Origin of the sequence: Azospirillum brasilense (genome assembly GCF_005222205.1) — a bacterium.
In the GTDB taxonomy this organism is placed as follows: domain Bacteria; phylum Pseudomonadota; class Alphaproteobacteria; order Azospirillales; family Azospirillaceae; genus Azospirillum; species Azospirillum brasilense_G.
Genome location: NZ_CP032345.1, coordinates 232,091 through 340,405 on the forward strand (window position 1 = coordinate 232,091; position 108,315 = coordinate 340,405).

Genomic DNA, 108,315 nt, shown 5'->3' on the forward strand with positions numbered 1-108,315 from the left:
CAGACGGGCGTCCTGGAAGACGAGGCTGACCGGGCGGTGACCCGGCTTCTTGGTCTCGTGGATGGTGACGGCACCGGCGCGCGCCGCGTGCAGCCCGGCGACGACGCGCAGCAGCGTGGACTTTCCGACGCCGGACGGCCCGACGATGGCGACGAAGCTGCCGCGCTCGATGGACAGATCGACGTCGACGAGGACCGGCGGGGCCTCGGCACCGTAGCCGATGGCGACGCCCTTGAGGTCGATCACAGCGGAGCCGTTCACGTTGGCGCCGTTCACTTTTGCGCCGCTCACTTTTGCGCCACTCACTTTTGCCATGCCAGCACCCGCTGCTGAACCTGCATGAACAGGAAGTCGCACACGCCGTAGAGCGCCGCGATGGTGACCATGTAGAGCACGACGATGTGCGTGGCGAGCAGGCCGGAAGCGTCGGACATGCGCGCGCCCAGGCCGGAGATGCCGAACAGCTCCGCCGCCACCACCGTCATCCACCCCTGCCCCAGCCCGGCGCGCACGCCGGCCAGGATGCCCGGCAGCGCACCGGGCAGGACGATCTTGAACAGGCGCGGAATCAGCCCGCCCTGCCCGAAGGCGTGGCCGAGTTCGATCAGGTCCTTGTCCACCCCGCGCACCGCGCTGTAGGTGGCGTAGTAGTTGATCCAGAAGACGGTCAGGGCGATCAGGAAGGTCGCCGCCGACTTGCTGACGCCGAACCAGATGATGGCGAAGGGAATCCAGGCGATGGACGGGATGGGGCGCAGCATGCGCACCACCCAGGCCTGGAAGGCGTCCCAGACGCCCCAGGTCGCCGCCGCCGTGCCGAAGGTGATGCCCAGGACGGTGCCGAGCGCCAGCCCCGACAGGTAGTGCGACAGGCTGGCGAAGACCATCGCCTGCCAGGTTCCGGCCCGGAATTCCGCCAGGAAGGCGCCGGGCACGGCGCTGGGCGACGGCAACAGCCCGGCGGGCACGATGCCGCTGCGCGCCAGCGCTTCCCAGGCGAGCAGGAAAGCGCCGACGCCGAGCGCCGACAGGGCGATGGAACTGTGAAGCTTCAGCGGCTGACGCATCACGCTTACTTCGCGGCGGCCGCGTCGTAGAAGCGGAAGTCGAACGCCTCCGCCACCGGGATGGTGCCCTCGGCGGAGCCGATCTCCTTGGCGTAGGCCATCATCTGCTCGACCGCCGGGACCACGCCGTGCGGGTCGGCAACGAACTTGGAGCCCGGCGAGCGGAAGGCGGCCTCCAGCGTGGCCGGCTCCATCAGGCCCTTGCCGAGATACTCGTTGGCGACCTTGGCGGAACGGGCCGGGTCCTTGGCGATCAGATCGACGGCGCGGATGTGCGCCTTGAGCAGGCGGGTCAGCGCCTCGCCATGCTCCTTGGCGACCGCGCCGCGGACCGCGATGACGGTGCCGGGCTGGTTCGGGAACATCTCCGCGCCGGTGGCGAGCAGACCGACGTTCGGGTCGACCTTCTGGGTCACGGTCACCGTCGGCTCACGGATCGTCGCGGCGTCGAGGGCGCCGGCCAGCAGGGCCTGCTGGGTCTTCTCGATGCCCATGGAGATGATCTCCAGGTTGGCCGGGTCGGCCTTCAGGACCTTGAACAGCCAGTGCCGCAGCACCGTGTCCGGGACCGAGCCCGGCGGCTGCGTGCCGATCTTCACCTTGCGGCCGCTGTCGGCAACGAACTTCGCGATGGACTCCGCGGTGGCCTTGCCGCCCAGCGCCTTGGCGAACTCGCCACGGCTGGCGACGACCATCTCCTCGACCGCCGAGTTGGCGATCACCGACACGTCGGCGCCCTTCGAGCGGGCGACCAGAACCGGGGCGACGCCGGCGTAGAGCAGGTCGATCTTGCCGGCGGCCATCGCCTGGATGGCGTGCGGGCCGGATTCGAACTTGGTCAGCTTCAGGTCGATGCCCGCCTCGCGCGCCCAGCCTTCCCCTTCCAGGATGAACAGCGGAGCCGCGGCGAGGATGGGGATGTAGCCGACCTCCAGCTTCACCGGATCGGCGGCGCGGGCCGCGCCGGGCGTCAGGGCGGTGAAGGACGCGGCGGTCAGGGACGCGACGGCGGCCACAGCCAGCATCGCGGAGCGTCGGGTCAGGGCGGTCATGGAATCCATCCTCGCAGGAAATTGCCCGCCTATTTAGCACATCTCCTATCGGAAGGAAGAGCGAATTGAACATTCGCGAATGATGAAATGCTGGATTTCACATAATACGCTTTGAAATGTGAAATCCGAACCACCATAGGAAAAAGCCCCTTCGCGGTGGCGCGAAGGGGCTTTTTTTCCGGAACGGACGGGCGAAGCCGTTACACCCGGTCGCGCTTCAGGGCGTTCCGACCGAAAGCGCCGTCCACATAGTCGAGCAGTTCGCCGAGCGCCTCCACCGGGGTGACCGTGCCGGTGTCGATGGTCAGCTCCGCCGCCTCCGGGGCCTCATAGGGGGCGGAGACGCCGGTGAATTCCGGGATCTCCCCGGCGCGCGCCCGGCGGTAGAGGCCCTTGGGGTCGCGCGATTCGCAGGTGGCGAGATCGGCGGCCACATAGACCTCGTGGAAGCGTTCGCCGCCGATGGCCCGCGCCCGCGCCCGGTCGGCCTGAAGCGGCGAGATCAGCGAGGCGATGACCAGCACGCCCGCGTCGGCGAACAGCTTGGCCGTCTCGGCGACGCGGCGGATGTTCTCCGCCCGGTCCTCCGCCGAGAAGCCCAGCCCGGCGTTCAGCCCGTTGCGGACATTGTCGCCGTCCAGCACGAAGACCTGCCAGCCGCGGTCGAACAAGGCCCGCTCCAGCGCCATGGCCAGCGTGGACTTGCCGGCCCCGGACAGGCCGGTCAGCCAGAGGATGCCGCCCTTGTGGCCGTTGGCGGCGTTGCGCTCGTCCGCGGTGACGGCGTGCGACACCTCGGTGGTGTTGGTCGAAGCGGCGGGCCCCTCGTCCACCTCGACGACGATGCAGCCGCCGACCACGTCGTGGCCGTCGATCAGCACGCCGCGCCCGGTGCGCGACAGCGCCGAGGCGAGGTCGACGGCGATCGGGGAACGGGAGCGCAGGACGACCTCGGCCACCTCGTTGCGGTGGACGGCCTTGGCCGGGGTGCTCGACAGATCCTCGATGTCGATGACGGCGGTGATGCTCTCCACCGTCACGCGGTGCTCGCCCGTCGTGATCTTCAGCGTGTAGGTCTTGCCGACCGCCAGCGGCTCCGAGGTCAGCCAGAAGGCGCGGACGCCCAGCCGGTGGGTGACGTGCGGCGCCCCCTCCTCGTGATGGGCGATGTGGCCGCGCTCGGCGAAGATGCGCTTGTCGAGCGTGATGCCGATGCTCTGCCCGGCCTGGGCGGCGACGATGGGCTGGCTGTGGTTCCACCCTTCGATGCTGACCACCGTGGCGGTGGCGCCGGTCGGCGAGAAGCGCAGCGTGTCGCCGACGCGCAGGCGCCCGCTCTCGATGCGGCCCGCCAGGATGCGGCGGTCGTCGGGCTTGTAGACGTCCTGCAGCGGGAAGCGCAGCGGCAGTTCGGTCGGCGCCTGCTGCGGGCGGAAGGCGTCGAGCGCCTCGACCACGGTCGGTCCCTCGTACCAGGGCGCCTTGTCGGAGCGGGTGACGATGTTGTCGCCGTGGCGCGCCGCGATCGGGATCACCGTGGAGGTGTGCAGGCCGAGTTCCGCCAGATAGGCGCGGATCTCCTGAGACACCGCCTCGAACCGGTACTGGTCGAAGTCGACGCGATCCATCTTGTTGACGGCGACAGCCACCTGGCGCACGCCCAGCAGATGCAGCAGGAAGGCGTGGCGCCGCGACTGCTCCAAGGCACCCTCGGCGGCGTCGATCACCAGCAGGGCGGCGTCGGCCTGCGAGGCGCCGGTCACCATGTTCTTCAGGAACTCGGTGTGGCCCGGCGCGTCGATGATGACGTAGGGGCGCTGCTCCGTCTTGAAGTGGATCTGCGTGGTGTCGATGGTGATGCCCTGGTCGCGCTCGGCCTGGAGCGCGTCCATCACGAAGGCCCATTCGAAGGGCATGCCGCGCTTGCGGCTCATCTCGTGGACCTGCTCCACCTTGCCGTCGGGCAGGCTGCCGGTGTCGTTCAGTAGGCGCCCGATCAGCGTCGACTTGCCGTGGTCGACATGGCCGACGATGACGATGCGGAGCTGGCCGTTCAGTTCGTTCCGGATGTCCATGGTCCCAATCCCCGCTTCTTACATGTAGCCCGAGCTGCGCAGGCGCTCGAAGCTGTCCTCGGCCTCGTTGTCCATGGCGCGGCCGGCGCGCTCCGGAATGCGGGTCACGACTAGTTCGGCGATGATCTCGTCGATGGTGCCGGCGGTGCTGTCCACCGGGAAGGTGATGTTCTTCTCACCCAGCGAGCGGTAGCGCTTGCCGTCCTTGGCGAAGTACAGCGGGACGATGGGAATCCCCTCGCGCTTGGAATAGCGCCAGATGTCCAGCTCGGTCCAATGCAGCAGCGGGTGGATGCGGACGTGGGTGCCTTCGTCGAAGCGGGTCTTGTAATGGTCCCAGAACTCCGCCGGCTGGTCCTTCACGTCCCAGTCGCCTTCCAGCGAACGGGGAGAGAAGACGCGCTCCTTGGCGCGGGTCGCCTGCTCGTCGCGGCGGATGCCGACCATGATTCCCTGGTACTTGCCGTTGCGGAGCAGGTTCTTCAGCCCCTCCGTCTTGCGGGCGGCGGCGCGGGTCAGCGGCGGCAGGGTCTGGTCCATGTCCGCTTCCGGCGGGCACTGCTCCACCCGCAGGTCGAGGTCCCACTCGCCGGCGATGCGGTCGCGGAAGTCGTAGACCTCCTGCAGCTCCATCGCGGTGTCGAGCTGGACGACCGGGAACGGCACGCGCCCGAAGAACGCCTTGCGGCAGAGCCAGAGCAGGACGTTGCTGTCCTTTCCGATCGACCACAGCAGAGCCAGCTTGTCGATGCGGTTGTAGGCCTCGCGGAGGATGTAGATGCTCTGGCTCTCAAGGTAATCGAGATCGGCGGTCATTGTGCGGTTCCGGTCTTCTTGAAGGTGTGAATGCCGCATTCGGTCTTGGCGGTTCCGGCCCAGCGGCCCGACCGCGGGTCAGCACCGGGAGCGACGCGCTCGGTGCAGGTGAAACAGCCGATGGACAGGAAGCCGTCGGCCTCAAGCGGGTGGCGCGGCAGGTTGCGCCGCGCGAATTCCTGCTCGATCCGCTCGCGGTCCCAGTGGGCGAGCGGGTTGATCTTGATGCGGCCCGTGCCCTCCTCCGCCTCGAACAGGGGAAGGGCGGCGCGTGTGGAGGCCTGGAAGCGCTTGCGCCCGGTCACCCAGGCGTCGAAACCCTCCAGGGCACGGTCCAGCGGCACCGTCTTGCGCAGATGGCAACAGGCGTCATGCGAGCGGGTGAACAGAAGGCCGTCGGGGTCCCCCGCCGCCAGATCCGCGTCGGTCGGGCCGATCGTGCGCACACCGGTCAGGCCGAGCGCGGACACCAGCTTGTCGCGGTAGCGCAGCGTTTCCCCGAACAACTTCCCCGTGTCGACGAAGAGAACCGGAAAGGACGGATCGGCCTCCGCCGCCAAGGCGAGCAGCACCGCCGATTCCGTTCCGAAGGACGAAACCACGGCGACGCGGCCATCGAATTCATCACGCAGAAGGGCGTTCAGAAGAACCGCCCCGTCCAGCCGTCCGTAACGTTCGGTCAGATCGGCCACGCGGTCGATTTTCACAGCCTGAGCATGTCCATCAAGCATGGCCTATTTGCCTACTCACGAAGTGGAGTATTTGTTCTGAATTGCACATTAACACCAGTTTCACGGCGTTGCAATGCATATACATTGTCTACTTGTATTATAGGTTTAAGCGAGTTTGTGAAATCTGTTGATTGCACCCCGTCATCGCGCTTAAATGCCCCCATGATGTCTTTTCACGATAGCTTTGCTGTGCATTTCGGGTGGCGGCGGTGATCCCGGTCGCGCTCGATCCGGCGCATGTGCGGATCGCGCTGGTCGGCCAGGGGCCGCTGGCGAAGCGCCGTCTCGCGCAGTTGCTGGACGGCGGCGCGGCACCGGCGGTCTATTCACCGGAACCGGATGCGGAATTGATCGCCCTCGCGGGAGCGGCCCTGCGCCGCGCCCTGCCCTCGCCCGCCGACCTGGAGGGCGTGCAGGTGCTGTTCGTCGTCGGCATCGACGAACCCACCGCGGAGTCGCTGGCCCGTCAGGCACGCGACCGCAGCATCCTGGTCAATGTCGAGGATGTGATTCCGCTCTGTGATTTCCACGCGCCGTCTGTGATACGTCGCGGCGACCTTCTCATGACCGTCTCCACCGGGGGCAAAAGCCCGGCGCTGGCCCAGGTGCTCCGCGAACGGCTGGAAACGCTGTTCCCCGCCGTCTGGGCGGACCGGCTGGCGGAACTCGCCGCGCTCCGCGACCGCCTGCGCGCCATGGGCGCCAAGGGACCCGAGGTGCTGCGCGCCTGCCGGGATCTGATCGCCGCCAAAGGATGGCTGCCATGATCGCATCGTCTCTTCTGTCGCGCCTGCCCACCTTCGAACCGGGCAGCGTCTGGCTGGCCGGAGCCGGCCCCGGCGATCCGGGCCTGCTGACCCTGCTGGCCGCCAAGGCGCTGGGCGAGGCCGACGCCATCGTCCACGACGCGCTGGTCGGCGGCGGCATCCTGGAGGCCGCCAACCCCGACGCCCTTCTGGTGGACATGGGCAAGCGGGCCGGCCATCCCTCCCCCAAGCAGGAGGCGATCAACGCCCGGCTGGTGGAGCTGGCGCGCGAAGGCCGGCGGGTGCTGCGGCTGAAGGGCGGCGATCCCTTCGTCTTCGGGCGTGGCGGCGAGGAGTGCCTGGCGCTGGCCGAGGCCGAGATCCCCTTCCGCGTGGTGCCCGGCGTCACCGCCGGGATCGGCGGGCTGGCCTACGCCGGCATCCCGGTGACCCATCGCGGCTTCGGCACCACCGCGACCTTCGTCACCGGCCACGACAAGGCCGGCGGTCTGCCCGCCGACCTGGACTGGGACGTCCTGGCGCGGATGCCCGGCGCGTTGGTGTTCTATATGGCGCTGGGCACCATTGGGACCATCGCCGAGCGGCTCGAAGCCGCCGGCAAGCCGCCGATGACCCCGGTCGCCATCGTGTCGAGCGCCAGCACCGAGGCGCAGAGCGTCATCGAGACCAATCTTGCCCATTGCGCGCGGGACGTCGTGCGGCTACAGGCCAAGCGCCCCGCGATCGTCGTGGTCGGCGAGGTCGTGCGGCTGCGTGCCCTGATCGGCGCGTGGCAGCAGACCACCGGCCAGAACCCGTTTCCCACCGCCGTGTCGGCGTGAGCGTTCGTGTTAGGAGTTGAAGGCATGGCGTTGAGTGATAAGTCCAGGAACGAGGCGGTGCTGAAGGCCATCACCGCGAACCGCCTGCGCGACGGCGAGGTGATCTTCCTCGCCCCCGGCCCCGACCTTGGCTGGGTGGAGCGTCTCGACGCCGCCGCCCTGTTCGAGGACGCGGCCGCCGCTGACACCGCCCTGGCCGCCGCCAAGGCGCAGGCGGAGGGCGAGCAGTTCGCCGTGGACGTCTACGCCTTCGACCTGCGAGTCACCGATGGGCAGCGGGTGCCGGTCAAGACGCGGGAGCGCATCCGGGCGCTCGGCCCCACCGTCCGCATCGATCTCGGCAAGCAGGCTGCGGCCTGAACCGGGCGGCCAACATTCTGAATAGGGCGAGTTCCATGAACCACATCGCGCCCGGCCGCAACGCCGGGGTCTACAGCTACGACGACATCGACCGCCGCTTCGTCGCGGAGCGCGTGGAGCAGTTCCGCGCCCAGGTCGAGCGCCGCCTGTCCGGCGAGCTGACGGAGGACGAGTTCAAGCCCCTGCGGCTGATGAACGGCCTGTACCTCCAGCTCCACGCCTACATGCTGCGCATCGCCGTTCCCTATGGCGTCCTGACCGCGCGGCAGCTCCGCAAGCTGGCCGAGATCGGGCGGAAGTACGACAAGGGCTACGGCCACTTCACCACCCGCCAGAATCTGCAGTTCAACTGGATCAAGCTGGAAGACACCCCGGCGATCCTGCACGAGCTGGCCGAGGTGGACATGCACGCGCTGCAGACCAGCGGCAACTGCGTGCGCAACGTCACCACCGACCAGTTCGTGGGCGCCGCGCGTGACGAGGTGGTGGACGGGCGCGTCTACGCCGAGATCCTGCGGCAGTGGACGACCCTGCACCCCGAATTCACCTTCCTGCCGCGCAAGTTCAAGATCGCCATCATGGGGTCGGACGCCGACCGCGCGGCCATCCGCGTCCATGACGTCGGCGTCTTCGCCAAGCGCAACGAGCGGGGCGAGGTCGGCTTCACCTTCTACGTCGGCGGCGGCCTCGGCCGCTCGCCCTTCATCGGCAAGCTGATCCGCGACTGGGTGCCGGAGGAGGACTTCGTCGCCTATCTCGAAGCCATCCTGCGCGTCTACAACCAGTATGGCAGGCGCGACAACATCTACAAGGCGCGCATCAAGATCCTCGTCCACGAGCTGGGCCAGGAAAAGTTCACCCAGGAGGTGGAGGAGGAGTTCGCCCGCCTGCGCGGCCCGAAATACCGCCTCGCCCCGGAGGTCGTCGACGAGATCCGCCGCCGCTTCGGCGGCCCGGCCTTCGAGACGCTGACCGACGAGCCGGAGTCCTTCCAGGCCGCCAAGGCCGCGAACCCGGACTTCGCGCGCTGGGTGGCGGTCAACGTGCTGGCCCACAAGGTCCCCGGCTACGCCGCCGCCACCATCTCCCTGAAGCCCGCCGGGGGCATCCCCGGCGACGCCACGTCGGAGCAGATGGAGCTGATCGCCGATCTGGCCGACGCGCACAGCTTCGGCGAACTCCGCGTCAGCCACGCCCAGAACCTCGTCCTAGCCCATGTCCGGCAGGACGAACTGTTCACCCTGTGGACGGCGCTGGAGGCCAACGGGCTGGGCACGCCGAACGCCGGGCTGATCGGCGACATCATCGCCTGCCCCGGCCTCGACTACTGCGCGCTGGCCAACGCCCGCTCGATCCCGCTGGCCCAGGCCATCTCGGCCCGCTTCGCCGATCCGGCGCGGCAGCAGACCATCGGCGAGCTGGGCATCAAGATCAGCGGCTGCATCAACGCCTGCGGCCACCACCATGTCGGCGCCATCGGCATCCTGGGCGTGGATAAGAAGGGCGAGGAGTTCTATCAGATCACCGTCGGCGGCGACCCGACCCTGACCACGGCGATCGGCGACATCCTCGGCCCGGCGGTGACCGCCGACGAGACGGTGGACGCCATCGAGGCCATCGTCGAGGTCTATCTGTCCAACCGGCACGACGGGGAACGCTTCATCGACACGCTGAAGCGCGTCGGCCACGGCCCGTTCAAGGAGAGAGTCTATGCCGCTCATTAAGGACGGCCGCATCGTCGAGGACGAGTGGGTCGCGGTCGCCGACGGCGAGCCGGTTCCCGCCGATCGCCCCGCCATCGTCACCTTCGAGCGCTGGCAGGCGGAGCGGGCGAGCTTCGACGGCCGCAACGCGGCACTGGGCGTCCGGGTCAAGAGCGGCACCCTGGCCCCGGCCATCGCGCCGGATCTGGACCGCTTCGCTCTGGTGGCGATCGAGTTCCCCAAGTTCCGCGACGGCCGCGGCTTCTCCACCGCGCGCGAGCTGCGGGAGCGCTATGGGTATGTGGGTGAGATCCGCGCGGTCGGGCACGTCATCCCCGACCAGTACCGCTTCCTCCTGCGCACCGGCTTCACCTCCGCCGAGGCGCCGGAGAACACCAACCCGGAGAGCTGGGCCCACGCCCTGACGGAGATCACCGTCGCCTTCCAGCCGTCGCTGGACGACCCGCAGCCGCTGTCCCTGCTGCGCCGCCGCCTGGAGTCCTGACCCCTCGCCGCACCGCGCCCGCTTCCACATGCTGGGGAGCGGGCGCCGTCCGGCTCACACCCCGCCGAACATCCAGAACAGGCTTGCCGCCGCCGCTGCGGCGACCGCCGCCAGCACACCGCCCGCGGTGCGCCGCAACCGGGCCTCGCGCCGCTCGACCTCCTGGCGCTTTTTCAGCAGATACTGCTGTTCGGGTCCGAGGAAGGCACCCGAATCACCGTCCAGGGAGAGGGCGCGCTTCGCCACGCCCCGGCCGCGCGTCACGGGAGCCGTCCGGACCGGCGGCCGCGCCGCCCGCCCCTCCAGGACTGTCGATTCGCCCGCCAGCGGGCGCCCCGACCCCGGACGACCCCGGCCCGCTTTCCTGGATGCCTTGCGTCTTTTGCTCGCCATGCTTCTCACCTCACCGTCGGCCGGCGAAGCATAGCGGCCCCGCCTGGCTTATCCACCCCTTGATGACGGCGGGCCAGCAAGGTCACACCGCGTTTCCCCACCTTCGTCGAATCATTTGGCAATTGAGGGGAATTCGCGCAAATCGCGTTTCAGTTCCCGAAAAAGCGGGTGGGAGACTGGAAAAAATCCCCACAACACCGCCCACACAGGCCGACGGAATCCGTACTATGCGGCATCGCGCCGATGCAGCCAGGATTTCCGCATGCCCCATGACGTTCCGCTAATTTCCATGATCGCCATCGCATTTGGGTTGGCCTTCATCTTCGGATACCTCGCAGACCGCATTCGCTTGCCTCCCCTCGTCGGTTATCTGGTCGCCGGCATCATCATCGGCCCCTTCACGCCGGGCTTCGTCGCCGACGGTGCCTTGGCCGCCCAGTTGGCCGAGATCGGCGTCATCCTTCTGATGTTCGGCGTCGGTCTTCATTTCTCGCCCTCGGACTTGCTGGCGGTGCGAAAAATCGCCATTCCCGGCGCGGTCGGCCAGATCGGCCTCGCCACCGCGCTGGGAGTCGGGCTGGCTTGGCTGTGGGGCTGGAGCCTCGGCGCCGGCCTCGTGCTGGGCCTCAGCCTGTCGGTGGCGAGCACGGTCGTGCTGCTGAAGGCTCTGGAAGAGCGCGACATGCTGAACACCGCCGAGGGACGCGTGGCGGTCGGCTGGCTGATCGTCGAGGACCTCGCGATGGTCCTGGCGCTCGTGCTGCTGCCAGCCCTGGCGGAGGTTCTGGGCGGCCACCCGCCCGGCGCCGCCGGGGGCCATGGCGCCAGCTCGGACGGTCCGATCTGGCTCACCCTGGCCCTGACGCTGGGCAAGGTCGCGGCCTTCTCCGTTCTGGCGATCGTGCTCGGCCCGCGCGTCGTTCCGGTGATCCTGACCAACGTGGCGCGGACCGGCTCGCGCGAGCTGTTCACCCTGTCGGTTCTCGCCATCGCGCTCGGCGTCGCGTACGGCTCGGCGGTGCTGTTCGGCGTGTCCTTCGCGCTGGGCGCCTTCTTCGCCGGCGTGGTGCTGAACGAGTCGCGCTTCAGCCACAAGGCGGCCACCGATTCGATGCCGTTGCAGGACGCTTTCGCCGTTCTGTTCTTCGTGTCGGTCGGCATGCTGTTCGACCCGTCGATCCTGCTGCGCGACCCGCTGGCGGTCATCGCCGTGGTGGCCCTGATCGTGGTCGGCAAGTCGCTGATCGCCTTCGGCATCGTGATCCTGCTGCGCTTCCCGGTGGGCATGGGACTGGCGGTGTCGGCCAGCCTCGCCCAGATCGGCGAGTTCTCCTTCATCCTCGTCGGGCTGGGCATGTCGCTCGGCCTGTTGCCGGAGGAGGGGCGCGACCTCGTGCTGGCCGGCGCGCTGCTGTCGATCACACTGAATCCGGCGGTCTTCGCGGGCGTCACGATGCTGCGCAAGCATCTCCAGGCCAAGCGGGCCGCCGGTGTGCCGCCCTATGGCTGGGAGCAGTTCGAACAGCTCCAGAGCAGCCTCGCCGACGCCCGCCACCAAGCGGAGGAGCGCGAGAAGGAGCACGACCTGCAAATCCAGGCGCTGGCCAAGACCTTCCCGGTGCTGTCGCTGCTGGACGCCCACGAGCAGGAGCGGCTGATGATGCTGTTCCGGCCCAAGTCGGCGGTGCCCGGCGAGCGGATCATCCGCAAGGGCGACCGCGCCAACGCCATGTACTTCATCTCCTCCGGCGCCGTGGAGGTGCTGATGGAGGGCCAGACCATCCGCCTGGGCGCCGGCACGATGTTCGGCGAGATGGCGCTGCTGAGCGGCCAGCGGCGCAACGCCGACGTCGCCGCGGTCGACTACTGCCAGCTTCAGGTGCTGGAGCGGCGCGACTTCAACCAGTTCACCGCCCGCCATCCGGCGCTGCGCACCGCCCTGATCGACATGGCCGCGCAACGGCGCAAGATGAACCAGCAGGACGCCGCCACCGACGAGGCCGTGGCCGCGTCGGAAAGCGCCGCCTAAAGCGAACTTCCGTTCGCTTTAGGCTCAAATCGCCTCATTCGCCGGCGGGCTCCGGTCGCATGTGCGACCGGGACCGCCGTCGCGGTCCAAAGCGGATTGCAATCCGCTTTAAGCGGACGCGCTTTGGCAACGGAACGCCGCCGGCCTCTCCAGCAGAGCCCCGGCGGCTTCCGCAAACAGGCCGCTGGAGAAAAGCAAAAGAAAAGGCCTTGGAGCCGATCAGCTCCAAGGCCTTTTCATCTTCCAGAACATTGGTCGGAGCGACAGGATTTGAACCTGCGACCCCCAGACCCCCAGGATGGGGATGGAGGCGTAAGGGCATTGAAATCATTGGATTTTCAAAACCCGAATCAGGCCATTTTTCCACACAATTTGACCCCGAGTTCCACACGGATTTCCACACAGGATGGCCGTGTGGAAGAGTATGTGGAGGCGACGGCACCAACCATCTCCAACCCCATCCAGGTGCTGAGCATCCTGCTGGCCGACCCGCTGGAACGGTTGGCCCGGACGCAGTGCGACGGGTCCGCCTCCTGGCGTTTGCTTCGTGATGGCCGATTCGTTTCTCCCGATTCGGCGGATAAGCTGCGCGGACCGTCGGCCGTGGAGTTCTACGTAAGCATCCGGTGAGCGCCGCGGTCAGGCTGGCTTCCAGTTCCAGGGCAGCAGTTCGGGCAGGCGGTTTTGCGGGAGGTCTGCGATGCGGGCCAGCACATTGGCCAGCCACGCCTGCGGGTCAACGTCGTTCAGCTTGGCTGTGGTGATCAGGCCGTACATGATGGCGGCCCGGTGGCCGCCGCGATCGGAGCCGCAGAACAGCCACGCCTTTCTGCCCAAGGCAATCCCGCGCAGGCCGCGTTCGGCGGCGTTGTTCGTCAGGCACAGCCGGCCATCGCCGAGGAAGCGGGTGAAGCCGTCCCAACGGGTCAGCATGTAGTCCATCGCCTTGGCCACGGGGGCATGGCGGGAGAGCCGGGCACGCTCCATCCGCATCCAGCCCTCCAGCGCGGCTACCAGGGCGATGCCGTGCTCCTGGCGGGCCGCCCGCCGCTCGGCCGCCGGCTTGCCGTTCAAGGCGCGCTCGAGATCGAAGAGGGCGTCGATGCGCCTCACGGCCTCCAGCGCCAGCGGTGAGATCGGCGGGGCGTCCTTGCCGCGTCTGGTGTTCGCGGCGATGTCGGCCAACTTGAAGAAGCCGCGCCGGGCATGCGCCCAGCACAGCGCGGCATGGATCGGCCCCGGCCGACGGTCGGGCTCGTACAGCCGGTTGTAGCCGGCGAACGCATCGGCCTGCAGCCAGCCGGTGAAGCCGGCCAAGTGCTGTTCGGGATGCTCGCCCTTACGGTCGCGCGAATAGTGAAACAGCGCCGCCGGTGGGGCTTGGCCGGCGAACGGCCGGTCATCGCGCACATACACCCACAGCCGCCCGGTGTCGGTCTTGCCCTTGGCCAGCACGGGCACCGGCGTGTCGTCTCCATGCAGCCGCCCGGCCGCCATCACATGCGCCGCGATCAGGTCGTGCAGCGGCTTCAGCACCGCGGCGGCGGTGCCCACCTGGTCGGCCAGGGTGGACAGGCTGAGCGGCACGCCCTCGCGCGCGAAGCGTTCGGCTTGCCGGTTCAGCGGCTGATGCTGGCCGAACTTCTCGAACAGAACGGTGGCCAGCAGGTTGGGGCCGGCCCAGCCCCGCGGGGTGGCGTGGAACGGCGCCGGCGGCTGGCTGATCGTCTCGCAGGCCCGGCAGGAGAACCGCTCCCGCACTGTCTGGATCACCTTCCACTGGCGCGGGATCACCTCCAGCGTCTCGGTGATCGTCTCGCCCAGCTTGCACAGCTTGTCCGAGCCGCAGCACGGGCAACTCGCCGGGGCCGGCACAACGACGCGCTCACGCGGCAGGTGGTCGGGAAAGGGCTGGCGCGATGGCCGTTTGCGGGTGAAGGCCGTCACCGCGGTGGTTTTGGCGGCGGCCTGCTCGGCCGCCAGTTCGTCCTCGCTGGCCGTTGCTTCCAGCTCTTCGAGCTGGAACTCCAACTGGTCCAGCAGGCGCGCCTTGCGCTCGGAGCGCGTGCCGTAGAGTTCGCGCCGGAGCTTCTCGATTTCCAGCTTCAGGCTGGCGATCAGCGCCTCGGTGTTCGACGCCATCGCCCTGGCCCGGGCCGCTTCGGCTTCCGCCGCGTCCGCCCGTGCCTCGGCCTGCGCCAAGGCGGCGCGCAAGCGGGCGATGTCGTCGGGCAGGGTGGCGGTCATGGAGCCAGTTTACCTGGGATCGCGCCGTCGAACCGCCGCAATCCCCCCTGAACCGGTCCGTCGATTCACCGTGTCGCAGTCACCCCGCGGTCTCGGGGCGCCAAGTCTTCTGCGGATTGCGCCAGTCGATGCCTTCGAGCAGATAGCCCATCTGCCCGACCGAGATCGATACCGCGCCGTCCGCCGGCGTGGGCCAGATGAAACGGCCCCGCTCCAGCCTCTTCATGAACAGGCAACTGCCCTGGCCGTCATGCCAGATGATCTTCACCAGATCGCCGCGGCGTCCGCGGAAGATGAAGAGATGGCCGCTGTGCGGGTCTTGGGCGAAGCGTTCCTGCACCAGCAACGCCAAGCTCGCCCAGCCCTTGCGCATGTCGGTGTGCCCGGTGGCCAGCCAGACCCGCACCCCGCTCGGCACCGGGATCATGCCAGGGCACCGATGACAGCCGCCGCCAAAGCCGGGTCGACCGGCCCTTCCAGACGCAGGCGTGCCCCGCTGGGCAAGATGACCTCGAGGACCGCCGGGCGCGTGGCCGGCGCGGCCGGAAGCGGCAATGGCCCAGGGGGCTCCACGACCGGCGGTTCGGTTAGGGTCGGCTCCGGCGTGATGGTCACCGCGACGAAGCTGGACGGTTCGGCCACGGCGCTCCCTGTGGCCTTCATCAGCCCCCGCCAGCGGTACAGCAGGCTTTCGTGCACGCCCAGCCGGCGGGCCGCCTCCGTCACCACCACGCCGGGGCGGAACGCCTCCTCGACCATCCGCACCTTCTCCGCCGGCGTGTAATTCCGCCGCCGCTCCGTTCCCGTCAGAACCTCGACCCGCTGATAAGCCATGACGTTTGCAACTCGTTTGCGTCCGCGCGATGACGCGCCACACAAACCTCAGACGCCACCCCCTACTTTGCCAAGGCGGCGCTCACCGGAGGCGTACAGTTCTACAGCGGGCGCCTGTTCGCGATCGAGGGGGAGGATGGGGCCGCCGATCTCCCGGTGGTGTATGCATGGTTCACGAAACCGTGAGCCAAACCACTTCGGCTGATTGGGTGGACTGCGAACACATGCAGCGTGACGGCGTCATGCCTTCTCTGCTTGAAGGCTCTCCCGCTCGAACTCGCCCAGGAAAAACAGCGCGCTGCTGGCGAGTGCCCGGACCTCGCTGGCCAGCTCGCCAAATTCTGCCAGTCGTCACGGCGTCGGGGGGTTCCGAGCAGGTCAGCGCCAGCACCTTGGCCACGATGGCGGTCGGCAGCGGTGCCCGGCCGGTCTTGCGCGTCTTGTCGCGCAACAGCGCATCCACGCCTTGTTCGGCGTAGCGCACCTGCCAGCGCCAGACCGCCGGGCGGCTGACACCGGCGCGGCGCGCCACATCCTGCACCGGTAGCCGCTCGGCCGAGAGCACGATGATGTTCGCCCGCTGCGTGTGCTTGAGCGGGCGGTTCCGGTCGCCGAGGATCGCGGCCAAGCGCGCGCGGTCCTCCGGTCCAACGATGACGCTGACGGTCTGGGCCATGCCGACAGAATCGCACGACCGCCGCCCAATGTGAATCCTGCGTCTGCGTCAGTGCACTAGATCAGTCGCAATATCTCCTGCTCTATTGCATTATGGAACAGTTCTGCTGGCCCTCCTCGTTCAAGGCTATAATGAAGCTCAACCACCTTTTCAGCGCGTGAAATTGCAAGATAAGCAAGCGAGGCGAATCGGCGACGAGCATCAGGGTGCGTTCCAACCGCAGCAGCGTCCTGCCTATTGCAGCCAATAACAAATACAGTTTTGAACTGTAGGCCAGCAACATACTCTGGCATGCTGAAGACAAAGCGCTTCCCTGCATGTTGTATAGAGACAATCTCATCACGTGATGTAATTGGAAGATACGAGTCCTTTTTTGCTCCAGCACGCAAATAGGAATGGAATAGGTCATGTGACAGAGACAGGATCGCAACATCAGATCCTCTTCTCTGTTGGTGCGCAAGACGTTCGGCTTTATTGAAGATTTGGTTGTACAAAGACAGATCGTCTGCGTGCTCACTAATTGTAGGGAGTGGACCCGGTTCAAGCCGGGAAAAGCTAGCGTGGGGTGCCCAGTCGCTCCCCAAAAGGGAAGCCGGATAGAGTGCATCGATGTATGAAACGAGCCTAAGGATCTCCGGCGTGTATCTAAACACATCGGTCAAATCCATTCGCTCAATTCTCCCAAGCTTTGTTTCTCGCCATAGCGCAGAGTTCCCTTCCTCTCCATCAAGGCTTGGCAAGAATAGATCGCGAGTTGACTGTTTAGGATCATAGGCCATTATTACGACAGGAGGCTCCTCTTGTTTCCTTGTCAAAAGATGAAAGGCTGACCTGTCTTGTTTATTGAAGAAATGCAGTTCATCTACGAATATAACGTCATAACCGTCCCGCTTGCGGAGATTTGACCACCTAAACTGATCCAAGTGACCGAGGAAATCGGCAACAAGCTGATCGTTGCTGATTGTTCCCATATCAGAAAGCTCTTTCTTGTAAATGCGGTAGAGGTCAATTACGACCTGCCTGTCACCATCCTTGTTAAGCTGCATTGACCAAGACGGACGTTTTTCCTTCAAATACTTCGAAGCCTTTTCATCGAATGAGCCAGCGCCGTAAGCATCAAGAATGGCGCCGAACTCATTCATTATCTCGTAGACAAAAGCCCTTCTTTCAATGCTGGACAAATTATATCCCATCTGCTTCTGGAAGAGCTCAGAGCAGCGCATCCTCTTAGCGAGCCATCCAGATTTCTGATATGAGTTAAGGACACTATCGACCAGCTCGAACTGCAGACGCATCCCCTCGTCAGCATCCAACGACAAAGGAGTGATTCCATCAAGGTCAAGCCTTAAATGTCTTGCGGCTAGAGCATGAAGAGTTGTCACATCGATAGTGACGTCTTCGCACAGCCCGTCAAGAATGCCCTGCTCGTCTAATGATCTAATGATGTTTTCAGCCTGCTCCGCAACAGCCTTATTCGGTGTTATGTAGGCCAAGCGCACAGGCCTCTTATTCTTTATAGAAATGTATGCCGTCTGAAGAAGCTTCAAGATAAGCGCGATGGTCTTACCTGTACCTGGCGCGCCTCGGAGGCGGATTGATTGAGATGCCGGGGTTTCAATGACGAATCGGCGTTGATGCTGCGTAAGCCGGTCAAGCCAGCTATCGTAACTCCATCCGCCGGCAATGCTGTTTGGCATATTGTCGCCTAAATCGAATACGTTTCTTAATCCGCCATTCTCTCTCCGCCTGCGGCGATGGAAAAGCAGAGCTTTCGGGTAGGAGGCGATTGCCCTTCTGAACAAGTCAAAGTCCGGAATAAGCTCCGACCAATCTTTATTTTCGGTATCAACTCCAAATATATATGAGTGATTACTCCCGTCTGGCCTTCGGTCCAACAAAAGGCGCACGTTTTCGCCAACGTTTTTGGCGTCTGATTGAAAAGTTACAATGCTACCGTGATTAAATTTGTGCCACCCCTCAGGAATTTTCACGGATGCTTCAAATACACTTAAGGAGGCTGTGAGTGCACGCGATAATGCCTCACTGTGTCGTTCCTCGGGTAAGCTGTCAACAATGCCACCACCCGTCATCCTGATTACCGCTAACTGAGACTGCTCAGTCGCATCAGGGCCTAGCGCGTAGAGCATTTGTCCAACTCGGAACAACGTGAGGCCATCCTCCGGCAGGGCTCCACTACGGAGTAGATCGAGCAGTCTTGTATAAGTGGTAAACATCTTTAGTGCGGATAACTCAACATTCCAAGTAATCATTTGGATTCTCCTGAAGTAAGCGGCCGCTCTGAAAAACGAGATATGATAGCTTCGCACTGACGATCATATGCGATATCGAAACCTATTCGGCTGAATAAATGTCCGAAACGTTGCGCAACTCCATATTTGTAGTCTTTTTCGAGTCTAGAAAAGCGGAGAGCATGATCATCTGACACAATCTCGGATAAAAGAAAGTATATATTCTCCCGTTTTGTTTGCCTGAGGTGGCTGAGCATTGCTATCAACCCGCTATCCTCAGACCCCTGAACAGATGTAATCAAGAATGTACTCTCGGGAAGATTATCAAATGAGCTTTTTATTTTATCTTGAACAATTTTTAACGCGGCATCCTGCTTTCCTTTTTCTTTAACTGCGTAGGCAATTTTTAAAGAGTTTATGGCTTCAGTGTAATCCTGCGCCGCATTAGGTAGAGTCGCAAAGGCGCGGAAAATTTCTATCTTTCTCGAAAGCTTAGTTATTTCATTACGATTTTTACATCCAATAGCTTCAGCTATCAATGCTCCATCCTCGCTCATAACCCAGTCGATTATATCTGATTTCGTGAGAAGCGGGGCATCACTGTGATTTTCACGATTTAGTTTATTAATTTGCTTCCAAATCGACTCAATTTGCTCGCCAGACTCCTGCTTCTTTATTGAATTGAAAATAACTTCTTGTACATATCCTGAAAATGTGAGGAGTGGAACATAGCTGATCAATCCATGGCTTTTATCGTTTTCAATGTCACAGTCTGCTGTTAGGACAACTCCATAGCGATCCCAAACGCCATAGCGGTTAGGCCAAACCAATATGTCCCCCTGCAGTAAGGGCGAGCTGTCTTCAACGGGAATGGTGTCGACCATAGGGTTCACATACGGTTGAATAGGTTGAGGGATCACACCCTCTCATACTGGTTTTGGTATGGCAATGTTCGATTTTATCGACTTGAGGTGATAGGCTTCCAATTTTAAGTGTGTTCGGTTCTAAGGAACGCGCCTCTATGAGATTATGATCGGTACTCATAGTGAGCTTTCGATGCGCAGCTGACTGAAAAGTCTTCCAGATGCGCGACCACCACAGGCTGGCGCGTGCCGGCGCCTCTGCCTGCCAGACTGCAGTTCCTCGGCCAAATGTGTTGAACCGACCTCGATAGCAGGCGGGGCCTGTTAGGCAATCAGGCACCTCTCCTCGCTGGCCAGCTGCCCAGAGTGTTCCGGCAGTTCCACAACTTCCATCTTCGGGGCCGCATCCTGCGCCATCACCTCAACAGGATCTCCGCACCCATGCCCGGCCAGCCGGTGCCGCTCTTCGGTGGCCGCCGCCCGGAAGTAATCGGCGATGAAGGCCCTGACGGATGACGCCAAATTAGGACAAGCGCGATAAAGGGAAATAACCTTCGTTTCCACGAAGCTCACCACTTCGTTTACGCTTGTCCCTTCACGGTTGCAGATATCGTCAAGGGATTCCCACATTAACGGCTCCAGCCGCATCGACGTGCGGCGCCCGTTCACAGTCACGTTCTTTTGCACGAGCATGGCCCGCCCTTTCGCGAGTGTGCACCAGTGTATGTTTTGCAATCGAATAAAATCAATCGCCACACCACGGGCACAATGACGCGCGATTTTCATGCGAATCGGGGCCTCTAAACGCGATCCATGGTCGCTTACAAGCCAGGAAAGGGGCGATCCAAACGGGCATGATGGTGGTTCATCCAACCCAACAGCAGGCTCGAATAGGTTGTGCAACATCTCGCATCAACTCGCGCCATCCTATATGCTTAGCGGAAAGCATGGCCGACAACATGGGAGACGACCATTGAGCGCGATCATCTGGAAAGACGATGTCTTCGGGGTATCCGTCACGGAAGACAGCCAGGGCAGGTTTTGGATAGCAACGTCGGACAGGACCCCGCCGGCTTTTCGGGAAAAGCCTTACATCTGCGATGGGCACTTTCTGAGCCGTGAAGATGCCATTTCCAACGCCCAGATACTCGTAGAGCACTGCCAGCTCGGTAGCTTTGGCGAACTGAGAAACCGCAATGCCTAAGGGACTACAAGGCCAGAAGCGCCCCGGGGACATGATGAGAGCGGCTATCATGGCATCCACGATCACCGCTCACGCCCGCACCACCGGCACATCTGCCAACGCAGTCGTATAGCTGGGCGAACGGCTATCCTGGCGCATCCGCCAAGCTCGGCCGATTGTGGCCGCCGGCACCAGCGTGTCGCGGCCCATCCGGCTGTTGATCGCGTCCATCGCCGCCATGAGCCGTGCGCCGCGCGCCCGATCGGCAGCGGCCAGCAGGTCAGGCTGCACCTTGGTAACCGGCACCAGCCCGGTCAGGATCACACCGGCCTTGCTGAACTGGAAGCCTTCGCGCCAGATCCTGCGGGCGCCGGCCGTCGCCGCAGCGATCAGCGCGAAGGTGTCGTCGGTCGCCGGCCGCAGTTCGACCGTGGCGGCGTTGCTGTAGGCCGGACCGGGCCGGAAGGGCGACGTGTGCATGAAGACCTGGAGGGCTTCGGCGGCCAGCCCCTCGGCGCGCAACTTCTCCCCGGCCCGAGTCGCATAGGCCGCCACCGCCTCCCTCATCGGCTCCCACTCCGTCACCGGCTGGCCGAAGCTGCGGGTAACGGCCGTCGTCTTGCGCGGCGCCGGCGCCTGATCGAGCGGCAGGCAGGACAGCCCGCGCAGCTCGTAGACAATCCGCTCGCCCACCACGGTCAGCACCTGCCGGGCGCGCCGGGGCTCCATGTCGCGCAGATCCGCCGCGGTCTTCACCCCCAGCATGCCCAGCTTCTCGGCGCTGCGCCGGCCGATGCCCCAGACGTCCTCAACTGGCACGACGCGCAGCACATGCTCACGCTCCGATTCGCCGCCCAGGGCGCAGACGCCGCTGTCGTCCAACAGCGTCTTCTTGGCAGCGTGGTTCGCCAGCTTGGCCAGCGTCTTCGTCACGGCGATCCCGACGCAGGTCGGAATGCCGGTCCACCGCCGGACCGTCGCCCGGATCTCTGCGGCGTAGGCCCGAAGGTCGCGGCCCTCGAAGCCGGAGAGATCCAGGAAGGACTCGTCGATGCTATAGACCTCCAGCCGTGGCGTGAAGCCGCGCAGGCAGTCGGTCACCCGGGCCGATAGGTCGCCATACAGCGAGTAGTTGGAGGACAGCACCCGTACTCGATGCTGGCGGACCAGATCGCGCACCTCGAACAGCGGCTGGCCCATCTTCACGCCCAACGCTTTCAGCTCGGCGGAGCGGGCGACGAAGCACCCGTCGTTGTTCGAAAGCACGCCGACCGGGACGCCTTCGAGCCGGGGGTCGAAGACCCGTTCGCAGCTCACATAGAAATTGTTGCAGTCCACCAGCCCGTAGACCCGCGGCGGCGCCATGGCCATCAGCGCCGATGCAGGCGCACGGTGCTGGTGACCACACCCCACACCTCGAAGCCGGGTCGGTCGGTGACCTCGGTGGGCCGGTAGCTCGGATCGTCGGTCTCCGGGATCAGGTAGACCCGCCGCCCCCGGATCAGCAGCCGCTTGCAGACCAGTTCGCCGTCCAGCACCGCCACCACAACATCGTCATGCCGGGCGGTCAGGCTGCGATCCACGATGGCCAAGTCACCGTCATGGATGCCCGCCCGCGTCATGCTGTGGCCGGCAACGCGCAGGGTAAAGGTGGCGGAGGGGTGCGGGACCAGAACTTCGGCGAGATCGATTCGGCCCTCGACATAGTCCGCCGCCGGGCTGGGAAAGCCCGCCGACACCACCGCCTCGACCGCCACCACCGGACACGACGTCATCAACACCGGAACCGGCGTCTTCATGCCCACCTCCCCCATCTGAACCCTCAGGCGAGGATGGCGCGGAACGAGAACTTTTCAAGAACTAAAAGCGGTTGACACCAACGTTGGGGAGTGCGGAGCAGCGGTCAAAATGGGAATATCGTCCCGGTTTATCACCCGCAGGATGGTGGCGGTTTCACCCTACCCGGCCTACACATCCCCGCCCCGGGCCGGCTCTCGGCGGTAGGCAACACCAGAGGCATCGCATGAACTATCAGGACCTGATCAAGGCGATCAACACCGCCCCCCGCGATCCAGGCGGCTGCACACCGCCGGTGGTTGACGTGGTTCGCGCCGGCGGGGAAAAGGTCCGGTTACTGGTCAACGCCGCCTTGGGGTGGGAGATCAGGCGTCAGCGCAAGGCCGGTCTCGGCGATGAGGGCGAGGTGCTGGCCTTGCGCGATCAGCTCGTTGCCAACATAGAGGCGGCGAGGGCGAATCCATGACCATCCTCGCCGCATGACCTATCACAACTTACTTCAGAATGAAGGCAAGGTAAGAGTCAGATCCCACGGTCCCAATGGTTTGCGTGATGGCACCAATGGCCTTGCCGGAGAACGTCACGCTCATGTCGATCGAGCCGTTGTTGTCAAGGTCGATATGCGCCGTGGCGCCCTTGTAATTGTCGGCACCAGACATCTCGGCCCACGTAATTTTTGATGTCCCTTCGTTCCAGCCCCAGGCAGTGGTCCACTCCCCAGCCTCCAAATCTGTCACAGTGGACCACGTGACCCCGCCACCGCGACCATCCAAGAAGAACGTGTCCGAACCAGCGCCACCGGTCAGGAAGTTTGAGCCGGTTCCGCCATCGATCACATCATTCCCGTCACCTGCGTTAACGGCATCGTTGCCGGCGGTCATGTTGAAGAAATCTCCGTCGGTCGATCCATTCACGGCTTCGTCCGCCGAAGACCCGATGAGCTGCCACTTGAGCCCGGCAACCGGGCCGGAATAGGCTGTGGCTGCAACGCTGTCGCCGACCCCACCGACTGATCGAGAAAAGACCGCGGCCGGCTCGCTGCCCTTGGCCTCTGTACCCGTCACCGCTGTCGGCGGCGCCGGAATATCCTCGCTACGTGATCCGGTGCCGGTCGGCTGCGACGTTTGCGAGGAGGTGTTCTTGCCGTCTCCCCCCACATCCTCAGCAACCGCAAGCCCCCAAGAACCCGATCCACGAATGTAAGAATTCGATACACTCAAATAATAAGTACCGGTCGCATCCGGCTTGAATCCTACGATACTATCGTAGCTGTATTGGTCATACGCCCCAATATCATCACCATCGACGTAGCGAAGAAGATATCCGCTCGAATCGAAGATGCTGAGATCAACCTGATAGGTTCCTTTAGCGATGAAGTTATAGGTTGCGTTACTTGAGAGATTGACTGTCACAAAGTCGATAACTTCGTAGGTTGTAAACACGCCCGATGCGGTACCTAAATTCTCGTATAAACTTGATCCACTTGCCACAAAGGAGACCTTGGCGTCAGGATTTTTCCATGACTCCAGACTCATTTCGCTCGCTGCGTGGGTTTCAGTCCAAAACGGATTGCGCGCCATCGGTATCTCCATTCATATGCGTACAATTTACAACCAAGCCAAACAAGGCTATGCCAACCTTTAATGGATAATCACCAAGAAACCCGGACCTGTCTAGGTTCTTAATCTACAATTGTACGCTCCCCTTAGCATCTGCTAGCCCTTCCACACCCCCAACGGTGGAAGCCTTCCGACATGCCCCGCCCCACGATCACCGGCGCCCTATGGATCATCGCGTCCGCGCTCGCCTTCATGGCCGCCAACATCGCGATCCGGCACCTGGGCGCTAAGCTGCCGCCGCTGGAGATGGCCATGTTCCGGTCAGCCGGCGGCTTGATCATGGTGCTGGTCGCGTGGCGGGCCTTCTTGCACCTGCGCCAACTCCGGGACCCACACATCCACCTCGTGCGGGCGGTTGTGGGCGCGGTGTCGCTGATCGCGCTGGTCCACTCTTACGCCACCCTGCCCGTCGCCCTGGTCACCGCCTTTATGTACGTCCGAGCTGCGTTGGTGGTGCCCATGGCTTGGCTGTTCCTGAAGGAGCGGGTTGGCCCCGACGTGTGGGCCGCGGTCGGCCTCGGCATCGCAGGGGGCGTCGTAGCGCTCTGGCCTCGCCTCTCCGCCATTGGGACGCCGGCGGCTGTGTGGCACGGTTGGGAGGCGCTGATCCTGCCGCTTGCCGCCCTCGCCGGAGCCGGGAGCCACATCTGCATGCGCCGGCTGGCCCTGACCAACCCGCCGAGCGTCGTGGTGGCCGTCTCCGCGATCCTGGTGACCGCCGTGGTGGCGGTGCCAGCGTCCAGCGTGGCGATCGAGCCGCCGGCCGCCGATATCCCGCTGTTGGTCGGCATGGCCCTGCTGAGCGGGCTGGCGCAATGGTTCACGGTCCGCGGCTACCGCTACGCCTCCCCTGCCCGGCTGGCACCGTTGTCGCTGATCGACGTGCCGATTGCCTTGGTGGCCGGCTACGCGCTGTTCGGCGAGGTGCCGGGCAGCATGCAGGCGGTCGGGTCGGGAATGATCATCGGGGCGGCGCTTTACGTGTTTCGGGCGGAGCGGTCCGATTCGCGCTAAAATTCGTCCGAGTCGGTCCCATAATTCGAGAAAATTGCGCAACATTATTATCGTATCGCGCAACCTCACCCATCACCTACACATGCTGGTATGCAGCAATCTTACTGCAACTAAAAAAGTTCGCTACCCACTTGGCCACACCGGTTGCGCAACGAAATTCCCAGCAAGGCTTACGAATCAAGCACCTGACGCTCAAATTGGTTCACCCAACTCCACAGAATCGCTCATAGGTCTGGATCGCCCCAGCATCACACCCCCCACGTGGGTGGTAGTGGCGCACAAGATCGCTTTGTTACGTTCAGACGAAAGGAAAGCCACAACTTTTGAATAGCCCAAACGATGACGATGCTGCCGCTCCCGTGGGACATCCCAGGTCCATTCGCCGACATGGCCGTGATGGCGTCACGGCTCAATGCATTGCTCGTCATCATCGATCCAAACGATAACATCGTTTACGCCAGCCAAGATAAAAAGCGCCTATATCCGTTCATCGACTTTTCTGCGCCACAAACCTTCGAATCAATGCTGCGCTCGTCATGGAAACATGGAGCGGATAACGGAATCATCAGCCCACCAGACTTCGAGGCGCAGCTTGCTGATGCACAAATTGCCCGTCGAAGCCCTCGCCTTGAATTCACCCGCCGATTTCCAACCGAATTGATCTGCGCGCACATCCGTCTCGACAACGGGTGGAACGCCCAGTTGCGTGTCGAGCCGGATCGGGCTGGCCTTCGCCAATACTTCTCACGCGACCTTCCGACCTTCGGACTGCTCGAAGCGATCCGGCAAAAGGAATCTGCCGAGCAATGCGCCGCGGCCCTCGACTGCTTGGCATTCGGCATCGCAGTCCTGGGACCTGATAGACGGATCAAGCACAAGAATACCGCCATGACCGATCTCATCAGCCGGTCCGACGGCTTACTGGTGGACGAGTACGGGCGCCTATCAGCGCTTCACGGCGATGACACTGCGGAACTATCGCGTCTCGTGGCGCTTGCCAGCTTGGGCCGCCTCTTAGCGCCGACCGCGGCAACCAGCATTCGAGCTGCAGCAGGAAGGTCGCACATCGTGTCGGTATCGCGAGGCGGTGATTCCGTTGGATCAGCGGTCGTGATGGTCGCGCCGGCCAGTCTTGATGTCGCGGCCGTTTCCGACGTGCTGCACCGAGACTTCAAGCTAACCCCCGCGGAGGCTGAACTGGCCGCCATGATCGGCAACGGCTTCACGAACGACGACGCTGCCAAAGAACTCGGAAAAGCGCCTGGCACCGGGCGCGAGCAAGTCAAAAACATCCTGAAGAAACTGGATGTTGGGGCACTCGCCAACCGCGGTCAGACGGGCCTTGCCCGCTGGGTAGCCGTATTGGGGGCGATCACCGGAGCCGCCCGGTTTCGCGGCAAATCATGAAAAGAGGAAAGAACTGATGGATATCTTGAGCAAGGTCCAGGCGATCAACGCCATGAACCTGGACATTCTGGTCGATGACCTCGTGCGCGGGGGCATACCAAAGGAAGAGGCTGCGGTGGCAGTTGAGCGCTATCGGTCCTTCCTAACTGCTGTGGCCGCCTACCCGACGGAAACCCTCGTCCCGTCGAAACTGGTGGACAAGGTGTGGCACGCCCACATGCTGCGCCCGCGGGTGTATTTCGAGGATTGCATGGTCGCGCTGGGCCAGATCGTGGACCACACTCCAGGAGTCTACGGCACGCCTGCCTATGAGGCCGCCTACGCCATGACGCGCAAGCTCGTCAGCTACGGCCACACGATGCCGGTAGATCCCTACGCGGATCACCCAATGGCCGGCGCCGAGTGCTTCCGCGAGCCGGGCGAAGGCGATGAATGGCCGCTGGTGCGGAGCCGTGCCAGTGCAGCCTGAATGTCGAGGTAGCCCAGGTCGCGGCCAGGCGACCTGGGCGCCTTACCACAGATCATAATGATGAGTTCGGTGATCGGGGTGTGGTTGGCGCCGCTCCCGTTCACCGGCTCAGTCACTCACTTATGGAGCGAGTGATGCGAAAGAATGTGCCCCCGAAATCGAGGGAGCGCAAGGATATGCGCGCGGCAACAGTGTGGCACAAACTAATCGGAAGTGCCGCCCACGCTTAATCGAACTCCAAGTCCACCGCCAAGTGACTGCTCGCCATCACCGATAAATGCGACACCAGCACTCTCCAGCGCGGTCTGCATCCGCTTGATCGAGAGGTCTTCCGTGTTCTTCCCGTTCTCAAAACGGGAGACGGTGTTGACGCCAACCATAGCGGCGGCTGCGAGGTCGCGGACGCTCAAGCGTAGCGCCGCTCGAGCCATCGCGCATTGGCGAGGAGTCATCATGTGGTGAAAATATCACCACAAAGGGGTAGACACAAGCCGAAGGTGGTGGTTACATAATCACCATGTGGGTTTCATAACACCACAACGACAGTGCCGCCACAAATGAAAAGCGCCCAGCTGCGCGAACAGCTGGGCGCCCTATCAGCAGAGCCGCGCGAACGGCTCAACGGTCCCCACCAACCTTGGAAAGCCCATGAAGACCGACCCTCAAAATACCATGATACTCAGCGAGGTGCGCGGTGAAAGTGCACCAGGAGAGCCCCCCCAGGACACCCATGTGCTGATGGTGTCGCGCTCCCCTGCCGATGTTCTTGATCTGCAAGGGCGCTGCGCCGTGCTAGCGGAAACGGGCGGTGACGGAGCCGTCGAGGCCGGTGTAATCGGCGATACGTTCGACTGGCTGTTCGGCATCAGCGATGTAGACCCGCTGGCCGCCTACGGCGAATCGGGCGAGGAAGGTGACAGCGAACAGGCCATCGCATCGGGTGCGAACCCGCCGACTAATGGAAATGTCGCCAGCCGTCTGAAGCTGCTGGAAGACGCCTTTGCCACCACCATCATGACCGGCAACGGGATGATCGCACTGGCGAAGTCACTGGGCACCAGCCTGAAGCAGGCCGAGGCTGATCGGGACGCAATGCGCAATGAAACGATGACTCTATGCGAGGTTGTCAATCGGCTCGTCGGCCAAGCCTGTGCGGCTCATGCGCGAGAAGACGCGCTGCGCGGTGTCCTGCGCTTCGACCCCACGACTTATCCCACGATGGAAGCCGCTGCGGTCGAATGGGCAGGAAAGCTGTCCGTTGATCCGGTTTCGCTGCTGGAAGCGTGCGAGGCCATTGCCGCTGCGGCGCTCAATGGCGAACAGCCGGCACCGGCCCTTCTCCAGCAACGCATCCACGATTGGATGCTCGCCTGCTTCGGCGCCGAGGTCGCCGCCGACAAGCTGGAGCGCAACCACCGCTTCCTGGAGGAGGCGCTGGAGTTGGTACAGGCGTGCGGCTGCAGCCAGGGCGAGGCGCACCAGCTCGTGGACTACGTGTTCGGTCGCCCGGTCGGCGAACTGGCGCAGGAAGTCGGCGGCGTGATGGTGACCCTGGCCGCGCTGTGCCAAGCGCAGGGAATCGACATGGCCGAGGCCGGTGAGACCGAACTGGCCCGCGTGTGGACGAAGGTGGAGGCAATCCGCGCCAAGCAGGCTTCCAAGCCGAAGGGCTCGCCGCTGCCCACCACCAGTGCTGGGGAGGATCGCTGATGCGCTCCACCATGATCGCGTCACTGAACTTGACCTTCCGTGATGCCGTTGATCGGTGCCTGGATCTGATCGCCCAGCAGAACAGCACACCGACCGACACCGAGGAGGGCGAGGCCCGCGCCGATGCCATCGCCGTGCAGTGGCTTCGGTTGGCCGACAAGCTTCTGTCCGCCGTCCCGGTCACCATGGCGGACGGCGCGGCAATCGCCGACCTGCTGTTGGACGACTGCGCCGGCCTGCCGAACGCCGGAGTGCACGGCCCCAAGCTGGCCGCCCTCGTCCACCTCCGGAACTTGCTGGCGCGGCAGGTCGAGCAGCTGGATGACGGCGCTGACTGCGGCCCGTTCCTCGCCGACGTCCGCCGCTGGCTGGAACTTGAAGCGACCATTGGCGCCGAAGGACAAGACGACGCCGACCTGATCGATTCGAGCGAGGAGGCTTACCGTCTAGCCCTGAAGATCGCGGCGTACGATGGGAACCCGACGCTGGCCATGGCTGCCAAGGCGCTGCTGCTCTGGGCCGAACACCCGGTGGCCTGCCACCCAGACAGCAGGCCCGGTGCCCTGCCGTTCCCGCCCCCGGTGTCGGCTGCCCAGAAGGAGGAGGACGCGCTGATCTTCGGGTTGGTCACCGATGCGCTACGGGCGGTGCCGGAGTTGAAGGCGCTGCTGACCGGCGAAGCGGCCGTTGCGAACGAGGCGGACGACTTCGGCGCAGCCATTGCCAGCCTCGCCGACCGGGCCATCCCTCACACCGCGCCTACGGTCCCCACCGCCATCACCGATGCTATGGTGGAGGCGGGTGCCAACGCCGCCGGCTGCTCCCCCGACGCCTTCCGGGCCGGGTTCACGGCGGCGCTCAAGATGATGGAGGCTGCGTGATGTCCATCCTGCTGCAGTTTCACACGGATCGGGGCGCGCCGCGCCCCGTCCACACCGAGATCCACGTCGAGCGCTTAACCCTGCGCGCCGCCGCGGATTGGCAACAGGACATCGCCGCAGAGTGCCGGCGCCGCCGGACGCTCAGCGCCGACCTGTTCGACTGGCTGGAGCGCCGCGGCCTGTTCGACCGCTGCACAGTGCTGGCCGCCATGGAGGCGGAGACGCCGCTGGTGTTCCGCCGGATCGGCGTGCCGACGGTGAAGGTTCTCGGCATGGGCTGGAGCCGGTCCATGATCGGCCAGCCCGAGGCCGCCGACCCGCACGCCGACTACGCCCACCGGATCGGGCTGGAATACGCCGAGGCCATCGGCGCGGGCGAGGCCCTGTTCAACCGGATCGCTGTGACCGGCGTGGGGCGACCCTTCGTCTACACCCAGGCGCTGTTCGGGTGGGAGGACCGCGGGCGGCGGGCCGTGCTGTCGGCCATCGACGTTCATACCATCCACTGAAGTCGAGCCGGGCCGTTCGTCATTGAGCGCCCGGCAGTTGGGCGCCGCCACGGGCATAGATCTGCTGTGGTGTGCAAACCGCATCGAGTTGTACGACGACAGCCCCCGGCTGGCTGTTCAGCCCCATCCAGGCATCGTAGCCCACGATTTCACCCCTCCTGATGTCGCGATAAAGACCGTAGGAGAGATAGCGGACGTCGGACACCGGTATTCGCGCCCCGGCGAGGGATGACGCGACGACCTCGTTGCAAGGGTTTGAACTAAAGCGATCCAGAGCACTCACCGCGCCGGGTTCTGGAGCGGCTTGAGGTGGTGGGCTCAGGTTGGCGCAGGCCGCCATGAGCAATGCCGACGCGACGCTCCCACACCGAACCGCCGCCTTGAAGGATATAGACTTTCCAATCCCTTGTTTCCTCACCGCTCTGCCCTCCACCCACCTAACCTCACTCCTCAGGGGTAACAGGAATGATGCTTCCATGTCCCAGGCGCGTCAGGTCGTGGCCATGTGCTGGATGATCTCCAGGTCCAGCGCGACAGCCGCTCGACTCCACCGCATGAAGTGCAGCGGGAGCCGCCCGACGCCGTTCTGGTGATAGAGGATGCCGGGCCGCTCCTCCAGCCGGCGCCGGCCACCGCCCCGCCCGCTCCACACCGGCACCGTCTCCGGATCGACCAGCCCAACCACCCACTTCGGGTTCCAGCGGGCCAGGGCGACCAGCCGCACCAACTCGCCGAGCCGATGGAACAGGCCGGCACCGCGCCAGTCCGGACGGGTCCAGCCGGCGACGATCCAGGCCACCGCCCCGCTGGTGTCGTGGGCGGCCTCACTGGCGACGAAGGCCCATTCATCCGCCGGCGCCGAGCCGGGATCGTGCAGCGCCGACAGGTCCGCCAGCCGGGCGCCGAAGCTGGAGGCGGAGCAGTCGAGCAGCACCACGGCGTGCGTGGCAACCACCTCCCCTTCGCCGTCGACCAGCCCGAGCCAGAAGGCCGACGCGCTGGAAGGCTTGGGCAGTAGCGGGAACCAGCTGTCGCGGTGCCGGGCGTTCAGCGCCTGCAGGTCCGGCCAGGACTCGCACAGGGTCGGCGTCACGCCGCGAGCGACCAGCTCACGGGACAAGCGGTCACGCGCGGCGCCCAGCGCTGGGGCGAGCGGGCCGGTGCCCAACGACATGGTTTCGACAAGGCGGAAGTCGGGCGCGACGGTGCGCGCCGGGAACATGGCGTTCATGGTGGATTCCTTGGTGACGCGCGGCGCCGCGGTATCGGTGCGAACGCCTTGCTACGGTTGCGTAATTATGAGAGGGATGCCCAAGGCCAGCTCCAGCGCCCGTTCCGTCCGTCCGGACCAGACCGGATCGGCTCCAACCCCAACGGGGGCGCCGGCTGTGGGACAATGGGACCCGTTGAGGGCGGCTGAATGTATGAATCAGCCTGGGGTTCCCGCGGGATCATGGGGCTGGCCGACCGGCTCGCGTTGGTCAGGATCAGGCCACGACAGGGGCCCGGCGGTCGCGCAACGCGCCATAGACCAGCCCAGCCATGCAGAGCAGGTCGGCCGCCAGCCCGAAGGTCGAGCCAGTCAGCAGGTCGTGCGCGACCCAGCAGGCGCCGGCCAGAAGGAACAGGGCGCGCAGCAGGAGGGCCGACCGGCACCAACGCGCCGCGGTGGCGAGAACCATCCCGGTCGCCGCACAGGCCGATGGCCAGCCCGCCCAGGTCGAGGCGGCCAGCACCGCCAGCAGGGGCGCCGTGGCGACGTAGAGAGCCCGGCACCAGCGCGGCCGGTCATCAGGCCAAGCGGTGGCGACCTGCAGGACGGACAGCCCGGAGAGTGCCGCACCGGTCGTGGCACCGATCAGCAGGTAATGCAGCGCGAAGGCCGCGGCGGAGGCGCCCTGCCCGGCCAGCAGAGAGCGGCGACCCGACAGCCAGGGCCAGAGGGCCACCAGGGCGAACCCGGCGGCCCCGGCAAGGTCGGAGAGGTGTGGAACGGTCACGGCGAGTCCCTCACTTCCGCAGCAGCTTGTCCTTCGCCGCGCTGCCGGCGCTGGAGCCGACCCAGTAGGACACCACCGCCGACGCCATGGTGGTCAGGGCGCCGAGCATCAGCGTGGCGTTCTGGTCGATTGCGCCGGCCGGCTGGCTCAGCACTCGGTACAGCACGATGCCGAACGTCACCAGGACGATGGTCGAGACGACCGGCGCTCCCCAGGAGATGCGGCTTCCGGCCTTCGCCAGCTCGACCGTCTGGGCGCGGGCGTCGGCCCGGTCCTCGTTGTCCAGCCGCAGCAGCGCCACGACCTGATCGCCCTGCTGGCGGTACAGCTCGGCCAGCTTCGCCGGATCGGTCTGCGCCGCGGCGACGGCGCGCTCGGCGTCCGCCGGGGTGCTGATCGGGACCCCGGTCACAGCGGAAACGACGGACACCGCGGCCTCGCCGACCTTCTGGGCGGTCTCGCCGGTGCCGAGGGCGGCCTTGGCGACCTCCGGCAGCAGCACCGGGGCCAGGGCGGAGATGATAGGGATGAGCAGTGGCAGCATGGGGATGCCCCTCCTTCGGGCATGAAAAATGCCGCCTCGGCGAGGGCCGGGCGGCTGGGTGAATTTGGGTTGGCGAAGGCTGGAACGGCTGTGTGCCGACCGGGCTGAAACGGTATGCCCGCATACGCGTCCGCAGCCCGGTTTCAGCGGCTCCTCCGTTTTCGGGAGGGAGCTTTCAAGCGGGCACGGTCGTTACAGGAGCAGAGCCGAAAATTGGTCGCACGCGCTGTGCAGGCACGGCTCGAAGCGCAGGATGTCTGTGCCCGAGCAGTGGCCCGGCGACAGGGGAAGGGTTGAAACGCGCATCATCCGAACACGTCAGGCGGGATCAGACAAGCTCCACTTTCACTATAATGTTTCAAAATTTGCATTTCGCACATCACGCTCTCAAGATGCGACGCACGCTGACTTTCCCAGTTCGTTTCGGCGCACATAAACGTTTATGCCTGCCATTTTCCCAGGGCTCCGCCGATTCCATCGGTGGCATCGAACTTGCTCCAGCACGCCAAGCGCCGGACTACGGGTCATCCCTATAGTCCGGCGGCTTGGATACTCTGGGGGAATCAATGCGCGATAACGATGTCGATATGCAGAGGCGTTTCAAGACTTTCGGAATCACCGATGCAGACATTCAGACTCTCCGTTCCAATGCGGCTTTCGCTGACCAGGAGTTACCCCGCCTCTTGGAGGCTTGGCATTCACGTTTCGCCGAGTGGCCGGAGATCCACGCCACCTTGATGAAGCCCGAGGTCCACGCGCTGCGGGTTGCGCACTGGGTTCGCGTGGCGGCCGGGCGGTTCGATGCGGGCTTTGCGGAGTCCGCTAATCGGCTGGCTGAGGCGTTCTATAAAAACGATGTCCCGAGCTACGCGGTCGCCATTTGTCACCATACCGTCACTAAGGGCATTATCGAGAGCCTGAACTTGGAGGTTGTTTCGCCACGGCTGTTTGGGCGCGCCGAAGCCGATCGCAAAGCGGCGGTCCGCAACACCTTGAGCAAGATTGCCTGGATGGACCTCGAACTGTTGCTTGAGACCTATGCGGAAGCAGAACGGCGTTCCCGCTCGGACGTGCTGAACCGGCTGGCGGCGAACTTCGAGCACGAGGTAAAAGGCATCGTTCAGGATTCAGGCGCAAAGTCTCTGGAGATGCAGTCGGCGGCCGAGCGCATGGCGGAGCTGGCCACCCGGACCAGCCAGCAGTCCCTGGACGTGGCGAGCGCAGCCGAACAGGCATCGATCAACGTCCAGACGGTGGCGAGCGCATCGGAGCAACTCAGCGCGTCCGTCGCCGATATCAGCCGGCAGGTCGCTATTTCCTCCCAAATTTCCCAAGAGGCCGTGGCCCAAGCCGATGCCACGACCAGCACGGTCAACGGCTTGGTCGAAGCCGCTCAACGCATTGGCGATGTCGTCAACCTGATCAACCATATCGCCTCGCAGACCAACCTCCTGGCGCTCAACGCGACCATCGAGGCGGCAAGGGCTGGAGAGGCCGGCAAGGGCTTCGCCGTCGTCGCCGGCGAGGTGAAGCATCTGGCCTCCCAAACAGCCAAGGCCACGGACGAGATCGCTGCGCAGATCGCCGCCATGCAGAATGCAGCACGCGGCTCCGCGGTGGCCATCAACGAAGTCGGAGTCACAATCAACCGGATCAACGGGATCACGACCGCGGTCGCCGCCGCTGTCGAGGAGCAGTCGGCTGCAACCCTGGAAATCACCCGCAATATTCAGGAGGCGTCGAAGGGCACTCAGAGCGTCAGCCTGATCATCAGCGAGGTGACACAGGCATCGGTGGACACGGGGCACCTGTCAGCGAGTGTGCTCAGCGTCTCCGGCATCTTGCATGAACGAGCCGGCACGATGTCCAAGCGGGTCGATACGTTCCTGGAGCGTATCCGCGCTGCGTGATCTCGGCGAACCGACAAAGACCAGCACCGCACATGATCGATAGGAACGGTGAGCTGGATCGGCGCTGAAGCAGCCAGTCCAACTCATCCGCCGATATGTCCGTCAGGTCCACCGTCTGGCCGGCGAGTGCGTGCGAGTTGCCGTTTCCTCATCAGTTCGGCAACCGAAAGCCAATGCAGGCCTGAACCTGTTCCGCCGCGCCCTCCGCCTAAATTCCCTGAACAGCATCGAAAGGCACCAATCGACACATTTGGGGAGTGAGCGATTAATTTCGCGCCTGCGGTGTTCAATAGCGAAATAACTGATGCGGGAGACGCGAGTGACGACAAGTGCCCTGAAGCCGATCCTGGTGGTCGAGGACAACCTGCGGGACCTGGAACTGACGCTGGCGGCGCTGAAGAAATGCAAACTCTCCAACGGTATTATTGTCGCCCGCGATGGTGAAGAAGCGCTGCGGTTGCTGTCTCTTCGCGATCCGGAAACCGGATGGCCAACCCAGCTTCCCGCAGTCGTCCTGCTCGAACTCGATCTTCCGAAGATCGATGGGCTGGAAGTGCTGGAACGGGTGAAGAGCAACCCGGCCATCCGGCACGTCCCTATCGTCATGTTCACGGCGTCATGCGAGGACAACGACATCATACTCAGCTATGAGCTGGGCGCGAACGCGTTCGTTGTTAAGCCCATGGATTCCGAAGCTTTATCTGAGGCGATCCGTAGTTTGAGCGCGTTCTGGGCCAGCCTGAACCAATCGCCAGCCAGTTGCTTCCAGGGGTTGGCTGCTCCTTTCCGATGAGTGCTTGCCGCCGGTCGCAGCGGCATTGCCCCATCGCCCGAGCCGGTGGGCGGGCCGGCGGCGATCCGGTTGTGACCTTGCCGGCCGCGGACCGAGAGTCCCGTTTTATGTGAGATCCATCACATGTTTTCCTGCCCCAACTCCGCGATTGTGCATACGGAAGAATGCAACGTATTGCGTGGTGGGTTGCCATGTCATCGAAGAAGCTCAGGAACGTTTGCGTCGCCGGGAAGCGCACCAGCATGCGGCTGGAGCCGGCCTTCTGGGACGCTCTGGCGGAGATCGCGCAGAGGGAGGGCCTGACGGTCGGCGCGCTGTGCACCCGCCTCGCCGAGCGGATGGATGCCCAGGACGCAGACAGCCTGTCCAGCACCGTGCGGGTCTACGTGATGGAGTATTTCAGGGCGGCCACGCCAGGGCGGGAAGAGGTTCGTTGCGAGATGGCTATTGCGGCGGAGTGATGGTGCCGACGCGGGAGCGCGCCGTGGGAACGAGAAGGGCGCCCGAAGGCGCCCTGGTGAGGTAGTGTCGCAAAAGGTTTAGGCCGCGATTGCCTTGATGCGCAGTTCGCTTCTAGAGAACGGAACGGGGTTGCTCACGTGCTTGAGCAGGATCAGGCTATGGTTCTCCCATTCGACGCGGTCGTCATATACAGACTCCCGCGCAATCTCCGGATACTCCTCCTTGAGGTCCAAGAACTCAGAAACTCTACGCTCAACCGCTTGTTGGTTTGGGACGGCCTCAACAAAGGCAATTGGCGCTTTTTCTGCGCGATCTAGAATAATGTTGCCTACCCGGTATTCGCGACCACTGCTTCCAACGATCGCCTCGCGTTCCCTGAGCCGCGTCCCGACAAGCTCTCGAAGCCTGGAAGACACGGCCTCTCTGAAGATTTCAGCGTGCTCGGCGGCGGCGCGCAACGCTTGGTCGCCCACTACCCGAGATGCGTTCGCCACGAGAACGATTGCGACGGCGAGTTGGTCAGCCATGCACCGCATACTCATGCGCCCATCTATGAACTCGCAGCCGTACTGATGAGCAAGTTGTGCCAATCGACTACGGAGCCGCTTCGTCAACTCGACACCAGATAGGGTTAGGAACATTGCTCCTGCGCCAGCATCATGGACGACGTGTTGTCCGGCCTCGACCGTCACCAGCACATTGACCGCTTGTCCGTTCGGATAGATCACGGGCATGGTCACCTCCACGCCAGCCGGCGTATGCCTTGCCTTGATAAGGGAACGGCAAGCCGCCTCTAGGTCCGTGTCTGATATGCGCGTATTCATAGCGGCAGTTCCAGTTGCCTGTCTCGGCCATGCGGGGGCTTGTACCGCACGGCGTCCTCGATTTTAGCAGCTTCCAAAAACTCGGATAGCCACTCTTTGTGAGTGAGCCTTCGCCTGTCTGGACGCGCCTCCATCCCCGGCCACCACTGCCAATGCGTCTCAGAGACGACAGATTTAGTGCTGATATTAAAGTGCGTCCGCGCTGGATCGACGTCCAGTGCGAGTATCCGGATTTTCCTGAAGATCAGAGCAAAGCCGTACTTGGGCGGAAAGAATGTCCTATTGGCGGTCAGGATCAACTCAGCGCCTTCTGTCCCGCCTCCGGTGACGGCAATGAACAGCTTCGCCTCCACGTAATCAGGATGCGTCTTGTTGCGCCAACGAACGTTTCCCATGGCGAATTTTTCGGCTGCAAAGAACCGATCAACCGCCGCCGCCATAGCTTCGCGCTCTGACCCCATCCCCTTATCTCACCACTTCCTCACCTCAACCACGCGGGCTTAACTACTTCGCCTTGATGCAGACAGGCTGAGCGGGGACCCCCAACTGCACTGGAGGGGCTGCGCCCTTTTCGGCAGCCACGAAGTAATCCGTGCTGCAAAGAACTACGGTCCTCGACGCGTGATCGTAGAGCCACAAGCCGTTGTTGCCGGCGGATATTGAAACCGCGCCACCCCCCTGAGCCTGGGCGTCCATTGAACCGCTGAATGCAACGACGCCTGCGGCGCCCACAACGGCGCCGACCATCAGCGCTCCGCCTGCGATGAGCGTTTCTCGCACGATCACTTACTCCCGCATGAGCGCTAGCCGCCGAGCGCCACCGGTGCGAGTGTGAAGGGAAATTCTAAACAGTTTGTGACTAGCAACGCTCAACGATCATCCCGCCTCGAACAGCTTCGCCTCCGCAACCCGGCGCTTCTTCAGCCCCTCCAGCTCGACCTTCTTCCCGTTGACCGTAGCGAACACCCACCGCCCGAACTGGGCGACGGCGCCCTTGTGGTCGCCCTGGTTCAGTAGGCGTAGCAACGTCGAGGACTGCAAGGCGCCGGCCCCCAGGTTGAACACGAAGGAGGCGAGTGCGCCGCGCTGCCGATCGGTCAGCGGCACCTTCACGAGCCGGTCGACGTCACGGGCGGCCTCGGCCATGTCGGCGCGCAGGTAGACCTCAGCCTGGAGGGAGGTGATGGTCTGGCCCATCCGGACCCCGGCGGTGTGGCCGTAGCCGATGGTCGGCACGCCAGCAGGACACAGGTAGGCCTTCAGGTACAGGCCCTCGAAGTGGCGGACGAGGGCCAGGACGTCGGGGTGGATCTCGCGCGGGATCGCCGCGCCGGAGGGCACGTTGGTCATTGGGTTACTTCCTCATTGGAATTGTTTTAAAGAGCCGCCCCGTTTAGCGTTGCTCCATCTGCCTTCCAGGGCAGGGGATTAGCTGAACCTCGGCGGCTCTCTGGGGCCGCCATTCTTTTTGCCAGCGCGCCGAGCCCCGACAGACTGGAGGTTCAGCGGGTCGCGGCGTTCGCACCCAGCCGCAGGTGGCCTGTACTCATCCCCTGGCGCGCGACGATGAGCAGGTGTGCCAGCAGCAGGCGGGCGGCGGCCTCGTCCCCGCCGCAATCGGCCAGGGCCTTGTCGGCGACCTGCTGGGCGTCGGGTTGGGTGGGCGGCTCCGGCATCACGCCACCCGGCGGTCGTGCTGGTCGATGTGGGTGTCCATGCGCTGCTGCAGCCCGTCCAGCCGCTCCGACAGGCTGTTCAGCAGCGCGAACACCTCGTCAATCGAATGGCTGGCCGGCTGCGGACGGTTCAGCCACATCCGCCAGCCCAGCAGGCCGGCGGCGGACAGGATCGCGGCGGCCTGCACGGAGGGGTGCGCGCCGGTCAGGGCCTGGATGGTGGAGCCGATCAGGCCGTTGACTGTGGGGTCGTCGGCCAGGGCGACCGCGGCGGGAAGGCCCGTGCCGATGACGGCCAGGGCGGCGACATGGGGCAGCTTCATAGTGGTCTCCTGCAGCCCGGCGCCATGGCACGGGCATGAAAAAGGCGCCTCGCGGGCGCCGGTCGGTGGACAGGGTTGGGAGTCTTGTCGCGGACGCGTCAGGGCTCGGTCGGCCAAAGCACCGCATGCGGGAATCCGGCCTGGGCCGGGAGGTCGGCGAGAGCCTGCATGTAGCCGTCCAGCGCGGCCAGATCGTCGGTCGGCACTTGGCCGAGGCGCGCCTCCCGGGCGTGCCGGCTGATCCGCCACGCCACCGCGTCCAGCCGACGGTCGCGCTCCGCCCGCACGATGGCGGCCATCTCCTCATCGGTCGGCGCCGGCGGGTCGGCGAGCATCGGTCGGCCATCCGGCCCGGGGACGATCTGCTTGCCGGCACACTGCCCGGCCATCACAGCGGCGAAGTCCGCCTCGCTGATCGCCACCGCGTCCGCGGGGATCGCCCGGCCGTGCCGGTCCGCGTCGTAGAAGCCGCCGGTGCTGGGTGCGTAGTACCTTGCCATGGAAAAGCTCCTTCAGGTGCCAAGGACAAAAACTTGCACGTTGGCCAGGGCCAGAACGCCGTTCACGCGCGAGGAGACCCGGGTGCTGACCAGCGGGTTGAGGTCGGACACGTCGTCCCAGGACGCGGTGAAACTGGACGATGGGTTGGTCGCCGTCCCGGCGACGCTGACGATCGGCAGGAGTTTCGCGACCCGGAAGGCCTCCGGATGAACGAAGGTCCCCACCCCGCCCGCCGACGTCGTCAGATACCTGCACCATTGCAGCAGCAGGCCACCGGGCAACATCTGGCAGCCGACGGGGCCGTAGGACCGGGTGAAGGCGCCCAGCATGGTGGCCAACTGGTCGTATTTGGTGGGGTCCAGCGTCCCGCCGAACGCCTCGACCGCTCTGGCGATCTCCTCCTGCAAATGATTGAACATCGCGGCGTTGAGCGTGGTCGCCGGGTCCCCGAGCAGCGGGTTGCCGTCTTTGAAGCCGTTTTTTCCAGGTCCGTGTAGGTCCACAGCTTTTGTGGCGGAGTCGATGCGCATCATGAGAGGGATTCCTTACGCGAAGACGCGCTGTTCAAGCGCAGTGATCCGGGAGTCCGAGAGGTCGGCGCGGCGGCGCTGATAGGCGGCCTCGACCACCAGGCATTGGTCGTAGCGCAGCCCCCAGCGCTCGCCCGTGACGCGCACGGAGCCGTCCGGGTCGCCGGTCGGTTCGGTCAGGTCGTCGCGGCACAGCAGGCCGTAGCGCCACGGGTTGAGGCCCTGTGCGGCCAGGACGTCGTGAACGTCCTGCGCAATGGCGCCGGCATGGATGCGGGCGCCATCGCCTTTCGCCTCGACCGCGTCCCGGAACCGGTACAGGCGCCACGACACGCCGCCCCAAGCGTCGAGAAGGGCATCGTCAATCGGGGCAAAGTCTTGCTTGGCCGCGCGGTCCGACGTGTTGACCACGCCCGACGCGCCGTAGATGTTGCGGGCACGAAGCGACGCGCCGCCGATGTCCAACGCGTTGTCGACCATGGGCTGCAGGTGGCCGTCGTGGTGGATTTGCCAGCGGTCCACCAGGACGCCCATCCGCCGGCTTTGCAGCACCAGCGCGCCCGCGGCGTTGGCCAGGGTCCCGTCCACCAGGTGCCCACGGATTCCCGCGACGTCCCCGTAGACGCCACCGCTGAAGACCGATCGGAGCGCCACCTGTCCGCCGCGGCCGACGGCGAGGCCTCGACGATCGGCCACGGCCACCATGTTGCCCAGCTCGTCGGCGCAACGAATGAAGACGTTGCCCCAGATTTCCACGGTGCCAAGCACCGACGCGGCGATGTCCAGCGGGTCGGTGATGTCCTCAAAGACGTTGCCCTCGATCAGCGTGCCCCCACCGCCGGCCTCCACGATCACACCCTTGGTGTTCGTGAAAATCTCGTTGCCGACGATCAGACCGCGGCCGTTCTTGACGCGGATGCCGCCGCCGAAGCGCCCCCCGGTCACCGACACCGTGGCATGCCCGTGGCTGTTGCCCACCGTGTCGATGGTGATCGTGTCGACGCCCTGGCCGATCCCGGTGCAGTTGAGCAGCGACACGTAAGCCGACGTTCCGGTGATGAAGAAGCCGCCCAAGATGCCGGTGTCGGGTGACGTGTAATCGGCCTGGCAGCGGATCAGCGTCACGTTGCTGACGTTGTGCAGGACGTAGCCCTGGACGTGGCCATAGCTGAAGCAGTCCACGAGCGAGAACCAGTCGGCCGGCCCCGACACGTCGTTGGACACCCGGAACCCATAGCCCGTGCGCCGCAGCGGCGCCGCCGCGGCCTCCGACCCGGCCCCCACGCCCGGCGTGTAGGCGGTCAGGTATGGCCAGGCATGGACGGAGGCGATGCGTCCGATGTCGAAGCCACCGGGAACGTGAAGCCCGCTGTGCGCGTCGATGCCGACATGCCGGATGCCCGGCCGCGCACGGCCCCGGGTGTCGATCCCCAGGCCAAAGCCCAGGATCATGCAGTCCAGCACCGTTGCGTCGTCGCCACCGAACTCGACGGCGGTGCCGTTCATCTGGCCGGGGATCGTCGCGGCGACGGCAGCGGACGGGACCGGCTGGGTCAGCCCGGCCCGGATGATCAGCAACCCGCGCAGCCCGGCACGCTCGCCCAGCGTGATCGTGGCGGCCCCGAGCCGCAGTTGCCCGCCCAGGTCGTAATACGACTTGGTCGCGGCGTCCTGCAGCCCGCCGTGGCCACCCGGTCCGACAACGGTCCAGCCCTGCGGGATGGTGAGCGACGAGCCCAGCAGGACCTTCGCGGATTCCGGCACATAGATCGGGCCGGGCCGGCGTGTCGTCGTGGCGAAGAACAGGGCGAGCGCTGTCCTATCGTCGGCGACACCATCGGCCACAACCCCGGTGATGTCGAAGACGGACAGCCGCTCGCCCAGCTTCTGCGCGACCGGCCGCACCTGCGACCCCCCGTCTGCGACGACGGCCGCGTTGGCGAGATCCGCGCGTGCGGTTTCGACGCCGCCCGGCGTCTCGCCATCATGGACGCGCAGGGTCCGCCTGGTGGTGTCCACCATGACTTCGCGTGGCAGGCCGGTCACCCCGGCCATCTGCCCGGTCGGGTAGCCGATCAATGCAAGTCGGTCGAGCTTGTTCATTCCGTCCATCCATGCAGGTCGCCGGTCATGAGGTCCACGGACGCCCCAGAGCCGGCCATCAGGTCGCGGGTGACGCCGGTGGCGTCCGTCAGGTCGAGGTCCGGGCGGTAGCCGAACAGCACCGCGCTGTGCGCCGGCGCCGCCCGGCGGATCACGCATTCCAGAAGCGCCGACCCCCAAGCCGCGAGCGCCTCGTCGCAGCCGGAATTCGCCGTGAACGGGTAGCTGCCGGCGGAAATCGGCGCGTTCAGCCGCCACGCGTGCGGCCAGCCCGCTTCGGCCGTGTTCAGCGCCGCGCTGCAAGGTGAGCCGACGCTGAAGGGCGCGAATTCGGTGATCGTGCAGCCGGGATACCCCATGCTGTCGGCGAGCCCGATGAAGTAGCTCCGAGACTGACCACCTGTGTCGATCAGCTTCGAAACCACGCGCCGACGCCGCTCGGCCAAGCCAACGGCCGGACCGGTGCATGCATCGGGAAGCCCAAGCGACGCCTCCCACTCCGGCAGAAGCAGCGTCGCTGTCGCCGGGAAGGCGTCGACCAGCAGTGCCGCCGCATCAGCGGTTTGCCGCTCGTACACGGCCGCCAGCCCGTCCAGCACCTGCCACTGCACGGTGCCAGCATCGCGCGGCCACGCCCGGCCACGGGGCAGCAGCGCTTGCAACGCCGACCGGAAATCGGCGCGCGTGAATGTCCAGCCCATGGGTCACGTCCAGGTGATAGCGCCGAGCGTCGGCAGGTGGCCGGCGGTCGCCGTGACATCGTCGGCCGGCACATTGATGTCGAAGGCCGTCAGGCCAAGCGCCCGGACCGCCGCCCACAGCGCGGCGACCCGCACCGTCCCACCCGGACTGCCATCGTCGCGCAGTTGCGCCGCCAAGGCTTCCGCCACCGCCGACCGGTAGGAAACCGGCACACCCGCGATGGTGAAGGCGATGGGTTGGGCCGCTGGGGCAACGACGGTCACCAGCGACGTGACCGGGGCGAGTGGCCAGAGGTGGTTGGCGACAGCCAGCTGGTCACCAGTTGCTTCGGGGCCTCGGCGTTCGTCCGTCGCCACGCCATCGGTACCCACCGGGAAGCCATCGGGGTGGCTGTCGTCGAACATGACGTAGATGATGACCGACCCGACCCCAGCCCCGTGGGGGCACACCAAGCCCGCGTGACGCCCGGGACTTCCAGCGCCCAGGCCACGTAGTCGGCGGCGGCACCGCCCATGGGCGTCGTGGCGTAGGCTGCCAGCATTCGAGTGCGCAGCCCATCATCATCCTCGGCATCGGCACCGCCGGTGAGGACACCGGCCGTCCCGGACGACTGCACGCCGACAATCGCAGCGGTCAGCGCCATGGCGGCGCCAGCCGAGGCGTTGCCTACGGCGCCCGCCTCCACCGCCGTGACGGTGACCGCCACCGTGCCGCCGCCGCCCACAGCCACGGCGTCGTCCGTGGTGTAGGTGGCGCCGTCGTAGCGGGAGACCGAGGTCCCGGCAGGGAGAATTGCACCGGGTGCGCCGGTGAAGGTCACGGTTCCGGTCGCGGCAGCGGCCGGTTTGCGCGTCACGCCCTTCAGCGCGGCCCAGCCCTCCAGAGCCTCGTCCACCGCGGTGAAAGGAACGGCTTGCCGGGCGATCCAGTCCAGGTAGCCGTAATGCAGGTGAGCCATCGCAGCCTGGACGTCACCCAGCACGCGCAGCACGGCGCGGCGGAGGAGGTCCGCCCCAGCGCCGACGGCGGACGTGACGTCCTGCGCGACCTGCGCCCGGAGATCTGAGAGGGTTGGGCGTGAAAACGGCATTTAGGCGACTCCCTGCCAAGCCCAGGAGGCGTTGAGCGCGACGGTGCGGCCGTCGCTGCGGTAAGCGGTGATGCGTAATCCGAGGAAGGACCGACGCTCCCAGGTTGCGACGATCTCGAAGCGGGCCACGACCCCATCGTCGATCAGCCATTCCAGCGCCTCGACGGCGTAGTCCTCGGCCCGCCGCCGGGTCTCTTCCGTCTGCTTGGCCCGGTCGAGCAGCCACAGACGGGAGCCAAGCTCCGGGGCGCCCCACCAGCCGCGACGGTCGGCCGTGCCGTCCGGGATCGCGTCATCGGGTTGGGCTTGGCGGTCGGTGAATATGGACAGCAAAATGGCGGTGGCCAGGTCGTCGCCTGTCTCCAGGTCCCCTCCGGGCGCAAGGGTCCAGTCGCCGCGGCTGTCCGCCGCGGACCATCTGATGGTGATGTCGGCCATGGAAGCCTCAAAAGAAAACCCCGCCACAACGGGCGGGGCTGGTCGATGTTTCTGGCCTTTGCCAGCTAATCCAACTCTTCGAGAGACACACTCACTGGCGGCGATTCGTCTTCCTGAAAACGGGGAACTCGGCCGACTGCCACTATTTTCCCATAAGCCCAACCGCTATCGGGATGGGCGATATAAACCGTTTCGTCTTGCGGGTATTGCTGAAGAGCCCTGATCAGCTCTGCAATAGTCATCGGTGAAGGATTCATAACGACAGTCCTTCTAAAAACCGCCAAGTCACGTAGATGATAAACCTATTCCTGCGGCAACGGCGTATCGGTGCGAGCCGGGCCGGACTGCACGCCGCCGTGGGTGTGCTCGTTGTAGATCGCCCGCATGTCGGCCATCGTCCGACCGCCAGGATCGTCGCAGCGGTCGTGAATGTCGCCGGTGACCTCCAGCCGGTCGGTTTCGAGCCGGACCTTCGGCGTGCCCTGGATCGTGATCGGCTTGCCGGCGCCCTTGATGACGATGCCGGCCCGGGTGATGCGGATCTCTTGGCCCTGATCGTCATAGACGCAGACCTCGCCGACCTTGAGGCCCTTGGGCCTGGACGCCTGGTGACCGGTGGCGACCACGACGCCGTTTGAGCGGTCCCCGCCCAGAAAGACCGCCAGGACATCGGTTCCCGCCGGCGGGACGGAGGTCAGGCCGTATTCCACAAGCCGTGGTGTGGCGTCCCGCACTTCGTCCGCGCCGAGCTGGACCTGGAGCTTCTGGACATTGCCACCGTCGTTCACGGAGGTGATTCGGCCGCGGCCGATGGCCATCATCAGGCGCCCGTACAGGCGCTCCATCGTTGCCATCACGGCATCGGTCATGGTTGCACCTGCCCAGGGATCACATCGGCCAGAGTGGGGTTCAGCACGATCGGCATCGGCTCGAAGGCGTCGGGAGGCATGAGGACGAGATCCGCGTGGGTGCCCTGCGCGTCGCGTCGATAGGTCACCTCGGAAATGACCCAGTCGACGGAATCGATTTTCAGCGCTGGAGCTTTGAGCGATACCCGCCGGTTCGGCGTCCAGAGCATGCCGTCACCGTCGCGCCAGGAGGTGGTGGTGAGCGTCACGTAGTAGCTTCGCCCTGCCCTCCGCGCCGCCTCCCACAACCCCCGGCGCTGCGACAGCCCAGCGGCCTCGATTCCGGTCTCGGCGATGATGTAGCGCTTCCGGCGGCGGGGCACGGCCTTGTCGGTGACGGTCACCAGGATATCGCCGTCCGACCCCGCCTCGCTGACCGATGACATGGACAGGCGGCGCACGACGTATTCCGAAAACCGCAGGTCCATGCCGAACATCGCCTGCGCGGCTTCGATGTTGACGCCCTGCTCGAACCCGGTGCGGTGCCGCTCCGACCCGACGCGGGCCAGGATCAGGTTCCCGTCCGGTCCGTCGTAGGCCAGCAGCGCCCGGGCGCGGACGATCCTCTCGATGACTTGATAGGGGGTCTCGCCCCACAGGAGGTTGATCTGCGGGATCGGCTCGCCGACGTCGGACAGCGCCTTGACCTTGATTTTGTACGGGTCCGCCAACTTCTCGGCGATGGCCAGCACCGTTGCGCTGCTGATCTGGTTGGACGGCCACTCGGCGGAGCAATCCACCAGATCCTGGCACTTCCCGCGGCCGATCACCCGCAGGGTGTGCGTGGCCGGGCTGATCGAGGGGATGAAGCGGTCGACATAGCCGGTGATCACCAGATCGTCGCCGATCTTCACCTCGCAGGCGTCGCCCGGCTTCACGACAACGGCATCGGCCTCGCCGGGGAAGCGCTCGGTGTAGACGATGTCGAAGTCGGACGGCATCCGCTCGATGCCGCGGGTGACGCGGACGCCCTGCCAGCCGGAGAGCTTGCGACCGCCGGTCACGAGTGAGAGATCGCCATCAAGGGGGGGCATGATCACTCCGCAATGGCCTGGAAGCTGGTCGGCATGAACGCCGGATGGATCGGCTGGGCGCGGTCCACCAGCTCGTCGGCGCGGGCGGCGTCCTGATAAAGCCGCTGCGCCAGCACCAGGGATGGCATCGGCGCTGCGGAGGTCACCGGCACCAGCCGGGACAGGCTGGCACCGCGCTCGGTCAGGTCCGTGACCACGGCCGTCCGGAGGAGGCGCAGCGCCGTATAGGTCGCGTCGTCGCCTTCGTCGCCGGCGCGGAGGATCTCCGCGTCGATCACGCTCACCAGCCGGTCGCGCGTCGCCACCGCGTCGTCGTGCGAGGTCGGCGTGTAGTGGGCGACGGCCCGTGCCAGCTCGGCAATCGCCGCACGGCGGTACAGGCCAGCCACGGCGGCCGAGGCCGGGGATGACCGGTCTTCGGCGGTCGCCACCGCCTGGAGCAGCCGTACACGGTCCGCCGGCGCGGCGATCGCTGCGGCGGCTGCCGCGACATGCGCCTGGATCGCGGAGGCGGTGCCCGCGACGCTGCTGGCGGTGGTTGCTGCGGCGGCGGTTGTGGCAGCCACTCCGGCCTTGGCGACTGCCGCGCGGTTGGCCGCGGTGGACGCCTTCAGGGCGGTAAGCGTCGATCCCGACCGGCCGCCCCCGAAGGCCTTCAGGAACCGGCCGAACGAACCCGGAAGGTCCCGGACGGCGTTGTAGAGGTTCGTGGCATCGTCAACGAACCGCAGCACCATCCGGACGTAGAAGCTCACCGTGCCGACAACCTGCCGGATGATCGCGGCGCCGCGCTGGATCAGGGCTCCAACCTTCTTGATGAAGTCGGCCGCGGCGGCGAGACCCAGCTTGTCCGCCGCGTCCTGGATGGCCTTCATCGTATCGGTCGCGCTGCCTGGGTAAAGCAGGCGTCCGGCTTCGATGAACTGGAAGGCGATCTCAATCACCCGCCCGCCCTCATGGCGCTGCACCTCACGGAAGCGGAGCAGCGCCACGCTTTTGCGGCCAAGCGACGGGTGGACCAATTCCCCTTCACCGGCCGCCTCTACGGCCCTCTGCAGGCGATCGCGCTGCGTCAGCACCGGCCCGCCGCCATAGACCTGGCTGTCTTCCACCAGGAAGCCGGTCAGGCTGTAGCGGCGAGGCCCGCGCCCCAGGTCCTCCACCCAAACGGAATCCCGGTACGGGTATTCGTGCACCGCCACGCGTCGGCCGAACTGGGCATCGGAGGCGATCACGCCGAAGGGAACGCCGCGGAACGATGCCGGACGGAGCCGGGAATGCCACGGGGCGCCCGTCCCGCCGGCGCCGGCGAGGTCCATACCGAGGCGCGCGGCGGCGCTGGTCGCCCGGTCGATGTTGTTGGTCAGGGCGCTGTAGGCGGTGCGGATCGTCATGGCGTTGCCCAGCTCTGCATGGAGTATTCGACCCGCGGCGCCGGGCCGCTGGAGCCGGGCGCATTCTCCGCCGTGACCTTCATGCCCGGCGGCGGGTCCCCGGCCATCTCGATGGTGACCTTGACGGCCTGCTCGACCTGCTGCGGCGTGTAGGGCTGGACGCCGTTCTCCTGACGGATGATGGCGCTCAGCAGCGGAGCCAGCGTGTCCTTGTCGCGCAGATCGAGCGGCTGGTTCGGCAGCTTCCCGGTCTGCTCGGACAGGCTCCGGGCGTACGCCGCGGGGTCGTTGCCGTCCCCGGCCGGCGCCCAACGGTTGGCGATCCCGGTCAGGGTGTTGATACCGTGCTTGTCCTGGTAGGCGAGCAGGTTCTGCGCCGCCGCGGCCAGCCCTTCCTCCGGGGTGTTGAAGCGCGCGAACCCGCCAACGATCGGGGCGTCGCCCCAGCGGCGCAGGTTGCCGGGGTTGTTGTTGCGCAGACCGATGGGGAGCCGATCCTTGCCCGCCGCCGGCGGAGGTGCCGCGGAGACGATGGAGGGCGGCGCTGAGACGATGGAGGGCGGCGCGGAAGGCGCGCCCTGGTCACTCCCCGACGACGGCGCGGCCCCCCCTGAAAACGTGATCGTCGGCAGCAAACGGCGCCACCAGGACTGCCCGGCCTCCTCCGCTTCCCTGGTCTTGCGCTCGTCCTCGGTCTCGCGCCGGATGCGGCTGGCGGCCCATTGCCGATCCAGATTATCGAGGGCGCCGGGGATGGCGTCGATGTTCTGATAGGCCAGAGCCGCCGCCGCGGCCACGCCGGTCATCAAGCCGAGGAGGGGATGCACTCGGGCCGCCGCGGCCACCGTGGCAAGGGCGACACCGATCTCGGTGACCGAGGCGGCTGTGTCCTTGTTCTTGGCGGTCCACTCGCTGACCCCGTCGATGATGCGGCCCCAGCGGCTGTTGAGCTGCGCCTCGATCGTCACGCCCACGCCGCTCGCCGCCGCCCGCAGACGCCCCAGGCTGTCGCCGAGGTTCTCGGATTCCTTCTGCGTCTTCTCGCTGACCTCGGCCAGCCGCTCGATGTCCTTGATGTAGGCGGTCCACCCGGCACGGCCCCGGCGCAGCATCGGCAGCAGCGCCTCGACCCCGAAGATCTGGGCAATCTTCGCTTGGGTCTGCGGCGCGGTCTGGCGGGCGATTGCCTCGGCGAGGTCGCCCAGCGCCGCCTCCGCGTCGACGGCGCCGTCCTTGGTCCGCCGCGTCACGATGCCCAGCGTGTTGAGCATGGCGGCGGCCTCGTTGTTCCGGCCGAACGCCGCGTCCTGCAGCGTGGTGGCCAGCCCGCGCAGACTGCCGGTCATGTCCTCGGCGGAGAGACCGGCCAGCGTCGCCGCGCCCTGGAGCGTCCGCAGCCGGCCCGGCAGGACACCGATGCCCGCCGCTGCGTTGGCCGTGACGACGCCGACCTGCCCCCAGTTGGCGATCAGGGCGGCGGCCCCGGCCAGCGTGCCGGCACCGCCGATCAGGGCCATGGTGCTGTTGCCGCCGAAGGCCCCAAGCCCACGCGCCGCCCCGAACAGAGAGGTGGCGGCCGACGCCGCGCTGCGGTCGAGGCGCTCGAAGCCCCTGGTGTCGTCAAGGTCGCGCAGCCGCGAACCGATCTGGGCCAGGGGCTTGGGAATTCTCGACAGCGCCGACCCGACGCCACCGATGATCGAGCTGGCCCGGTCCCGCGCGGTGATCAGGATTTGAAACTGGTTCGCCATCTCGGTCCTACCGGCCGCGCTCGGCCTTCAGCATGCGCACGGCCTGGCCGTGCCACCACATCAGTTCCCGCCACGTCAGGGACCACGCCTCGCGCGGTCCCCAGTGGTAGAATCGGGTCACTTCGGCGACGGCGTCTCGCCAGTCGCCGGGGAGTTGATAAAAACCGCCAGAAAGTCGCGGGCCTCCTTGGCATCGCGGTAGCCGATCTTGCGGACGGCTTGGACCTCTATCCCGGTCACCGCGGCAATCAGGAAGATGTCGGAGGTCACGCCCTCGTGCTTACAAGCATCAGCGAACTCGCCGAGGGTCGGCTCCCGCAGTTGCAACTCGCTGTAGGTCCTGCCAGCGAACTCCACCGGCTTGCGCAGGATGATGGTCTTCTCGTCGGGATGGGACGACATTTACGCTTCCTCCACCTGGGGCCCTTCGAAACGCGTCTTGAACGTGCCTTCGGCCGTGTTGACGTCCAAATCGCCGACTTGCCACATGTTCCGACCACAGACGGTCTTACCGTTGGCGAGTTCCAGGACGACGGTGACGTTCGTCATCGCGTTGATTCCGGCGACGATCAGGTCGCCGGCGTCGCGGAACGTGCCCTCGATGAAGCCGGCGCGCGGCATCTCCTTGTAGCCGTGGACACCGTCCTGACCGGCGAGGGTTTCGCGGTTGACGTTGCTCGGGTTGTAGGCGGCGTCAGCGGTCAGCATGTACGTCGTGCCGTCGACCGTGATGTAGGCGATGCCGGCAAGCCGGCGGCTGGTGTCGGCCATGGTATGGGCCCTCCCTTACTGGAGCCGGAACTGCGCGAGCAGCGCGAAGATCCGGAGCTGGTTGATCAGGGTGCCCGGCCACAGCACGTTCACCCGGTTGGGGTTCGTGCGGTCCTTCTCGACGATCAGATCGCGCTTGAAGGCGTCGCCGTTCTGCACGTGACCGGCCTGCTCCAGCTCGCGGTACCGGGCGATCAGGTCCATGCGGATGATGTTCGGGGTGACGACGTTCGCCCCCGGTCCGAAGCGGGTGCCGTCGGCGGCCAGCTTCATCCGGGCATACTTGCTGGTGATGACCGAACGCAGCTCGCGCAGCACGTAGGCGAGCAGGAACATGGTCTCGATCTGCAGATAGCTGTCGTCGGCGGCGCCGAAGGCGTTCTTCTGGTAGGTCGTGACCACGTTCTCCAGCCGCACAGTGCCGTCGTCGCCGACGATGCAGGTCGACACGCCGTCCCACAGCAGGACATTCCGGTCGGTCAGGGCGAAGCGGGACGCGATCGGCGGCGCCAGCGTCTTCGTCAGGGCCAGCGTCTGGAGCGGCGTGCCGGGGTCCGCGCGCAGCGAGACGGCGGCGGTGCCAGCGAAATCGGCGGCGATGATCCAGGCCGGGGTCGGTGTGTCGTAGATGCCCAGCACCGAGACATGCTGATCGTTGCGCCCGGTCCCGAAGGTGGTGAGGGTGCCGAGGCTGCCCACCTTGGCCGCGAAGCCGTGGCCATAGAGCTGGCGGGACCAGGACCAGCGGCCCGTGGCGTCGGACAGCAGCGTCTTCAGCGCATCCAGGCTGGCGGTGTCCGTGTAGGGGAATACGATGAAGTCGAAGGGCTGGTCGCCCAGGGCGGCGAAGGCGGCGGTCAGGTCCGGCGGCGTAGCGCCATTGGCCATCGCCGTGATGGCGACGGTCAGGCCGGCGGGCGTCGCCTCGCCGCCGGCGGAGCCACGGTAGTTCAGCCGCAGGTCGATGTCGTTTCCGGTGAGCCCCTTGTTCTTGGCCGTGATGGTCACGGTGCCGCTGCCGGCCGAGGCCGTCACGGGGAGGTCGGCGTTGGCCGTGATCGTCGCCGCAAGCGCGGTGGCGACCGCCGCGGCCGTCTGGCTGGCGGTGACCGCTTGGCTGACCAGGACGCCGCCGATGTAGAGGCTGATCACACCGGAGGCCGTGGCCGTGCCTGTCAGCGCCACGGAGCCAGTCGCCGCGACGCCGGAGCCGTGGTCCGTGATCGGCAGATACCAGACCTCGCCGAAGGGATCGGCGGCGCGGTAGGCCGCGGTCATCAGCGCCAGCATGGAGCCCTGCCCGCCAACCGTCTTGGCATCGGCGACGCCCTGACTGATCACCGGGACATTGGCCGTCGCGGTGCCGCCCGAGGTGATCTGCCCGACGATCAGCGTGCGCATGGTCTGCGCGCCGCTGTTGGCACGGCTGTTGTCCACCTCGGCGAAGAACAGCGGGGTCCGCAGGTTCGGCGGAACGTTCTTGAACGGAACGGTCATTGGTTACGCCTCCTCGGCGGGGGACGGCGGGGCCGGCGGGTCGGCCAGCACGACGTCGCGATAGATGTGCAGCAGGCGGTTCCAGTAGTCGGTGGCGGGGACCTCACGCCCTTCCGCGGGCAGGAAATCCCCCAGGTCCGGGTCCCGAATCATCAGGCCCGGCTTGGGTTTCACGAACATGCGTGAGGCTCCGATCAGGAGGTGAAATCGACGTAGACCTGCCCCTCGTCGCGGCCGTCGGGGCCGGAGGTGCGGGGCGCTGGGGTGACGGCGTCGGGGAACGCCGGGTCGACATAGACGCCGGTTGGGTCGAAGGTGCCGGCCATGTCGGCGTGCGCATCCACGACATCGAGGGACTCGGTGATGACCGGCTCGAAGTCCTCGGGGTAGCGGAATGCGAAATCGGCCTGCATGGTGCCGACATGCCGCTTGGTGGCGGAGGAGAACTCCGGCTCATCGCAGCGGAACTCCGCGATCTGCTCAACATTCCGCAGGATCGCGTCGTTGGTCAGAATCGCTGCCTTGACCTGCCACCACAGGGTCGAGAGGACATCACCGACGTCGTCGGCGTCCTGCCCGTCCTTGCCCTCCACCCGGAAGTCGATCGTTACGAAGGCGACCGTGTGGAAGGCCGGGAAACCCAGCGGTCCCCGGCTCACACCGCTTTCCCTGCCCCCGTAGACCAGCAGGCCGGGCATGTCCTTGCTGGTGACCGGCCAGTCCCGACGGGGGAACACGCGATCCTCGGCCAGCGTGCGGTTCAGCAGCGCCTGAACCACCAGCTGGCGGATCGTCTCCGAATGAGCGGTCATCCCGACACCCAATTCAGCGGCAGGAGTGCCCAACCGTGGCCATCCGGGTTGACGTTGGAGACGGTATAAGTCGCCCCGGTGCGAACGATGGTAAGCCGGTCGCCGGTGTCCGGCTGGTTCGCCCCAAAGTCGGAGAGCCGCACGCCCAGGACCGGGAACACCGACGAGACCGGCTGGCCGTCCACGTCCGCGACCTCGGCATAGGACTCGTCGAACACGCCGGAGACGGTGAAAGGCGCTCCAGAGGAGGGCTGATACAGCACCTCCTCCGCGAAGGCCTCGGCGACGGGGCCGTGGGTCAGGTCGTCCCAGTCGATCATGGCGAGCCCCTACAGCCCGGCCTTGATGAAGGTCGGGCCGTCGCCGAACGACGGTTGCGGGGCGCCGGGCGTGATGAGATACCCGAGCTTCCGCAGCCGCTGGATCTCGGTGACCGGCATCTCGACTTCCGTTCCGGGGCCGTACTTCGCCTTGCCGTCGTCGATCGAGCGGCCCTTCGCGACGGTGCCACGGCCGAGCTGCTCCGGCTGCTGAGAGAGAGCCTCAGTCTCCTCCGGCGCTCCGGCCGCCTTGTTGGGCGCGGCCATCACTGCACCTCGGCGTCGCAGACGGTGGCGGCCAGGGCGGCGTTGACCCGACCCGGGATCGTGATCGGAGCCGACTGCATCATGATCAGGCGCTGCGGCGGGTCCTCTTCCACCCAGGTTTTCGGCGCGAAGGGTAGAGACTGATAGGAAAATTTCGGGTCCAGGATCATGCCGAAGGCACGCGTGCCCATCATGTCGGGTCCGGACATGATGACCGTGCCGTCGGCCAGCATCGGCTGCTCGACTCCCGCTTCATCGATGAACCACTCATTGTAGAGCCAGAGGTTGTACTGGCCCCAGCGCCCTTTGAAGACGCCGCCGCGATCGATGTTCGGGCCGTTGTCGATCAGACCAGCCGTCTCGCCCAGCTTCGGGTAATAAATGGCGCCCTGGACACCCTCGGCATTCAGGAACTTCAGCCACGGCGACGTGGTGAAGATGATGTCGGTGGCCTTCGCGCCCGACTTCTTGAGGATCTGGTGCTGCCAGTGCTCGATGCACTTGGTCGGAATCGGGTCGCGGCCGTCGGGGTTGAAGTTGGCCGCGACGCCCCACTTGTTGGACCCGGTCAGCGCGACCGACAGGCTCGCGTCGCGGCCGAAGTCGACCACCACCGTCTCGAACCCATCGCCGGAGATGGTGACCGTGCCGGTCGACAGAACCTGCGCCGCCATCCACTCGATGCGGCGGGTCAGGATATCGACCTGATCGGTCATCTCCATCTCGAGGTTGGCCATTTCGCGCTCGGCGCCGGTCATGTCGCCGCCGATGCGCTCGCCGATCATGCGGCGAACGGGCTTGCGCAGGTCGGGCGCACGCTTGTCCTTGATGTAGGCCGGCTTGAAGCTGTTGGTCTGAATGCGGCGCTGCTCGACCAGCTTTCCCTGCACCAAGGGGCTCACGAAGGGCGCCATCCGGCGCAGGCCGACATCGACGTCCATCGAGACGTACTCGGAATCGGACACGACGAGGTTCGGAAAGAAGCGGTCGAGCAGAAACGAGGTCGACCGCTTGAGGTTCGGCACCACCGCGATCAGCGTGTTGGTGTCGTACACGAAGCTGTTATTCCCGGACATGGCGGAACTTCTCCAAAGAAAACCCCCGCCAAGGCGGGGCGTTCATTGCAGGCTGGTGGGTCGCGATCAGGTGGGATCGGCGGCCGAGACGGACGTCTTCAGGAAGATGCTGCGGGTGCGCAGCTTGTTCTTGACGCTGGCGGCGGTGTGGCCGGAGCCGAACGTCATGGCCCGCTCGTTGAACTCGCCGGTCAGGTAGATCGGGGCAGCGAAGTCGCCGCCGGTGGCATCGGCGTGATCGGCGAGGACGGCGACGGGTTCCTGGCTGCCGTCGGTCGCCGCGGCAGCACTCAGCTTGTACTTGCCCGAGCCGGCCGCGACGGTGATCGTGAACTTGTCGCCCACGATGAAGTCGGTGGCGCCGTCGGCGATCACGAACTTGATGTCGTCGCTGAAGGTCGCGCCGACCGCGACGTCGCCCAGGACGAAGCCGTCGGGGTCCTCGACGCGGAAGGTGCCGCCGTTGCTCGCGGCGGCGACGCACGTCGCGGTGTAGATACCCACCTTGGCGCCGGCGAGGACGGGCGTGGAGGCGTCCATCGTGATCGTGCCGTTGCCGGTGTTGCCGGCGCCGGAGGTGGTGGCCGTTCCGACGGTGATCATGCCCAGCAGAGAACCGCGCGCCAGCACCTGACCGGACAGGATCGTCACGGTGTCGGTCACCAGCGGGAAGCGGCCGGCGATCAGCTGATCCGGCACGTAGGTTTCGGCGCGGACGCCCGGGGTGGAGGCGTTGTCGCCGATGGTGGAGATGGAGAGACTCATCGTGCGTGCTCCTTACTTCTCGCCGCGGCGCTTCTTGCCGGCCTCGATGATCGCGGCGGCGACGGCGGCGGGCGACTTGGGATCGGCGGCCTGCTGCTGGGGAGCCGTGGCGCCGACCTTCGGGTTGGGGACGGACGCCATGCGGTCGGACAGGCCGCTCGTGCGCCGGCTGGACTGGCGCCCACCGGCCTCCGCCGCAACGGTCAGCACCTCGACGGCCGCATCCGGGTTCATGTCGGTGTTGAAGGCCAGCCGGGCGGCGACGTCGGGCCGGTCGGCGGCGGCGGCGCAGCCGAAGATCTTGGCGCAGCGGGCACGCTCGAAAGCGCGGCCGTCGGCGTAGGTCTTGCCCTTTTTGCCGCCGGACGCCTTCTTGGCGTTGTCCTTGTCCGAGTCCTCCTCGGTATCGCCGTCGCCGTCGCTGTCGTCGTTCTCGGCATTGCCGTCGTCGGAGTCGTCCTCGGCCTTCTTGGACTTCTTCGACTTCTTGTCGTCCTCGTCCTCGGTTTCGTCGCCCTCCTCCGCGTCGGCGTCGTCATCCTCCGCCTTGGACTCGGTGTCGTCCTTGCGGTCATCCTCTTCGGCCTTCTTGCCGGACGGCTTCCGGCCCAGAAGGTGCGCGAACGGGTTCTTGCTCGCGAACGGCGAGGTTCCCATCACATCACTCCATTGATTTCGAAGGGTTTAGCCGAGCTGGTCCAGCAGGGCCTGGAAGGCGGCGTCGGGCGCCATAACTGCGTCGGCCAAGCCGATCGTGACGCCTCGCTCGCCGAGGTACGTGGCCGCTTGAGTGCCTCGGACCTTGGTGGCGGAGAGGTTACGGTTGCGGGCGACCGTCTCAACGAAGAGGTCCCCCATGGTGTCGATATCGGCCTGGAAGCGCTCCCGAGCCTCTTTCGACAGCGGCTCGCACGGATTGCCTTCAGCCTTGTGATCGCCGTAGGTGATGAAGGTCACCTTGACGCCGGCCTTGTCCATCGCCTGCGACCAATCGACGTGCATCCAGATCACGCCGATCGAACCGGTGCCACCCGTGCGGGGCACGATGATGCAGTCGGCTGCCGACGCGATGGCATAGGCGGCCGAGTAGGCGTGCTCGGACAGGATCGCCCAGATCGGCTTGGTGCCACGGCATGCGTAGATCGTATCCACCAAGTCGAAGCATCCGGCGACCTCGCCGCCCGGGCTGTCGATGTCGAGCACGATGGCCCGGACTTCCGGGTCGGATATAGCCGCCAGAAGTCCCGTCCGAATCCACTCGTAGCCGGTCGCCCAAGGCCAGCTCCAGCTGCCCTGGAACAGGATGCCCTTAACCGGAATGATCGCCACGCCGTCGATCAGCCCATATCGCCGCTCACGGTCGGAGGCAGCGGAACCCCCAAAAGCGAACGGCGCCGGGGTTTGCCCGCGCAGCGCAGCGGCAAGCAGATCCACCTCGCTCTGCACCAACGCCAGCGGTCGGTTGCTCAGCCGCCGGGCCATCTCGAAGGGCGCGCTCATACTGCCTCCGGCTTTTGTGGTGGTTGGGCCGATTGCCCGGCCGGAACGTTCATTGCCGCCCAGCTCGGGACGGCGAGACCACGGTCCGAGAAGGCCTTCACCTCGCGGGCGCGCTGGTCCAAGTTCTCCTCCCAGTCCAGGCCCTGCTCGGCGCATTCGTCCTCGAGCGTGGAAAGGGCGGCGTCCATGCCGAGCACCGCACCCTGCTTCTCGGCGACGGGGTCAACCCATCCCCTGCCCGGCCCCATCCACCGGACCCGGCTGTACGGTCCGCGGCACTCGATGAAGTCCGGCACATCCCCGGAGGGCATAGGCAGGTCCTCGAACTCCATTACCTCTTCGAGCCATGCCGCAAAGACCGGCGAGGCGAAGCCGATAGCGAAATCGTGGCGCCGCCGGGTGAGCGTTTTCCAAGCCTCCAGCAGAGCGGCTCGGGCGGACGAATAGTTGACGTCCGACCAGTTGTTGCTCAGCTGCTGGGCGCTGATGCCGATACCCGCCGCGGCGTTGCGCAGGACAGCCGATTCGAAGTCGGCGAAGTTGCTGGTCGGGCGAGCGGCGGAGACGGTCTTGATGTCCTCGCCAGGGAACAGGATCGGCATGCGGGCGCCGTTCAGTTCCGTGCGCTTTTCCTTATGGAAGTCCGCCCGATCGTCTTGGTACTGCCCGATGGCACCTTCGCCCAGGGCGTTCCCGAGCAAGCTGTGATCGAAGGGGCTTTGGATGTAGGCCGCAAATATTGCGTTGATGATGGCCGCATCGAGCTCGGTTCCGTCGTATTTTATAAGCATCTTCAGACGCTCGACGACAGGCGTGAGCACGCCGGCGCCGCCGCGGTGCTGACCACCCTCTTCCGTGTCGAAGTGGTGCACGACGATCGGCCGGCCCCAATCGGTCTCGCGCGGAACGCGCTCCCAGGTGACGCTGTTGGCGGCATCGTACCAGTCGGCCTGATGCGCCTTGCGAATCCAGTAGGCGACAGCCGCGCCGTGCTCGTCGATCTCCACGCCGCCGCGCAGGGACTGCTGGTCGAACTGCAGCTGAGGGTTCGACAGGCGGTCCGGGTTGATCATCTGGACCGTCGTGCTGAAGCGTGCCCGCCCGACACCGACGCGCTCCGGCAGGTACAGCAGGACGGCCAGCGCGTCCCCGTCGACGATCCAATGGCGGAAACCCAGGCGGAACATCTGCGAGCAGGTCATCCGCCGACCCGCGTCGCAGTAGCGGCCAGGATCGTCCGCCCACACGCGCCACAGCGCTTCGACCGTCCGACCGAACTCGTCCGCCCAGGACGCGTCGAAGCCTTTGTTGCCCGAATACAGGGCCAGCGCTCGATAGTCCGGCTTCACGATGGGCCGGAACGACGCGCCGATGGCGTTGTCCAGGATGCGGGTGACCGCGCCGGAAGCCCATCCGTCATTGCGGACCAGATCCCGCACCCGCGACACGATGCGGTCGCGGTAGACGTTGAGGGCGGTGTCCGGCGACCACAGGTAGGGGCGCCACCCCTCCATATGCGGACTCGTGACGTCGGCCGCGTCATACGGCGTGTTTCCGCCTCCGGCCAGCGCTGACGCGCGACGCGGGGCAGAAGGCGGCAGGGGGTTGCCGTACCGGTCGGTGAGTGTGACGGTCATCGATCAGAACCGGAAGCGGATGGGGCGACGGCCGGACGACATGCCGAGCTTCTGCTGGACGGCCGTGATCATGGCGGTAACCTGCGTGGCCGAGGTCGGCGTGTAGGTCACCGACCGGGAGCCGTTGCCTTGGGTGTAGGAGACGGCTTGCACCTTCCTCCCCATGCTCAGGTCGATCAGCGCGGCCTGGAGCTTCGGCAACAGCGCGCGCAGCTCCGTGTCCGCCATCCCGTCGAGGATGCTGGAGGTTGGATTGGCCATAGGTCCCTCGATACTGCGTCAGCCCGCGAGGCGGCTCGCGAGGCGGGGCTTGGTGGCGGCTGGTGGTGGGGCCGGCGCTGTCGCGGTCGGCGCAACGATGATGGTTTCGGCCTTTGGCTCGTCCGGCTCCGGCACCGTCACCATGGAATTTTCATCCCATGGCGCGGCCCAGCTCGGCGGGCGCTTCCAGTTGATCCGGTTCAAGCCGTGGAGATGCGCGACAACATGGTTGCCGACCATGGTGTCGAGCGCCTCGTTCCGGGCCGACCGGCTTTCCTTCTCCCATCGGCCGTTCGCCTGCCGCTTCTCGGCGACCAGCTGCTCAAACCAGGGATGCGGAGGCGACTTGGCGCGGAGAGCCGAGGGAAAATGGACGGCCCACGGACCGTCGTCCGCCTTCTGCAGCTGTCCATTCAGGTCGTCCTTGAACGTGTTCGGGTTGAACATCGCCACCGGGACGGTGCCGTTGGACCCGAACTTCTTGGCCGCATCGCCCGACGTGTCCGGATAGGTCACGGTAAGGCGCGGCGCCATCAGGCCGTTGGCGCCCTTGGTGGGGATGACGCTGAAGACGTCGCGGCCGGCAATTTTGCCGATGAACTTCACGGCCTTCTTTGTCCGCCAGCGCGTCCAGGCGTCGTAGGCCTGTTGGCTCACACCTGGTTGCCCCTGCGAGTCGTAGCCGACGCCACGCACGCCCATATGCCGGCCGGATCCGTCGGCCAGGGGAAAGGTCCGCAGCACCACCTCATCCAGCAGCCTGTCCCAATCTTCCGGGCTGGTGGCCGGATCGCCGCCGATACGCTGGCGGTCAATCACCCAGCTCTCGCCGTTCACGCCCCAGCCGCGGAACAGGATGTCGAAGTGGGCGATCTGCACATCCCAGAATGCGGTGATGAACCGCACGCCCTCCGGCACCACACCGAGGTGGAGATGCACGGTGGCGCGCTCGGCGATGTCACTGCCCTGCAGCAGGTTCACCGACCGCGGCGGCGAGTAGGGCACGCCGAACTGCTTCACCATCACCTGGCGGAGCGTTTCTTCCTCCCCCGACACCTCCAGTTCGCGCTCCGCCTTTGCCTTGGCTCGAGCGAGCGCGCCGATACCGCCCAGAACGAAGGGGCTCATCGCGCCGACGATCCAGAAACCCGCGGTATTGCGCTTGACCAGTTCGCCGGTCACCGTGCCGTCCTCGGCGATGATCTGACCGTCCCCGATCCAGCGACCGGTGGCGTTCATCTCGCGGCGCTGGGCATCCTTGATCCGGCATTGATTGACCGGACAGACCAGCCGGGCCTCGGCCTCGACCTCGTCGAGGGTGCCTTCCTCGGGGTAGTCCAGCACCATGACGCGGGCGGCTATCGGCGCCGGCGAGGACCAGGCGCCGCAGTCCGGGCACTGCCAGTACCAGACACGCCGGTCGCTGTCGGCGTACATGGCCATGATGCCGGAGGTCCAATCCCGAGCCGGGTTCAGCCCCTTCGCCTTGTCGGGGTGACTCAGCGCCAGGATCTTCGACTGCCGACCGAAGGTCTGGCGGCGGACGTCCAGCATCGCCTTGACGTCGCCCTCGATAGTCCAGGCGTCGATTTCGTCGGCAACGATGCGGGGAGCTGACTTGTTGATGAGGTTCCGCTTCGTCGCCGGCAGGAACTCCGTTCGCATCGTCCGGAAGTTCTTGAAGTGCAGGCTGTCGTCGACTGGCCGCTTGCCGAGCCGGCTGGCCATCACCTCGTGCGCATCGATCATCGGGTTGATGCGCTGCTTGACGTAGGCCTCCACGCCGTCATCGGTCTGCATGTACCAGAGCAGGTTGCCCGGGTTCGACGCCACCGAATGGAGCAGCCAGTTTTCGGCGATCGTCGTCTTAGCCGACTGGCCAGGACCGGGCACCGCGATGGTGAGATAATCCAGCGAGGTCAGGCACTCCATCGGCTCGCGCAGGTAAGGCGCCTGATCGCAACGGAACCGCCCGACATAGCCGCCGCCCTCGTTGGCCAGGAGCCGGGGGTGCTCTTCGGCGAACTCCGCCACCGTCTGCCGCTTAGGCGGCTCCAACACCGATAGGGCTTCGTCGGCGAGTGTCCAGGGGTCGGCGTATGGATGCTCAAGCTCCTCCATTCCTCAGCACCTTCCGCAGGTCCTGCACCATCTGCGCCCGCAGGTCGTCCACGATCTCGCGCAGCACCGGCAGGTCATCCTCCGACAGGTTCAGCCGCTTGATCAGCAGGACCGGGATGCCCTCCAGTCCTGAGGCGAGGTGGGCGAGCATGGTGGAGATGACCGTGCGCATCTCCTCCGCCTCGACCAGCTGCCCGCGGCTCAACGCCAGCTTGTCCTCAAGGATGGCGGATTGGACGGTGTCCTTCCGCTGCTTGGCCGTCGCCTCGCCCTGATGCTTGGCCGGGCCGGGCTGTTGGTCGGGAACCAGTGGCAGGACCGTCGGCAGGACCGTCGGCAATGGATCGGCGACCGAGGCGGTTCGGCTGGCTCGCTTTGGCTTCGGGGCGGCAGCCGCGCGACGCGGCGCACCGCTGCCGTCGAGATAAGCGCGCACGGCGGTAAGGTCGAATTGCCAGCCGCCTGCCCTGGTACCACGCGCAAGGACGGGAAAGTTCGGGTCGGCATCCAGCCGCCTGTCCAGCCTCGGGCGGCTCCACCCCAACGCCTCCGCCAACTCCTGCTTGCCGAGCACGCCGTGTGTAATGGTCGCAGAGCCTTTCGACGGCGCTTTCGTTGCACGCTTCAGCGGTGAAGCCATTGTGGGCGCTCCGCCATTCACTCACCGCGGGATCGTGTCACGCGATGTGTAACGCGTTTTTTTTGCTCGAAGAGGCAGAGAGCCCGCGGTGCGCAATGCCCGCGTCTACCGTACCCCCCAGGAAGGACCCATTGAGGGGGGGGTGGGCCCTCACCGCCGGGCGGTCGCCAGGGCCTCGCCCATGGCCTTCTGGAACTCGGCCTTGAGGTTGGCCTGCACCACCGCCGCCGCCCTCTTGCGCCACTCCAGGCGCGGCTGGACGGGCAACGCGTCGCCGAAGCGCACCAGCAGCGTGAGGCCCGTCTTAACCCCACCCTCGGTCCCCAGCGCGCCCTTGGTGCCGTAGGTCCGCTTATAGCCACGCTTCACGTCGGCGCGGCGCCATCCGGCCTTCGGACGCTTCCACACCCCTGACACCGTCTGTCCCGAGCGCTTGAACGTCACGCTGCCGACGAACACGTCCTTCCGGCCGCTGAGGCGCTTCAGGGTGTTCTTCGGCAGGTTGCCGTACTGGTTCAGCGGCACGGCCTTCGGGTTGAACAGCGTGCCGCCGCGCTTCGACTGCGGCAGGTGATGCTGGCCACCGAACTCGAAGGGCTCCAGGTACTGGGCGGCGATGTCCTTCACGAACACGGTGGCGGTCAGGTCGGCCTTGCGGGCGGCCTTGACGCCGATCGAGCGCTGCGTGAACAGCGACGGCCGGTCGAAGACGCTGGGCAGGGCGGCGCGCTGGGCGTCCTGCACCTTGCGGGCGACAGCGGTCAGGGCCTTCGCGGTGGCGAAGGGGACCTGCCGGCGCGCCAGATCGTCCAAGGAGCGCGCCAGGGGCTTGATGTCGGCTTTGACGTTGAGATCGAACACGCCGTCCTCCTGGGCATCCCCGGAAACGAAGAACCCCGCTCCGGACTTCTCCGGGCGGGGTTTTCTCTACGCGCAATACTGGCGGGGCTAACTGTCAATGGTTAGATCGGGAATGTCAAGCCCAAGGCTGAGCGGGGGCCTTGAACCCAGTCAGGCGGCGTTCCTTCAGCGGCACAACCAGCAGCTTCCCCAGCAGGGTCATCATCCCGGCGTGCCATTGCGCGTAGACGTCGTTCACCTCCCGGATCTCCAGCAGGCTCGGCTCCTCGACGAGGGCGCACCAACGGGCGAATACCTGCCGCTGCCCGGCGTCGTTGTGCCGGAACAGATACCCCCGCTCGGCGGCATCGATCACGCTGCGACCGCGCCTGTCGACGAGGGGTCTTCCGGTTCCCAGCATGCGGCGGGCGATCTCAGAGCGCTCCGGCAGGTTCTCCCACTCGCCCTCGATCCGGTGACGATGGCGCCCTGCCTGGCTGTCGTCCACCGGCACAGCGACAAGCCGCTGCTGCCAAGGCAGCCAGTCCGGCCGGAACCCGGCGCGGGCGTAGTGCAGGATCAGCGAACGGCGGCGGCGGTCGCCGATGGTGTTCACCCCGACCATCACCGCCTCGGCGTCCGGGTGGATGCGCGGCGCCACGCCCCGAACGGCGGAACCGCCGTCCACCCGGCACCCGAGCGCCCCTCGGCGCATGAGACTCGACACGCCGTCGGTCGACCAAGCGGCGGGCTCCAGCCCTTCCGCAGCGGCTTCCACGTCGTGCAGGCTGACATCGTCGCAATCGGCGCGCTGGGCCTTCACTGCCCAAACCACCAGCGCTTCGAGATCGACGCGTTGACGGACGTCCTGCACGGCGCTCATCGCACCCCCCCAGCCTGCGCCGGCTTGGCAACCACGCTGACCTCGACCGATCGGGCGCCCCAGGCGGTGCGCAGCTTGTCGGTCAGGTTGGCGACGATCCAGTCGTGGACGTAGCGCGTCGGGGCCTCGACGGTCACCACGCCGTCGCACTCGGCGACCTGACACGGCGCAATCCAGCTCGAGAACTCCAGCGCCGTCAGGTGCCCAGCGTACGGGGCCGGCGGTTCCGGCAAACGGCTCCCTCCACCCGACGCACCGCGGCCCGGCCGGGTGTTGGCGATGGCCGACCGGACGTCAGCGTCGAGGATGGCGCGCAGGCTGCGGGGCGGTCCGCCGTCGCGATCGGCCAAGCGCTTGAACTGGCGCTGCACCTCCGCAGCCGCGGCGTCCGCTGCCTCGACGGGCTTGAGCCCACGGGCGGTGCCGGCGTCGATCCAGTCCGCCAGCAGTTCCTCGTCCGCCGGCGTCAACGGCCGGTCGGGCAGGTCGAACCAGCGCTCGAACGCCTCGGTCACGGATCGGCGGATGGCGCTGACCGCCTGGGAGATCCCTGGATCATCGCCATCGGCGGGCGGGCTGGGCTCGTCTCGCGTGCGCGCACGAAGCCCGCCAGCCGAGGATTCTCCGATTCCAGAATCTCTTTCCTCCTCCTTGTTCCCTCCTCCCTCCTCCCTCTGCGCGGCCATTTCCGAACTTTTCGGAACTCGGGTGCGTTGAGACGGCTTCGGTTCCGAACTCACGGTGCGTTGAGAGGTGCCGAGTTCGGAACTTGACGACGTTGAAGCGTGGTGCGGTTCGGAACCAGCACCCTTTGTCGTGGGTGTCGGTTCGGAACGGCGACGGTTTGAACGGCTTGTGGGTTCCGAACCGTAGGCGGCTTCAGTGCCATCCGGTTCGGTACCGTCGTCATGCTGATCGGCGTCGGGTTCCGAACCCGCCTTCTTCTTCGACCCCCACATGTCCATGCGGACCCAGTCGTGCAGATCGGCCGGCAGCGGGTGGACCTTGGTCGGCTTCTTCGGGCGCTGGAACCGCACGAAGTTGCGGATGGCACCGTAGACCTTGCCGTGGGCGGTGAACTTGGTGATCTGCCGATGCGTCTCCAGGTCGGCCAACAGGGCTTCCATGTCGACGTTGTCCACCGGCATCAGCTTCATCTTTAGGCCGACGGGCTTCCACTCGAAGACGCCCTGGTCGTCAGCCTCGTTGCGCAGGCCGATGATGAGCAGGCGGGCGAGCGGCTGGCAGCCGACGAAATCCTCATCGGTCCACTGGCCGGGAAACGTTGAACGAATGCGGGCCATGGTCAGCACCCCTCGAGCGCGGAAAGACGAAGGTCCCGAAGGCTAGCCCGCATCAGGGCCGCATCATCGGGCAGCGGGTGGAACCCACGCCGCGCGAAGGCGGCCGGATGGGCGGTGCGGACCAGCACGAAGTGGTCGGGCGCGGCGCCGTGGCGGATCTGCGTGAGCGCCGCATCGAGGAGGCGTCCGCCCACGCCGTGCCCCTGGTGACGGGGTGACGTGCCCCAATAGGCGATCTCCCAGCCCAGCGCCGAGATGAAGGCGGAGCGGTAGGCCACCACGCCGACGATGTCGCCGTCGACCACCGCCACCAGCACGTTGGAGCCGTGCGGGCAGATGGCGGCCGTCGCGTCGTAAAGCATCCTGCGCAGGTGCGACTCACCGTAGCGCGGGGGCACCGTGCCGTCCGGCCGGCGGTGGCAGGACTGGAGGAGGTCGATCACCTCGGGCACGTCGTCGCGGGCCATGGCGCGGATGGAGATGTTGCGGGTTCGCGCGGTCACAGCCCACCTCCCACCAGCCGGCGCCGGGCCGAGGTGATCAGGTCCACCGCGAGCGCCAGGGCGTCGAGAGGCTCCAGCTCGACGCCCTGCAGCTTGCCGTCGGCGCCGATCAATGCGAGCACCAGCGGCTTTCCGGGAACGTCGAAGATCACCGGGCGCGCAGCTGCATCGGTTTGGGTTATGCGGGACATCACGCGCCCCTCCGTTTGTTGGATTTCTTCGGCTCCGGATCACGGAACCCGTTTTCGATCAGCACGCCGCGCAACTGCTCGATGGCGTCGCGCAAGGTTTCCGAGGCGGACAGCACGGTGGAGAGGCCGCCCCAGGACTTCATGAGGCCGGACTTGTGGACCGCGGCGACGGCGGCCAGCAGCTCGGTGTCGCGGAAGTAGCGCGCCTCGTCTGCACCCAGCAGGCCGGACAGCTTGTCTCGGAACTCCTTCAGGTGCTGGTACTGCCTGGTCTGGCAGTCCACCTCATGCTCCACCAGCGGCCTGAGGCGCTTCTTGACCTCAGCTTCGATCTGCGCATCGTCGGTCTTGTGGGCGTTGCGCAGCATGGCGGCGACGAACAGCCGGTCGAGCGGCTTGGCCTCGGTGAGCTGCGCCTGCTTCTTGGTGTGGATCACGCCGTCGGCGCCGAGCACTTTCCAGCCCCAGGCGGCGGGCAGTTCCTCGGCATCGGTGATGACGCTGTTCTCGGGCGTGACGACGTACCAATAGTCGCAATAGGCGGCGATGCTCTCGGCCTTGGTCGGATCAGCCAGTTCCCGGCGCCAGTCGCCCCGGTAGACCTTGATCTCGAAGCCGGTGACGTGCATGCCGTGGCTGGGCCAGAGAGACATGGCCACGGCGTCGGCATAGCGCCGGCTGTTGGCACCGGTCGAGCTGGCGACCTCGAACAGGATGGCGTAGGCCGGTGCCGCGTAGGCGCTGCGCAGGGCGGCCTTGATGTCGGCGGCCGTGGTCATGCCCGCCTCCGCTCGTTCTGCCGGTCACGCATGCGCTCGGTCGCGTGCCGGACCCAGCCGGGATTGAAGCCCTTCACGCGGGCGATTCTGTTCAGGTCGATCACGCTGACCGCGATGCGCTCCAGATCGGCCGTGGGCATGGCCCGGATCGCGCTGTCGGCCATGGTAGTGAGCATGGGAACAGCCGGCCGGTCCCAATAGCGGAACTCGTGGCGGCAGCTCGGGCAGAACGGGCCGGGGGCGAAGCGGCGGTGGCACTTCGGGCACCGGATCGTGCGGTGGACCTGCGGGACCAGCCCGCTTTCCAGCGTCCACACCCGGTCGGCCTCGGGCAGGCCGTGGAGTTCGACGTTGCCGGCGATGTCGATGATGCAGGCGCGGGTTTTGCCGTGGCAGATGCGAAGCACGCGCCCGACCTGCTGCATGTACTTCAGGACGCTCTTGGTCGGGCGGAGGAGGATCGCGCCGGCGACAACCGGAACGTCGGTCCCCTCGCTGACGATCTCGCAGGAGGTCAGGACCTGATAGCGGCCCGAAGCCAAGCCCTGGATCGCCGCATCGCGGGCGTCGGGGTCCATGTTGCCGTCCACCGAGACGGCCTGCCAGCCAGCGGCGCTGAACTGCGTGGCGACATAGCGGGCATGGTCGACCGAGACGCAGAAGGCTATGGCCGGCTCTCCCGGCATCCGGGCGGCATACTGGTTGACCGCGAGCCGAGTTACGGTGTCGTTGTTCATCACCCGTTCGAGGTCGGAGGCGGCGTAGTCGCCCCGGCTGATGGTCACGGACGTCAGGTCCGGGGTCCAAGGCGCCCAGATTTCCGCCGGACACAGCCATTTCGGGGTGAGTTCGGCCACGGTCGGGCCGCGCACCACCTCATCGAACAGGGCGCCCAGCGGCTTTCCATCGCCGCGGAACGGAGTGGCGGAGACGCCGACGCGCTGCGCGTTGATCAGCATCTCCAGCAGGGCTTGCCAGCCGGGCGCCACCGTGTGGTGGGCCTCGTCGATGACGACGAGTCGGATCGTGCGCAGCCAGCCGGCCAGCCGCTTCTTGCGGGCCTTCAGCGTGTCGATGGAGCAGACGTGGACGAGCGCGAGGGGGTCCGGATCATGGTCGGGATCGACCACCGAAGCCTTGATGCCGACGCGGGCCAGGGTGCGGACCGACTGGTGCAGCAGCTCGCGGCGGTGGACGAGGAAAATCACGGGCCAGCCAAGGTTGACCACCTCGCGGATGACGCCGCGCACCACGACCGCCGTTTTGCCACCGGCCGTGGGGAGCACGTAGAGGGTGCCGCGGACGTCACGTGCCAAGCACGCCAGGATCTCGTCCGCGTTCTTTTGCTGATAGGGGCGGAGCTTCATGCGCCCCTCCGTTGGCCGGGCCGGGGCTTGCGGTCGCGCGGAACCCAATCGCTCAGGTGCTGTACGGCGTCGGCCGGCACGGCGTCACGGCCGACGCGCTCAACCTCCAGCGACCAGATGCGGTGATCACGCGGCTTACGTGGCATGACCTCGCGAGACGTCAGCACGAGATACGAGGTGCGCGCACGCGGCCCCTGCGGGACGATGTACGAGCCGGGCAGCGGCTGGACGTCGGAATGGTATGTGATGCGGGGGAGCTTCATGCCGCACCTGCCAGCGCCAGCGTCGCCTTGTAGACGGCGACCTCCACCCGCGGGCGGGCCTTGTCGATGAAGCGCTCTTCGTGCTTCAGCACCACCTGTCGGTCGTTCTTGATCAGTCGGGGCTCAATCTGTGCCTTTTTCCCCTTACCCTTCCCGATCCAATTCTTTTTGTTCTGGAGCGCGTCGTAGACGAGACTTCCATCGAGGTCAGACCGGCCATCGAAGTAGTAGATTCGCAGATGCACACCCACTTCGCCTTCGTAGGGAAGTTCCAACCCTACGATCTTCGTGCAGGCGTCTTTGACCTTCGGACCGGCTATATCCTCGAAGGCAAGCGCCTTGTCGCCCTTGCGCAGGGCAGCGCGCCCACCGAACTGGACGATCTCGCGGCTGTTCCCCTTGGCGGCCGGTTCGCCGGGGATGACGAACCGGGCCAAGAGGTCGCCCCAGACCCATTTCTGTTGCGGGGCTGCCATCGGATCAGACCGCCGCGAACATGTTGGAGTCCGTCGGCGCCGGGCGAGCGGCCGACAGCAGGCGGCCCATCGCGAGCGTCTTGGCGGCGGTGATCAGTTCGGCGCGCGGCACGTCGCCCAGGCAGTCGGCGAAGTAGCCGTTGATCTGGTTCGCCCAGGTCTCGCCCGAGTTCGGACCCGGCGCGTCGACCAGCGGCTGGCGCTCCTTCAGGTCGAACATCACCCATTGGCCGGTGGCGCCGTCCTGCTGAACGCCGACGCGCCCCTGCTCGGGGTCCCAGGTTTCCGGCTCGGCCGTGGCGATGACTTCGGCCTGCCCGGCTTCTTCGGTGTCCTGCTGGTCGGCCTCCCCCGGTTCATCGGTCGGTTCGGCGCGGTTATCCGCGTCGGTCACGCCCTGATCATCAAAGTTCGGCTCGGTGGCGTCCGCCTCGCCCTGCCCTTCAGCGTCCGCGGCGGTCTCGGCCGCCTCGCCGCCGGTCTGCTCCTCCGCCGGAGCCTTCACCGCCGGACGCTCGTGCTTCGGCTCCGTCCCGGCCTGCTGGTCGCGATAGCCCGCCTCGATCTTCGCCTTCGGCTCGCCGCGGCGCCCCTTGGTCAGCACCTCCAGCGGCGTGCCCGCGGCGGCGCCGTCGTAGCCGAAGAAGTAGGCCTCGATACGCTGCTGCTTCGCGCTGCCGGTGAACTTGACCTTCTCGTTGGTCGGGGCGGCGGGCGCCTGCTCCTCGGCGTCGGGGGCGAACTTGCCCTCGAACACCACGCCGAAGTTGCCCTCGGGATCGGCAAGGCAGGGGTGCACCACGTCACGGATCTGCGCCGGAGACAGCATCTCGTCCGCAGCGGCCTGCGCGGCGTTGAGCGCATCGGCGCAGCGGGCGACCAGTTCGGCGTCGGCATGGCGGAAGACGACGATGCCGCCCTCGTCCTGGCACATCACCGCATGCCCGCCGGACTCCGCGGTCTCGCCGTTGTAGAACCGCGCCGCCCAGGCTGCGCCAGCTGCCCGGCCGCGCTCCCACAGGCCATGCTCGGGGGTCTCAGCATCGTGCGGGTTGGCGTCGGGGCCGTGGCCTTGCCGCCCCGCCGTCTTGCCGTTGTTGAAGGCGAAGCCTGCGCCCTCGGGCATGTCCTCCGCGGCGACCAGCGGAGGCGGGTCTTCCGAAACCGGTTCGTCGTCGGGCACTTGGGGCGGAGCTTCGGCGTCGGGCGCGTCGGACGAATTGGTCTCGTCCGCATCGGCCATCTCGGGCGGCGGGGCCGGCGGTTCGGCCTTGGCCAGATCGTCGCTGGCCTGCTGCAGGGCCTTCTTCACCGCCGGCTTGATGCTGGTGGTGAAGCCAAACAGGTCGAGCTTCACCACATCCCCCAGAAGCGCGTGCATGGCGACGTGGAGTTTCTTGATGCGCTTCTGCCGCTGGGCATCATCGTCCAGGTGGCGGATGCCGTGGCAGAGCCGGAAGATATCGAAGTCGATGCCGGTGGCCTTGATGAGGCCCTTGGCTTCCTTGATCGGCGCGCGGGCGGCTTCCAGGGCCTCCTGCGCGTCGACCAGATCGCTCGACGCTTGTCGGAGCTGATCGGCGACGTCTTCGTCCGCCATGTTGGTGGGGTTGTCCTTGGCCTTGCGTGCCATGGGTGGACTCCGGTTCAGAGGGTGGGGGAACGGAGGCGGGCTGCCTGCATGGCCCACGCCTCATCGACGACCTCAGCTGGCCAGAGGCCGTACTGACCGGGCAGCGCGCGCCCGTTCGCGGTCGTCTCCTCGATGATCATCAGTTCGCCCTTCATGCAGGCGATGCGGCGAACGATGCGAACAGGTCGCCCCAGCAGAAGCACGACAGCGCCCAGCGGCGCCTGCACGGCGACCTGCTGGACGATGGCGGTTGGGGCTGGGGCGAAGGGGGTGCGGATCACGTCACCCGACCTTCATTCCGCCACGGCCGAGGCCGGGCGCGGAAACGCGAATGTCTTCCAGGTAGGTGTCGGACTTGGTCCGCCCGTAGACGCGGGCATGGTGCTGCGCGCACCAGGACGATCCCGGCTGGTGCGGCTCGGCCTGGCAGTAGGACCAGCTCTTTCCGGGCTCGCCGGGCTCGCCGTCGATCCAGCGGCAGCCGTGCGGCTCCTGGGGGTGGAGCTTCCTTTCGGTGAGCGGCTTCTGGCCGAGCTTGCGCCCGTGCGTGATGCGGCGCTTGTGACCGCCGACGCCGGTGCCCTTCGTGATGCCCAGGCGCTGCGCGCGGCCAGCCACCACATTGCGGGTGGTGCCCAGCGCTTCGGCGGCCTCCTCATAGGTCTTGCCCTGGTCGATCAGCAGGGCGCGCAGGCGGTCCGGGTCTATGTCAGCGGCGAGGCCAGTCCTCAGCTTGCGCGCCGGCCGCTCAGCCGAACCGTCGCATCCACAGCTGCATCCGACATCTCGCCCTGCGGCTGGATGCCCAGGAGGAAGTGCAGCCGGTCCCGCAGAAACCCGTTCGCGGCGAACGCGCGGGGGACGAGTGGGCACGGCTGCGACAGCCGGTCCAGCGCCACGTCCGTTCGCGTCCTCGGGCTGAAGCTGTCCAGCGGGCGCGTCGGTGGGAAGGAGGGGCGACACAGCGGCAGCGGCTTCTTCGACATGGATGCTCCCCTCCTCGCCCTTGGTCAGGCCGCCCGAACGTGCTTCCGGAACGGGCTGAACTCGTCGCCGGCGTCGTCCTTCACTTTCATGCGCCCGCGTCCGGAGTCCGGGTTGCTCACCGTGCCCTTCAGCACTTCCTCCGACAGCCCCTTCGGGCTGACGATCTGGAACGTGACGCGCTGCCCCTTCTTGAACTCCGGGGTCTCGGTCTTTGACATGCTTCTCGTCCTCCTGCTGGCTGGCCAGCTCGCGGCCATGGTCGCCCTGTGGCGGGATGCCTAGGGAATCGGGGGGAGTGGGGCGGCTCGATTGGCCTTGCAGATTCACCGGCTTGACCGCACCAACGGCCTCACCGACCTCCCGCAGCGGCGGCACTTCATCGAGCCCTTTCCCGACTATGGAAAGAGGCTGCCCCGTCGCTTCTTCGAAAGCGGCTGCGGTTCCGGCATTTCGGCTGGTCTCAGCCTCGGGCGCCCCGGACGGCGCTGTCTGTGCCACGGCGAGCGCGCCGCGGATCTCCCATACGGTCGCGCCGAACCAACTGGCCAACGTCTGGACCTTCACGCGCTTGTCGGCGTGATGCTTGATGGTCGCGATCTCGGCGGGAGTGAAGGTCTTCATGGGACGCGTCCTTCGGGAAGAAGGAGGCGGGGCAGCGCTATAGCGCCAGCCCCGCCCAGGTCGCCCGCCCACAGGGAGGAAAAGGGCGGGATGGTGTGGCGACTTACTCGGCAGCTATGCCGGTCCGGCGTCCCTTCCTGCTGATCCGAGGGAACCCCGCCTCCGAGAACTTCCGGCTAATTTCGGGCTCGGAAAGGCCAAGGCGCTTGGCGATCGCCGCCTGGGTGGAGCGACCGCTGGCAACCTCGGCATACAACTCAGCGAGGTGAATGACCGTGTCATTGGGTCCGACGTAGACGGTGCGTCCGTCCCCAGGGCCGCGCTTCGGGCGCGTCGGTGTGGATACGGCTTGCTCGTGCATGGGGCGATACTCACTGGGGGTTAGCGCTTCCGAGTGTGAGTATCTTTAGAATTTCGAAAGCCGTCAAGCTGATCAAGCTTACGAACTTCGCACATGGCAGTTGTTTTGAATTTCAAAAGTGAGGTACACTTTTGCGAGACAAAACTTTACGACGGAACGCTACCCATGCCGCAACGCGACTCCAAGGCCGAAACAGAGGCTTTCAACAAGGCCTTCGGGCTGCGCCTGGAGGCGGCTCGAATCGCTCTTGGGCTTTCCCGCGCTGACATGCTCACCCTGCTGGAGTGCAAGGACGCTGGGTATGCTCAGTACATTCATGGTTACAACCTAACGCCCCCGCGCAAACTCGAACCCCTTGTAAAGCGTGGGGTTTCTTGCGATTGGCTGTTTTTCGGCATCACGACAGCACTCCCTCTTCACATGGTCGGACCGCTTGAGACAGCCGTCCAGGCTGCATCTGAAAGCCTGACAAGCCGGCGTAAGGAAGGCTGAGCAATCGAGCGTTCTGCGACCTCAATCACCACCTGATCGCCTCATCGCAACGCCGCGACCGGAACCACCCCGGCGCGGCGTTTTCCATTTGCGTCGCAAAGCTGTGTCATGGGCGCGCTCAATCCGCTTTCGTATTTCTAAAGTTTTCCTCTTGACGCTTTCGTAATTCTAAATAACACTCCCCTCACAACCGACCGAACGGGGTAGCCCGGCGGCGGTCCTGATGAGGGAAACCGCATGTCCTCCACCGACCACTGCGCCGCCAGCCGCCTGACCCGTTGCATGGGCGCCGCTTCCCTGGTGATCCAGCCGCACCCCGAAGAGGCCAGCACGATGCTGGCTTTCATCGAGGACGCCGCCGGAAAGCAACGGTCGGTGCGCCTCCCCGTCACGCCCGACACCGCCACCAAGCTGCGGATCGATGCGGACGGCCAGTTCTTCAACACCGCTCAAGACGCGCGCGCTTGGCTCTTCAAGCAGTCGATGGCCCTTGCCTGCCCGGTGGCCAGCAGCAGCAACGCCGCGTAACGCCCCCTTCCGCCTGTCCCTTTACCCACCAGCACCGAACAGGAGCCTGCCCATGAACGCCGTCTCGTCCCGCCGCATCACCACCGAAGAAGCTCCGTCGTCCGCCCGCGGTCGCAAGGGACCGAACCCCATCGACGCGCATGTCGGCTCCCGTGTCCGCATTCGCCGGACCCTGCTGGGCATGTCCCAGGAGAAGCTGGGCGAGGCCATCGGCCTGACCTTCCAGCAGGTGCAGAAGTACGAGCGCGGCGCCAACCGCATCGGCGCGTCGCGCCTGTTCGACCTTGGCCGCGTGCTGGACGTGCCGGTGTCCTTCTTCTTCGACGACATGCCGGCGGACGTGGCCACGGCGAAGGTCGAGGACGACGCGGACACCAGCGGACAGGAACTCGGTGCCTTCGAGCCGGACCCGATGGCCAAGCGCGAGACGCTGGAGCTGGTGCGCGCCTACTACCGCATCCCCGACGCCACGGTCCGCAAGCGCATGTTCGAGCTGGTCAAGGCCGTCGGCAAGTCCGGCCCCGAGCAGCCGGCGGCCTGACCGATGGGCTTCATCAGCAGACAGGAACGCGACCTTCTGGCCGCCCTGTGCCGGACCTTTCCCGGCTGGTGGGCGACCGACGAGACCGCCGGGGTCTGAGCCCCCTCAACCCGGCGCACCGGGGAGCGCCCTTCCCGTCCCTGCGGGCGCTCCCCGGAACCCTCCCTCAAGACGACGAGACCGAACCGTGAAGCAGAAGACCGTCACCGTTCCGCCGGAGGTTGCCACCGTTCTCGGCAAATCCGCCGTCCAGGGCAACGCCATCATCCTTCCGCCTGGGCAGCTCGCACGGCCCTTGTACGACGCCGTGAACAAGGTGCTGACCGCGATGGGCGGGAAGTGGAACCGGAAGGCCGGCGGTCATCTCTTCGCGCAGGATCCTCGCGCGATCCTGGAGGAGGCCCTGGGCACCGGGAAAGCACTGAATCGCCAGCAGACGCTTCAGTTCTTCCAGACCCCCGAAGATCTGGGCGACCGCATGGTGGAGCTGGCCGGCATCAGGGCGGTGGATCTGGCACTGGAGCCGGAGGCCGGCCAGGGCCGCTTGGTCAAGCCGATGCTGGCGCGGGGCGCCGAAGTGGTGGCCGTGGAGATCGACCCGGTCAACGCGGACGTGCTGAGCCGTATCGGTGGCATCGAAGTTCACCAGGATGACTTTCTGGAATGGGCAAACCGTGAACGCCGCCGCTTCGACAAGGTGGTGATGAACCCGCCATTCACCGGCAACCAGGACATCCGCCACGTCATGGCCGCCTTCGGTCTGCTGCGCGAGGGCGGGCGGATGGTCGCCATCATGAGCGAGCACGGCTTCATCGGTCAGGAGCGTGAGTGCCGCGACTTCCGGAACTGGCTCTCCGACAACAACGCCGAGGTTGAGCAGCTCCCCGCCGGCACATTCGCCAAGTCCGGTACCGGCGTTCCGGTCCGCCTGATCACCGCCCGGAAGGCCGCCAGCATGCGGCAGGCCGCTGAGTAGCACCCGCGCCCATCCTCGCGCTCCAGCCCGCATGGATGATCCCAGCGGGCTTAAGGGGTCGGGACTGGATGACGTCACCCTTCAAGACGGTCCTCGTAAATGTCCACGAAGGGTCCCTCGCCCCCTTACCCGGCCTGACCGCTGGGTGGGGGTTGAGGCGTCAGAGAGAGCCGCGGCGTGTCAGCCCGCCGGGAAAACTGCGGATCGCGCAGGACCGAGGTGGGCATGTGGCCGGCGTCGGCGCGGAGATAGAAGCCGGCTCTCTCGCCCCCACCGCCAGCAAGGAGGTCGAGATGTCCTTATAGCCGCAGCGCCCGCGCCGGGCCGCAACCGGCGCAGCACCAGACGAAGAGATTTTGCCATTCGTGTGAGTGCGGTTCGCAGGGCCAGCGGGGCGGTCCCATCCACCGCCCCGCCGGTTGCCGAGAGCAGGGGAAACCGCCTGCTGTCGCCAGCCGAAATCAGGAGCTTTCCCCATGGCTTACGCCCCGAAAGACCTCAGCGTCCTGGTCTACGCCAACGGCTTCACGCTCTGGCATTACACGACGCAGCACGACCTCACCCGGGTTGACGAGCCCGGCTATTTCGACGGCGCCGCCGATCTGGTTCATGTCGGCGACCAGATCACGATCAACGCCGGTGGGCGGAACACCTTCCGCTTCGTCGAGGCCGTGGACAGCCGCGCGGGCACCGTCCGCATCGGTAGGCCGGAGGCCTGACCGCCATGGCCCAGGTCTCCACCCGCGCCACCTTCTTCTGGCTGTGCGCCACAGCCCTCCGCCACGGCGGCCCGGTGGCGAGCAGCTACGTCCGGGACAGCCTCCTCCACATGGCCCAGAACGGCGCCGACCCGCTGCTTCAGCGGCGCGCGGCGATCACGCTGGGCCTGCAGGCGGGGTGACCAGCCATGGACCCGATAGACGAGGCCGAAGCCGCCGACGACATGGCCCACACCCGAGGGCGAGTGCGGGCGCTGGAGCGCCGCGGCTACACCACCGATGCGGCGGCGGCGGCCGACCGCTGGGCGGAGCGGGCCGAGCGGTTCCGCAACACCGCCCTGCACATGGCCATCGTCTGCAAGCTGCTGCGCGCCTACCCGAAATCCTCGCCCTACGTCGACCCCGAACTCGGGCGCTCGTACACGCTGACCGAGGCGCGGAAGGAGCTGCACTTCCAGCACGAGCAGCACGTCAGAGCGCGGGAGCAGGAGGCGAACTGGCGCCGGATGGCCGAACAGGACGCTGAAGCTGAAACCTCCGGCAGAAAGCCGGGAGCCATGGAGAAGAACCATGGGTGAAACCTCCAAAATCGAATGGACCGACGCGACGTTCAACCCGTGGATCGGTTGCACCAAGCTCTCCGCGGCCTGCGACAACTGCTATGCCGAGAAGGAGCGCGCGGTGACGTGCCTGGGGGTGACCTGGGGCGCCGGCCAGCCGCGCCACCGGACGTCCGCCAGCACCTGGAAACAGCCGCTCACCTGGAACCGCAAGGCCGCCAAGGAAGGCCGCCGGATGCGGGTGTTCTGCGCCTCGCTGGCCGATGTGTTCGACGCCGAGGTGCCGGACGACTGGCGCGACGACCTGTTCGCGCTGATCGCGGCGACGCCGCACCTCGACTGGCTGCTGCTGACCAAGCGCCCCAAGGTGATGCGGGACTTTGCCGACCGGGCGGCGCGCTGCGGGGAGCACTGGCTGGCCGACAAGGGGGCGCCGCCCGTTCGTTGGCCGCTGCCCAACGTCTGGCTCGGCACCACCGTCGAGAACCAGGCCATGGCCGAGGCGCGCATCCCGCACCTGCTGGGGACGCCTGCCGCCGTACGGTTCCTGTCCATGGAGCCGTTGTTGGGGATGGTGGACCTGCGGCGGTGGATGGCTGATCTGTGCCCAAACTGTCTGCAACCGGGTTGCGTCCCAAGCCTCCGTTTCGACAGCGCAGAAGTGTTCAGCATCTGCGGTCGCTTCGTAATGGAGACGCCAAGACCGCTTATTGATTGGGTCATCACCGGCGGCGAGAGCGGTCCGAAAGCGCGGCCCAGCCGCACGGATTGGTTCCGCGCAATCCGCGATCAGTGCGCGGCGGACGGAGTGGCCTTCCTGCACAAGCAGAACGGAGAGTGGTTGCAGTGCCGCACCCATGATCCCGGTGCTGTAGCCGTGCAGCGTGACGGCACCATCACCGCGTCAACGAAGCCGCTCGCCACCGTGGCTCAGGATATGGGGATGCTGTGGATGGAGCGCGTCGGCAAGAAGGCCGCCGGCCGCCTCCTCGACGGCGTGCTGCACGACGCCCTGCCGGCGGTGCGGTCATGACCGGGCGCCCTCCCTCCAATACCTTCGCCGTCGCGAAGCGGAACGCCGCCCCGGAGTTGCAGACCTCGTCGCTGGAGCAGGCCTGCACCCACTTCGCCCGCAAGCCGACGCTGCCGATCGAGGCGCGCGACCGGCTCAAGCTCGCCTACGCCGCTGCCCACGGACGCTTTGCGCCGGGCAACCGCGTCGGGTGGATTCTTCGGAAAGGCCGCTGACCATGTCCTCCACCTACTCTATCGAACCCGCCGATGGGCAGTTCGACGCCGCGCTGATCCGGCGCAACGGCGCCTCCCTGCTGATCACCGGCCTGAACTGCGACCACCCCGACGGCCACAACCTTCTTGCCCAGCTGCTGGTCGATATCCTGGCCCGGCCGGAGGTGGATGCGCTGATCGCTGAGGTGCTGCGGGAGGAGCGTTCATAATGCAGGACATGCATAAAGTGGAAGCCGTAGTGGCAGAATGGCCGAGCGGCCTAAAGAACGCTGCTGAAGTGGCGCCTCAGTTTGGTTTGACCGCAGATAAGCTTATCGCATTTGCGGATGCTGGTTATGCCCCCCATTGGCGCATTGATGGCGGACCACCTCTGTTCCGTTCATCCGAGGTAAAGCCATGGGTTGCCCAGAATTTGCTTCAGAAAGAGGGTGGAAAAGATCTTCCGTTCTCAATGCGCATCGTATTTGTCCCGGACAAGCCAACGCATTCCGCAGTCGTTCCCGTATCTATTCAGAATATCGAGAATCTCCGCGAGATATCTGAAGTCTGGAGAATTTGCCCAGGCGTTTATTTCCTGTGCAAGAATGGAGAAGTTGTATACGTTGGACAGAGTGTTAGCCCAGCGTCTCGCATAGCTTCTCATGATAAGAACAAAGATTTTGATCAAGTTTACTTTCTGCCCTGCCCGGAATTCGAGCTTAATCGCGTAGAAGCTGCATTCATCCGCTATTTGCGCCCGCGTCTTAATGGTCAGAATGCCAGCGGGACGATGATCGCGCCTGCATCCAACGGAAGCGACGCGGAAGTTCTCGCGCGATATGGGATCACTGAAGAAGGCAGCGCATCCAAATCAGGTGGAGCGCAGCCATGAGCGGCCCCCCCACCATGCCCGCCCTGAAGTGCCCGGACTGCGGCGCGCCGATGCGGCTGCAGCCGACCCCCAGCACCTTCAAGACGCCGAACCCCTTCGTCTACCTGTGTGACCGCCGCGCCGCCGGCTGCGGCGGGCTGATGAGCGCGCACCCCGACGGCACGCCGCAGGGCGCCCCTGTCGCGGCCGAGCTGCGCCGCGCCCGCCGGATGACCCATCAGGTCTTCGACCGCCTGTGGCAGACGGCCCCGCACTATTACCCTGTCGCCGAGACGGGCGCCGCCCGCGTGGCCGCCTTCAAGCGCATCCAGGACGCCGCCCGGAACCGGGCTTATGCCTACGTCGCCGCGCACCTCGGCATGAGCCGGGACGCCTGCCACATCGGCAAGATCACCGACATCGAAACGCTGCGCGCCTTCTACGGCATCGCCCGGCGCGCCACGCCCCTGACCGTTCGTGACTGGTGGAAGAAGCTGCAGGCGGAGGAGGCGCATCTGAAGCCGATCCCGCCTGACGCGCTGCCCGCCCTGGTCGGCCAGCCCATCCGCCTGAAGGGCGCCGGGCTGGGCATGACCTGGGTCCTCGAACGGATCAAGGGCGACACGCTGTTCCTGCGCTCCCCCACCAACAACCGCAAGCGGATGGCCTGCGCCAATCAGGCGCTGTACCCGCGCGCGGCCCAGCCCTCCGAGGCCTCATGACCACCTCCACCATCACCAAGCCGGGCGTCTACCAGCTCGATGCCGAGATCTATCACGGGAACTGCACCCTCACCCCTGCCCTGTCCGCCGGGTTCGCCTGGAACATGCTGAAGGACGGCGGCTGCCCGGCCAAGGCGTGGTTCAACAGCTCGCTGAACCCCGACTATGCGCCCGAGCAGAAAACGGAGTTCGATATCGGCAGCGCGGCTCATCTTTTGTTCTTGGAGCCCGACAGGTACGACGCTGCGGTCCATATCGTGCGGGCCTTCACCAAAGACGGAAAGCCGTCCGAGGGATACACCTCTGCCGACGCGAAGAATCAGCGCGACGACGCCCGGAACGCAGGCAAGATTCCACTGCTGCCGGCGCAAGCGGAGAAGGTGGCCGGCATGCGCCGCGCCATGCGGAACGAGATTCCGGACCTCCCGTTCTCGACCGCACCCAAGTTCGCCGATGACGCCTTCTCCGGCGGGCAGGCCGAACAGTCCTATTTCTGGCGGGACGAGCGGTTCGGCATCTGGTGCAAGTGCCGGCCCGACTACGTCAAGCCCGGCCATGTCGTGGACTACAAAACCTCCACGACCGCCGACCCTGCCGACCTGAAGAAAGTCGCCGCCAACATGGGCTGGCACGTCCGCGCCGCCCACTATCTCGAGGGCCACAAGGCGCTGACCGGTGAGGACGCGACCTATTGGTACGTGGTCCAGGAGAAGGAGGCGCCGTACCTGACCACGGTCGGCAAGGTCGCGGGCGCCGCCCTGGAGTGGGGCCGCATCATGCTCCCCGCGGCGCGCGCCGTCTTCGCCGGATGCCTCCGCTCCAACCGCTGGCCGTCCTACTCGGAAGACGCAGTGCTGGTGGAGCTTCCGGCGTGGGCCGAGCGCCAGCTTCAGGACCGGCACGACGCCGGCGAGTTCGACCCCTCCCGCTATTTCGACCTCGCGCGCGCCTGGCAGGCGCCACTCTGAAGGATTCCCGTCATGAAGATCATCAGCCTCGAAGCCGAGAACCTGAAGCGCATCAAGGTCGTGCAGATCACCCCGACGGGGCCGCTCGTGCAGATCACCGGCAAGAACGCGGCGGGGAAAAGCACCGTTCTGGACGCCATCTGGTGGGCGCTGGACGGCGGGAAGAACATCCAGTCCCGTCCGATCCGGGACGGGGAAACCGAGGCTCGCGTGCGGCTGGACCTCGGCGAGATCATCGTCACGCGGAAGTGGAAGCGCCGGGATGCCGGCGACGTCACCACCTCCATCACCGTCGAGGCGGCTAACGGCGCGCGGTTCCCGTCGCCCCAGCGCATGCTGGACGACCTGCTGGGCAGCTTGACCTTCGACCCGCTGGCCTTCAGCCGCATGGACCCGAAGAAGCAGCTGGAGCAGTTGCGCGGGTTGGTGAAGCTGGACGTGGACGTGGATGCGCTGGATGCGGCCAACCGCACCGATTTCGAAAAGCGCACCGACGCGAACCGTCGAGCCAAGACGCTCCGGACCCAGGCCGCCGCCATCGCGGTTCCGGACGGCCTTCCCGACCAGCCGGTCGACGTTGCGGCGCTGATGGACCGCATGACCAAGGCCGCCGACCACAACGCTTCCATCGAGCGGCGCCGCGCCAACCGTGAGCGTGTCCGAGACGAACTGTCCGAGCTGTCCGCCGAAGCCCAGGAACTCGAAGCCTCAATCAGCCCGGCGCTCTCGGCGATCCGGTCGAAGGCCGCCACCGAGCGGACCCGCCTCCGCGACGAGATCGCCCGGCTCCAGCTTCAGATCGACCAACTGGACCTCGACGAAGCCGTCAGCCTGGATGCCACTGAGAAGCGCCTGCGCGATCAGGTGGCCGAGAAGCGGAGCCAAGCCCAGGAGCGCGCCGACAAGCTGGCCAACGCCGAGCCTCTACCCGATCCCGAGGACGTCGCCAGCCTGCGCGCCGAGATCGACAGCGCCAACACCATCAACGACGGTATCAAGCTGCGCGACCGGCGCGCCGCCCTGGAGAAGGAGGCCGCCGCGGCGGAGTCCGAAAGCAGAGCGCTCACCGACTACATGGCGGATCGCGAGCGGGAGAAAGCCGAGGCCATCGCCGCCGCCAAGATGCCCATTCCCGGCCTGTCCTTCGGCGACAGCATGGTCCTGTTCAACGGCATCCCCTTCGACCAAGCCAGCAGCGCCGAGCAGTTGCGCGTTTCGGTGGCCATCGCCATGGCGACCAACCCCAAGCTCCGCGTGCTGCGGATCAAGGACGGATCTCTGCTCGATGAGGACGGCCTGCAGATGCTGTCCGGGATGGCGGACGCCAGCGACTACCAAGTCTGGGTGGAGCGCGTGGACAGCTCCGGCAAGGTCGGCGTGGTGATGGAGGACGGCGCCGTGGCGACCGCTCCATCCGTGTCGGCTCCGGCCGGCGACCTGTTCGCGGCGCAGTGAGGGAGGCGACGATGGGATTGCTCAACATCGTCCCGGCCAACCGCGCCGGCATGCGCTTCCTGATTTCTCTCTATGGCCTGTCCGAAACCGGCAAAACGCTCTCCGCGCTGCGGCTGGCCGCGGGCATGGAGCCCGACCCGGCCAAGCGGATGCTGCTGGACACCGAGGGTGGGCAGCGTGGGCGGGCCTACGTGGACAAGATTCCCGGCGGTTACATGTACGCCTCCCTCACGCCTCCCTTTACGCCCGACCGCTACATCGAGGCGCTGAACGAGATCGAGGCGGCCGGCATCAACGTCCTGGTGATCGACAGCATCAGCCACGTCTGGTTCGCTGAAGGCGGCGTCCTCGACATGGTCGAGACCGCGACCGAGCGGAACGACATGGCGAAGTGGGCCAAGCCCAAGCGTCGCCTCGGCAAGATGACCAACCGCCTGCTGCGCTCCGATATGCACGTCATCCTGTGCGCCAGGGCCAAGCAGCCGCTTGTCGAAGAAACCGTAGACGGTCGCAAGAAGCTCATCCCCGGCCCTGTCGTTCCGGTGCAGGAGAAGACCCTGCGCTACGACATGACCGTCATGGGCCAGATGTTGGGCGACGGCAAGTTCACGGTCACCGCCCCAGCTGGCAAATGCCCAGGTCCACTGCGCGAGGTCTTCGCCGCCGGCGAGGTCATGACCGAGGAGATGGGCAAGCGCCTGATCGCGTGGCTTGGGGGTGCTGACCTGCGCAGCACGGAGCAGCGCAAGCTGGAGGTCGACGCGACCGCTGCAGCCGAGGAAGGTGCGCAGAGCTTCCGGGAGTTCTGGAGCGAACTCAGTTCCGATCAGCGGAATTTGCTGAAGCCCAAGATGGAGAATTACGCCTCCATCGCCAAGGCAGCCGATGCCGAACGCGAACGCGTCGAGCAGGAGCGGCGCGACCAGCAGAACCTGGACAACCCGTTCGGCGAGCAGGCCCAGCAGCAGAGCACCCCTTCCACCGACGAAAAGCCCACCACCCCGGCGGATGAAGCCTTCAACGAAGCCTTGGACGCGGCCAAGCAGGGCGCTGCCGCTCTGCGCGCGTGGTGGGACGGCCCCGCCGGCAAAGCGTCGGCGCTGGGCAGCGACACGGCCAAGAAAATCCTCATCAGCGCCCGCAAGCGCGAACTCGACGAGATCGCGGCCAAGGCCGACGCGGAAGGAGAGTTGTGATGGAAACCACCCCCAGCACTCCCGCGACCGCCGCCCCGGCCGCCGAATGGGCGAAGGTCGAGCTGCTCGGCCACCGGACCCGCTACGGGCTGGCCCGCGAGGTCGAGCGCTACGGCACCAAGATGCTCCGGATCGACGTGTTCGGTCCGGGGTCTGACACCCCGATCCTGACCGAGTTCTACGCGGGCCAAGCCCTCTTCGGCTACCGGCCCTGCACCGAGGAATGCGCAAGGGCCTGGGCCAGCGACCGCTGGAACCTGCCGGAGGAGGTCCGCCCGGCCCTCCCCGCCCCCGACAATGCCAGCGTGCATGCCGAGTTCGACGTGCTGGACGGCGACGCCCGCCCCGCCGACATCTCCGACGACCTGACCTCCTGAAGGTGCCGATGATGATGGACGAACTGACCCACCGCACCGGCATCACCAAGACCGGGCGGCTGATCGAAAGCTCATTCCCGCCGACGCAGCCGCAGCGGCACGCCAACCGCCACCTCCGCGCCTGCTCCACCATGGCCCCGCCGCCCGGCGAGGTCACGGTGCCGGAGCAGGAGCACCCCGACGGCCGCGTTGCCTTCCCCACCATCGTGCAGTACCAGCTGAAGCGCTGGGACCCGGCGGCGCAGGCCTACGTGCCGGCCGAGCTGATCGACCTGCCGCCGACCTTCGAAACCCACCCGGACGAGCATGCCCACGATCTCGCCCGGAAGGCTGGCCAGCAGCCGCGCCCGGCCACCCTGCCCTATGTGGCGGTGGTCCACGACCTGGACGCCTACGACCGGCTGAAGGCCACGGGCGTCCTGCATGCTGCGCACATGACGGCGCCAATGGATGAGCGCACGGCGGTGGACAACCGCGCTGCGCCGGGGGCGTGACCGGCTATGGCCCACAGCCCTCTCCCGACCGCATCGCTGCTCTACCAGCGCATCGACGCCTTCCAGGCCCTGCGCACCCGGATCGACCGGGCGTTCTCTGCCGGCCAGATCACCCCGCAGATGCGGCGCGAGCTGCTGGCGGCTGCCCGTGACCAATCCGGCATCGCGACGGGCAGCCTACCTTCCGGATCGCGCCCGCGTGCCCTGATCGGCGCCCCCAAGCCGTAAGGAGTTCGCCATGAACACCAAGCCCCTGAACTCGGATGCCATCGGCCACCGCTCTTGGACCGATGCCGAGTTCTGCATCATCACCACGAAGGGGTGGGTGACCGTCTCGGGCAAGGCCCGCGACTTCTTCGGTGTCCACCACGACGAAGCCGCCGGTCAGCACAAGCTGACCCACCTGCCGACCGGCGTGTCGCTTGGTGGCGCCCCGGCTCCAGAAGCTCCCCGGCGCGCCGCGACCGCGGTCAAGAACATGTGGAACTGGAGCTTCACCGACCACAGCGGGCAGCCGACGCTGGAATCCATTATGGCGATCCGGATTGTCCTGAGAAGCCACGGTCTGACCCATCCCGACAACGCGCCCCGATGGACCGGTCCGGAGGTGATCGAGAGGTTGGCGGCTGGTCAGCTTGAGACGGTGGAGGGCTGAACAATGCTCAAGCTGCGCATCGAGAACGAGCCCGGCGGCTTTTGGATCTGGCTGTGCCGGTTCTCCTACCGTCGCGTCAAAGCCATGGCGTGGGAGAAGATCCCGGTCGGTCTGCCTGGCATGCGGGACCCGCACGCGCCATGCATCGCTTACGCCCCTCGCCTTCGCCTCAAAGGCGAGATCGGTGAGTGCCTGTCGGATGGGCACTACCAGTGCGCTGACTGCGCACACCTCAAGCGCTGCCCGGACTGCGGTGAGCGGGTAAGCAACTGCGAATGTGATGACAACAGCCGAGCCGATGCTACCACCTGGGAGGCGCTCTGATGAACAGCAGCCTAGGCCATAACACGCTTTCGCGTTGTTCGATTGGGAGGCTCGACCGAGGCCACGGCATACTCGAACCGCAGGATTGCCTCACCCAGAGCCTCGTTGATGTCCTTGCCATCCGCGCCATGATGGATGCGTCGGTGGCAGGTTGGGCAAACCCCTGCAACGTAGCGAGGATCGTCTGGACCACCGTCGCTCACGCGTCGGATGTGATGTGGCTCCAGGTATGGTTCACCATTGGTTCGCAAGAATGGAGCAGGCGACTTGCAGCACTCGCAGATGCCGGCGGCACGCGCGAGCACATATCGGCGCACCACCTCGCTGCGCTGGTAAACACGCCGGCGAGCACCTTCGGCTGGCTCCTCTTCACCAGTGGATGCAGCTCCCATTGCGGCGCTCCTAAGTGCAGCCAGATCGAGCCCACTGGCACTGTTGTCACCTTCCGTTTCCGCAGCGTCTGCCTCCTGGAGCGCTTCCACCGGAACCAGGTTGAAGACGATCCCATTCCTCATGTTCCCATGGCGATCTGGTGTCAGTTCTCTGGTTGTGCTCACACAGACGAATTGGCCGAGAAACCTCAGCATCCCGGAACGATGCTGCTTCTGGAAGAGGAGCAAATCCTCTCCTTCGGCGACATGATCGCGGATGGCTTTGTTCCCAGAGGTGAAGGTCATATCGCCTTCCTGGCCTTCGCCGAAGTAGCGGAAAACCTGGCCATCTTCGGTCCAACCATCGAGATAGCCATGCTGGACGCCGCTTTCCCCGGTGATCGCAAATATGACTGGGTGCTTCGACGGCGTAATGATGCCGCCCTGCCGTTGACCGCCGTAGGGATCATGGAGATCGCGCCGGCGATTGTAACGGTGATCACGAACGAAGTTTCCAAAGGTCATGTACGAAGCCTAGAACCTGGATTGTGCGAACACGCCTCCTCTACCATCCCGTGTTGCGCTGGGGCCCGCAAGCGGGAATGTACCAGACCCCTCATAGTGCAACTCGACCACTGGGCCATCGCCTGGACCCTTGTCGCGCCCCATAGGGCACAGGCGCAGATCAACCACGGCCAGACTCTGGAACGGCTGGCCGAGCGCGGCGGCCTTGCCCCGTGCGAGCTGCTGGCCGTGCTGGAGGATCGCCCCCACCGCCGCATGCACCTGGAAGACGCCATCCGGCAGGTCCGGGCGCTGATCGAGGCGTTCGAGTTGGGCGCGGCGAGCGTCCGGGACGGCGCTGAACGAATGGAGGCTGCCGATGCGTGACATCCCCATCATTTTCAGCGCGACGATGGTCCATGCACTCCTCGCCGGGCGAAAGACGCAGACACGCCGTCTCGCTTCAAGCCAGCTTTACAAGGCCCAGCCGGGCGACCGGGTGTGGGTGCGGGAAAGCGTTCGTGGCATCGAAAACGAGGCCGGGGAAGGGATCATTGTGTATCTGGCTGACGGAGCGACCGAGACGGTTTGCGTGAAGGGAGACAATGGGTCCGAATTTTTCACCCGTTGGTGGAACCTGACAACCTACCGCTCTATCGACCCCAATCGCGACACAGGCAAGATCCTCCCTCCCTGCGGTATGCCCCGCTGGGCCAGCCGGCTCACGCTGGTGGTGGAGCAGATGCGAGTCGAGCGGCTTCAGGACATCAGCGAGGCGGACGCCATCGCCGAGGGGTGCCCTGCCCAAACTCCTGAAGAGTTGGCCGGAATGGAAGCACGCGGCTGGTTCCGTGACCTGTGGGGCAGCATCAACGGGCCCGGCGCCTGGGACGCCAACCCCTGGGTGGTCGCCCTGACCTTCACCGTCCACCGGACAAACATCGACAAGCTGGAGGCTCGGGAGGTGGCGATTGGCTGACCGGCAGTCCCACCTCCGAGTCGCGGCAGATCCGGCTCTGGCTTCACCCCTTCCTGGGGTTGAACGGGCCGTCACCGTGACCGAGGCCGCCAAGGTCATGGGCGCGGATGAAAGCACGATTCGCAAGCTGGTGGTGTCCGGGGAGCTTCTCGGCTACCGGCTCGGCAAGCGCGGCGTCCGCATCTATGTGTCGTCGATCCAAGATTACCAGGAACGGCGGGCCATCATCAGCACAGGCGAACGCAAGGCCAAGGCCCCACTGCCCAAACCGAGGCGTCGAAACGACGCTGCCCATAAAGAGGCTCTTGCGGGCCTCGCTGCCCTTGGCATCATCTTTAAACCTATCTCGCGTTGAGAAACAGCCATGACCGTGTTCTTCGACAGCTCTCGTGAACGCTGGCGCTACGACCTGCGCGTGAACGGCAAGCGCTACGCAGGCTATTGCGTAGATCCGGATACCGGCGCCCACGCCGCCACCAAGACCGATGCCAAGCGAATCGAGGCGCTGATCAAGGCGGCGGCGCTAAAGGAGGCGCCTGCACCTGCTGCACCGGTCGAGTTCACGGTCTCGCAGATGTTCATGGCCTATGCCACCCGCAAAAAGGCCCTAAAGGACTGGCCCAACAAACAGGTGTATGTCGCCGATCTGGGAGCATACTTCGGTCCCGACACACCGATCACCGACCTCACTGAACAGCGAATCTGGGAGTACATTGCCTGGGCGCGCGCCCAGCCGGTGATGATCTACCGCGGCGGTCCCAAGGCCCGCACCCCGGAAGAGAAGGCCGCCCGCTACGCCCCGTCGAAAGACGGGCGGACGCGCGCCGACTCGACAATCAACCGATATCTCGTGACGCTCCGCGAGGCCCTGGCCATCGTCCACAGCCTGAAGGACGGCGCCGGTCGCCCTCTCCTGCCCGAGATGCCGAAGGTGCCCAAGCTGGCCGAGGCCGAGCATCTGCCCCGGCCCGTCTCCGATGACGACCTCCAGGCGATCATGACCGCCGCACCCCAGCACCTCGCCGATGGGATCATGTTGGCCCGGCTCATGGGATTCCGAAAGGGGGAGGTCTTCAGCCTGAAGGTGGAGCAGATCGACTTCGTTAATCGCTGCGTCTGGCTGGACGCCGAATCGACCAAGGCGAAGCGCGCCGAGGCGGTGCCAGCGAATCCCGAAGCGATCGAGCTTCTGTCCCGACTGGTCGCCCATGCGAAGGAGTGGAAGGTCGAGCATCTGTTCACCTATCAGCACGGCGAGAAAGGCAAGCGCCAGCCGGTGAAGAACCCAAAGCGCGCATGGCGCACAGCCTGCAAGGCTGTCGGCGTCAAGCACCGCTTCCACGACACGAAGGCATCGTTCGTGACGGCGGTGGCCCACGTCGCTCCGGCTGCGGTGACCCAGCAGCTCGCCCGTCACAAAAGCTATGAGACCACCCGGCGATATCTGCGTGTTGCGGACACTGCCGCCCGCTCAGCGGTCGAAGCCGCGACGATCCGCGTGACGAAGGCGGTGGTCAACGGCGCGCCCCAACCGACTTCCACACAAGAGTTCCACACAGCCGTGACCGAGGCCGTATCGGAGCCCTGCCACCCGGACAAGGAAAAGGCCCCTAAGTCGTTAAACTTAGAGGCCTTTTCATCTTCCAGAACTTGGTCGGAGCGACAGGATTTGAACCTGCGACCCCCAGACCCCCAGTCTGATGCGCTACCAGGCTGCGCTACGCTCCGTTCGACGGACCGCCCTTCGTTCTGGAAGGGAGCGGGACTATAGCCGGGACCTTGGTCCAACGCAAGCGCTACAGTTCACTTTTTTTCACACCTCTCGAATTTCTTTTTCCTCTCCCACCGCGAGCAGAAGACGCGCCTCTCTCAACTCGTCGAGCGCCTGGGCGATGGCCTGCCGGATGGTGTCCGACAGGCCGTTGAGCGCAACGACAGGCACGCCCTCCGCCCCATCGAGCAAGGCCACGGCCGCTTCGTCCGCGACGGCCTCAAAGGTGTCGGGAACATCCGGTTCTTCCGGAGTCTCCTCCAGCCTCCGGGCGTCCGGATCGTCGTCCACCTTCCCGTCCTTCAGGAGGCGCTGGACACCCTTGATCGTGTAGCCCTCGCCATACAGCAGGTTCTGTATCTGCCGCAGCAGGTCCACGTCTTCCGGGCGGTAGTAGCGCCGCCCTCCACCACGCTTGAGCGGACGGAGCTGCGGGAACTTGCCTTCCCAGAAACGCAGCACATGCTGCGGCACGTCCAGGTCGGACGACACCTCGCTGATCGTGCGGAACGCCGTGGCGGACTTCGTGGTGCCGCGCGCCTTCATATCCGGGAAACCCTTGTTGTCGTCCGCTCCGTGCGGCGGATCAGGAAACCGCCTTCACGCGTTGCGCCTCGGCTTCCTCCGCCTCGACGACCTCGTTGATGCGGTTCTTCAGGACGTGGCTCGCCCGGAAGACCAGGACACGCCTGGGCAGGATCGGAACCTCTTCGCCGGTCTTCGGGTTGCGGCCGACCCGCTGCCCCTTCTGCCGGATTTGAAAACTGCCGAAGGACGAGATCTTGACCATCTCGCCGCGGGCCAAGGCGTCGGAGATCTCCTCCAGGACGCTTTCGACCAGATCGGCGGATTCATTGCGCGACAGGCCGACCTCTTGGTAGACCGCTTCGCTGAGCTGCGCGCGGGTGACGGTGTTCTGTGACATGGTTCGCTTCCCCCCCGAAACCATAGGGGAAAAACCGTAATCCGGGGAAAGAACCCGGTCAATTCAAAAGCTTGGATCGCGTCGTTGTGAGCAGCGCAGCAAACGCCACCCTGCGGGGACGCGAAGCGGGTGCGCCGCTTACCAGCGTACCATCGCGGCACCCCAGGTCAGGCCACCGCCGATGGCCTCCATGAGGATCAGGTCGCCACGCTTCACGCGGCCATCGTGCACCGCCTCGCACAGCGCCAGCGGGATCGAGGCGGCGGAGGTGTTGCCGTGGCGGTCCACCGTCAGCACGACCTTGTCGGAGGGCAGCTTCAGCTTGCGGGCGATGCCGTCGATGATCCGCTGGTTGGCCTGGTGCGGCACCAGCCAGTCCACCGCCGACGGCTCCAGCCCGTTGGCCGCCAGAGCCTCCTCGACGACCGAGGACAGCTTGCTCACGGCGTGGCGGAACACATCCTGGCCATTCATCCGCACATGGCCGGCCGTGCCGGTGGTCGACGGACCGCCATCGACGTAGAGAAGCCCGTACTGGGCGCCGTCCGAATGCAGGTGGGTGGACAGCACGCCGCGATCCGCCGAGGTCCCGGCGGCGTCGTAGCCCTCCATCACCACGGCCCCAGCGCCGTCGCCGAACAGGACGCAGGTGGTGCGGTCCTTCCAGTCGAGCAGGCGGGAGAAGGTCTCCGCGCCGATGACCAGGGCGCGGTTGGCCTGCCCAATACGGATGAAGTTGTCGGCAATCGACATCGCGTAGACGAAGCCGGCGCACACCGCCTGGATGTCCAGCGCGAAGCCCTTGGTCCCCAGCGCCGCCTGCACCTTCGTCGCGGTGGCCGGGAAGGTGTTGTCCGGAGTCGTCGTCGCCAGCACGATGCAGTCGATGCTGGCGGCGTCCACCCCGGCATGCTCCAGCGCGCGGGTCGCCGCGGCGATGGCGAGATCGGAGGTCAGTTCCCCGTCGGCAGCGATGTGGCGCGACTTGATGCCGGTGCGCTGGACGATCCACTCGTCCGAGGTGTCCACACGGGCTTCGAGGTCGCGATTCGTGACGACGTTGGCCGGGAGGTAGGAACCGCAGCCGAGAACTCGGGAACGCTTGACCATGATGTTAGACCGCCGCCGCCTTCGTGTCGGGAAGAGGCTTGGCGTCGCCGAGACGCTGCATCTCTTCCTTGATTCGGTCGTTGAAACCGTTTGCCGCCAGATTGTAGGCCACACCGATGGCGTTGGCGAACCCGATGGCGTCGGTGCCCCCGTGGCTCTTCACGCAGACGCCGCGCAGGCCCAGGAACATGGCGCCGTTGTAGCGGCGCGGATCGGTGCGCTGCTTCAACCGCTTGAAGGCCCCGCGGGCCAGCAGGTAGCCGAGACGCGCCGTCCAGGAGGACTGGAACGTCCGGCGCAGGAACTCCGTGAAGAGCTTCGCCGTGCCTTCGGCGGTCTTCAGGGCGACGTTGCCGGTGAAACCGTCGGTGACGATCACGTCAACCGTGCCGGTGGCGATGTCGTTGCCCTCGACGAATCCGTGGAAACGCCCGGGCAGCGGCATCTCGCGCAGACGGGTCGCGGCGGCGCGCACCACCTCGTTCCCCTTCACCTCTTCCGAACCGATGTTCAGAACGCCGATCGTCGGCTCGGACAGGTTCAGCGCGGTGCGCGCGAAGACCGCGCCCATCACGGCGAACTGCACGAGGTTCTCGGGCTGGCATTCGGTGTTGGCGCCGAGGTCGAGCATGACGCTCTCCCCCCGCAGGGTCGGGAAGAAGGAGGCGATCGCCGGACGGTCGATTCCGGGGATCGTCTTCAGCACGAACTTGGCCATGGCCATGAGCGCGCCGGTGTTGCCGGCGGACACCACGCAGGCAGCCTGCCCGCCCGCCACCGAATCGATGGCAAGACGCATGCTCGACTGGCGCCCGGCGCGCAGCGCGACCGACGGCTTGGCGTCGCCGGCCACGGCGTCCGGGGTGTGGCGCACCTCGGCCACCGCTCTCAAGGCGGGCCGCTGCGCAAGCAGCGGCTCGATGCGGGCGGTGTCCCCGAACAGCAGGTAATGCACCTGCGGGTGACGCTCGCGGGCGATATCCGCCCCGGCAATCACCATGTCGGGTCCTTTGTCACCGCCCATGGCATCAAGGGCAATGGTCAGGCGCTGGCTCACCGCGGACAGGCTCCCTGGCTAGGACGTAGGGCGGCCAACCAAACCGCCATCAGGCCGCCGGAGCGCTCTGAACCACTTCGCGCTGGTCGTAGTGACCGCAAGAGCCGCAGACATGGTGCGGGCGCTTCAGCTCGCCGCAGTTCGAGCACTCGGCGTAGGACGAGGTCGGGAGAGCGTGGTGCGAGCGACGCATGTTGCGGCGCGACTTGGAGGTCTTCTTCTTCGGAACAGCCATGGCCGTAAACTCTCTTCATTGTAAAAGGCGGCCCGAAGAGGGGCCGCCTGACGCGAGCGGCATTCAATACGGCAATTGCCCCCGAAGGGCAAGCCCGTTCCGCCCTCAATTCTGTCGTTTCAGACGTTCCAGCGCGGCGAACGGGTTCGGCTTCTCCGGATTGGCGCCGGCATCATCGGCGGCGGGGGCCAAGCCCTCCTCCTCGTCTTCGCCTTCGCTGTATCCGTCGAACGCCACGCCTTCTGCATGAGGATAGGGGTCGAGCGCCAGGGACAAATGCTGGGCGGCCAACTCGCCGATGTCGATGCGCCCGTTGGTCATGGCCTCCGGGATATCCTCCTCGGCGATGTTCGGGTCGATTTCGATCTCGTCCTCCTCGCCGGGGACCATCGATTCCGGCGCGAACAGCGCGCCGAACCGGTCGGACACCTGGGCGGGCACCGGTTCCAGCGTGATGACGCAGGTCTGAACCACGTCGGCCTCCACCTCCCCTTCGACTCGCACCATCTGGCCGCCGCGCACGGAGCGCAGGCGGACCCGGGCGGTCAGCCGCCCGATGCCCTCCAGTTCGAACCGCTCGGCCAGAGCCTTGCGCTCGGCCTCCGTCGCCTCGATGGTCTCGATCAGATCGCCGTCGCGATGGACGGCGTCGGCGCGGACGATGCGCGAGAATTCCGGAGCGGGGCCGGCGGCGTGTTGGGACGTGTTGCGCATGTCGGGCAGTTCCTTGTCACAGCGCCCGTTCTGCGGCGGGCGCCTTCCTCTCAGTGTCAGATGAATTCGGACGCCCGGAAAGGCAAGTCCAATTGCCGAGCCCCATGGAAGATAGAGACTCGACGGAATCGGTCATTCCGTCCCGGCGCCGGGCGGCGGGCCGAAGCGGACCTCACCGGCCATGAGCGACTCCAGCGGCTGTTCCTCCAGCCCGGCGGCCTCACGCCGGACATAGGCCGCCAGGGCGGCCAGTTGGCGCGGCGGCACCTCCGATACGGTGCCATAAAGATTGTTGTCGAGCGCGACCTCCAAGGCCGCACCGCCCGCGTCACCGTCTTCGGCGGCGAGCGCGCGGTCGTAGACCTCGATCCGGCCGGCGATGCCGCGGGCCATGGTCTTGATGCGCCGCCCGACTCCGCTGTCGCCCACCCCCTGCTCCATCAGCGACTTCTCGAAATGGTCGATCATCGCCTCGAAGAGCAGGCGCGAGCGGTCCGCCGCCGCGGCCCCCTGCCCCTTCAGGCGGCGCATCACCAAGAAGACGTGAAGCACCACCATGTCGAAGCGACCGTCCAGCGTGTCGGGAACGCCAAGGTCACGGTAGAAGGCCGGCTGTCGGGCCTGCGCCGCGATGGTGAGATAGAAATCGGCGACGGCGCGGGCTTCACGCCGACGCCGGAACAGGCGGTCAAGCACGGTTTCTCTCTCGCTCGGAGTTTCGTTGACAGGACAAACCGCGCGATGCGATTGTCGCGGCATTGCGGGCGGAGTCCGGCCTGCCGCAAGGGTCCGGCGGTCCGCCCGCGCCATCATAGCCTGAGCACCATGACGAGATCGATTCCTTCGGCGCTGTGCGCCTTCGTCTTTCTGGGTCTCGCCGTCTCCGCGTGCTCGCCCACCGTGGCGACCCGCGGCAACATGGCGGACCCCGACCGCATCGCCGAGATCAAGGCCGGCCAGTCGCGGCGGGAGGATGTGGCGGACATTCTCGGCACGCCGACCTCCGTGGGAACCTTCGACCAGAATGTCTGGTACTACATCGGCCAGAAGACCGAGAAGGTCGCCTTCTTCGAGCCGAGCGTGATGGAGCGCCGCGTCGTCGTCGTCCATTTCGACGACGCCGGCGTGGTGAAGGAGATGAAGCAGCTCGACGCCACCGACGGCCAGCGGATCGACATCGTCGATCGCAGCACGCCGACCGCCGGGCGCGAGATGAGCTTCCTCGAACAGATGCTCGGCAACGTCGGACGCTTCTCCGCCAAGGACTCGCGCAACCGCGGCCCGGGACGCTGACACCAGCCGGTCTGCAGAGACACGAAAAGCCCCGCTTCCGCGGGGCTTTTCTTTTGGAGCCGATCCGGGATCGGCCGATCCCCTAAAGCGAACTTCCATTCGCTTTAGACTCACATCGCCTCACTTGCCGGCGGGCTTCGGCCGCATGTGCGGCCGGGACCGCCGTCGCGGTCCAAAGCGGATCGCAATCCGCTTTAACAACCAATCTGGGTCAACCGATCTGGGCGAGGATCGCCAGCAGCAGGATCGCCACGATGTTGGTGATCTTGATCATCGGGTTGACCGCCGGGCCGGCGGTGTCCTTGTACGGGTCGCCGACGGTGTCGCCGGTCACCGCCGCCTTGTGCGCGTCGGAGCCCTTGCCGCCGTGGTTCCCCTCCTCGATGTACTTCTTGGCGTTGTCCCAGGCGCCGCCGCCCGAGGTCATGGAGATGGCGACGAAGATCCCCGTCACGATGGTGCCCAGCAGCATGGCGCCCAGGGCGGCGAAGGCCTGCGCCTGACCGGCGATGGCGGCGATGACGATGTACAGGACCACCGGCGCCAGCACCGGCAGCAGCGACGGGATGACCATCTCCTTGATGGCGGCGCGGGTCAGCATGTCCACCGCGCGGCCATAGTCGGGCTTGGCGGTGCCTTCCATAATGCCGCTGATCTCGCGGAACTGGCGGCGCACCTCCACCACCACCGATCCGGCGGCGCGCCCGACCGCGGTCATGCCCATCGCCCCGAACAGGTAGGGCAGCAGGCCGCCGATCAGCAGCCCGACGACCACATAGGGATCGTCCAGCCGGAACTCGACCGTCACGTTCGGGAAATAGTGCTTCAGATCCTGCACATAGGCGGCGAACAGCACCAGCGCGGCGAGGCCGGCGGAGCCGATGGCGTAGCCCTTGGTCACCGCCTTGGTGGTGTTGCCGACGGCGTCCAGCGCGTCGGTCGTCACGCGGATGTCCTTCGGCATGTCGGCCATCTCGGCGATGCCGCCGGCGTTGTCGGTCACCGGGCCGTAGGCGTCCAGCGCCACCACCATGCCGGCCAGGGCGAGCATCGTGGTCGCGGCGATGCCGATGCCGAAGATGCCGGCCTGCCCGTAGGCGATGATGATGCCGACGCAGATGACCAGGACGGGGAGCGCCGTCGCCTCCATCGACACCGCCAGACCCTGGATCACGTTGGTGCCGTGCCCGGTCTCCGACGCGCGGGCGACGCTGCGCACCGGGCGGAAGGCGGTGGAGGTGTAGTATTCGGTGATCCACACCAGCAGTCCGGTCACGCCCAAGCCGACCAGGGAGGAGACGAACAGGTTGCCGCCGGTGACGTAGCCGCCGCCGTTCAGCGGGATGGGCCGGGTGAAGCCGAACATGATCGCGGTCACGATCAGGATCAGCACGAGCGAGATGCCCGCGGTGGCGGCCAAGCCCTTGTAGAGGGCGGCCATGATGTTGTTGTTGCTGCCCAGCTTCACGAAGAAGGTGCCGGCGACGGACGCGGCGATGCACACCGCGCCGATGACCAGCGGGTAGACGAGCAGCAGGCGGATCACCTCGCCCGAAAAGAAAATCGCCGCCAGCAGCATGGTGGCGACGATGGTGACGGCGTAGGTTTCGAAGAGGTCGGCGGCCATACCGGCGCAGTCGCCGACGTTGTCGCCCACATTGTCCGCGATCACCGCGGGGTTGCGGGGATCGTCCTCCGGAATGCCCGCCTCGACCTTGCCCACCAGATCGGCGCCGACGTCGGCCCCCTTGGTGAAGATGCCGCCGCCGAGCCGCGCGAAGATGGAGATCAGCGACGCGCCGAAGCTGAGGGCGACCAGGGCCTCCAGAACGGCGCGGACCTCGACCGGGTCGGTCACGCGGTAGATCATCGTCAGGATGCCGTAATAGACACCCACCCCCAGCAGGCCCAGCCCGACCACCAGCATACCGGTGATCGCCCCCGCCTTGAAGGCGATGTCCAGCGCCGGGGCCAGGCCCTGCGTCGCCGCCTGGGCGGTGCGGACGTTGGCCCGCACCGACACGTTCATCCCGACATAGCCGGCGGCCCCCGACAGGACCGAGCCGATCAGGAAGCCGATGGCCACATGCAGACCAAGGAACGCGCCGAGGATGATGAGAAGCACCACGCCGGCGATGGCGATGGTGGTGTACTGGCGATTCAGATAGGCTCGGGCGCCCTCCTGCACGGCCGCTGCGATCTCCTGCATGCGGTCGGACCCGGCGGAGGCCGCCATGACTTGCTTGCCCGCGTGGTACCCGTACGCCAGGGCCAACAGGCCGCTGGCGATGATGATGACGAACGCTGCTGCCATCGGTTCCCCCAAATTCTTATGGTTTCGGGCCCGATTACCGCCTTGTCGTGAAAACGACCCGTACAAACGAAGGTGGATGACGGGCGAGTTGTTCACGAAAAGGATGCCGAAGAGAAGGGCACAATGCAACAGCGGCCACGCTCGAATAGGCGCGGCGATTTGGCCGAGGCGCTCCTGACTTTCGGATAGGAGTTTTTAAGAACGGTTACAAATTGCGCTGTGTAACCACCTGAACAAGAACATTTTGCACCACGCCCTCCCCCACCACTGTCGCGGCGGCGGCGGCCAGTTTTTCTTTTACGGCAATGATATTGACCAAGTTGCCGGTCATAACGGACCGGTCGTCCACGGCCGCATAAAGGGCCGACAGGCAACGGTCGTAAACGAGAGGCTGGCGGGCCTGGACGTAGGGAACCTTGTCGAGAACGACTTCCAGCGTCACGACCACGGTCACGAACTGCTCGACCTTCCGCGTGCCGATGGCTGGAACGACCAGGGGGGCCATGCGGACGAAGCCGGTGGGCGGCTTGGGCGGCGGCTCCTCCTTCTTGGGGGCCGACTCCTCATGCTCGACGAAATACTTGTTGTAGATCATCCAGCCGCCGAAGCCCGCGCCGCCCAGCAGCAGCAGGCCCAAAACCAGCAATATGACGGCCTTGATCACACCCATCCCTTCCCGGATACGGAACGGATCGAGCCTAGCGCCGTCCTGCTTTCGATTGCGTTAAGCGGGGTTGTCCAGCGATGATGCCTTCAGAAATGGTCCCAGCCGCGAGTCGGCAGGTCGAGACTCCCCCCCTGCGCGTCGGTCACCGTGACCTCACCCGCCGGCCCGTCCAGCAGACGGCCGATGGCGGTCACCGCCACGCCGGTCTCGGCCGACAGGGCGGCGAGCGCAGGGGCGGCGTCTTCGCCGGCGGTGAAGAGCAGTTCGTAATCGTCGCCGCCGGTCAGCGCCATGGCGAAGCGCACCGGATCGTCGCCGATCACCGATCGTGCGGCGCCCGACAGGGGCACCCGCCCCGACTCCAGAAGCGCGGCACAGCCCGATTCCTCGCACAGATGGCCGAGGTCGGCGACCAGACCGTCGGACACGTCCAGGCAGCCGGTCGCCAGCCCGACCAGACGCGGCCCCAGCGTGGTCCGCGGATCCGGCCGCCGCAGGCGCCCCAGCAGCACGGAGCGCGCCGAGTCGTCGGCCACCTCCAGCGTCCCATAGGCGATCCGCAAGCCGAGCGCCGCGTCGCCGATGGTGCCCGTGACGTACACGCGGTCGCCGGGACGACCGCCCCAGCGCGGCACCGCTCCGCCCTTCGGCACCAGACCGAAAGCCGTCACCGACAGGGTGATGGGGCCGGAGGTCGAGACCGAGTCGCCCCCCGCCAGAGCGATGCCGAACCGGGCCTGATCCTCCCCCAGGCCGGCCGCGAAGCCGGCGAGCCAGTCCTCGCCCACCGACTTCGGCAGGGCGGTGACCAGCGTGTAGGCGTAGGGGGCCGCGCCCATGGCGGCGAGGTCCGACAGGTTGGTGCGCAGCAGCTTCGCGGCGATGTCGCCGGGCGCGTCGTCGGGGAAGAAATGGACGCCCGCCACCATGGCGTCCGTGGTGACGACCAATTCGCGGTCCGGTGGGACACCGAACACGGCGGCGTCGTCGGCAAGCCCGCGGGCGCCCGGAAAACCGGACGCCAGCGGCCTGAAATAGCGGTCGATCCGCCCGAATTCGCCGAGCGGCTTACCGGTCTCTGGACTGGTCACGGCTCGGGTCCGGCTGGGCCAGCTCGTCCGGCCGCAGCGCACGGGCCACATGGTCGAGCACGCCGTTCACCATGCCCGGTTCGCGCGCCGCGAAGAAGGCGTGCGCCACGTCCACATACTCGCTGATGAGGATGCGCGGGTGGGTGTCGTTGTGGACGAACAGCTCATAGGCGCCGGCCCGCAGGATGGCGCGCATCAGCAGTTCCAACCGGTCGAGCGCGTAGCGCGGCTCCAGCGCCGAGGCCAGCATCCCGTCGACCTCCGCCCGGCGGTGCGCGGCGCCGCGGACGATGTCGGCGAACAGCTGCGGGTCGGCGGAGACGAACTTCGCCCCGTCGATCTCCTCGCCCAGCCGGTGATTGACGAACTCGCCGATCACGGATTCCACGGCGATGCCGGTCGGTTCGATCTGGTTCAGGTCGATCTGGTACAGGGCCTGAACGGCGGCAAGGCGCGCGGCCTTGCGCCGGGCCTTGGCCGATCCGCCACCCGTCCGGTTCCGGGAGCCGCGCTTCTGTTTCGCGCGGCCAGCCGCGTCGTCGTTGCTCATGATGCTCAGTCTGTCAGGAATTGCACCGCGGGGTCACCGCGGATAGAGGCGGAATTGGCGCTTGAGTTCGATCATGTCAAGGCAGGCGCGCGCCGCGAAACCGCCCTTGTTCTTGGCCGTCACGGAAGCCCGGGCCCAGGCCTGCTCGCGGTTCTCGACCGTCAGCACGCCGTTGCCGATGGCCAGCGCGTAGCGCAGCGCGAGGTCCTGGAGACCGCGGGCGCTCTCGTTGCAGACGATGTCGTAATGGGTGGTCTCGCCGCGGATCACGCAGCCCAGCCCGACATAGCCGTCGAAGCGCTTGCGCGCCGTGAAGAAGTCCATGGAACGCAGGGCGTACAGGATCGCCGCCGGGATCTCCAGGCATCCCGGGACCGAGACGCGCTGGTAGGTGGCGCCCTCCTTCTCGATCTCGGCAATGGCGCCTTTCACCAGCTCGTCGGCGATGTCCTCGTAGAAGCGGGCTTCCACGATCATCAGATGGGGCTTTTCGGTCATCTCAGGGTCGCTCGGCTGGCCGTTACTGGTCTTGCAGGGGAATCGGGCGGTGGCCGAGCACGGTCAGGCCGTACCCCTCCAGCCCGATGATGGACTTCTTGCGGTTCGACAGCAGAACCATGTCGCGCACGCCCAGGTCCAGCAGGATCTGCGCGCCCACGCCATAATCCCGCAGGGCGGGGGTTGGGTTGTCGTGGCCTTCGAGCCGCGCCATCACCGATTCGGTCAGGCTGTTCGCCATGGGCTCGCGCAGCAGGACGATGACGCCGCGGCCTTCCCGCGCGATCATCTCCATGGAGGCCTGAAGCTCGCCGTCGCGCGCGGCGCTCCGGTCGCCCAACACGTCGTCCAGCACCGACAGGGCGTGCATGCGCACCAGCACCGGCTCATCGCCGGAGATGTCGCCGCGCACCAGCGCGATGTGCTCCGCGTAGGCCACCTTGTTGACATAGACGTACATCTGGAAGCGCCCGCCGAAGCGGCTGTCCAGCGTCGCCGCCAGCTTCTGCTCGACGATCGTCTCGGTGCGGCGGCGGTAGGCGATCAGGTCGGCGATGGTGCCCACCTTCAGCCCGTGGAACTGCGCGAACTTCACCAGATCCGGCAGGCGGGCCATGGTGCCGTCGTCGTTCATGATCTCGCAGATCACGCCCGCCGCGGTCATGCCGGCCATGCGGGCGATGTCCACCGAGGCTTCCGTGTGGCCGGCGCGGACCAGCACGCCGCCGTCGCGGGCGAGCAGCGGGAAGACGTGGCCCGGCGTCACGATGGCGTCCGGCCCGGCGGTCGGGTCGATGGCGACCTGGATGGTGCGGGCGCGGTCGGCGGCGGAGATGCCGGTGGTCACACCCTCGCGCGCCTCGATGGAAACGGTGAAGGCGGTCTGGTGACGGGTGCCGTTCTGCTGCGCCATTAGCGGCAGGCGCAGCCGCTCGATGTGGTTCTGGTCCATGGCGAGGCAGATCAGGCCGCGCCCGTACTTGGCCATGAAGTTCACGGCCTCGGGGGTCGCGCACTGGGCCGGGATGACCAGATCGCCTTCGTTCTCGCGGTCCTCGTCGTCGACGAGGATGAACATCCTGCCCTGGCGCGCCTCCTCGATGATCTCCTCGGGGCGCGACAGATACTCGTGAAACTCGGACGTCATTCCTGCCCTGCCAGCCGCGCCACATACCGCGCGAGCATATCGATTTCCAGGTTCACCCGATCCCCGGCCTTCAGCGCGCCGAAGGTGGTCGCGTCCTGGGTGTGCGGGATGATGTTCACGCCGAAGCGCGCACCATCGACCTCGTTCACCGTCAGCGACACGCCGTCCAGCGCCACCGACCCCTTGGAGGCGATGTATTTCGCCAGGGTGGCGGGCGCCTCGAAGGTCAAGCGCTTCGACTCGCCGTCGGCGCGGACCTCCACGACCGTGGCGACGCCGTCGACATGGCCGGACACGATGTGCCCGCCCAGTTCGTCGCCGACCTTGAGCGCCCGCTCCAGATTGATGCGCGTGCCTTCGGCCCAGCCGCCCAGCGTCGTCTTCGACAGGGTCTCGGCGGAGGCCTGCACGGCGAACCAGCCCGGCCCCTTCTCGACCACGGTCAGGCAGACGCCGTTGTTGGCGATGGACGCGCCAATGGGAACCGTCTCCATAGCGAAGGCGGTCTCGACGGTGAACCGGGTGTCGCCCTGCCGTTCCACGGCCCGAACGCGCCCAACATCGGTGATGATTCCGGTGAACATGGGCCGGCAATTTAGCAGGTTTTCAATCGTGTGAAAGATTCATCCGCACGGCGCGGCACGCAACGGACTGTTGCGCCCGGCACGGTGCCGGACGCCGCACATCCCCGACCGCTCAACCGCGGCGGACGTAGCTTTCCACGAGATCATCCCCGGCCTGCCGCAGGTCGGTCCGGCGGAACAGCGCCATACGCTCCAGCCCGTCCACACCGAAGGCATGGACCGCCGGCAGCCCGTCGCCGCCCATGACCGAGGCGGCGCGGAACCATTCCAGCCGGTCGACCAGATTCGCGCGCAGCAGCGAGGCCGCCAGTGTGGCCCCGCCCTCCACCAGCACGCGGGTCAGGCCGCGGCGGGCCAGGGCGGCGCTCGCCTCGACCAGATCCGGCAGGCCCGCGGAGTCGGCGGGCACGCGGATCACCTCGAGTCCGCAGTCCTGGAAGACGGCCAGACGGCTCGGCTCCGCGTCCTCGCGGGTGACCACCCAGGTCGGCACGGACCGCGCGCCCACGGCCAGCTTTCCGGTCAGCGGCAGGCGCAGCCGGCTGTCCACCACGATGCGCACGGGCGACCGGTGGCTCAGCCCCGGCAGGCGGCAGGTGAGTTCCGGGTCGTCGGCGAGCGCGGTGCGGATGCCGACCATGATCGCGTCGTGAGTGGCGCGCAGCCGGTGCCCCCAGGCCCGCGCCGTCGGACCGGTGATCCACTGCGACTGGCCGCTGTGGGTGGCGATGCGCCCGTCCAGCGTCGTTGCCGCCTTCAGTGTATAGAGTGGGCGTTCATCCTGGATGCGCCGGAAGAAGCCTTCGTTGAGCGTCCAGGCCGCGTCCTCGCAGACGCCGATGTCCACCGCGATCCCGGCGGCGCGCAACCGCTCCAGCCCGCCGCCGGAGACCCGCGGGTCGGGATCGCCGCAGGCGACCACCACCCGCGCCACCCCTGCCTCCACCAACGCCAGAGCGCAGGGCGGGGTTTTCCCGTAATGATTGCAGGGTTCAAGAGTCACATAGGCGGTCGCCCCGCGCGCGGCGGCACCGGCGCTGGCCAGGGCTTCCGTCTCGGCGTGGGGGCGCCCGCCCGGCTGGGTCCAGCCACGCCCGACCACCACACCGCCGTTCACGATGACGCAGCCCACCGCCGGGTTCGGCCAGGTGTTGCCGAGCCCGCGCGCCGCCAGGGCCAGGGCGGCCCGCATGTGGCGGGCATCGTCGGGATGAATGGCTTGCTTCGCCATGGGCGCCGCCCGCCCCCTCACCCGTTCTGGGCTTCGGGGGCGAGCTGCTCGACGAACTCGTTGAAGTCCGACGCCTCGCGGAAGTCCTTGTAGACCGAGGCGTAGCGGATGTAGGCGACCTGATCGAGCGTCTGCAGCGCCACCATGATCATCTCGCCGATCTGCTTCGACGGGATCTCGCTCTCGCCGGAGGATTCGAGCTGGCGCACCAGGCTGTTGACCACCCGGTCGATGCGGTCGGCGTCGATCGGGCGCTTGCGCAGGGCGATGCGCATGGAGCGCAGGAGCTTTTCGCGGTCGAAAGGCTCCCGCTGGCCGGTGCTCTTCACCACCGTCAGCTCACGGAGCTGGACGCGCTCGAACGTGGTGAAGCGCGCGCTGCAACTGGGGCAGAACCGCCGCCTGCGGATCGCCGAGTTGTCCTCGGTCGGTCGCGAGTCCTTGACCTGGGTGTCCTCGTGTCCGCAGAACGGGCAGCGCATGTCCGGCCTTTCCCCTTAGTCGGTCTTGATGATCACAGGGTCGGGTAGATGGGGAAGCGGCGGCACAGCTCGCGCACCTCCTCCCGCACCTTCGCCTCGACCGCCGCGTTGTCGCCGGAGTTGCTGGCGGCCAGACCGTCCAGCGTCTCGACGATCAGGCGGCCGACCTGCTCGAACTCGGCCACGCCGAAGCCGCGGGTGGTGGCCGCCGGGCTGCCCAGACGGACGCCGGAGGTGACCATCGGCTTCTGCGGATCGAACGGCACGCCGTTCTTGTTGCAGGTCATGCCGGCGTGCTCCAGGCTCGCCTCGGCGGCCTTGCCGGTCAGGTTCTTCGGACGCAGGTCGACCAGCACGATGTGGCTGTCGGTGCCGCCGGACACGATGTCCAGACCGCCCTCGATCAGCACCCTCGACAGGGCGCGGGCGTTGTCCAGGACGCTCTTGGCGTAGGTCTTGAACTCCGGACGCAGCGCCTCGGCGAAGGCCACCGCCTTGGCGGCGATGACGTGCATCAGCGGGCCGCCCTGCAGGCCGGGGAAGACCGCCGAGTTGATCTTCTTGGCGATCTCCTCGCTGTTGGTCAGCACCATGCCGCCGCGCGGGCCGCGCAGCGTCTTGTGGGTGGTGGTGGTGACCACGTCGGCGTAGGGGAACGGGTTCGGATAGACGCCGCCGGCGATCAGGCCGGCGTAGTGGGCGATGTCCACCATGAAGTAGGCGCCGACCTCGTCCGCGATGGCGCGGAAGCGCTGGTAGTCGAGGACGCGCGGATAGGCGGAACCGCCGGCGATGATCAGCTTCGGCTTGTGCTCGCGGGCCAGGCGCTCGACCTCGTCGAAGTCGATCAGGTGGTCGTCGCGGCGCACGCCGTACTGCACGGCCTTGAACCACTTGCCCGACAGGTTCGGGGCGGCGCCGTGGGTCAGGTGGCCGCCGGCCGCCAGCGACATGCCGAGGATGGTGTCGCCCGGCTGGAGCAGGGCGAGGTTGACCGCCTGGTTGGCCTGGGACCCGGAGTTCGGCTGGACGTTGGCGAAGCCGCAGCCGAACAACTTGCAGGCGCGCTCGATCGCCAGCGTCTCGGCCACGTCGACATATTCGCAGCCGCCGTAGTAGCGCCGGCCCGGATAGCCCTCGGCGTACTTGTTGGTCATGACCGAGCCCTGGGCCTCCAGCACCGCCTGGGAGACGATGTTCTCGGACGCGATCAGCTCGATCTGCTCCTGCTGGCGGACCAGCTCGTCGCGCACCGCGCGGGCCAGTTCGGGATCGGTCTCGGCGAGCGAGGCGGCGAAGAAGCGGCCGATCTCGGCGCGGGGGTCGGCGTTGGTCACGGTCATGGCAGGGCAGGTCCTTGGTTCAGAAAGCAGTCACGGGCCGGATGAAGGGCCGTCTCATCCCATCTTGGCGATTCGCCGGCTGTGCCGCTCACCGCCTTCGAAATCGGTCGTCAGGAAGGCGTCCACGCAGTCCTTCGCGATCTCCGCGCCGATGATGCGCGCGCCCAGAGCCACCACGTTCGCGTCGTTGTGCTGGCGCGCGAGGCGGGCGGTCGTCACGTCATGCACCAGGGCGGCACGGATGCCCGGATGGCGGTTCGCCGCGATGCTGATACCGATGCCGCTGCCGCAGATCAAGACGCCGCGCGCCGCGCGCTTGTCGTTGATGGCGCCGGCCAGCGCCGTGGCGAAATCCGGATAGTCCACCGATTCCGGACCGTTGCAGCCGAGGTCCAGCACCTCGTAGCCGGCGCCGGCCAGCCAGGAGGCGATCTGGGCCTTCATCTCGTACCCCGCGTGATCGGACGCGATCGCGATGGTGGTCATGAAAGAAAAACTCCGTGCACGAATACGAATGGCGCCGGCCCGGAGGGAGCACCCGGCGGGGACGGCGGCACGGCGCGCAAGCTACCAGATATCGCCCCGAACCGCCAGAAGGACACAACGCACAGGGGCTTTGCGCCGGGCACAGAACCGCCAGAGGGGGACTGCCGGGCGTCGGCACGGCGAAGCGGAGCCGATCCGCGATGCATGCCGAGAACAAATGTTTCTCTATTTCCCGCCACCGTTGACGTTAACGGCCAGTAAGCAGGTCGACCGATTCGGTCTCGCACCACGAATCGGTCAGTTGCGGTGCCCGATTCTCATGGTCTTGCCTAGCTTCCCCGCACTAGACGATGCCTAAACGTGGGGCAGTGCAGCCGCAGCCCGGCCATTTGCTGCGACATCTGATTTGCCACGCCTTGTAACTTCATGCAGTTTGCAAATAACTTAATTCGCTCCTCTCGAAATTATATTGACACCCAAATCACGCTGTGCAACTTGGTTGCTAGGGACAAAATGAAAAATCAGGACTAATGGCAATGAGTGACCAGCTTCGCGCCGATGTGCCCGATAACGAGCTTCTGCGGATGACCGCGGACATCGTCTCCGCATATGTCAGCAAGAACGTTCTGCCGGCGCAGCAGATTCCCGAGGTGATCAACACGGTCTACTCGTCGCTGACCGGGCTGAACACGCAGCCCCGAGAAATTCCTTCGGAGCCGCTGAAGCCCGCCGTGCCGATCCGCAAGTCGGTGACGCCCGAATACATCGTGTGCCTGGAAGACGGCAAAAAGCTGAAGATGCTGAAGCGCCATCTTCGCTCCACCTACAACATGTCGCCGGACGAATACCGGGCGCGCTGGAGCCTGCCGCCCGATTATCCGATGGTCGCGCCGAACTACGCGGCGCAGCGTTCCGAGTTCGCGAAGCGCATCGGCCTCGGCCGCAGCTCCGGCCGCCAGACGCGCCGCAAGGCCGGCTGAGCGCCAGCACCGTCCTGAACGAACAGGGCCGGCCTCCCCGATGGGAGGCCGGCCCTGTGTCGTTTCGCCGTCATGTCTTTCGCTGGTCCGGACCGTGGGGTGGTCGGACCTTATCGAGCCCGCCCGCGCCGCTCCTCACCCACAGTTGCGCCCCGACAGGCGGCAGTTGAAACGTTCCACATTGCGGGTCAATTCCTGCCCTGTGCTGGTGTTTTCCTCGTTCAGACAGCGCAGATAGTCCATGGTCTTGTCCACATACTCCTTCACCTCGAACTGGCAGGCGGCCATCTTGTCCGCGCTGACGAAGGTGGTGGTGTCGCTCATGCAGAGCGGGACGCCGGGCTTCGTGCAGATGATGGTGGTTTCCGCCCGCAAGGCCGGGCTTTGCAGCGTCACGGCGAGCACCAGCAGCGTGGCCGCCGGCTTCAGGCTCTCTCTCAACAGCACGGGCAATCTCCGCAAGACCGTCACGCAACGCATTGCGATCGTCTCCCTCCGCATTCGGTCAGGCCGCCGTGTCCAGGAAAACGCTGCCCCGGAACCAAGGCGGACCGTTCGTTCGTGGAGTGCTTTCTAGCGGCGTTACATCCGATGCACCAGTGCCCACGGCGCGGCATAGGTCTAGAGTCGTGGTCGAGCAGTTCACCCCCGGACCGGTTCCGCAGGTCCGGCACCGGGATGTCAGTGCTCACCATCAGCAGAAGCCAAGACTAGCCGCGCCCCCCGCCCCGCCGGGAGGGCGCGCTTCTTGGCGTCTGCATGCGGGCATCTCGTCAGCGTTTGGCGGCGTCGCGCTTCAGAACGAACTGGAGCTTGCTGATCGCGGTGCGTTTCAGCAGTTCCAGGCTGCCGGTGGCCGGCCCGACGACCGACACCTCCGTTGCGGTGACCGGATCGATGGCCATCACCTTCAGATAGCTGCCGACCCTCTGGAACTCGAACAGCACCTCGCCGACACCGTTTCCAGCCGTCTGGCCTTTTCCAGGCGCCCGATTGCCCACCATCGCTTTTTCTCCATCGCCGGCCTTCGCCGGTCCCGATACCACCTTAGCACAGCGCAACCGTCCCGGAACCCCATCTGCCACGTCCTGTTGTTGGCGGACGACGCACTCAGCAAGGGAGTACCGGCACCATGGCTGCCAAGACCATGCAGGATCTGCTGATCGAAGAACTCCGCGACATCTACCACGCCGAAAAGCAGCTCACCAAGGCCCTGCCGAAGCTGGCCAAGGCGGCGCATTCCGAACAGCTCCGCGCGGCCTTCGAAACCCATCTGGAAGAGACCCGCGGCCAGATCGAGCGGCTTGAACAGGTGTTCGAGGAGTTGGACACCCGCACCCGCGGCAAGCACTGCGACGCGATGGAGGGACTGATCAGCGAAGCGCGGGAAATCATGGAAATGGGCCTCGCCCCGGAGGTTCAGGACGCCGCCCTGATCGCCGCCGCCCAGAAGGTGGAGCATTACGAGATCGCCAGCTACGGCACCGTCCACGCCTACGCCACCGCCTGCGGCCTCACCAAGGTGGCGGATCTCCTGGAGCAGACCCTGAACGAGGAGAAGGAAACCGACAAGAAGCTGAACGTGCTGGCCATCAACGACGTCAACAAGAAGGCGATCCAGGCCAGCGGTCAAAAGGCGGCCTGAGAGCGGCACGCCGGAGCCTAAGCCGAATCTCTTGTTACAGCGGGCACCATTGAAGACGGGCGGTCGAGCCCCTACTATCGGGCTCACCCAATCGATTTTTCCGGTGCCCGCCCATGCGCAGGGTCGCGTCCTTCCTCGGTTCCCTTCTCATCGCCGCTGCCATCGCCGGTCCGGCCATGGTGGCTCGGGCGGCGGAGGGACCGGCGGCCCTGCCTCCTTCCGTCCGCATCAAGCCGGTGATGGTCCCCATCGTCACCCGCGGGCAGGTGGAGCGCTACACCCAGATCGAGGTGATGCTGGAGGTGGCGAACGCCACCCGTTTGGGCGAAGTCCAGGTCGCCATCCCGCGGCTGCACGACGCCACGCTGCGCGCGGTCTATCTGGGCATCGAGGAGGGATGGATCGTCCGTGGCAACATCGCCAACATGCCCGCCCTCCGCCGCAAGATCGACGAGGAAAGCGTCAAGCTGTTCGGCAAGGACGTGGTCAGCCGCATCCTCATCACGCCGCTCTCCCGGCAATCCTCCTTTCCCTGACCCCTCCCCTCCGTCCGATGGTTGCCTCCTCCGGCGCTTCGCGGCAGCATGGCCGCTTGACCGGTGAGGGAACCCGAGAATGGCCGTGGTGTATGTGGCGCGCAGCGCCGCGCTGACGAAATGGGCGTCCGACGTCGGACAGGGAAAGCACATCTTCAAGCTGGGCATGGCCGCCGACAAGGACGAGGCCAAGGCCGCGATCGACGCCGGCTGGGCCGGCGAGACCGACTGGCGCCTGATCCACAGCCAGGAGGTGCCGGACCTTGACGAGGAGGCGGTGATCGAGCGGCTGATGCGCAAGGAGAAGGTGATCGATCCGACCTATTATCCGAAGCTGAAGGGCGCCTCGGGCGTCTTCCGCGTCACCCTCACCAACGTGCAGAACAGCCTTCTGGTCGCCAAGGCGATGTCCGCCGACGAACCGCTGACCGACATCAAGGTGAAGCCGAAGGACATCGGCGAATACATGATCCGCAACGCCCTGCCCTCCCCGTCATGAGCAGCCTGCCGCCGCTCTACACCATAGGTTACGAAGGCGCTTCCTTCGACTCCGTCGTGCGCGCGTTGAAGGCGCGGGGCGTCGGGGTCCTGCTGGACGTGCGCGAACTGCCGCTGTCCCGCCGCGCCGGCTTCTCCAAAAGGCCGCTGTCCGCCGGGCTGGAGGAAGCCGGAATCGGTTACGTCCATCTGAAGGGGCTGGGCACGCCCAAGGAGGGCCGCGTCGCCGCCCACCAGGGGGATATGGAGCGCTTCTGGTCGATCGTCGAAGCGAAGATGCAGTCTCCGGAAGCCGAGCACGACCTGAACCGCGCCGCCGCGCTGGCGCGGGAAAAGCCGGCTTGCCTGCTCTGCTTCGAGGCGTCGCCGCACCTTTGCCACCGGCTCCGCGTCGGCGAGGCCCTTCACAGCCGTTTCGGCTTCACGGTGGAGCATCTGAACCCCACCGACCTCTCCTTCTAGAGGATGACATGCACTCCCACTGGTACCGCTTCGCCGATCTGTCCGCCGGCACCTTCCACGACCTGCTCCACCTCCGCCAGAGCGTGCTGGTGGTGGAGCAGGCCTCGCCCTTCCCCGACCTGGATGGGCGCGACCCGGTGGCGCAGCATCTGGCGATTTACGACGGCGAGGCGCCGGCGCCGGTCGGCTACGCCCGCATTTTCGGCCCCGATGCGGAGACCGGCGCCACCTCCTTCGGACGGCTGGCGGTTGCACCGGCGTGGCGCGGCAAGGCGCTGGGCCGCCGGCTGGTCGCCGAATGCCTGGAACGGCTGTCCCGGGAATGGCCGGAGCACGACGTGCAGATCAGTGCGCAGCTTTACCTGGAGCGCTTCTATGGCGGCTTCGGTCTCCGGCGCGTCAGCGACGTCTACGACGACGTCGGCATCGACCACATCGACATGCGGCTGAGCCGATAGGCGGCAGAAGCCCGCTTACTTCTTGGCCTCCGCCAGGATGTCGCCGGCCTCCTTGCGGATGACGTTCAGGTTCTTGAGCAGGATCGCCAGCGCCTGATCGTAATTGAAGGCCTCCTCCGACTCGTCCGGGATGTCGGTGTCGTCGGCGGCGACGGAGACCTTGGCCTTCTTCTTCACGGTCGCGAAATACTCGCTGCCGGTCTTCTCGAAACCCTTGATGGCCTTCTGCAACGCGTCGACGTCGTTGGCCCGGGTGGCGGCGTCGAGCGCCTTCGTCGCCTTTTCCAGACCGCTGGACGCCCGGAAGGCGAGCAGGAAGCCCTCGGCGGGCTTCTTCTTGCCGGTCAGCGCCTCGAACATCTTCTTGGCGGCGGTCCAGTCGGCGAAGAAGGTGGTGGCGGGCATCTCCTTGCCGCTGCCGGCCTTCTCCAGCTTCTTCAGGACGGACAGGCTTTCCAGTTGGGCCATCTGCTCGACGTTCATGGCGCCGCCCAGCATGTCGGCCGCCACCTCGACGGCGCCCTCGTTCTTCGCCTTCTGCGCCTTGACGATGACGGCGCTGAGCTTCGCCCGGAAGATCTTGGTTGCCTGAAGGAGATCGGCCAGCGCCTCGCGCAGCGCCTTGGCGTCCCCGGCCTTGTAGGCCTTGTCCCAGGCCGCGGCGGCCTTCTCCACGTCACCGGACTTCTTCACCACCGCCAGGGCGTCGCCCGAGTTGGGGATCTTCTTCGCCTCGGACTCGCACTTCGCCTTGTGCTTCTTGAATTCGGGAGCGGCGGCGAACGGCATGGTCAGGTCTCCGGCTTGATGTCTTCCACCCGCTCGACCGCAGCGAACGGTTGCAGAAGACTAAGCGCTGCCCCACCAGCGTCAACGCCGACCCGGTTCAAAATGGAAGAAGCGGCTCACTCTAGGCTACGACCATCGCCTGAAGCGTCTCCAGCCGGTCGGCCTCGGCCGCCGGCTTGTCCCAGCGGATGCGGTGAACGCGCGGGAAGCGCATCGCCAGACCGCTCTTGTGACGGTTCGACGGGTGCACGCTGTCGAAGGCGACCTCCAGCACCAGCCCCGGCTCGACCTCGCGCACCGGGCCGTAGCGGCGGGTGGTGCGGTTGCGCACCCAGCGGTCGAGTTCCACCAGCTCCGCGTCCGTGAAGCCGAAATAGGCCTTGCCGACCGGCACCAACTCCTCGCCGCGCCAGACGCCGAAGGTGAAGTCCGAATAGTAGCTGGAGCGCTTGCCGTGCCCGCGCTGGGCGTACATCAGCACGGTGTCGAGGGTCAGCGCCCCGCGCTTCCATTTGAACCAAGGCCCCTTGGGGCGCCCGGCGACGTAGACGCTGTCCTTGCGCTTCAGCATCAGCCCTTCGATGCTGTTCTCCCGGCTGCCCTCGCGCAGGCCCTTCAACGCCTCCCAGCCCTCGAACGGCACCAGCGGCGACAGGTCCATCCGCCGCGGCCGCACCGCGTCGTGCCAGCGCTCCAGCCGGGCGCGCCGCTCGGTGAAGGGCAAGCCACGCAGGTCCTCCTCGCCGTCGAACAGGATGTCGTAAAGCCGCACCCAGGCGGGAAACTCCTTGAGCATCGCCGCGGTGACCGTCTTGCGGTTCAGCCGCTGCTGGAGGTCGTTGAAGGGCGCGATCG

At 66.2% G+C, this 108,315-nt stretch carries 132 protein-coding genes, 1 tRNA gene and 3 pseudogenes (2 of these 136 only partly in view); 49 read left to right on the plus strand and 87 right to left on the minus strand.

The genetic code is table 11. From position 1 onward, the window contains the following. The 6 genes from D3869_RS01135 to D3869_RS01160 form a co-directional block, all read right to left on the minus strand. Positions 1-291, minus strand: the 5' portion of a protein-coding gene (locus D3869_RS01135; RefSeq protein ID WP_432613403.1) for an ABC transporter ATP-binding protein. Its footprint begins 483 nt before the window's first position; 291 of the gene's 774 nt are visible here — the first part of the coding sequence; its start codon is at positions 289-291; its stop codon lies beyond the left edge, outside the window. 11 nt (positions 292-302) lie between these two features. Beyond that, positions 303-1,067, minus strand: coding sequence for an ABC transporter permease (locus D3869_RS01140; protein ID WP_175426373.1), 765 nt, complete (start codon positions 1,065-1,067; stop codon positions 303-305). 5 nt (positions 1,068-1,072) lie between these two features. Beyond that, positions 1,073-2,119, minus strand: a complete 1,047-nt coding sequence (locus tag D3869_RS01145; RefSeq protein ID WP_137138602.1) for an ABC transporter substrate-binding protein — start codon at positions 2,117-2,119, stop codon at positions 1,073-1,075. A 200-nt stretch (positions 2,120-2,319) separates the two neighbouring features. After that, positions 2,320-4,194 (minus strand): adenylyl-sulfate kinase, encoded by a 1,875-nt coding sequence (gene cysC / locus D3869_RS01150; protein ID WP_137138603.1) that lies wholly within the window; start codon positions 4,192-4,194, stop codon positions 2,320-2,322. Between the two features lie 18 nt (positions 4,195-4,212). Beyond that, on the minus strand, positions 4,213-5,010 hold the full coding sequence (gene cysD / locus D3869_RS01155; RefSeq protein ID WP_137138604.1) for a sulfate adenylyltransferase subunit CysD: 798 nt from the start codon (positions 5,008-5,010) through the stop codon (positions 4,213-4,215). Further along, positions 5,007-5,741 (minus strand): phosphoadenylyl-sulfate reductase, encoded by a 735-nt coding sequence (locus tag D3869_RS01160; protein WP_137138605.1) that lies wholly within the window; start codon positions 5,739-5,741, stop codon positions 5,007-5,009. Before D3869_RS01160 ends, cysD begins: the two co-directional genes overlap by 4 nt. A gap of 209 nt (positions 5,742-5,950) precedes the next feature. On the opposite strand from D3869_RS01160, the gene D3869_RS01165 reads away from it, so the two are divergent. The 5 genes from D3869_RS01165 to D3869_RS01185 are packed head-to-tail and all read left to right on the plus strand — an operon-like array spanning position 5,951 to position 9,897. Continuing rightward, a complete protein-coding gene (locus tag D3869_RS01165; protein WP_137138606.1) occupies positions 5,951-6,508 on the plus strand; it encodes a precorrin-2 dehydrogenase/sirohydrochlorin ferrochelatase family protein in 558 nt (185 codons plus the stop codon). Continuing rightward, a complete protein-coding gene (gene cobA / locus D3869_RS01170) occupies positions 6,505-7,329 on the plus strand; it encodes a uroporphyrinogen-III C-methyltransferase (protein ID WP_137138607.1) in 825 nt (274 codons plus the stop codon). Before D3869_RS01165 ends, cobA begins: the two co-directional genes overlap by 4 nt. 24 nt (positions 7,330-7,353) lie before the next feature. After that, positions 7,354-7,689 (plus strand): DUF2849 domain-containing protein, encoded by a 336-nt coding sequence (locus D3869_RS01175; RefSeq protein ID WP_247895678.1) that lies wholly within the window; start codon positions 7,354-7,356, stop codon positions 7,687-7,689. Between the two features lie 35 nt (positions 7,690-7,724). Beyond that, entirely contained in the window at positions 7,725-9,413 is a 1,689-nt protein-coding gene (locus D3869_RS01180; protein WP_137138608.1) for a nitrite/sulfite reductase, read from the plus strand. Beyond that, positions 9,400-9,897: a DUF934 domain-containing protein gene (locus D3869_RS01185; RefSeq protein ID WP_137138609.1), complete on the plus strand. Its 498-nt coding sequence runs from the start codon at positions 9,400-9,402 to the stop codon at positions 9,895-9,897. The genes D3869_RS01180 and D3869_RS01185 overlap by 14 nt, the downstream gene beginning before the upstream one ends. 54 nt (positions 9,898-9,951) lie before the next feature. Here the strand turns inward: D3869_RS01185 and D3869_RS01190 are convergent, their stop codons facing one another. Continuing rightward, positions 9,952-10,290 carry a hypothetical protein gene (locus tag D3869_RS01190; protein WP_137138610.1) on the minus strand — a complete coding sequence of 113 codons (339 nt, stop codon included), beginning with the start codon at positions 10,288-10,290 and terminating at the stop codon, positions 9,952-9,954. A 349-nt stretch (positions 10,291-10,639) separates the two neighbouring features. On the opposite strand from D3869_RS01190, the gene D3869_RS01195 reads away from it, so the two are divergent. Together D3869_RS01195 and D3869_RS01205 are read left to right on the plus strand one after the other, a co-directional pair. Next, positions 10,640-12,319: a cation:proton antiporter gene (locus D3869_RS01195; protein WP_432613404.1), complete on the plus strand. Its 1,680-nt coding sequence runs from the start codon at positions 10,640-10,642 to the stop codon at positions 12,317-12,319. Between the two features lie 414 nt (positions 12,320-12,733). Further along, entirely contained in the window at positions 12,734-12,949 is a 216-nt protein-coding gene (locus D3869_RS01205; RefSeq protein WP_137138613.1) for a hypothetical protein, read from the plus strand. Positions 12,950-12,958: 9 nt separating this feature from the next. Here the strand turns inward: D3869_RS01205 and tnpC are convergent, their stop codons facing one another. From tnpC to D3869_RS01240, 7 genes and pseudogenes are all read right to left on the minus strand, one after another. After that, positions 12,959-14,566, minus strand: coding sequence for an IS66 family transposase (tnpC, locus tag D3869_RS01210; RefSeq protein ID WP_137138614.1), 1,608 nt, complete (start codon positions 14,564-14,566; stop codon positions 12,959-12,961). 79 nt (positions 14,567-14,645) lie between these two features. Further along, on the minus strand, positions 14,646-14,993 hold the full coding sequence (tnpB, locus tag D3869_RS01215) for an IS66 family insertion sequence element accessory protein TnpB (protein ID WP_137138615.1): 348 nt from the start codon (positions 14,991-14,993) through the stop codon (positions 14,646-14,648). Beyond that, a complete protein-coding gene (gene tnpA / locus D3869_RS01220; protein WP_137138616.1) occupies positions 14,990-15,400 on the minus strand; it encodes an IS66-like element accessory protein TnpA in 411 nt (136 codons plus the stop codon). The genes tnpB and tnpA overlap by 4 nt, the downstream gene beginning before the upstream one ends. Positions 15,401-15,740: 340 nt before the next feature. After that, positions 15,741-16,076 (minus strand): annotated as a pseudogene (locus D3869_RS01225) (helix-turn-helix domain-containing protein); the annotation flags it as partial. A gap of 56 nt (positions 16,077-16,132) precedes the next feature. Beyond that, positions 16,133-18,346, minus strand: coding sequence for a UvrD-helicase domain-containing protein (locus D3869_RS01230; protein WP_137138617.1), 2,214 nt, complete (start codon positions 18,344-18,346; stop codon positions 16,133-16,135). After that, positions 18,343-19,209, minus strand: a complete 867-nt coding sequence (locus tag D3869_RS01235; protein ID WP_137138618.1) for a hypothetical protein — start codon at positions 19,207-19,209, stop codon at positions 18,343-18,345. Before D3869_RS01235 ends, D3869_RS01230 begins: the two co-directional genes overlap by 4 nt. Before the next feature lie 303 nt (positions 19,210-19,512). After that, a complete protein-coding gene (locus tag D3869_RS01240) occupies positions 19,513-19,974 on the minus strand; it encodes a ribbon-helix-helix domain-containing protein (RefSeq protein WP_175426374.1) in 462 nt (153 codons plus the stop codon). 187 nt (positions 19,975-20,161) lie between these two features. On the opposite strand from D3869_RS01240, the gene D3869_RS01245 reads away from it, so the two are divergent. Then, complete coding sequence (locus tag D3869_RS01245) at positions 20,162-20,392, plus strand: hypothetical protein (protein ID WP_137138620.1); 231 nt, start codon at positions 20,162-20,164, stop codon at positions 20,390-20,392. Between the two features lie 69 nt (positions 20,393-20,461). Here the strand turns inward: D3869_RS01245 and D3869_RS01250 are convergent, their stop codons facing one another. Beyond that, positions 20,462-21,736 carry a Y-family DNA polymerase gene (locus D3869_RS01250; protein WP_137138621.1) on the minus strand — a complete coding sequence of 425 codons (1,275 nt, stop codon included), beginning with the start codon at positions 21,734-21,736 and terminating at the stop codon, positions 20,462-20,464. A gap of 5 nt (positions 21,737-21,741) precedes the next feature. After that, complete coding sequence (locus D3869_RS01255; protein ID WP_137138622.1) at positions 21,742-22,170, minus strand: LexA family protein; 429 nt, start codon at positions 22,168-22,170, stop codon at positions 21,742-21,744. Positions 22,171-22,394: 224 nt separating this feature from the next. Here D3869_RS01255 and D3869_RS01260 point away from each other — a divergent pair, with 224 nt between their 5' ends. Beyond that, entirely contained in the window at positions 22,395-22,634 is a 240-nt protein-coding gene (locus D3869_RS01260; protein WP_137138623.1) for a hypothetical protein, read from the plus strand. Between the two features lie 28 nt (positions 22,635-22,662). Here D3869_RS01260 and D3869_RS32940 read toward each other — a convergent pair whose 3' ends face one another. Further along, a complete protein-coding gene (locus D3869_RS32940) occupies positions 22,663-23,748 on the minus strand; it encodes a calcium-binding protein (RefSeq protein WP_175426375.1) in 1,086 nt (361 codons plus the stop codon). Positions 23,749-23,922: 174 nt separating this feature from the next. Between D3869_RS32940 and D3869_RS01270 the strand changes: the two genes are divergently transcribed. The 3 genes from D3869_RS01270 to D3869_RS01280 all read left to right on the plus strand — a co-directional run bounded on the left by D3869_RS01270 (position 23,923) and on the right by D3869_RS01280 (position 26,677). Then, complete coding sequence (locus D3869_RS01270; RefSeq protein WP_137138624.1) at positions 23,923-24,801, plus strand: DMT family transporter; 879 nt, start codon at positions 23,923-23,925, stop codon at positions 24,799-24,801. Between the two features lie 339 nt (positions 24,802-25,140). Next, positions 25,141-26,208 carry a helix-turn-helix transcriptional regulator gene (locus D3869_RS01275; protein ID WP_137138625.1) on the plus strand — a complete coding sequence of 356 codons (1,068 nt, stop codon included), beginning with the start codon at positions 25,141-25,143 and terminating at the stop codon, positions 26,206-26,208. Between the two features lie 16 nt (positions 26,209-26,224). Next, the gene (locus D3869_RS01280) at positions 26,225-26,677 is read left to right on the plus strand and encodes a glycine-rich domain-containing protein-like (protein WP_137138626.1); all 453 of its coding nucleotides are present in this window, start codon (positions 26,225-26,227) and stop codon (positions 26,675-26,677) included. Positions 26,678-26,880: 203 nt separating this feature from the next. Here the strand turns inward: D3869_RS01280 and D3869_RS01285 are convergent, their stop codons facing one another. Beyond that, positions 26,881-27,132, minus strand: a complete 252-nt coding sequence (locus D3869_RS01285; protein WP_282183619.1) for a helix-turn-helix domain-containing protein — start codon at positions 27,130-27,132, stop codon at positions 26,881-26,883. A gap of 193 nt (positions 27,133-27,325) precedes the next feature. Here D3869_RS01285 and D3869_RS33390 point away from each other — a divergent pair, with 193 nt between their 5' ends. Genes D3869_RS33390 through D3869_RS01300 form a run of 3 tightly spaced genes read left to right on the plus strand, consistent with a single transcriptional unit; the run spans position 27,326 to position 29,777 of the window. Continuing rightward, a complete protein-coding gene (locus tag D3869_RS33390; RefSeq protein ID WP_211114949.1) occupies positions 27,326-28,387 on the plus strand; it encodes a hypothetical protein in 1,062 nt (353 codons plus the stop codon). Further along, the gene (locus D3869_RS01295) at positions 28,387-29,268 is read left to right on the plus strand and encodes a hypothetical protein (protein WP_137138627.1); all 882 of its coding nucleotides are present in this window, start codon (positions 28,387-28,389) and stop codon (positions 29,266-29,268) included. The genes D3869_RS33390 and D3869_RS01295 overlap by 1 nt, the downstream gene beginning before the upstream one ends. Then, a complete protein-coding gene (locus tag D3869_RS01300; RefSeq protein WP_137138628.1) occupies positions 29,268-29,777 on the plus strand; it encodes a hypothetical protein in 510 nt (169 codons plus the stop codon). Before D3869_RS01295 ends, D3869_RS01300 begins: the two co-directional genes overlap by 1 nt. A 19-nt stretch (positions 29,778-29,796) precedes the next feature. Here D3869_RS01300 and D3869_RS01305 read toward each other — a convergent pair whose 3' ends face one another. The 4 genes from D3869_RS01305 to D3869_RS01320 all read right to left on the minus strand — a co-directional run bounded on the left by D3869_RS01305 (position 29,797) and on the right by D3869_RS01320 (position 32,321). Next, a complete protein-coding gene (locus D3869_RS01305) occupies positions 29,797-30,117 on the minus strand; it encodes a hypothetical protein (RefSeq protein WP_137138629.1) in 321 nt (106 codons plus the stop codon). Positions 30,118-30,267: 150 nt separating this feature from the next. Further along, positions 30,268-31,008 (minus strand): hypothetical protein, encoded by a 741-nt coding sequence (locus tag D3869_RS01310; RefSeq protein WP_247895679.1) that lies wholly within the window; start codon positions 31,006-31,008, stop codon positions 30,268-30,270. 256 nt (positions 31,009-31,264) lie between these two features. Then, a complete protein-coding gene (locus D3869_RS01315; protein ID WP_137138630.1) occupies positions 31,265-31,777 on the minus strand; it encodes a YgjV family protein in 513 nt (170 codons plus the stop codon). A 10-nt stretch (positions 31,778-31,787) separates the two neighbouring features. Further along, positions 31,788-32,321 carry a hypothetical protein gene (locus tag D3869_RS01320; RefSeq protein WP_137138631.1) on the minus strand — a complete coding sequence of 178 codons (534 nt, stop codon included), beginning with the start codon at positions 32,319-32,321 and terminating at the stop codon, positions 31,788-31,790. A 566-nt stretch (positions 32,322-32,887) separates the two neighbouring features. On the opposite strand from D3869_RS01320, the gene D3869_RS01325 reads away from it, so the two are divergent. The 3 genes from D3869_RS01325 (at position 32,888) to D3869_RS01335 (ending at position 35,485) form a co-directional block, all read left to right on the plus strand. Further along, a complete protein-coding gene (locus tag D3869_RS01325) occupies positions 32,888-34,231 on the plus strand; it encodes a globin-coupled sensor protein (RefSeq protein WP_137138632.1) in 1,344 nt (447 codons plus the stop codon). 319 nt (positions 34,232-34,550) lie between these two features. Next, on the plus strand, positions 34,551-35,024 hold the full coding sequence (locus D3869_RS01330; RefSeq protein ID WP_349017873.1) for a response regulator: 474 nt from the start codon (positions 34,551-34,553) through the stop codon (positions 35,022-35,024). A gap of 191 nt (positions 35,025-35,215) precedes the next feature. Then, positions 35,216-35,485, plus strand: coding sequence for a ribbon-helix-helix domain-containing protein (locus D3869_RS01335; RefSeq protein ID WP_137138634.1), 270 nt, complete (start codon positions 35,216-35,218; stop codon positions 35,483-35,485). Positions 35,486-35,563: 78 nt separating this feature from the next. Here the strand turns inward: D3869_RS01335 and D3869_RS01340 are convergent, their stop codons facing one another. From D3869_RS01340 to D3869_RS32950, 41 genes and pseudogenes are all read right to left on the minus strand, one after another. Continuing rightward, positions 35,564-36,220, minus strand: coding sequence for a DUF1828 domain-containing protein (locus D3869_RS01340; RefSeq protein ID WP_175426376.1), 657 nt, complete (start codon positions 36,218-36,220; stop codon positions 35,564-35,566). An 86-nt stretch (positions 36,221-36,306) separates the two neighbouring features. Then, on the minus strand, positions 36,307-36,750 hold the full coding sequence (locus tag D3869_RS01345) for a hypothetical protein (RefSeq protein WP_137138636.1): 444 nt from the start codon (positions 36,748-36,750) through the stop codon (positions 36,307-36,309). Positions 36,751-37,186: 436 nt separating this feature from the next. Next, positions 37,187-37,660, minus strand: coding sequence for a lysozyme (locus tag D3869_RS01350; protein ID WP_137138637.1), 474 nt, complete (start codon positions 37,658-37,660; stop codon positions 37,187-37,189). Between the two features lie 152 nt (positions 37,661-37,812). Beyond that, entirely contained in the window at positions 37,813-37,986 is a 174-nt protein-coding gene (locus D3869_RS32945) for a hypothetical protein (protein WP_175426377.1), read from the minus strand. Beyond that, complete coding sequence (locus D3869_RS01355; protein WP_137138638.1) at positions 37,986-38,309, minus strand: hypothetical protein; 324 nt, start codon at positions 38,307-38,309, stop codon at positions 37,986-37,988. Before D3869_RS01355 ends, D3869_RS32945 begins: the two co-directional genes overlap by 1 nt. Positions 38,310-38,407: 98 nt before the next feature. Continuing rightward, entirely contained in the window at positions 38,408-38,809 is a 402-nt protein-coding gene (locus tag D3869_RS01360; RefSeq protein ID WP_137138639.1) for a phage tail assembly chaperone, read from the minus strand. A 12-nt stretch (positions 38,810-38,821) separates the two neighbouring features. Beyond that, positions 38,822-39,343 (minus strand): hypothetical protein, encoded by a 522-nt coding sequence (locus D3869_RS01365; RefSeq protein ID WP_137138640.1) that lies wholly within the window; start codon positions 39,341-39,343, stop codon positions 38,822-38,824. Positions 39,344-39,355: 12 nt separating this feature from the next. Continuing rightward, positions 39,356-41,443: a tail fiber domain-containing protein gene (locus tag D3869_RS01370; protein WP_175426360.1), complete on the minus strand. Its 2,088-nt coding sequence runs from the start codon at positions 41,441-41,443 to the stop codon at positions 39,356-39,358. Beyond that, entirely contained in the window at positions 41,440-42,144 is a 705-nt protein-coding gene (locus tag D3869_RS01375; RefSeq protein WP_137138641.1) for a YmfQ family protein, read from the minus strand. Before D3869_RS01375 ends, D3869_RS01370 begins: the two co-directional genes overlap by 4 nt. Positions 42,145-42,147: 3 nt before the next feature. Further along, positions 42,148-43,103: pseudogene (locus tag D3869_RS34695) on the minus strand (baseplate J/gp47 family protein). A 132-nt stretch (positions 43,104-43,235) separates the two neighbouring features. Beyond that, positions 43,236-43,673 (minus strand): phage GP46 family protein, encoded by a 438-nt coding sequence (locus D3869_RS01385; RefSeq protein WP_137138642.1) that lies wholly within the window; start codon positions 43,671-43,673, stop codon positions 43,236-43,238. A gap of 302 nt (positions 43,674-43,975) precedes the next feature. Beyond that, positions 43,976-44,542: a phage baseplate assembly protein V gene (locus tag D3869_RS01390; protein ID WP_137138643.1), complete on the minus strand. Its 567-nt coding sequence runs from the start codon at positions 44,540-44,542 to the stop codon at positions 43,976-43,978. Beyond that, positions 44,539-45,615, minus strand: coding sequence for a phage baseplate assembly protein (locus D3869_RS01395; protein WP_175426378.1), 1,077 nt, complete (start codon positions 45,613-45,615; stop codon positions 44,539-44,541). The genes D3869_RS01390 and D3869_RS01395 overlap by 4 nt, the downstream gene beginning before the upstream one ends. Before the next feature lie 2 nt (positions 45,616-45,617). Then, positions 45,618-47,009 (minus strand): DNA circularization protein, encoded by a 1,392-nt coding sequence (locus tag D3869_RS01400; RefSeq protein ID WP_137138644.1) that lies wholly within the window; start codon positions 47,007-47,009, stop codon positions 45,618-45,620. Next, on the minus strand, positions 47,006-48,760 hold the full coding sequence (locus tag D3869_RS01405; RefSeq protein WP_137138645.1) for a hypothetical protein: 1,755 nt from the start codon (positions 48,758-48,760) through the stop codon (positions 47,006-47,008). The genes D3869_RS01400 and D3869_RS01405 overlap by 4 nt, the downstream gene beginning before the upstream one ends. A gap of 117 nt (positions 48,761-48,877) precedes the next feature. After that, complete coding sequence (locus tag D3869_RS01410; RefSeq protein WP_137138646.1) at positions 48,878-49,162, minus strand: phage tail assembly protein; 285 nt, start codon at positions 49,160-49,162, stop codon at positions 48,878-48,880. Further along, a complete protein-coding gene (locus D3869_RS01415; RefSeq protein WP_137138647.1) occupies positions 49,163-49,531 on the minus strand; it encodes a phage tail tube protein in 369 nt (122 codons plus the stop codon). Positions 49,532-49,546: 15 nt separating this feature from the next. Further along, positions 49,547-51,028, minus strand: coding sequence for a phage tail sheath subtilisin-like domain-containing protein (locus tag D3869_RS01420; protein ID WP_137138648.1), 1,482 nt, complete (start codon positions 51,026-51,028; stop codon positions 49,547-49,549). Between the two features lie 3 nt (positions 51,029-51,031). Beyond that, entirely contained in the window at positions 51,032-51,208 is a 177-nt protein-coding gene (locus D3869_RS01425; RefSeq protein WP_137138649.1) for a DUF2635 domain-containing protein, read from the minus strand. Between the two features lie 14 nt (positions 51,209-51,222). Next, positions 51,223-51,840 (minus strand): hypothetical protein, encoded by a 618-nt coding sequence (locus D3869_RS01430; RefSeq protein WP_137138650.1) that lies wholly within the window; start codon positions 51,838-51,840, stop codon positions 51,223-51,225. Then, entirely contained in the window at positions 51,837-52,160 is a 324-nt protein-coding gene (locus D3869_RS01435) for a head-tail joining protein (RefSeq protein ID WP_137138651.1), read from the minus strand. The genes D3869_RS01430 and D3869_RS01435 overlap by 4 nt, the downstream gene beginning before the upstream one ends. Before the next feature lie 9 nt (positions 52,161-52,169). Beyond that, positions 52,170-52,427, minus strand: coding sequence for a hypothetical protein (locus D3869_RS01440; RefSeq protein ID WP_137138652.1), 258 nt, complete (start codon positions 52,425-52,427; stop codon positions 52,170-52,172). Next, complete coding sequence (locus tag D3869_RS01445) at positions 52,427-53,503, minus strand: major capsid protein (protein ID WP_137138653.1); 1,077 nt, start codon at positions 53,501-53,503, stop codon at positions 52,427-52,429. The genes D3869_RS01440 and D3869_RS01445 overlap by 1 nt, the downstream gene beginning before the upstream one ends. Positions 53,504-53,569: 66 nt before the next feature. Beyond that, a complete protein-coding gene (locus D3869_RS01450; RefSeq protein ID WP_137138654.1) occupies positions 53,570-54,268 on the minus strand; it encodes a head decoration protein in 699 nt (232 codons plus the stop codon). A gap of 12 nt (positions 54,269-54,280) precedes the next feature. After that, positions 54,281-54,925, minus strand: coding sequence for a hypothetical protein (locus D3869_RS01455; protein WP_137138655.1), 645 nt, complete (start codon positions 54,923-54,925; stop codon positions 54,281-54,283). Positions 54,926-54,952: 27 nt separating this feature from the next. After that, complete coding sequence (locus tag D3869_RS01460) at positions 54,953-55,768, minus strand: S49 family peptidase (protein ID WP_137138656.1); 816 nt, start codon at positions 55,766-55,768, stop codon at positions 54,953-54,955. After that, positions 55,765-57,405, minus strand: a complete 1,641-nt coding sequence (locus D3869_RS01465) for a phage portal protein (protein ID WP_137138657.1) — start codon at positions 57,403-57,405, stop codon at positions 55,765-55,767. The genes D3869_RS01460 and D3869_RS01465 overlap by 4 nt, the downstream gene beginning before the upstream one ends. 3 nt (positions 57,406-57,408) lie before the next feature. Beyond that, the gene (gpW, locus tag D3869_RS01470) at positions 57,409-57,666 is read right to left on the minus strand and encodes a gpW family head-tail joining protein (protein ID WP_137138658.1); all 258 of its coding nucleotides are present in this window, start codon (positions 57,664-57,666) and stop codon (positions 57,409-57,411) included. Positions 57,667-57,684: 18 nt separating this feature from the next. Then, entirely contained in the window at positions 57,685-59,787 is a 2,103-nt protein-coding gene (locus tag D3869_RS01475; RefSeq protein WP_137138659.1) for a terminase gpA endonuclease subunit, read from the minus strand. Continuing rightward, positions 59,774-60,427, minus strand: a complete 654-nt coding sequence (locus D3869_RS01480; protein WP_137138660.1) for a terminase small subunit — start codon at positions 60,425-60,427, stop codon at positions 59,774-59,776. The genes D3869_RS01475 and D3869_RS01480 overlap by 14 nt, the downstream gene beginning before the upstream one ends. A gap of 150 nt (positions 60,428-60,577) precedes the next feature. Beyond that, positions 60,578-61,288 carry a hypothetical protein gene (locus tag D3869_RS01485; protein ID WP_211114951.1) on the minus strand — a complete coding sequence of 237 codons (711 nt, stop codon included), beginning with the start codon at positions 61,286-61,288 and terminating at the stop codon, positions 60,578-60,580. A gap of 115 nt (positions 61,289-61,403) precedes the next feature. Beyond that, complete coding sequence (locus D3869_RS01490) at positions 61,404-62,150, minus strand: hypothetical protein (protein WP_137138661.1); 747 nt, start codon at positions 62,148-62,150, stop codon at positions 61,404-61,406. Continuing rightward, positions 62,147-63,454, minus strand: a complete 1,308-nt coding sequence (locus tag D3869_RS01495; RefSeq protein ID WP_137138662.1) for a DnaA N-terminal domain-containing protein — start codon at positions 63,452-63,454, stop codon at positions 62,147-62,149. The genes D3869_RS01490 and D3869_RS01495 overlap by 4 nt, the downstream gene beginning before the upstream one ends. 2 nt (positions 63,455-63,456) lie before the next feature. Further along, positions 63,457-63,957: a GNAT family N-acetyltransferase gene (locus tag D3869_RS01500; RefSeq protein WP_247895681.1), complete on the minus strand. Its 501-nt coding sequence runs from the start codon at positions 63,955-63,957 to the stop codon at positions 63,457-63,459. Beyond that, entirely contained in the window at positions 63,954-64,148 is a 195-nt protein-coding gene (locus D3869_RS01505) for a hypothetical protein (protein ID WP_137138663.1), read from the minus strand. The genes D3869_RS01500 and D3869_RS01505 overlap by 4 nt, the downstream gene beginning before the upstream one ends. Continuing rightward, a complete protein-coding gene (locus D3869_RS01510; RefSeq protein ID WP_137138664.1) occupies positions 64,148-64,927 on the minus strand; it encodes a hypothetical protein in 780 nt (259 codons plus the stop codon). The genes D3869_RS01505 and D3869_RS01510 overlap by 1 nt, the downstream gene beginning before the upstream one ends. After that, positions 64,924-66,294, minus strand: coding sequence for a DEAD/DEAH box helicase (locus D3869_RS01515; RefSeq protein WP_137138665.1), 1,371 nt, complete (start codon positions 66,292-66,294; stop codon positions 64,924-64,926). The genes D3869_RS01510 and D3869_RS01515 overlap by 4 nt, the downstream gene beginning before the upstream one ends. 259 nt (positions 66,295-66,553) lie before the next feature. Further along, the gene (locus D3869_RS01520) at positions 66,554-67,033 is read right to left on the minus strand and encodes a hypothetical protein (protein ID WP_137138666.1); all 480 of its coding nucleotides are present in this window, start codon (positions 67,031-67,033) and stop codon (positions 66,554-66,556) included. A gap of 4 nt (positions 67,034-67,037) precedes the next feature. Continuing rightward, on the minus strand, positions 67,038-68,666 hold the full coding sequence (locus tag D3869_RS01525; protein WP_137138667.1) for a hypothetical protein: 1,629 nt from the start codon (positions 68,664-68,666) through the stop codon (positions 67,038-67,040). A gap of 14 nt (positions 68,667-68,680) precedes the next feature. Next, positions 68,681-68,947, minus strand: coding sequence for a hypothetical protein (locus D3869_RS01530; RefSeq protein WP_137138668.1), 267 nt, complete (start codon positions 68,945-68,947; stop codon positions 68,681-68,683). Between the two features lies 1 nt (position 68,948). After that, positions 68,949-70,274, minus strand: coding sequence for a hypothetical protein (locus D3869_RS32950; protein WP_175426379.1), 1,326 nt, complete (start codon positions 70,272-70,274; stop codon positions 68,949-68,951). 454 nt (positions 70,275-70,728) lie between these two features. Between D3869_RS32950 and D3869_RS01550 the strand changes: the two genes are divergently transcribed. The 20 genes from D3869_RS01550 (at position 70,729) to D3869_RS01640 (ending at position 82,740) form a co-directional block, all read left to right on the plus strand. Further along, a complete protein-coding gene (locus D3869_RS01550; RefSeq protein ID WP_137138672.1) occupies positions 70,729-71,127 on the plus strand; it encodes a hypothetical protein in 399 nt (132 codons plus the stop codon). A 237-nt stretch (positions 71,128-71,364) separates the two neighbouring features. After that, positions 71,365-71,655, plus strand: coding sequence for a hypothetical protein (locus tag D3869_RS01555; protein ID WP_137138673.1), 291 nt, complete (start codon positions 71,365-71,367; stop codon positions 71,653-71,655). Positions 71,656-71,707: 52 nt separating this feature from the next. After that, entirely contained in the window at positions 71,708-72,196 is a 489-nt protein-coding gene (locus tag D3869_RS01560) for a helix-turn-helix domain-containing protein (protein ID WP_137138674.1), read from the plus strand. Positions 72,197-72,383: 187 nt separating this feature from the next. Further along, positions 72,384-73,172 (plus strand): SAM-dependent methyltransferase, encoded by a 789-nt coding sequence (locus D3869_RS01565; RefSeq protein WP_137138675.1) that lies wholly within the window; start codon positions 72,384-72,386, stop codon positions 73,170-73,172. Between the two features lie 476 nt (positions 73,173-73,648). Further along, positions 73,649-73,891, plus strand: a complete 243-nt coding sequence (locus tag D3869_RS01570; protein WP_137138676.1) for a hypothetical protein — start codon at positions 73,649-73,651, stop codon at positions 73,889-73,891. 5 nt (positions 73,892-73,896) lie between these two features. After that, a complete protein-coding gene (locus D3869_RS32955) occupies positions 73,897-74,073 on the plus strand; it encodes a hypothetical protein (protein ID WP_175426380.1) in 177 nt (58 codons plus the stop codon). Between the two features lie 6 nt (positions 74,074-74,079). Further along, on the plus strand, positions 74,080-74,469 hold the full coding sequence (locus D3869_RS01575) for a hypothetical protein (protein ID WP_137138677.1): 390 nt from the start codon (positions 74,080-74,082) through the stop codon (positions 74,467-74,469). Continuing rightward, positions 74,462-75,484, plus strand: a complete 1,023-nt coding sequence (locus D3869_RS01580) for a phage Gp37/Gp68 family protein (protein WP_137138678.1) — start codon at positions 74,462-74,464, stop codon at positions 75,482-75,484. The genes D3869_RS01575 and D3869_RS01580 overlap by 8 nt, the downstream gene beginning before the upstream one ends. After that, positions 75,481-75,699, plus strand: coding sequence for a hypothetical protein (locus D3869_RS01585; RefSeq protein WP_137138679.1), 219 nt, complete (start codon positions 75,481-75,483; stop codon positions 75,697-75,699). The genes D3869_RS01580 and D3869_RS01585 overlap by 4 nt, the downstream gene beginning before the upstream one ends. A 2-nt stretch (positions 75,700-75,701) precedes the next feature. Beyond that, complete coding sequence (locus D3869_RS01590; protein ID WP_137138680.1) at positions 75,702-75,908, plus strand: hypothetical protein; 207 nt, start codon at positions 75,702-75,704, stop codon at positions 75,906-75,908. Further along, positions 75,908-76,570 (plus strand): GIY-YIG nuclease family protein, encoded by a 663-nt coding sequence (locus tag D3869_RS01595; RefSeq protein ID WP_137138681.1) that lies wholly within the window; start codon positions 75,908-75,910, stop codon positions 76,568-76,570. Before D3869_RS01590 ends, D3869_RS01595 begins: the two co-directional genes overlap by 1 nt. Then, complete coding sequence (locus D3869_RS01600) at positions 76,567-77,271, plus strand: zinc-finger-containing protein (RefSeq protein ID WP_137138682.1); 705 nt, start codon at positions 76,567-76,569, stop codon at positions 77,269-77,271. Before D3869_RS01595 ends, D3869_RS01600 begins: the two co-directional genes overlap by 4 nt. Further along, positions 77,268-78,239, plus strand: a complete 972-nt coding sequence (locus tag D3869_RS01605) for a PD-(D/E)XK nuclease-like domain-containing protein (protein ID WP_137138683.1) — start codon at positions 77,268-77,270, stop codon at positions 78,237-78,239. The genes D3869_RS01600 and D3869_RS01605 overlap by 4 nt, the downstream gene beginning before the upstream one ends. Positions 78,240-78,251: 12 nt before the next feature. Further along, positions 78,252-79,694 (plus strand): AAA family ATPase, encoded by a 1,443-nt coding sequence (locus D3869_RS01610; RefSeq protein ID WP_137138684.1) that lies wholly within the window; start codon positions 78,252-78,254, stop codon positions 79,692-79,694. Between the two features lie 11 nt (positions 79,695-79,705). Then, on the plus strand, positions 79,706-80,890 hold the full coding sequence (locus D3869_RS01615) for an AAA family ATPase (RefSeq protein ID WP_137138685.1): 1,185 nt from the start codon (positions 79,706-79,708) through the stop codon (positions 80,888-80,890). Further along, positions 80,890-81,267 (plus strand): hypothetical protein, encoded by a 378-nt coding sequence (locus tag D3869_RS01620; protein ID WP_137138686.1) that lies wholly within the window; start codon positions 80,890-80,892, stop codon positions 81,265-81,267. Before D3869_RS01615 ends, D3869_RS01620 begins: the two co-directional genes overlap by 1 nt. A gap of 8 nt (positions 81,268-81,275) precedes the next feature. Continuing rightward, a complete protein-coding gene (locus D3869_RS01625) occupies positions 81,276-81,761 on the plus strand; it encodes a hypothetical protein (RefSeq protein WP_137138687.1) in 486 nt (161 codons plus the stop codon). Positions 81,762-81,767: 6 nt separating this feature from the next. Continuing rightward, entirely contained in the window at positions 81,768-81,989 is a 222-nt protein-coding gene (locus D3869_RS01630) for a hypothetical protein (protein WP_137138688.1), read from the plus strand. Positions 81,990-81,999: 10 nt separating this feature from the next. Then, positions 82,000-82,416, plus strand: coding sequence for a hypothetical protein (locus D3869_RS01635; protein ID WP_137138689.1), 417 nt, complete (start codon positions 82,000-82,002; stop codon positions 82,414-82,416). 3 nt (positions 82,417-82,419) lie between these two features. Further along, positions 82,420-82,740, plus strand: a complete 321-nt coding sequence (locus D3869_RS01640; RefSeq protein ID WP_137138690.1) for a hypothetical protein — start codon at positions 82,420-82,422, stop codon at positions 82,738-82,740. An 11-nt stretch (positions 82,741-82,751) separates the two neighbouring features. Here the strand turns inward: D3869_RS01640 and D3869_RS34700 are convergent, their stop codons facing one another. After that, a complete protein-coding gene (locus D3869_RS34700; RefSeq protein WP_137138691.1) occupies positions 82,752-83,636 on the minus strand; it encodes an HNH endonuclease in 885 nt (294 codons plus the stop codon). 96 nt (positions 83,637-83,732) lie between these two features. Here D3869_RS34700 and D3869_RS34705 point away from each other — a divergent pair, with 96 nt between their 5' ends. The 4 genes and pseudogenes from D3869_RS34705 to D3869_RS34710 all read left to right on the plus strand — a co-directional run. Continuing rightward, positions 83,733-84,002, plus strand: coding sequence for a hypothetical protein (locus tag D3869_RS34705; RefSeq protein ID WP_137138692.1), 270 nt, complete (start codon positions 83,733-83,735; stop codon positions 84,000-84,002). Further along, complete coding sequence (locus D3869_RS01655; RefSeq protein ID WP_137138693.1) at positions 83,995-84,594, plus strand: hypothetical protein; 600 nt, start codon at positions 83,995-83,997, stop codon at positions 84,592-84,594. The genes D3869_RS34705 and D3869_RS01655 overlap by 8 nt, the downstream gene beginning before the upstream one ends. Positions 84,595-84,670: 76 nt before the next feature. Further along, positions 84,671-84,949, plus strand: coding sequence for a helix-turn-helix domain-containing protein (locus D3869_RS01660; RefSeq protein ID WP_137138694.1), 279 nt, complete (start codon positions 84,671-84,673; stop codon positions 84,947-84,949). A gap of 678 nt (positions 84,950-85,627) precedes the next feature. Continuing rightward, positions 85,628-85,993 (plus strand): annotated as a pseudogene (locus D3869_RS34710) (tyrosine-type recombinase/integrase); the annotation flags it as partial. A 252-nt stretch (positions 85,994-86,245) separates the two neighbouring features. On the opposite strand, the gene D3869_RS01670 reads toward D3869_RS34710, so the two are convergent. The 8 genes from D3869_RS01670 to D3869_RS01705 form a co-directional block, all read right to left on the minus strand. Continuing rightward, positions 86,246-86,322, minus strand: a tRNA-Pro gene (locus tag D3869_RS01670). A gap of 85 nt (positions 86,323-86,407) precedes the next feature. Beyond that, entirely contained in the window at positions 86,408-86,911 is a 504-nt protein-coding gene (locus D3869_RS01675; protein ID WP_137138695.1) for a MerR family transcriptional regulator, read from the minus strand. Between the two features lie 40 nt (positions 86,912-86,951). Beyond that, on the minus strand, positions 86,952-87,290 hold the full coding sequence (locus tag D3869_RS01680; RefSeq protein WP_014240747.1) for an integration host factor subunit alpha: 339 nt from the start codon (positions 87,288-87,290) through the stop codon (positions 86,952-86,954). A gap of 138 nt (positions 87,291-87,428) precedes the next feature. Continuing rightward, positions 87,429-88,400 (minus strand): beta-ketoacyl-ACP synthase III, encoded by a 972-nt coding sequence (locus D3869_RS01685; RefSeq protein WP_137138696.1) that lies wholly within the window; start codon positions 88,398-88,400, stop codon positions 87,429-87,431. Between the two features lie 4 nt (positions 88,401-88,404). Further along, positions 88,405-89,457: a phosphate acyltransferase PlsX gene (plsX, locus tag D3869_RS01690; RefSeq protein ID WP_094302201.1), complete on the minus strand. Its 1,053-nt coding sequence runs from the start codon at positions 89,455-89,457 to the stop codon at positions 88,405-88,407. 49 nt (positions 89,458-89,506) lie between these two features. Beyond that, positions 89,507-89,692: a 50S ribosomal protein L32 gene (gene rpmF, locus D3869_RS01695; protein WP_014240744.1), complete on the minus strand. Its 186-nt coding sequence runs from the start codon at positions 89,690-89,692 to the stop codon at positions 89,507-89,509. Between the two features lie 105 nt (positions 89,693-89,797). After that, complete coding sequence (locus D3869_RS01700) at positions 89,798-90,406, minus strand: YceD family protein (protein WP_137138697.1); 609 nt, start codon at positions 90,404-90,406, stop codon at positions 89,798-89,800. Between the two features lie 132 nt (positions 90,407-90,538). After that, entirely contained in the window at positions 90,539-91,102 is a 564-nt protein-coding gene (locus tag D3869_RS01705) for a ubiquinol-cytochrome C chaperone family protein (RefSeq protein WP_137138698.1), read from the minus strand. Positions 91,103-91,231: 129 nt separating this feature from the next. Here D3869_RS01705 and D3869_RS01710 point away from each other — a divergent pair, with 129 nt between their 5' ends. Next, positions 91,232-91,699 carry an outer membrane protein assembly factor BamE gene (locus D3869_RS01710; RefSeq protein WP_137138699.1) on the plus strand — a complete coding sequence of 156 codons (468 nt, stop codon included), beginning with the start codon at positions 91,232-91,234 and terminating at the stop codon, positions 91,697-91,699. Positions 91,700-91,910: 211 nt separating this feature from the next. Here D3869_RS01710 and D3869_RS01720 read toward each other — a convergent pair whose 3' ends face one another. The 11 genes from D3869_RS01720 to rpiB form a co-directional block, all read right to left on the minus strand. Beyond that, complete coding sequence (locus tag D3869_RS01720) at positions 91,911-94,013, minus strand: sodium-translocating pyrophosphatase (RefSeq protein ID WP_137138700.1); 2,103 nt, start codon at positions 94,011-94,013, stop codon at positions 91,911-91,913. A gap of 205 nt (positions 94,014-94,218) precedes the next feature. Continuing rightward, positions 94,219-94,683 carry a hypothetical protein gene (locus tag D3869_RS01725; protein ID WP_137138701.1) on the minus strand — a complete coding sequence of 155 codons (465 nt, stop codon included), beginning with the start codon at positions 94,681-94,683 and terminating at the stop codon, positions 94,219-94,221. Between the two features lie 83 nt (positions 94,684-94,766). Next, complete coding sequence (gene thiL, locus D3869_RS01730) at positions 94,767-95,771, minus strand: thiamine-phosphate kinase (RefSeq protein ID WP_137138702.1); 1,005 nt, start codon at positions 95,769-95,771, stop codon at positions 94,767-94,769. Further along, complete coding sequence (gene nusB, locus D3869_RS01735) at positions 95,749-96,321, minus strand: transcription antitermination factor NusB (protein WP_137138703.1); 573 nt, start codon at positions 96,319-96,321, stop codon at positions 95,749-95,751. The genes thiL and nusB overlap by 23 nt, the downstream gene beginning before the upstream one ends. Positions 96,322-96,354: 33 nt before the next feature. After that, on the minus strand, positions 96,355-96,819 hold the full coding sequence (locus D3869_RS01740; protein ID WP_014240735.1) for a 6,7-dimethyl-8-ribityllumazine synthase: 465 nt from the start codon (positions 96,817-96,819) through the stop codon (positions 96,355-96,357). A 22-nt stretch (positions 96,820-96,841) separates the two neighbouring features. Further along, the gene (gene ribB / locus D3869_RS01745) at positions 96,842-97,966 is read right to left on the minus strand and encodes a 3,4-dihydroxy-2-butanone-4-phosphate synthase (protein WP_137138704.1); all 1,125 of its coding nucleotides are present in this window, start codon (positions 97,964-97,966) and stop codon (positions 96,842-96,844) included. Continuing rightward, entirely contained in the window at positions 97,963-98,550 is a 588-nt protein-coding gene (locus D3869_RS01750) for a riboflavin synthase (protein ID WP_137138705.1), read from the minus strand. The genes ribB and D3869_RS01750 overlap by 4 nt, the downstream gene beginning before the upstream one ends. Positions 98,551-98,662: 112 nt before the next feature. Then, a complete protein-coding gene (gene ribD / locus D3869_RS01755; protein ID WP_137138706.1) occupies positions 98,663-99,781 on the minus strand; it encodes a bifunctional diaminohydroxyphosphoribosylaminopyrimidine deaminase/5-amino-6-(5-phosphoribosylamino)uracil reductase RibD in 1,119 nt (372 codons plus the stop codon). Positions 99,782-99,798: 17 nt separating this feature from the next. After that, positions 99,799-100,263, minus strand: a complete 465-nt coding sequence (nrdR, locus tag D3869_RS01760; protein WP_014240731.1) for a transcriptional regulator NrdR — start codon at positions 100,261-100,263, stop codon at positions 99,799-99,801. Positions 100,264-100,295: 32 nt separating this feature from the next. Then, positions 100,296-101,606: a serine hydroxymethyltransferase gene (gene glyA / locus D3869_RS01765; protein WP_137138707.1), complete on the minus strand. Its 1,311-nt coding sequence runs from the start codon at positions 101,604-101,606 to the stop codon at positions 100,296-100,298. 54 nt (positions 101,607-101,660) lie between these two features. Then, positions 101,661-102,092, minus strand: a complete 432-nt coding sequence (rpiB, locus tag D3869_RS01770; RefSeq protein WP_014240729.1) for a ribose 5-phosphate isomerase B — start codon at positions 102,090-102,092, stop codon at positions 101,661-101,663. Between the two features lie 536 nt (positions 102,093-102,628). Here rpiB and D3869_RS01775 point away from each other — a divergent pair. Next, entirely contained in the window at positions 102,629-103,072 is a 444-nt protein-coding gene (locus D3869_RS01775) for a MucR family transcriptional regulator (RefSeq protein WP_014240726.1), read from the plus strand. A 135-nt stretch (positions 103,073-103,207) separates the two neighbouring features. Here D3869_RS01775 and D3869_RS01780 read toward each other — a convergent pair whose 3' ends face one another. After that, the gene (locus D3869_RS01780) at positions 103,208-103,519 is read right to left on the minus strand and encodes a hypothetical protein (protein WP_247895684.1); all 312 of its coding nucleotides are present in this window, start codon (positions 103,517-103,519) and stop codon (positions 103,208-103,210) included. A 326-nt stretch (positions 103,520-103,845) separates the two neighbouring features. Then, positions 103,846-104,076 (minus strand): DUF6898 family protein, encoded by a 231-nt coding sequence (locus tag D3869_RS01785; protein WP_137138708.1) that lies wholly within the window; start codon positions 104,074-104,076, stop codon positions 103,846-103,848. A gap of 128 nt (positions 104,077-104,204) precedes the next feature. Here D3869_RS01785 and D3869_RS01790 point away from each other — a divergent pair, with 128 nt between their 5' ends. The 5 genes from D3869_RS01790 to D3869_RS01810 all read left to right on the plus strand — a co-directional run bounded on the left by D3869_RS01790 (position 104,205) and on the right by D3869_RS01810 (position 106,671). Beyond that, complete coding sequence (locus D3869_RS01790; protein ID WP_137138709.1) at positions 104,205-104,717, plus strand: ferritin-like domain-containing protein; 513 nt, start codon at positions 104,205-104,207, stop codon at positions 104,715-104,717. Positions 104,718-104,830: 113 nt separating this feature from the next. Then, positions 104,831-105,253: a hypothetical protein gene (locus tag D3869_RS01795; protein WP_137138710.1), complete on the plus strand. Its 423-nt coding sequence runs from the start codon at positions 104,831-104,833 to the stop codon at positions 105,251-105,253. A 79-nt stretch (positions 105,254-105,332) separates the two neighbouring features. Next, a complete protein-coding gene (locus D3869_RS01800) occupies positions 105,333-105,752 on the plus strand; it encodes a hypothetical protein (RefSeq protein WP_137138711.1) in 420 nt (139 codons plus the stop codon). After that, the gene (locus D3869_RS01805) at positions 105,749-106,213 is read left to right on the plus strand and encodes a DUF488 domain-containing protein (protein WP_137138712.1); all 465 of its coding nucleotides are present in this window, start codon (positions 105,749-105,751) and stop codon (positions 106,211-106,213) included. The genes D3869_RS01800 and D3869_RS01805 overlap by 4 nt, the downstream gene beginning before the upstream one ends. Positions 106,214-106,221: 8 nt before the next feature. Then, complete coding sequence (locus D3869_RS01810; RefSeq protein WP_137138713.1) at positions 106,222-106,671, plus strand: GNAT family N-acetyltransferase; 450 nt, start codon at positions 106,222-106,224, stop codon at positions 106,669-106,671. Between the two features lie 15 nt (positions 106,672-106,686). On the opposite strand, the gene D3869_RS01815 is transcribed toward D3869_RS01810, so the two are convergent. Beyond that, positions 106,687-107,460 (minus strand): hypothetical protein, encoded by a 774-nt coding sequence (locus D3869_RS01815; RefSeq protein ID WP_137138714.1) that lies wholly within the window; start codon positions 107,458-107,460, stop codon positions 106,687-106,689. A gap of 121 nt (positions 107,461-107,581) precedes the next feature. Then, a protein-coding gene (locus D3869_RS01820) for a cisplatin damage response ATP-dependent DNA ligase (protein ID WP_137138715.1) crosses the window boundary here: on the minus strand, positions 107,582-108,315 show its final stretch. 844 nt of this gene lie beyond the right edge of the window; 734 of the gene's 1,578 nt are visible here — the last part of the coding sequence; its start codon lies beyond the right edge, outside the window; the stop codon is at positions 107,582-107,584.

Coding starts and splice junctions, on each gene's coding strand:
- D3869_RS01140 (WP_175426373.1), bottom strand. CDS start 1,067: ATGCGTCAGCCGCTGAAGCTTCACAGTTCCATCGCCCTGTCGGCGCTC.
- D3869_RS01145 (WP_137138602.1), bottom strand. CDS start 2,119: ATGACCGCCCTGACCCGACGCTCCGCGATGCTGGCTGTGGCCGCCGTC.
- cysC (WP_137138603.1), bottom strand. CDS start 4,194: ATGGACATCCGGAACGAACTGAACGGCCAGCTCCGCATCGTCATCGTC.
- cysD (WP_137138604.1), bottom strand. CDS start 5,010: ATGACCGCCGATCTCGATTACCTTGAGAGCCAGAGCATCTACATCCTC.
- D3869_RS01160 (WP_137138605.1), bottom strand. CDS start 5,741: ATGCTTGATGGACATGCTCAGGCTGTGAAAATCGACCGCGTGGCCGAT.
- cobA (WP_137138607.1), top strand. CDS start 6,505: ATGATCGCATCGTCTCTTCTGTCGCGCCTGCCCACCTTCGAACCGGGC.
- D3869_RS01175 (WP_247895678.1), top strand. CDS start 7,354: ATGGCGTTGAGTGATAAGTCCAGGAACGAGGCGGTGCTGAAGGCCATC.
- D3869_RS01180 (WP_137138608.1), top strand. CDS start 7,725: ATGAACCACATCGCGCCCGGCCGCAACGCCGGGGTCTACAGCTACGAC.
- D3869_RS01185 (WP_137138609.1), top strand. CDS start 9,400: ATGCCGCTCATTAAGGACGGCCGCATCGTCGAGGACGAGTGGGTCGCG.
- D3869_RS01190 (WP_137138610.1), bottom strand. CDS start 10,290: ATGGCGAGCAAAAGACGCAAGGCATCCAGGAAAGCGGGCCGGGGTCGT.
- tnpC (WP_137138614.1), bottom strand. CDS start 14,566: ATGACCGCCACCCTGCCCGACGACATCGCCCGCTTGCGCGCCGCCTTG.
- tnpB (WP_137138615.1), bottom strand. CDS start 14,993: ATGATCCCGGTGCCGAGCGGGGTGCGGGTCTGGCTGGCCACCGGGCAC.
- tnpA (WP_137138616.1), bottom strand. CDS start 15,400: ATGGCTTATCAGCGGGTCGAGGTTCTGACGGGAACGGAGCGGCGGCGG.
- D3869_RS01230 (WP_137138617.1), bottom strand. CDS start 18,346: ATGATTACTTGGAATGTTGAGTTATCCGCACTAAAGATGTTTACCACT.
- D3869_RS01235 (WP_137138618.1), bottom strand. CDS start 19,209: ATGGTCGACACCATTCCCGTTGAAGACAGCTCGCCCTTACTGCAGGGG.
- D3869_RS01240 (WP_175426374.1), bottom strand. CDS start 19,974: ATGAAAATCGCGCGTCATTGTGCCCGTGGTGTGGCGATTGATTTTATT.
- D3869_RS01250 (WP_137138621.1), bottom strand. CDS start 21,736: ATGGCGCCGCCGCGGGTCTACGGGCTGGTGGACTGCAACAATTTCTAT.
- D3869_RS01255 (WP_137138622.1), bottom strand. CDS start 22,170: ATGAAGACGCCGGTTCCGGTGTTGATGACGTCGTGTCCGGTGGTGGCG.
- D3869_RS01260 (WP_137138623.1), top strand. CDS start 22,395: ATGAACTATCAGGACCTGATCAAGGCGATCAACACCGCCCCCCGCGAT.
- D3869_RS32940 (WP_175426375.1), bottom strand. CDS start 23,748: ATGGCGCGCAATCCGTTTTGGACTGAAACCCACGCAGCGAGCGAAATG.
- D3869_RS01270 (WP_137138624.1), top strand. CDS start 23,923: ATGCCCCGCCCCACGATCACCGGCGCCCTATGGATCATCGCGTCCGCG.
- D3869_RS01275 (WP_137138625.1), top strand. CDS start 25,141: ATGACGATGCTGCCGCTCCCGTGGGACATCCCAGGTCCATTCGCCGAC.
- D3869_RS01280 (WP_137138626.1), top strand. CDS start 26,225: ATGGATATCTTGAGCAAGGTCCAGGCGATCAACGCCATGAACCTGGAC.
- D3869_RS01285 (WP_282183619.1), bottom strand. CDS start 27,132: ATGATGACTCCTCGCCAATGCGCGATGGCTCGAGCGGCGCTACGCTTG.
- D3869_RS33390 (WP_211114949.1), top strand. CDS start 27,326: ATGAAGACCGACCCTCAAAATACCATGATACTCAGCGAGGTGCGCGGT.
- D3869_RS01295 (WP_137138627.1), top strand. CDS start 28,387: ATGCGCTCCACCATGATCGCGTCACTGAACTTGACCTTCCGTGATGCC.
- D3869_RS01300 (WP_137138628.1), top strand. CDS start 29,268: ATGTCCATCCTGCTGCAGTTTCACACGGATCGGGGCGCGCCGCGCCCC.
- D3869_RS01305 (WP_137138629.1), bottom strand. CDS start 30,117: ATGGCGGCCTGCGCCAACCTGAGCCCACCACCTCAAGCCGCTCCAGAA.
- D3869_RS01310 (WP_247895679.1), bottom strand. CDS start 31,008: ATGAACGCCATGTTCCCGGCGCGCACCGTCGCGCCCGACTTCCGCCTT.
- D3869_RS01320 (WP_137138631.1), bottom strand. CDS start 32,321: ATGCTGCCACTGCTCATCCCTATCATCTCCGCCCTGGCCCCGGTGCTG.
- D3869_RS01325 (WP_137138632.1), top strand. CDS start 32,888: ATGCGCGATAACGATGTCGATATGCAGAGGCGTTTCAAGACTTTCGGA.
- D3869_RS01335 (WP_137138634.1), top strand. CDS start 35,216: ATGTCATCGAAGAAGCTCAGGAACGTTTGCGTCGCCGGGAAGCGCACC.
- D3869_RS01340 (WP_175426376.1), bottom strand. CDS start 36,220: ATGCCCGTGATCTATCCGAACGGACAAGCGGTCAATGTGCTGGTGACG.
- D3869_RS01345 (WP_137138636.1), bottom strand. CDS start 36,750: ATGGCGGCGGCGGTTGATCGGTTCTTTGCAGCCGAAAAATTCGCCATG.
- D3869_RS01350 (WP_137138637.1), bottom strand. CDS start 37,660: ATGACCAACGTGCCCTCCGGCGCGGCGATCCCGCGCGAGATCCACCCC.
- D3869_RS32945 (WP_175426377.1), bottom strand. CDS start 37,986: ATGCCGGAGCCGCCCACCCAACCCGACGCCCAGCAGGTCGCCGACAAG.
- D3869_RS01355 (WP_137138638.1), bottom strand. CDS start 38,309: ATGAAGCTGCCCCATGTCGCCGCCCTGGCCGTCATCGGCACGGGCCTT.
- D3869_RS01360 (WP_137138639.1), bottom strand. CDS start 38,809: ATGGCAAGGTACTACGCACCCAGCACCGGCGGCTTCTACGACGCGGAC.
- D3869_RS01365 (WP_137138640.1), bottom strand. CDS start 39,343: ATGATGCGCATCGACTCCGCCACAAAAGCTGTGGACCTACACGGACCT.
- D3869_RS01370 (WP_175426360.1), bottom strand. CDS start 41,443: ATGAACAAGCTCGACCGACTTGCATTGATCGGCTACCCGACCGGGCAG.
- D3869_RS01375 (WP_137138641.1), bottom strand. CDS start 42,144: ATGGGCTGGACATTCACGCGCGCCGATTTCCGGTCGGCGTTGCAAGCG.
- D3869_RS01385 (WP_137138642.1), bottom strand. CDS start 43,673: ATGGCCGACATCACCATCAGATGGTCCGCGGCGGACAGCCGCGGCGAC.
- D3869_RS01390 (WP_137138643.1), bottom strand. CDS start 44,542: ATGACCGATGCCGTGATGGCAACGATGGAGCGCCTGTACGGGCGCCTG.
- D3869_RS01395 (WP_175426378.1), bottom strand. CDS start 45,615: ATGCCCCCCCTTGATGGCGATCTCTCACTCGTGACCGGCGGTCGCAAG.
- D3869_RS01400 (WP_137138644.1), bottom strand. CDS start 47,009: ATGACGATCCGCACCGCCTACAGCGCCCTGACCAACAACATCGACCGG.
- D3869_RS01405 (WP_137138645.1), bottom strand. CDS start 48,760: ATGGCGAACCAGTTTCAAATCCTGATCACCGCGCGGGACCGGGCCAGC.
- D3869_RS01410 (WP_137138646.1), bottom strand. CDS start 49,162: ATGTCGTCCCATCCCGACGAGAAGACCATCATCCTGCGCAAGCCGGTG.
- D3869_RS01415 (WP_137138647.1), bottom strand. CDS start 49,531: ATGGCCGACACCAGCCGCCGGCTTGCCGGCATCGCCTACATCACGGTC.
- D3869_RS01420 (WP_137138648.1), bottom strand. CDS start 51,028: ATGACCGTTCCGTTCAAGAACGTTCCGCCGAACCTGCGGACCCCGCTG.
- D3869_RS01425 (WP_137138649.1), bottom strand. CDS start 51,208: ATGTTCGTGAAACCCAAGCCGGGCCTGATGATTCGGGACCCGGACCTG.
- D3869_RS01430 (WP_137138650.1), bottom strand. CDS start 51,840: ATGACCGCTCATTCGGAGACGATCCGCCAGCTGGTGGTTCAGGCGCTG.
- D3869_RS01435 (WP_137138651.1), bottom strand. CDS start 52,160: ATGATCGACTGGGACGACCTGACCCACGGCCCCGTCGCCGAGGCCTTC.
- D3869_RS01440 (WP_137138652.1), bottom strand. CDS start 52,427: ATGGCCGCGCCCAACAAGGCGGCCGGAGCGCCGGAGGAGACTGAGGCT.
- D3869_RS01445 (WP_137138653.1), bottom strand. CDS start 53,503: ATGTCCGGGAATAACAGCTTCGTGTACGACACCAACACGCTGATCGCG.
- D3869_RS01450 (WP_137138654.1), bottom strand. CDS start 54,268: ATGAGTCTCTCCATCTCCACCATCGGCGACAACGCCTCCACCCCGGGC.
- D3869_RS01455 (WP_137138655.1), bottom strand. CDS start 54,925: ATGGGAACCTCGCCGTTCGCGAGCAAGAACCCGTTCGCGCACCTTCTG.
- D3869_RS01460 (WP_137138656.1), bottom strand. CDS start 55,768: ATGAGCGCGCCCTTCGAGATGGCCCGGCGGCTGAGCAACCGACCGCTG.
- D3869_RS01465 (WP_137138657.1), bottom strand. CDS start 57,405: ATGACCGTCACACTCACCGACCGGTACGGCAACCCCCTGCCGCCTTCT.
- gpW (WP_137138658.1), bottom strand. CDS start 57,666: ATGGCCAATCCAACCTCCAGCATCCTCGACGGGATGGCGGACACGGAG.
- D3869_RS01475 (WP_137138659.1), bottom strand. CDS start 59,787: ATGGAGGAGCTTGAGCATCCATACGCCGACCCCTGGACACTCGCCGAC.
- D3869_RS01480 (WP_137138660.1), bottom strand. CDS start 60,427: ATGGCTTCACCGCTGAAGCGTGCAACGAAAGCGCCGTCGAAAGGCTCT.
- D3869_RS01490 (WP_137138661.1), bottom strand. CDS start 62,150: ATGAGCGCCGTGCAGGACGTCCGTCAACGCGTCGATCTCGAAGCGCTG.
- D3869_RS01495 (WP_137138662.1), bottom strand. CDS start 63,454: ATGGCCCGCATTCGTTCAACGTTTCCCGGCCAGTGGACCGATGAGGAT.
- D3869_RS01505 (WP_137138663.1), bottom strand. CDS start 64,148: ATGTCCCGCATAACCCAAACCGATGCAGCTGCGCGCCCGGTGATCTTC.
- D3869_RS01510 (WP_137138664.1), bottom strand. CDS start 64,927: ATGACCACGGCCGCCGACATCAAGGCCGCCCTGCGCAGCGCCTACGCG.
- D3869_RS01515 (WP_137138665.1), bottom strand. CDS start 66,294: ATGAAGCTCCGCCCCTATCAGCAAAAGAACGCGGACGAGATCCTGGCG.
- D3869_RS01520 (WP_137138666.1), bottom strand. CDS start 67,033: ATGGCAGCCCCGCAACAGAAATGGGTCTGGGGCGACCTCTTGGCCCGG.
- D3869_RS01525 (WP_137138667.1), bottom strand. CDS start 68,666: ATGGCACGCAAGGCCAAGGACAACCCCACCAACATGGCGGACGAAGAC.
- D3869_RS32950 (WP_175426379.1), bottom strand. CDS start 70,274: ATGAAGACCTTCACTCCCGCCGAGATCGCGACCATCAAGCATCACGCC.
- D3869_RS01550 (WP_137138672.1), top strand. CDS start 70,729: ATGGCAGTTGTTTTGAATTTCAAAAGTGAGGTACACTTTTGCGAGACA.
- D3869_RS01555 (WP_137138673.1), top strand. CDS start 71,365: ATGTCCTCCACCGACCACTGCGCCGCCAGCCGCCTGACCCGTTGCATG.
- D3869_RS01560 (WP_137138674.1), top strand. CDS start 71,708: ATGAACGCCGTCTCGTCCCGCCGCATCACCACCGAAGAAGCTCCGTCG.
- D3869_RS01570 (WP_137138676.1), top strand. CDS start 73,649: ATGGCTTACGCCCCGAAAGACCTCAGCGTCCTGGTCTACGCCAACGGC.
- D3869_RS32955 (WP_175426380.1), top strand. CDS start 73,897: ATGGCCCAGGTCTCCACCCGCGCCACCTTCTTCTGGCTGTGCGCCACA.
- D3869_RS01575 (WP_137138677.1), top strand. CDS start 74,080: ATGGACCCGATAGACGAGGCCGAAGCCGCCGACGACATGGCCCACACC.
- D3869_RS01580 (WP_137138678.1), top strand. CDS start 74,462: ATGGGTGAAACCTCCAAAATCGAATGGACCGACGCGACGTTCAACCCG.
- D3869_RS01585 (WP_137138679.1), top strand. CDS start 75,481: ATGACCGGGCGCCCTCCCTCCAATACCTTCGCCGTCGCGAAGCGGAAC.
- D3869_RS01590 (WP_137138680.1), top strand. CDS start 75,702: ATGTCCTCCACCTACTCTATCGAACCCGCCGATGGGCAGTTCGACGCC.
- D3869_RS01595 (WP_137138681.1), top strand. CDS start 75,908: ATGCAGGACATGCATAAAGTGGAAGCCGTAGTGGCAGAATGGCCGAGC.
- D3869_RS01600 (WP_137138682.1), top strand. CDS start 76,567: ATGAGCGGCCCCCCCACCATGCCCGCCCTGAAGTGCCCGGACTGCGGC.
- D3869_RS01605 (WP_137138683.1), top strand. CDS start 77,268: ATGACCACCTCCACCATCACCAAGCCGGGCGTCTACCAGCTCGATGCC.
- D3869_RS01610 (WP_137138684.1), top strand. CDS start 78,252: ATGAAGATCATCAGCCTCGAAGCCGAGAACCTGAAGCGCATCAAGGTC.
- D3869_RS01615 (WP_137138685.1), top strand. CDS start 79,706: ATGGGATTGCTCAACATCGTCCCGGCCAACCGCGCCGGCATGCGCTTC.
- D3869_RS01620 (WP_137138686.1), top strand. CDS start 80,890: ATGGAAACCACCCCCAGCACTCCCGCGACCGCCGCCCCGGCCGCCGAA.
- D3869_RS01625 (WP_137138687.1), top strand. CDS start 81,276: ATGATGATGGACGAACTGACCCACCGCACCGGCATCACCAAGACCGGG.
- D3869_RS01630 (WP_137138688.1), top strand. CDS start 81,768: ATGGCCCACAGCCCTCTCCCGACCGCATCGCTGCTCTACCAGCGCATC.
- D3869_RS01635 (WP_137138689.1), top strand. CDS start 82,000: ATGAACACCAAGCCCCTGAACTCGGATGCCATCGGCCACCGCTCTTGG.
- D3869_RS01640 (WP_137138690.1), top strand. CDS start 82,420: ATGCTCAAGCTGCGCATCGAGAACGAGCCCGGCGGCTTTTGGATCTGG.
- D3869_RS34700 (WP_137138691.1), bottom strand. CDS start 83,636: ATGACCTTTGGAAACTTCGTTCGTGATCACCGTTACAATCGCCGGCGC.
- D3869_RS01655 (WP_137138693.1), top strand. CDS start 83,995: ATGCGTGACATCCCCATCATTTTCAGCGCGACGATGGTCCATGCACTC.
- D3869_RS01675 (WP_137138695.1), bottom strand. CDS start 86,911: ATGAAGGCGCGCGGCACCACGAAGTCCGCCACGGCGTTCCGCACGATC.
- D3869_RS01680 (WP_014240747.1), bottom strand. CDS start 87,290: ATGTCACAGAACACCGTCACCCGCGCGCAGCTCAGCGAAGCGGTCTAC.
- D3869_RS01685 (WP_137138696.1), bottom strand. CDS start 88,400: ATGGTCAAGCGTTCCCGAGTTCTCGGCTGCGGTTCCTACCTCCCGGCC.
- rpmF (WP_014240744.1), bottom strand. CDS start 89,692: ATGGCTGTTCCGAAGAAGAAGACCTCCAAGTCGCGCCGCAACATGCGT.
- D3869_RS01700 (WP_137138697.1), bottom strand. CDS start 90,406: ATGCGCAACACGTCCCAACACGCCGCCGGCCCCGCTCCGGAATTCTCG.
- D3869_RS01710 (WP_137138699.1), top strand. CDS start 91,232: ATGACGAGATCGATTCCTTCGGCGCTGTGCGCCTTCGTCTTTCTGGGT.
- D3869_RS01720 (WP_137138700.1), bottom strand. CDS start 94,013: ATGGCAGCAGCGTTCGTCATCATCATCGCCAGCGGCCTGTTGGCCCTG.
- D3869_RS01725 (WP_137138701.1), bottom strand. CDS start 94,683: ATGGGTGTGATCAAGGCCGTCATATTGCTGGTTTTGGGCCTGCTGCTG.
- nusB (WP_137138703.1), bottom strand. CDS start 96,321: ATGAGCAACGACGACGCGGCTGGCCGCGCGAAACAGAAGCGCGGCTCC.
- D3869_RS01740 (WP_014240735.1), bottom strand. CDS start 96,819: ATGACCGAAAAGCCCCATCTGATGATCGTGGAAGCCCGCTTCTACGAG.
- ribB (WP_137138704.1), bottom strand. CDS start 97,966: ATGACGTCCGAGTTTCACGAGTATCTGTCGCGCCCCGAGGAGATCATC.
- D3869_RS01750 (WP_137138705.1), bottom strand. CDS start 98,550: ATGTTCACCGGAATCATCACCGATGTTGGGCGCGTTCGGGCCGTGGAA.
- ribD (WP_137138706.1), bottom strand. CDS start 99,781: ATGGCGAAGCAAGCCATTCATCCCGACGATGCCCGCCACATGCGGGCC.
- nrdR (WP_014240731.1), bottom strand. CDS start 100,263: ATGCGCTGCCCGTTCTGCGGACACGAGGACACCCAGGTCAAGGACTCG.
- glyA (WP_137138707.1), bottom strand. CDS start 101,606: ATGACCGTGACCAACGCCGACCCCCGCGCCGAGATCGGCCGCTTCTTC.
- rpiB (WP_014240729.1), bottom strand. CDS start 102,092: ATGACCACCATCGCGATCGCGTCCGATCACGCGGGGTACGAGATGAAG.
- D3869_RS01775 (WP_014240726.1), top strand. CDS start 102,629: ATGAGTGACCAGCTTCGCGCCGATGTGCCCGATAACGAGCTTCTGCGG.
- D3869_RS01785 (WP_137138708.1), bottom strand. CDS start 104,076: ATGGTGGGCAATCGGGCGCCTGGAAAAGGCCAGACGGCTGGAAACGGT.
- D3869_RS01790 (WP_137138709.1), top strand. CDS start 104,205: ATGGCTGCCAAGACCATGCAGGATCTGCTGATCGAAGAACTCCGCGAC.
- D3869_RS01795 (WP_137138710.1), top strand. CDS start 104,831: ATGCGCAGGGTCGCGTCCTTCCTCGGTTCCCTTCTCATCGCCGCTGCC.
- D3869_RS01800 (WP_137138711.1), top strand. CDS start 105,333: ATGGCCGTGGTGTATGTGGCGCGCAGCGCCGCGCTGACGAAATGGGCG.
- D3869_RS01805 (WP_137138712.1), top strand. CDS start 105,749: ATGAGCAGCCTGCCGCCGCTCTACACCATAGGTTACGAAGGCGCTTCC.
- D3869_RS01810 (WP_137138713.1), top strand. CDS start 106,222: ATGCACTCCCACTGGTACCGCTTCGCCGATCTGTCCGCCGGCACCTTC.
- D3869_RS01815 (WP_137138714.1), bottom strand. CDS start 107,460: ATGCCGTTCGCCGCCGCTCCCGAATTCAAGAAGCACAAGGCGAAGTGC.